Raw genomic sequence first — 115,343 nt, 5'->3', positions numbered from 1 at the left:
GGGGGCTGCCGATGAAGCCAGCAACGAACATGTTGCAAGGCATATCGTACAGGTTCTGCGGGGTATCGACCTGCTGGATGATGCCGTCCTTCATAACAACGATACGGTCGCCCATGGTCATAGCCTCGGTCTGGTCGTGGGTAACGTAGATGAAGGTGGTAGCCAGCTTCTTGTGCAGCTTGATGATCTCGGTACGCATGGAGGTACGCAGCTTAGCATCCAGGTTGGACAGAGGCTCGTCCAGCAGGAAGACTGCCGGGTTACGAACCATTGCACGGCCCAGAGCAACACGCTGACGCTGACCACCGGACAGAGCCTTGGGCTTGCGGTCCAGCAGGTGCTCGATCTCCAGGATCTTAGCAGCCTCGTGCACGCGCTTGTCGATCTCGTCCTTCGGGGTCTTGCGCAGTTCCAGACCGAAAGCGATGTTCTTGTAAACGGTCATGTGGGGGTACAGAGCGTAGCTCTGGAACACCATTGCGATATCACGATCCTTCGGGGGAACGTCGTTGATCAGACGGCCACCGATGTACATTTCGCCCTTGGAGATCTCCTCCAGACCGGCGATCATGCGCAGGGTGGTGGACTTGCCGCAGCCAGAGGGGCCGACGAAGATGATGAATTCCTTATCCTGGATCTCCAGGTTAAAGTCGGTAACAGCGGGAGCGGTAGCACCCGGATAGATCTTATAGATGTGCTGGCAGCTGATCGAAGCCATAGTCGTTTGCCTCCATAATTTTTAAGGTTCTCACGCTCTTGACGGCGTGTTCATTCGTTGGTACTATAATAACAGATAATTTTGTGATATAAAATAGCATTTTATTGATTAGAGGTGTCAGATATTGCTTTTTGACTGGAACACCATCGCTTTTCCCGCTTCAGTGCAGGATCTGCAGCTGTCTGCCCCCCTCACCCTCTCCGGCGAAGGACTGTGGGTGTGCCTTGTGTCCAGCGGCCAGTGCTCTGCATCCGTACCTGCTGCCGGGCCGCTGCCGCTGGGTGCAGCGCTCATTTTGCCGCCGCAGTCCGTGCCTGCCGGGCACCTGATCCTGAGCCGTGCCCCGCTGGCCCTTGTGCCGGAAAGCATCTGCCATCTGCTCTGCGTCCAGCTTACCGGGCAGGCGGCTTCCCAGTTTCTGGCCGGGCTGCACGAACTGCCCTTCCTTGCCAAGGGCGGTTCCTGCCCGGCCGCTGCCGAACTGATGGACCGCCTTGCTGAGGAAAAGGCCGCCCACAGCCGTGCCCGCAGCCAGTTGGCCTACGCACTGTTGTGTGAGCTGGCCGATGCCGACAGTGCCGCGTCCGCCCTGCCGCCGCTGGTGCAGGCCGCCATTGAGGACATCCGCGCAAACTACGCGGGCCTTTACGGCGTGGAGGAGCTGAGCGAGCGGCTGGGCGTGTCCAAGAGCCATCTGGTGCGCACCTTTACCGCAGCCATTGGCGTGCCGCCGGGCAAATACCTCACCACTGTGCGCGTTGAAGCAGCCCAGCGGCTGCTGCTCCACCGGGAGTACACACTGGACGTGGTAGCCAGCCTGTGCGGCTTTTCCGGTGCCAACTACCTGTGCCGGGTGTTCAAAAAAGAAACCGGCCAATCCCCCGCACAGTGGCGGGCAATGGCCGGTCACGCCGCGCAGAGTGGGCTTTCGCCCGAGGAATCTCTGCGCGAACAGGAGCTTTATATTTAAGGGCTATGCGGTCTGCTTTTTACCGCGCAGCAGCAAAAACAGGGTCAGCACTGCGGTGAGCAGTTCCGATGCCGGGAACGCCGCCCATACGCCGTTCATGCCAAATAGGCGGCTCAGCACCAGCGAGCAGGCCACGATGGCCACCATGCCGCGGCAGATGGAGGTTACGGAGGCTTCCACCGGGCGGTTGGTCGCACTCAGATAGCCCGCTGCCACGATGTTGAACCCGGCAAAGAAGTAGCCCACAAAGTACAGCCGCATGCCCATGTGGGCAAACTGCGCCATCTGGGCGGAGCTTTCGCTGTTGAATATGCCCACCAGTGCATCGGTAGCACCAAAGATGATGCCGTACAGCACCGCTGCCAGCACCAGTGCGGTGCAGCTGCCCAGGATGAGCAGCTTTCTGGCACCGGCCTTGTCGCTTTTGCCGTAGCACTCGCTCACCAGCGGCTGTGCGCCCTGTGCTACACCATTGAAGATGGCCGTTGCCACCAGCGCAAAGTTCGCCACCACGCCATAGGCCGCCACCGCCACATTGCCCGCCAGACCCAGCAGCAGGAAGTTGAATACGGTGGTGGTAACGCCGGAGGACATCTCACCCACAAAGCCGGAGATGCCAAGCTGGCAGCTCTGGCCCAGCAGCCTTGCCGAGGGGCGCTGGCGCACGAACTGCACGCTGTTCTCCTTTTTAAAGAAGTGGCGGCTGCAGATGGAAATGCTGATGATGGGAGACACGGCGGTGGCCAGCGCCGCACCGGCCAGCCCCAGACCCATGGGAAACATGAAAATATAGTCGAACACCACATTGAACAGGCTGCTGCTCAGGGTAGCCACCATGGCAAGGGAGGGGTCGCCGTCGTTGCGCACAAAGGCCGACACGATATAGTTGCACATGAAGAAGGGCGTGAACATAAGGAAGATACGGGCATACGGGATGCCCAGCGCCATGATCCCCGCGTCACCGCCCATCAGCCGCAGAAGGCCGCCGGGCGCAAAAATGCCCACCAGCAGGAACGGCACGCTGAGCACACAGGCGCAGAAGATGGCATTGGAAAAATAGCGCTGGCAGCGCTCGTCTCCCTGCGCCTTGAGGATGGCGTAGCGGGTGGCCGCGCCAAGGCCGACCATGGAGCCGACGGCAAAGATGAAGTTGTAGACCGGCAGGCAGAGGTTGAGCAGGGTCACGCCGTCGGTACCCGCCGCCTGCGAGATGAAATAGGTATCGGCCAGAATGTAGCACGAGGTGCCCAGCAGGCCGAAGATATTCTGTGATACATATTTAAAGAACTGTTTTGTCAGGTTCATCCAAGTTCCCTTTCATGGCATTTTTTACGCATACCGGCATATTTTAGCACACCCCAAAATGCAAGTCAACACAAAAACGCCCTGTACCGCGCAAAAAAGCATTGACAGCCCGGGCTCTGGCCCTTACACTGGGAGCGGTCACAAAATCATCCCCCTCGCCGGGGGAAGTCTTTTATTACCAGCATCTTAATTTGGGAGGTTCTCTATGTCCGGCAGCACACTGTTTTCCATTGGCGAAGCACTCATCGATATGATCCCGTCCAGGGTGGGCTGTTCTTTTGACGAGGTTTCCTCGTTCAGCCCGCGCACTGGCGGCGCACCGGCCAACGTGTGCGCCGCCTTTGCCCGGCTGGGCGGCAAAAGTGCTTTTCTGAGCCAGCTGGGCGACGACCCCTTCGGCCACAAGATCGCCCGGGAATTGGAAGCCTGCGGCATCGACCTTTCCCATCTGGCCTTTACCGATAAGGCCAACACGGCCCTTGCCTTCGTCAGTCTGGAAGAGGACGGCAGCCGCACCTTCAGCTTCTACCGCAAACCCTCGGCGGACCTGCTCTATTCTCCGGAGCAGATCGACCCTGCATGGTTCGCCGATGCCTTTGCCCTGCACTACTGCAGTGTCTCGCTGGTGGACAGCCCCATGCGCTACGCCCACCTTGCGGCCATTGCCGCCGCACGCGAAGCTGGTGCTATCGTCAGCTTTGACCCGAACCTGCGCTTCCCCCTCTGGCCGGACCGCGACATGCTGCGCGGGACCGTGCTGCAGTTCCTGCCGCTTTCCAACATCCTCAAAATTTCGGATGAAGAGCTGGAATTTCTCACCGGCACTACGGACATTGAATCCGCCCTGCCGCAGCTGCTTGTGGGCGATGTGCAGCTGGTGGTCTACACCTGCGGCAGCAGCGGTGCCCACGCCTACACCCGCACCGCCCATGGCTTTGCCCCCTGCCGGAAAGTCCGGGCTGTGGACACCACCGGCGCAGGCGACGGCTTCATCGGCTCGTTTTTGTGGCAGCTGGAACGTGACGGCGTGACACTGGAAAAACTGGCAAAGCTCAGCAAAACAAAGCTGAACGAATACCTTGCCTTTTCCAACCAGTTCTGCGGCATCAGCGTGCAGCAGCACGGTGCCATCGACAGCTACCCCACCCTTGACCAGATGCAGTAAAGCATACAATATGCCCTACGTCACAGAACCGCAGGGCTTCTTTTCTATTTACAATTTGTAGTATTGTGTCGCTATATTCCAATTTTGTCCTTTTTCCGGCATCTTTTCTGCCGGTTTAAGATTTGTTTATCCTTTGTACAAGCCTTGTTTTTATTCTCTGCCCGGTTCCATGATACCATAAGGGCAAGAACAACAAGCAGGGAGGCTTTATCCATGTCCTTTGAATTTACCCTTCTGGATGCCTTACAGGCTCTACGCTGTCCGGTGCTGGATGCACTGGCGGTGTTTTTCGATCAGGCCGGTGCCCACGGTGAGATCTGGATCGCCTTCACGGCGGTACTGCTGGCGTTCCGGCGCACCCGCCGGGCCGGGCTGGCCATGGCGCTGGCGCTGGGCCTTTATATGCTGGCGGGCCACTGCGCCTTAAAGCCGCTGTTCGCACGCCCGCGCCCCTGCGACCTCCGGCCGGAGATGCTCACGCTGGTGGCCCGGCCCCATGGCTGGTCCTTCCCTTCCGGACACACATCCTCCGCCTTTGCCGCTGCCTTTGCGCTCTGGCTGCAGAACCGCAGGCTCGGCGCCCCGGCTCTTGCGCTGGCCGGGTTCATCGGCTTCACGCGGATGTACCTGTATGTGCATTTCCCCACCGACATTCTGGGCGGCGTGGCACTGGGCCTTGCATTGGGGGCCTGCGGCTCCCTGCTGGCAGATAAGATCAGCAACAGATGGGCGAAACGCAGCGAAGTAAAACGAACTGTATAAACCAATTTCATCTCGCACTCGTTCTCGCTTTGCTTTTTACATTCAGATGAAGTATATCGCTTCGATTCTATTCGTGAAAAAGAGCCTCGGAAAAATCCGCAGATTTTTCCGAGGCTCAACGAATTATAATAGAATTTCCGCTAAAACAGCCAAAGCGCACGCGGCGGCTATTCCCAATCGTTCTCTTGCATTCAGGTAAAAACAAAAGCAGCCAGCACCGTGGAAAGGAGGATAAAGCGGTGCTGGCTGCGGTATGAGAACTCCCGAACTTTGCGGCGGATCAGGAGGGATTTGGTAGTCTGTCCGCCGTCGTTGGCGATTGCCTGGCATAGGCGGGGGACAGTGTTTTAATAAGTACCTGCTGGGCTGTGCTAGATGCACCAGCCCCCGCAGGTGAAAGCCCTTGTCGGCTTTGGGGAGGTGTCTTTGCATCTCCCTGACTGCACCCTTATACTACCAGACAATCGTGGCATTTCTTTGTGGAGTTTTTGAACAATTTGCAAATAGATTTTCAGGTGTTTTCAAAGGGACTCCAGCTTACCGGGGCGGCGGGCCGGAAGTTTCTCCGAAGACCGTCCGCTGGGGTGGGACCCTGTTGCCCGAAGGGCAATAGGGCGGGCGATGGAATGGCCCGATTCGTGTCTGAGGAGAAAGCTTCCGGCACACCGCTCCTTCGCTCTTTTACTGCGCCCCGAAAAATTCCTTGGCGATGTCGGCGCTGCGCTTGGCATCCTTGGCGTACCAGTCCGCGCCGATCTTCTCGGCATATTCCGGCGTGAGCACCGCACCGCCCACCATGATCTTGCAGTCCAAGCCCGCTTCGTGCAGGGCGGCAATGGTTTCCTCCATGCTCTTGAGGGTAGTGGTCATCAGGGCCGAAAGGCCCACCAGATGCACATTCTTTTCCCTCACAGTGTTCACCACCGTCTCCACCGGAACATCACGGCCCAGGTCGATCACCTCAAAGCCGTAGTTTTCCAGAATGACCTTGACGATGTTCTTGCCGATGTCGTGCACGTCGCCCTTGACGGTGGCCAGCACGATGCGGCCCTTGCTGGCGCTGCCCTCGCCCTTCTGGGCAATGACGTTCTTGATCTCCTCAAAAGCGCTCTGGGCAGCACTTGCGGCCTGCAGCAGCTGCGGCAGGAACAGCGTGCCCTTCTCGTACTTTGCGCCCACGATGTCCAGCGCCGGGATCAGTGCTTCGTCCACCACTTCCAGCGGCTGCTTTTCGGCCAGCAGTGCCTTGGTCTGGGCGGCGGCATCGCCCTTCAGGCCCTTTTCCACCGCCTTCATCAGCAGAGCATAAGGGCCGGTAAGCTCTGCGCTCTCACCGGATGCGGATGCCGAAGCCGCAGGCACCGTCTGCGCGGCCTGCTTGAGGGCCGCCGAGGCGGGCACGCGGTCAGCATAGCGCTCAATGTATTTGGTGCTCTGCGGGTCGCGGTTGGTCAGCACATTGTAAGCGTACACTGCCGCCATCATCTCCTCGCTGGAAGGGTTCATGATGGCAAGGTCCAGCCCGGCATACATCGCCATGGTGAGGAAGGTGGTGTTCAGGTACGGGCGGCAGGGCAGGCCAAAGCTGATGTTGGACACGCCCAGAATGGTGCGCACCCCCAGCTCTTTTTTGCAGGCTTCCAGCGCCTGCACGGTGGCCAGAACGTCCTTCTGCTGGGCGCTGGCGGTCAGGGTCAGGCAGTCGATGTAGATGTCCTCCCGCGGGATGCCGACGGCAAGGGCCGCTTCGGTGATGCGGCGGGCAATGGCTACGCGGTCCTCGGCGGCAGGCAGGATGCCCCGCTCATCGATGGCAAGGCCCACGATGGCCGCACCGTACTTTTTGCACAGGGGCAGGATCGCGTCCAGCTTTTCCTGCTCGCCGTTGGTGGAGTTGACGATGGGCTTGCCGTTGTACACGCGCAGACCGTTTTCCAGCGCCTCCACATTGGAGGAATCCAGCTGCAGCGGCAGGCTGGTGACGCTCTGCAGGGCCTTGACCACCTTGGGCATCAGGGCAGGCTCGTCCACGCCGGGTGCGCCCACGTTCACGTCCAGCACCTGAGCCCCGGCCTCCACCTGACTGACCGCCTGCTCCAGAACATAGTTCATATCCTCTTCCCGCAGTGCCTGCTGGAAGCGCTTTTTGCCCGTGGGGTTGATGCGCTCACCCACCACCGTGATGCCGTCCACGTTGACAAAGTTCACCGGTGTGCAGAGCACCGAGGGCATTTTGTGGGCCGAACGGCCGGGTACGCAGCCTGCAAAAACGCTGTTCAGCAGCTTGATGAACTCCGGCGTGGTGCCGCAGCAGCCGCCCGCCGCAAACAGGTGCAGGTCCCGGTAGGGCTTCATTTCCATGGCGAAGAGCTGCGGAGTGATATCGTAGCCGCTGCCGTCGGCCCGGGGCAGGCCCGCATTGGGCTTGACGAACACCGGAAAGTCGCCGGGCACAGCCTCTGCCAAACGCTTTGCCATGGGGAAGATCTCCTTGGGGCCCAGTGAGCAGTTGATGCCCACCGCGTTGGCACCCAGGCCACGGGCGGTCACGCCGAAGCTTTCCACCGTGCAGCCGGTAAAGGTGCGCCCGCCGGCTTCAAAGCTCATGCTGGCTAAGATAGGCAGGCCGCTGTTTTCCTTTGCTGCCAGCAGAGCGGCTTTCAGCTCGTACAGATCGGTAAAGGTCTCAAAGAAAATGAGGTCGGCCCCGGCGGCAGCGCCTGCCCGGACGATGCGCGCATACTCGCTCACCGCATCCTCAAAGGCCAGCGTTCCGCTGGGTTCCAGCAGTTCTCCCAGCGGGCCGACATCCAGCGCGGTCAGGGCACCGTAGGGCGCACAGGCGCGCTTGCAGTTGGCGATGCCCGCCGCAATGATCTCTTCCAGACTGTAGGCGCTGCCCGCCAGCTTGTGGGCCGATGCGCCAAAGGTGTTGGCGTTGACGATGCGGCTGCCCGCAGCGGCATACTTGGCATGGATGCTCTCGATCAGCTCCGGATTGGTGATGTTCAGCTCCTCCGGCTTTGCACCCAGCTTCAGGCCCGAAGCCTGCAGCATGGTGCCCATGCCGCCGTCCAGCAGGATGGTATTGCTCTGCTTGAAAAGTTCACTCGCTTGCACAGGTCTTTCCCCTCTTTCTATACTCACACCGGGTGCGCAGCACACAGTGGCCGCACCCGGCCAGTTTTCCCTTTACCGGGTGGCCGCTGACCCCCAGAATGGCCGTCACGCTCTTGCGCGGGGTCATCAGGTTGGTATCGGTCACACACAGGCCCGCCCGGCGCACCGTATCCAGCGCGTTTGCCACCAGCGGCTGTACTGCAATATCCCAGTCACCGTAGCCGGGCGAAAACCGCCCGGTCAAATACTTTCCCTCTTTTGCGGCCCACTGGCGCAGCTCTGCTTCGGCTGCGTCTGCGGCCTGCTCGGCCAGCGCACTGCCCAGTGCGTCGGACGCAACGCCCGCCGCGATATCTCCCACACCGGCACGGCGGATCTGTGCATCCACGCCGGGGCCAAGGGTCACAGCCAGCAGCACCGCCTGCGGGCAGTTTTCCAGATGCTTCATCACATCCTCACCCCGCAGGATGCCTGCTTCGGCAAGGGCAGCCGTGTCCGCTTCCAGCCAGACCGCCCGGGGCGTTGCCGCCGCCAGCAGCGGCATGGCGCATGTTTCCAACAGGGTCATGGTGCGGTCGTCCGGTTCCCCTCTGGCCCCGAAATACCGCGCTGCCTGTGCTGTATCGATCGCCGCCGGTTTTGCCAGCACCAGCGGCTGCGGTGCACCGATCATCCGCCGCACCTCCTTGCTTTTTTGAAATAAAGTGGTCTTAAGTATACCGCACCTGTGGGATTTTATCAATCCCGCAGAGCGGCGGATAAAAGAAAACTCCCTCAGTCACAGCTCACGCCGTGCCAGCTCCCTCAAGGAGGGAGCCTCTGTCGAAAAGGTAAGCTTTTCGGTTTTGCCAAAGGCCCCATCCCAGAGGGGGCTGTCTGTGAAGCAGACTGGGGGAGTTCGTTCTTTATTTGATGCAGCTGGAACAGGGCGTATAGCCTGCTTCCACGGCTTCCTGATAGCTGGAGAAGAGGATCTGGTTCTTCTCTGCCGGCAGGTTCGGGCAGGTAGGCAGATGGAACTTTTTGCTATTCACATTGCCGATGTACGCCTGCTGGGCCGTGCTGGATGCCGCCGGGTCGGTGGGGTTCAGCGCGGAATCTGCCGCAAAGTGCTCGGTGCCCACGGTGTAGTTCTGGCCGTCACTGCCAATGGTGATGGTGCCCTGTAGGTCAGTGCGGTACACATCCACCCCGGCATCCCGCAGGATGCTCAGCGTTTCCTCGTGCGGGTGGCCGTACTTGTTGTTCACGCCGCAGGAGATGATGCCCATTTCCGGCAGCACCGCGTTCAGGAAGAGGTAGCTGGTGGAGGTGCTGGAACCGTGGTGGCCCACCTGCAGCACATCGGCCCTGAGGTTCGCGCCGCTGTTCACAAGGTCGGTCTCCGCAGTCTTTTCCATGTCGCCGGTCAGCAGGAAGCTGGTGGAGCCGTAGTCGATGCGCAGCACAATGGAGGTATCGTTGGTGTCGCTGTACTGTGCCACCGGGCCAAGCATGGTCACGGTAGCGCCGCCCAGCGGCCACATCGTGCCCACGGCGGGCACCTCTACCTGCAGGCCCTGCTGTTGGGTGTACTTGACAAAATCCTGAAAGCACTTGGTGGAGGCATCGGTCACCGGGCTGTACACATGGTACGCCGGGAAGTAGGCCAGTGCGGCAGCCAAGCCGCCTACATGATCCTCGTGCGCGTGGGAGCAGAACACATATTCCAGCTGCTCCACCCCCTGACTCTGCAGGTAGGACACCACCAGACTGCCGTCGTCCACATTGCCGCCGTCGTAAAGCATGAACTGTCCGTCACATTCCACCAGCACGCTCAGCGCCTGACCCACATCGATGAAATGCACCTCCAAGGGTGCGTCCACCGTATCCACAGCCGCCGCAGCAGAAGCGGACGGGTTCGGCACTACATCGGCGCTTCCGCCCGGGACGGACGGCAGCCCGCTGCAGCCCGCAAGGCTCAGCACCAGTGCGGCGGCAGCGGCCAGCGCAGCAAGGCGCTGCCACAGGCCTTTCTTAGGCGCGTTTACTTTTTCTTCTTTCCAGTTTTCCACGTTGTGTTCTCTTTCTGTTGATCGTTTTTGGGCTTGCGCGCGGGTGCCGAATGGGGCGCAAAGCGTGCGCCGGGGCTGGGCGCACGGCCTGTCGGTGCAGCGGCACGGCTCTGGCCGTGGGCAGGCTTGCCGTTATGGCCCTTCTGGTTCGGGCGCACCGTATAGGTGCCGTCATTGTGGATCGTCACATCGGCGGCTTCGGCCCGGCGGGCAGAGCGCTGCACGGCGCGGCGGCCTGCGGCGGGCACCAGCAGGGGGATCAGGTCCTCCCGGTGGGTCATCTTCAGCGCCTTGACTACCTTCTCGGCGTTGCGAGGCTCGTAGTATTGCAGCAGCGCCCGCTGCAGCGCCTTGCCCTCGGGGGTCTTTTCCACAAACACCGGCTTCAGGGTGTAGGGGTCAAGGCCGGTGTAGAACATGCAGGTGCTCACAGTGCCGGGGGTGGGGTAAAAATCCTGCACCTGTTCCGGGCGCATGTGGTTTTTATAAAGATATTCTGCCAGATAGACCGCATCCTTGAGGGTGCTGCCCGGGTGACTGGACATCAGATAGGGCACCAGATACTGCTTTTTGCCGGCCTTTTTGCTCAGCTCATAGAATTTATCCTTGAACTTGTTGAAGGTCTCGATGGGCGGCTTGCCCATGTAGGCCAGCGTGTTGGGGGCACAGTGCTCCGGAGCCACCTTCAGCTGGCCGGACACATGGTACTCTACCAGCTCCTTGAAGAAGGTGTCGTCCGGGTCGGCCATCAGGTAGTCGAACCGGATACCGCTGCGGATGAACACCTTTTTCACGCCCGGCAGCTCCCGCACCCGGCGCAGGATCTTCAGGTAGTCGCTGTGGTCCACGATCATGTGGGAGCAGGTGGTGGGGGCAAGACAGTGCTTGCCGCCGGTGCACATGCCCCGCAGCATCTGCTCCCGGCAGGAGGGAAAGCGGAAGTTTGCGGTGGGGCCGCCCACATCGTGGATGTAGCCCTTGAAATCCGGCTCGTGGGTCATGCGCTCGGCTTCCGCCACGATGCTGTCCGCGCTGCGGCTGGTGACACGCCGCCCCTGATGCAGCTGGATGGCGCAGAAGTTGCAGCCGCCAAAGCAGCCGCGGTTCTGGATGATGGAGAACTGCACCTCCCGGATGGCGGGCACGCCGCCCATGCTCTCGTAGATGGGGTGGTAACGGCGGGTGTAGGGCAGAGCGTAGACCTTATCCAGCTCCCCGCGCACCAGCGGCTTTGCGGGGATGTTCTGCACCAGATACTTTTCGCTCTGCTTCTGCACGATAATCTGGCCGCTGACCACATCCTGATTGTCCATCTGGATGCGGCAGGCCTTGGCATACGCCGTCTTATCCGACGCCACCTTTTTAAAGCCTGCGCACTCCACGTAGCGCTCGGGCAGATGGTCGAAGTCGGTCATGTAACAGGTGCCGTCCACGTCCGTGATGCTCTCCACCGGTTCCCCGGCGGCAAGGCGGCGGGCGATCTCCACGGTCTGGTGCTCGCCCATGCCAAAGCTGATGATGTCCGCGCCGGAATCCTCGGCGATGCTGGGCAGCACGGTGTCCAGCCAGTAGTCATAGTGGGCAAAGCGGCGCAGAGAAGCTTCCAGACCACCTAAGATCACCGGCAGGTCGGGATAGGCCTGCTTGGCAAGGCGGGTGTACACGGTGGCGCTGCGGTCCGGGCGTGCGCCGCCCTTGCCACCGGGGGAATATTCGTCCTCGGCGCGGGGGATCTTTGCCACGGAATAATGGCTGACCATGCTGTCCACGTTGCCGCCGCCGATGAAGAAGCCGTACTTCGGCTTGCCGAACCGCTTGAAGTCCTCGCAGTCGGTGTAGCGTGGCTGGGCCAGCACGCCGATCTTATAGCCCTCGGCTTCCAGCAGACGGCTGATGATGGCAGTGCCAAAACTGGGGTGGTCCACATAGGCATCGCCGCCCACCACCACAAAGTCCAGCTGCTCCCACCCGCGGGCCTCCATATCGGCCCGGCTGATGGGAAGAAATTCGGTGTAGATCTTTGGGGAAGAGTTGTCCATAATGCTCCTTTTATTGTTAAACCCTCTCAGGCAACGCCTTGCGGCGCTGCCAGCTCCCCCATCGGGGGAGCTTTTTGCATCTTTTCATCCAGTTTTTCTTTGAAGGCAGACGATATCTTACCCACTCATAAAGCTCGCCCTTCGGGAGAGCTGGCGCGTCAGCGCCTGAGAGGGTCATTCATCCGGCTGGTTCATCTGCATTTCCAGCCACTGCTGGCGGCTGATAAGCACAGCGCGGGGCTTGGCACCCTCGTAGGGTCCGATGATGCCTTTTTGTTCCATCTCGTCCATGATACGGGCCGCGCGGGCGTAGCCCAGCTTACAGCGGCGCTGCAGCAGGCTGGTGGAGGCCTGACCGGCATCGATGACCACCTCCACGGCCTGCTTGAACATCGGGTCGGTATCGGGATCCTCGTCGGAGTCCGCGCCGCCGCTGCCTTTCTTGCCGTCCTGAATGGCGTGCTTTTCCATGGCTTCGATCATGGCTTCGTCATACTGCACGGTGCCGCTCTGCTTGATGAAGTCCAGCACACGGCTGATCTCCTCATCCCGCACGAAAGTGCCCTGAATACGGGTAGGCTTGGGCGCACCCACGGGCATGAACAGCATATCACCCATGCCCAGCAGCTTTTCGGCACCGGAGCCGTCCAGAATAGTGCGGCTGTCCACCTGACTGGACACTGCAAATGCGATGCGGCTGGGGATGTTGGCCTTGATCAGGCCGGTGATCACGTCCACGCTGGGGCGCTGGGTGGCTACGATCAGGTGCATACCGGCAGCGCGGGCCTTCTGGGCGATGCGGCAGATGGAGTCCTCCACATCCTTGCCCACCACCATCATCAGATCGGCCAGCTCGTCGATGATAATAGCGATGTAGGGCATCTTTTCCAGATCAGGCCGTTCTGCGGCCAGCTTGTTGAAAGACTTGATGTCGCGCACATTGTTCTCTGCAAACAGATGATAGCGGCGCTCCATCTCCTGCACCGCGCTGCCAAGGGCACCTGCGGCCTTTTTCGGCTCGGTGACCACCGGCATCAGCAGGTGGGGAATGCCGTTGTACTCGGCCAGCTCCACCACCTTGGGGTCGATCAGCAGCAGCTTCACGTCCTCCGGGCTGGAGCGGAACAGCAGGCTCATGATGATGCTGTTCACACACACGGATTTACCGCTGCCGGTGCTGCCTGCAATGAGCAGATGGGGCATCTTGCACAGGTCTGCCACCTGTGCCACACCGGCAATGTCCTTGCCAAGCGCAATGCCCAGAGGTGAGGTCATGCGCAAAAAGCTCTGACTCTCGAACACGCTGCGGATATACACCGGGGTCTTTTTGTGGTTGGGCACCTCAATGCCCACGGCAGGCTTGCCGGGGATGGGCGCTTCCATACGCACATCTGCCACCGCAAGGTTCAGGGCGATATCGTCTGCCAGCGAGGTGATTCGGCTGATCTTGACACCCGCCATGGGCTGCACCTCGTACCGGGTGACGGAGGGGCCCCGGGAGATATCCAGCACACGGGTGCGCACGCCAAAGCTTTCCAGCGTATCCACCAGCTTCTGGGCGTTGGCTTTCAGCTCTTCCTGCGCGCCGGGGTCGGTCTCGTCCTGCGATTTTTCAAACAGCTCAATGGGCGGATACTGGTACTGATAAGTATCCACCGGTTCGGTCTCGTCCACAGGGGCCGCTGCCGCGGCCTGCTCGGAAGCGGCAGGCTTTTCCATTGCCGCTGCCACCAGCGTGCTGATATCCTTTTCCTCCACCGGTTCGCTGGTAATGCTGATCCAGCCGTCCTCGTCGGGTGTGCCGCGCATGGCAACGGCGTTTTCGGCGCTCACCCGGGCGGGTGCCGCCGGGACTGCGGGCTGGATGGGCACGGCGGGCATCTCCGGCGTGACTGCCGCTGCCGGGCTTTCCGGCTGGGCCGTCGGCATTGCCGGGGTCATGACCGGAGTATCAAAGCTTTCCGCTGCCGCAGGCTGCACCGGCTGTGCAGCCTTTGCAAAGAAATCGGATGCATCGGTCTCCACTGCGTCCTGTACGATGGGCTGTGTGGCAGGTCTGGGGGCCGGGCGCAGCGGGTTCTGCCCAAAGGTGCCGCCCGGGCCCACGATGAGCGGCTCGATGGGTTCGCTGCCGCCCTCCTTCACCTCAGTGTGGTCGGGGCCAAGGTCTACGTCAAAGGAAGCCCGGGGCCGGGATACCCGTACCTGCACCGGCGTGATGGCCGGGGCGGCAGGCTCCGGCTGGGCAAGCGGCTGGCCGGAAGTATCTGCGGGCGGCTCCGGCTGCGGGGCGGCCTCCGGCTCCTCCGCCTCCATCTCTTCGGTCACCTTGTGGCCCCAGTGGCGGATGCCGTTCAGCCAGTCCGGCACACCGATGCGGAAAGCCGGAGTTTCCATCTCCTCTTCGGCATCTTCCTCATCCCGGTATTCATCTTCTGCTTCGTCGTAGTCTTCCTCAGCCTCGGCTTCTGCCGCGCGGGCAGCGGCACGTTCAGCGCGGCGGGCTGCGCTCTGCTGCGCCATGGCCGCACCCTTTGCGTGCACGCCGCCAAACGCAGCGCACAGCCATTGCCACACCTCTGCCGGGGTCAGATCAAAAATGTACAGGCTGACACACAGTGCCAGCACGATCATGATAAGGGTTGCCGCAGGCCGTCCGCACAGCAGCAGCAGGCTGCCGCCCAGCAGTGCGCCCAGCGCACCGCCGCCGATCCATGCATTCACGCCGTTTGCGTAGCAGGCAGCCGTCATCTGAAATGCCGACATGCCCTGCGGCTGGATATCGGAAAAAACGATCACCGTGCCGCAGGCAAACACCAGCCCCAGAACCAGCTTGAAGATCTTGGGCAGAAGGTCTTCGCCCCGGGTATACTGCACAGCAAGGCAGCACACTGCCGCGCCCAGCACAAAGCTGCCGCAGCCAAAAAGTCCGAACAGCACATCGTGCAGGGCCTTCCATGCCGAATCTCCCTCCACAAAGGCCAGCACCACCAGCAAAAGGCCTGCAAACAGGGTGCCAAGCCCCGCCGGAAGCCGCTGTTCTGCGCGTTTTTTGCGCGATGCTGCGCGCCGTGTTGTCGTTTTACGTTTTTTTGTTGCCATGTTTCTTTGTTCCCCGCGTTTGTAGTAGACACACTATTTGATTTTATTATTGTACCACGCAGGGAAGAAATTGGCAAACCTATTGTTGTACAAAATCGGCCTTCATTTGCGTTCAATCTCTTTATACAACCACGCCAGCGCATCCGAAAGCCCGCCCAGCTCGTCGATGAGCTTTTCCTTCACGGCCCGGCGTCCATCCAGCACGGTGCCCATGTCCATCACCAGCTCGCCGGTGTGGAGCATCAGGTCGGTGTAGCGTTTTTCAGTCATGCCGCTGTGGGCCGCTACGAAGCCGGTGATGCGCTGCTGCATCTGCTCAAAGCTGCGCATGGTCTGCGGCACCCCCAGAATGACGCCGGAATGCCGCACCGGGTGCACGGTCATGGTGGCTGTGGGCACGATGAAGCTGCGCCGGGCGCTGACGGCAAGCGGGATGCCGATGGAGTGCCCGCCGCCCAGCACCAGCGTTGCACTGGGTTTGGACACGCTGGCGATCAGCTCCGCCAGCGCAAGGCCCGCTTCCACATCACCACCTACCGTGTTCAGCAACACCAGCAGACCTTCGATGCGAGGATCCTCCTGCGCGGCCACCAGCTGCGGGATGACATGCTCGTACTTCGTGGTCTTCTGGCCCTGCGGCGCTTCCGAATGGCCTTCGATCTGGCCGATGACGGTCAGGCAGTGGATCACATGCTCCCCGCGGGCCAGCGTGACCGTGCCCAGATCTTCGATCTCTTCCTTTTCCAGCCGACGCGCGTCGGTCAGCTGCGTTTCATCATTCATATGCTTTCCTCCTGCGTTTTCTGTCAGCATTCCCCAGCCTGTGCCGGGCTATGCAGACCCACTGCAGCAAAAAAGCGGTAACATTTCATAAAAATTTTTTGAGAATGATTTGACATTCTCCATCGGTGCAGTATACTTTAAATAATTGACTGTAATATCTGCAATATGGACCCGTAAACGGATCGGGGTTTCTCTGCGCCGCATCTGTAAAGCAGGCAGCTGCGGCAAGTACTGCGATAGAGCGAAAGGAGAAAGTATTCTATGAACACTCCTGCAAGGGCTTCGCTTCCCGTTATCAAGCGTCTTCCCAAATATTACCGCTATCTGTGCTCTCTGCAGGCAGACGGCATCAACAGCATTTCCTCCCGCGAGCTGGCTGCTCAGATGGGCACCACCGCTTCGCAGGTACGGCAGGACTTCAACTGCATCGGCGATGTGAATGGCCGGCAGGGCATCGGCTACTCGGTGGAAAACCTGCTCTCCATTCTGGAAGGCCTGCTGTTCGGCAACGGTGACCGCCTGCCCACCATCCTGATCGGCTGCGGCCGTCTGGGCAAGGCAGTGAGCCGCTTTATCACCACCGATACCAACGGCTACCGCCTGATCGCCGCCTTTGATGTGGCACAGAGCGAGGTGGGCAAGGAGATCAGCGGCATCCAGATCCGCCATATCGACGAGCTGGAGTCTTTCTGTGCCGAGCATCACCCCAAGGTCGCAGTGCTCTGTGTGCCCCGCGACGGTGCGGAACAGGTCAGCGGCCGTCTGGTGGATCTGGGCATCGAGGGCTTCTGGAACTTCTCCCACTATGACCTCTCTGTGCCGTATCCCGATGTGGTGGTGGAGAACGTCCATCTGGGCGACAGCCTGATGAGCCTTGGCTACCGCCTGCGCAATCAGGACTGAACGTACCTATTATAAGTAATAAGAGAACCCTCTCAGTCAAAGCCTGAGATGCCGCTGAACCCTCTCAGTCTCGCATACGCTCAACAGCTCCCCCGAAAGGGGAGCTTTATGAGTGGGGACGGGAAAGTTTCTGCTTCTCCGGCGAAGGACAGCCTGCCCGGAAGATGCAGAAAAGCTCCCCCATCGGGGGAGCTGGCAAAGCCGTCAGGCTTTGGCTGAGAGGGTTCTTTCTGTAAGGAGAGTTTTTCAAATGGCAAAACTGTATTTCCGCTACGGCGCAATGAACAGCGGCAAAAGCACCGCCCTGATGCAGGTAGCCCACAACTACGAAGAACAGGGGATGCGGGTGCTGATCCTCAAGCCACAGGTGGACACCAAGGGCGGCGGTGAGCTGGTGAGCCGTCTGGGCGTGCGCCGCAAGGCTGATCTGCTGATCCCGCCGGAGACGGACGTGTTCGAGGCCGTGCGCACGGCCAACGCTGACGGTGCGCCGCTGGCCTGCGTGCTGTGCGACGAGAGCCAGTTTTTCACTGCGCAGCAGGCAGAACAGCTGTTCATGGTAACGGTGGACCTGAACATTCCAGTGATCTGCTACGGCCTGCGGGCAGATTTTTCGCTCAAGGGCTTTCCCGGCTCTACCCGCCTGCTGGAGCTGGCCCACACCATCGAGGAGATGAAAACCATCTGCACCTGCGGCCGCAAGGCCATCTGTAACTGCCGCAAGGTGAACGGCAGATTCGTCTTTGAGGGCGAGCAGGTGGCCATCGATTTGGAAAACGATGTGCAGTACGTGAGCATGTGCCCCCAGTGCTATTTCAAGGCAAAGCGTGCGTTCTACGCCGAAAAAGCTGCTTCGCGGGTCGAATAAACTTGTATACAAGGCTGCTGTGTTCAACGACACGGCAGCCTTTCTTTTTTATCCCCGGCCCACAGGCGCAGTCCACGCAGCAGCGCAAAATATGTCGCTGTCGGTGCTTTTTCACCCCCCAAAAGGGCGAAGAAGCACCGATTTCCATGTCTGCAGACCGGTGCCGGGGGACTGCCGCAAACAATTGATATATCAGAGTGAACATTTTTTGCACTATTGATATATCAGTTCAAAGGCTCCCGTCCGGGCTTTTTAAGCTGTTGTTCGTCCACAATGTATGCAACGCTTCCACGTTCTAAAACGGAATGTTTACAAAATTATTGCAAAATTCGACGTTCCTCCTATGATGCATCCCAGTTTTCTATGCAAAATAGCGAAGTATACATGTTGCACAGTTTTTCGAGCCAAGTTTATTCATTTCAGCGAAGGCGTCAATTCTTGCGCGGAAACAAGAGCAATATTTGTACGTTTTTTGTTTAGATATCTGCAATTTGCGTCTTTCTTTTTGGTTGTTGTTTTGTTATCATAATTGTATACAACGGGGTATGTGCAGACCCCCGTTCGAGATGATGTTTTCTGTATTTAGGAGGAGAACAAAAATGAGCAAGGCAATTTCTCGTCGTGATTTCATGAAGGTCACCGGCGCTGTGGGCGCTGCCGGCCTTCTGGCTGCCTGCGGCGGCAACTCTGCTGCATCCGGCTCTGCTGCTTCCACCGCTTCTTCCGCTCCCGCTGCTTCTGCAGACGAGAGCCTGGCACTGTCTGACGGCCCTGTTTCCATGACCATCAGCTGGTGGGGCGGCGACAGCCGTCACGAGGCTTACCAGAACGCCATCAAGGAGTTCCAGGCTGAGCACACCAACATCACCATCGAGCCCACCTTCGCCGCATGGTCCGGCTGGGAAGAGAAGATGGCAGCTGCCTTCATCGCTGGCAACGCACAGGATGTGTGCCAGGTGAACTGGAACTGGCTGTACAACTACTCTGCTGATGGCAGCAAGTTCGTGGACCTGAACACTGTTTCCAAGTTCCTGGATCTGACCCAGTGGGATGACGCTGCCATGGACGCCTGCTACGTTGCAAACAGCCAGCAGTGCGTGCCCGTTTCCATGACCGGCCGTATCTTCTTCTGGAACATGACCACCTTCAACAAGGCTGGCATCACCGAAGTTCCCAAGTCTCTGGATGATCTGATGGCTGCCGGCAAGGCATTCAAGGAGAAGCTGGGCGACGATTACTACCCCATGCATCTGGGCGCATACGACCGTATGATCCTGATGGTGTTCTACCTCGAGTCCAAGTACGGCAAGGACTGGGCTGACCCCGTCACCTCTACCCTGAACTACACCGAGGACGAGATCGCTGAGGGCATCGACTTCATCAAGAGCCTGGTGGATGGCCACGTCATGATGAACCTGAAGACCTACTACTCCGCAAACTCTGATACCGCTACCCACCAGTCCAACGAGTGGATCACCGGTAAGATCGCAGGCATCTTCGAGTGGGATTCCGCTGCTTCCAAGTACTCCTCCGCTCTGGATGATGCCAACAAGGACGGCTTCACCGTTGGCGAAGAGATCAAGTTCGGCGACAACAACGGCGGCTTCTCCAAGGTCTCCATGGGTCTGGCCATCACCAAGACCAGCAAGTGCGTTGCCGAGGCTGCTACCCTGATCAACTTCCTGCTGAACGAGGAGAAGGGCGCTTCCATCATGGGTTCCGAGTGCGGCATCCCCGCTTCCAAGGCTGGTCTGGCTGCTGCTCAGGCTGCCGGCGCTGTCAAGGATCTGGTTGCTGAGGCAAACGCCAAGGTCATGGCCTTCACCACCAACAAGCTGGATCCCCTGTTCGAGAACAACGACCTGAAAGCTTCCGGCACCGGCATCTATCAGGAAGTGTTCGACACCGTTGACTACGACGGCGTTTCCGGTGCAGACGTTGTTGACACCCTGCTGGACGGCATGGAGTCTGTTGGTTACACCATCGGCTAAGTTTTTCTTCAGAGTGCCGCTGTGTGCGGTAACGTACATATAAAGGGCACCCTTTGGCTAATACGGAGGGGCACCTGCCGCCCATACGGCAGATGCCCCTTTTTTGTCAGGGATATGTTACAAATTCTTGACAAAGCTGTATCCAGTCTGTTACCCCTTCGTCCGTCTCATGCTCCGAAATTCCTTAAAAAGGAGGATTTCCCAGATGAAAGAAAGCAATGCTCCCGCCGTCGGGCGCACCCCGTTCCAGAAATGGCTGGACAAATATCAGGGTCTGTTTTATCTGATCCCCTGGATCATCGGCTTCGTCGTCTTTAAGGCAGTTCCCTTCGGTCAGTCGCTGTACTACAGCTTCACCGATATGAACTTCTTCAAGAGCGGTACCCAGTTCGTTGGTCTGGCCAACTACATCACGGCCTTTACCACCACCAAGATCACCAAGGCGCTGATCATCACCTTCAAGTACGCTTTCATCACCGTGCCTCTGAAGCTGGTCTTTGCGCTGTTCATCGCATACATCCTGAACTTCAAGATCGCATGCGTCAACCTGTTCCGTACTGTGTACTACATTCCCTCCATTCTGGGCGGCTCTGTTGCGATCGCCGTTCTGTGGAAGGCTGTGTTCAGTGTGGACGGCCTGCTCAACACCGTGCTGCGCGCTGTCACCTTTGGTCTGGTGCAGGGCCCCGAGTGGCTGTCTGACCCCAGCTACGCGCTGTGGATCATCTGCTTTTTGCGCATCTGGCAGTTCGGTTCTGCCATGGTGCTGTTCCTGGCCGCTCTGAAGGGCGTGCCTGCCGACCTGTACGAGGCTGCTACCATTGATGGTGCCGGCAAGTGGCGTCAGTTCTTCTCCATCACCGTTCCGATGATCACTCCCATCATCTTCTACAACCTGGTCACTCAGATCTGCCAGGCTTTCCAGGAGTTCAATGGCCCCTACATCATCACCAACGGCGGCCCCCGTGGTTCCACCACGCTGATCTCTCTGCTGGTCTACAACTACGCATTCAAGTCTTATGACATGGGTATGGCATCCGCTCTGGCATGGATCATGTTCATCATCGTCTGCATCCTGACGATCATTGCATTCACCAGCCAGAAGAAGTGGGTCTACTACTCTGACGAAAGGTAAGGTGACCAGTATGGGAATGAAAGCATCGAATAAAATCGCGACCTTCTTCAAGTATTTCGTCCTGATCCTGGTCGGCGTCATCATGATCTATCCTCTGCTGTGGATGATCAGCGCTACCTTTAAGGACAACAGCGAGATCTTTGCAGGCATCAGCCTGTGGATCAAGCACCCCACTCTGGATGGCTACCGCGGCGCTCTGAACAACTTTGGCGGTTCCATCAACATCCTGCAGGCCATGCTGAACACCTACAGCTACGTCATCCCCAAGGTGATCTGCACGGTGGTCTCCGCCTGTGTGGCTGCCTACGGCTTTGGCCGCTTCGATTTCCCCGGCCGTAAGCTGATGTTCAACATCATGCTGGCCACCCTGTTCCTGCCGCAGGTCGTTCTGAATGTGCCGCAGTACCTGCTGTACAACAAGTTCGGCTGGCTGGACAGCCCCTTCTATCTGGCTATCTGGGTGCACTGCGCATTTGCGACCGAGACCTACTTCGTCTACCAGCTGGTGCAGTTCATGCGCAATGTCCCCCGTGATCTGGACGAAGCCGCTGCCATCGACGGCTGCTCCTCCTTCCAGACCCTGTACAAGGTCATCGTGCCCATGCTTGGCCCCGCTCTGGTGTCCTGCGCACTGTTCCAGTTTATGTGGAGCTGCAACGACTTCATGGGTCCGCTGCTTTACGTCAGCACTCCCGGTAAGTACCCGATGTCCCTGTTCGTCAAGCTGTCCATGGACGGTGATACCGGTTTCGCATGGAACAAGATCCTTGCTCTGTCCCTCATCTCCATCCTGCCGCAGCTGATCGTCTTCTTCTGTGCACAGGACCAGTTCGTTGAAGGTATCTCTGCCGGTGCCGTCAAGGGCTAAGCCCTTTCCCCGCACAGCATAAGATTATCTGATACAAACAAACACCCCCTGTGCCGTTCCCGTAGATGGCGCAGGGGGTGTTTCTTATTTCTTATGTCCTTTGCGGTACTGCAGTGGGCCAGTACCCATCACCTCGCGGAACACCCGGCGGAAATGGGCGGCGCTGGCAAAGCCGGTCTGCTCGGCCACCGCACTGATGGAAAGCTCGGTCGTTTCCAGCAGCTTCTGGGCCGCTTCGATGCGGCGGTTGTTGATGTAATCCACGATGGACTGGCCCGTTACCCGCCGGAACAAACGGCTCAGGTAGTAGGGCGAAAGATAAAACTGCGCCGCCACCTCGGTGAGGGAAAACTTCTGCCGGTAATTGGCCGCAAGGTAGGCGCAGATCTGCTCCACCGTTTCGTTGTGGGGACGCGCCACAGCGCTGCTCTCGGCAATGCACTCCTGCTCCACATAGTGCAGGATCAGCAGCAGGTACAGCGGGCCGGGGTAATCCTGCTCGGTGCTGGCGCTGGCCATCATTTCCAGCAGGGTACGGATGCGGCTCTGCCACTGCACCGGTGCATACAGCACTGTGCGCTCCCCGGGCGCAAACAGGCGGCCGAAATCCCGCCCGGCTGTGTTTTTCAAATCATGCAGCATCCCCAGCGGAAAGTGGCACCCCACGATCTGCGGCACGGCGCTGCCGGTCTGTGCAAAGCGGCAGCCGCCGGGGCCAAGCAGCACGGCGCTGCCGGGGTTTACCAGCACATTCCCGCCCTCGTATTCCAGCGTGACGCTGCCCTCCGACACCAGCAGCAGATAGCAGGTGTCCTCATCCGGCGGCAGCTCGTAGCGGTTCGCATTCAGCCGCAGGGTGGCAGCGGCCACCTTGCCGGTGATCTTTTCACGTTCTGATCTCATAATACACTTCTCATCATCTTCCGAGGGAAAACCCTCTCCGTCATCGCTGCGCGATGCCACCTCTCCCAAAGGGCGAGGTTTTATGCATTTGACCGTTCCGCTCCATAAAAGCTCCCCCCTTCGGGGGAGCTGGCAAACCCAAAGGGTTTGACTGAGAGGGTTCTTTTTCATCATACCATGCCCAAGGCATTTGGGCAAGACAAAACCATCAGGAGGTTCTCCCATGAATCTGTCGCTTATCCGTTCCATGACGCGCAGCGCTGTTTTCGAGCTGGAAAACGGCCTGTGCTATCGTCCGGCCCACCCGTTCACCGTTACCCTGAACGGAAAGACCGTCTACGAAGCCTGCAATACCAACGTGTTCTCCCTGTACTCCCTGCTGCCCGGCACGGAGTACACGGTGGGTGTGCAGGCCGAGGGCGAAAGCCTGACCTGCACCTTTACCACCGAGGCCGAGACCTTCTTTGTGGATGCTTCCCGCTACGGTCTGGTGGCCGACGGCACCACGGACAACACCCTCAAGCTGCAGGCGGCTCTTTCCACCTGCCCCAAGGGCGGCACAGTGTACGTGCCCGCAGGCCGCTACCGCACCTGCAGCCTGTTCCTGAAAAGCAACACCACCCTCTATCTTGAAAAGGGCGCTGTGCTGCTGGGCGACAACGACCGCACCCACTACCCCATCCTGCCCGGCGTGATCCCCAGCGAGAATGAGGTGGATGAATACTACCTGACCGGCTGGGAGGGCAATCCCCTGAGCAGCTTTGCGGGTCTGTTGAACATCACGCAGGTGCACGATGTCGTTGTGACCGGCGAGGGCACGCTGGACTGCGATGCCGAGAACGGCGACTGGTGGGTAACGCCCAAGATCAAGCGCATCGCATGGCGGCCCCGCGCTGTGGCCGCTGTGGACAGCGAGAACATCTGCCTGCACGGCATTACGGTGCAGAACAGCTATTCGTGGACGATCCACCCCATCTTTGTCAAGCACCTTGACCTGCTGAACTTCAACATCAACAATCCTTACAATGCCCCCAACACCGACGGCATCGACCCCGAAAGCTGCGAGTATATCCGCATCATCGGCGTGAACATCCATGTGGGCGACGACTGCATTGCCATGAAGGCCAGCAAGGTATTCCTTGGCATGAAGCTGAAAAAGAGCTGTGAGCACACCGTTATCCGCAACTGCCTGTTGGACAAAGGCCATGGCGGCATCGTCATTGGCAGCGAGATGAGCGGCGGCGTGAAGGATATGGTGGTCACCCAGTGCCTGATGGATCACACCGACCGCGGCCTGCGCGTCAAGACCCGCCGTGGCCGCGGCAACACCGCCGTCATCGACGGGCTGGTGTTCCGCAACGTGGAGATGCGCGGTGTCAAGGCACCCTTCGTCATCAACATGTTCTACTTCTGTGACCCGGACGGCCACGGCCCCTATGTGCAGTGCCGCGATGCCATGCCCGTGGACGAGTACACCCCGAAGCTGGGCAGCCTGACCATGGAGGACATCGTCGCCACCGACGCTCAGTTCGCGGGATGCTACTTCGACGGCCTGCCGGAGCAGCCCATTGAGCGCGTTTCCATGAAGAACGTCACGATCACCTTTGACCCCAATGCCGAGGCCGGTCAGGCCGCTATGGCGGATAACCGCCCTCTGGTGAAGAAGCTGGCCATCTACGCCGAGAATGTCAAGGAGATCGACCTGCACAACGTGAAGATCGAGGGCTACGAGGGCGAACGCCTGCACTTTGCAAATGTCGGCCATTTTGAGGAGGACTGATACCATGACCCATGAAGAAATTCTTGCCATGCTGGGCGATTACGTGGACTACCTGATCGCCAATTCCAGCGCCGAAGCACCCATGTGGAACATCGAGAAGGTGCGCAGCGGCAAGCCCAACAAGTGGAACTACATCGACGGCTGCATGATCACGGCCTGCCTGAGCCTGTACAAGACCACCGGCGACGAGAAGTATCTGCGCTTTTCCAAGAACTTCATCGACTGGTTCGTGCAGGAGGATGGCTCCATCAAGACCTACGACCCCAAGGAGTACAATCTGGATAACGTGAATCAAGGCAAAAACCTGTTCACCCTGTACGATATCTTTGGGGATGAAAAGTACCGCAAGGCCATCGAGACCATCCGCAGCCAGCTGGCCACCCAGCCCCGCACCAAAGAGGGGAATTTCTGGCACAAGGACATCTACCCGTGGCAGGTGTGGCTGGACGGCACCTACATGGCCCAGCCCTTCTACATGGAGTACGAGACCCGCTTTAACAAGATGCAGGGCTGCATCGACAGCTACAAACAGTTCATGAATATCAAAAAGCACATGCGGGACGAAAAGACCGGCCTGTACTACCACGGCTACGATGAGAGCCGCCAGATGTACTGGGCCGACCCCGTCACCGGCTGCAGCCCCAACTTCTGGCTGCGTGCCATGGGCTGGTTCATGGTAGCCATGGTGGACGTGCTGGAGCGGATGGACGAGCAGCTGTACAACGAGTACCGCGGCATCATGGCAATGCTCAAGCAGACCATTGAGGATGTGCACAAATTCCAGGACGAGGAGACCGGCATGTTCTGGCAGGTGATGGACCACCCCGGTGTGGAGGGCAACTACCTCGAGACCAGCGGCACCGCTCTGTTTGCCTACGCGGTGCTCAAAGGCGTTCGTCTGGGCTACCTGCCCAAACGCATGGCCGCATGGGCCGAAAAGGCCTTCTACGGCACCTGCGACAAGTACCTCTCCAAGAACCCGGATGGCAGTCTGCAGCTGGACGGCATCTGCCTGGTGGCGGGTCTTGGCGGCAAGGATCACCGCGACGGCTCTCTGGCCTACTACTTCAGCGAGCCGGTGGTCTGCAACGATGCCAAGGGTGTCGGCCCGCTGGTGCTGGCTTACACCGAAATGATCGCACGCAAGTAAACTGCATATCGTGGGCGGGCAGCTTTCTTGCCGGACACGAGTCGGGCCATTCCATCGCCCGCGGGGCTGTTGCAAAACAGCGTCTCTTTAAAATGTTGAAAACAGCCGCATTCACCGTACAAAACGGGCAGAATGCTGAAAACTCAAAGGCAGATCTCAAAAAAAAAAATGAGATAGGCAGCCCCTTTCGGGGAAGCCTATCTCATTTTTTTGTTGGGGCTGTTTTGCAACAGCCCCTTCTCTATGGAAAGAGGTTCAACATGAATTCTCGAAGATGTCTTATCAGAACTTGAACAGGTTCACGATGCGCTGCCACAGGCGGGTAAAGATATTGCCTTCCTTCACCGTCTCAGTCACGGCTGCAGTGGTGTCGGCGGCGGCCACGGTTTCAGCGGTCTTGTAGACGAACTTCACGCTGCTCTCGGCATCGTCCGGTGCACCGGCAAAGCTGGTGTAGTCGTTCAGGCGGTCGGTCATCTCGTCCAGCACGGTCTTCAGGCCATGGAGCTGATCCTGATCCAGCGCGCCGGTCAGCTTGGAGATGCCTTCCTCGTTGAACTGGTTCAGACCGTCGTTCAGCCGGCCTGCGCCGTCATTCAACTGACCTGCACCGGTGTTCAGGGTGTTCACGCCATCATACAGGGTCTTGGTGCCTGCAGCCAGCTGTGCGCTGCCATCCTTTGCGGAGTGGGCACCGTCCGCAGCGGTCTGCACGCCTGCGGTGTACTGGTTCACGCTGGAAACAAAGAACTGGATCTGAGAAAGGCTGGTCTTCAGGGCGCGGACATCGGCCATATCCTGGCTGTTCTCCACCTGATACTTCAGCTCGGCCTTGGCGGTGTTCTTTGCATCGGCATTGGTCACCATTTCCAGAGCGCCGGTCAGCATGGAAGCGTCAAAGTTCTGCATCAGCTTCAGGGCTGCTTCCAGATCGTGGTTCGTCTTGGTCGCGGACAGATACAGGGCCAGATCCAGCTGGCTGTCCTTGAAGCTGGGTTCCTGCTCCCACACGGTGCGCACGATCTTGCGGCGTCCGGCAGCAAGGGTCTTATCGTTCATGGTGAGGATGTTGTCGATCACAGCCTCGTAGTTCGACCATGTCATGTCCTCGTCGATCAGGCCGCCTTCCTTCAGGGTCTTGTTGGCAGAAGCCAGCACACCGTCCGCCACCTGCTGCGCACCGGCGTTCAGTGCTGCATTGTTGGCGCTCAGGGTGTCCAGACCGTTGGTCAGCTGGCCAAGGCCGTCGTCCAGAGCGGCAGCGCCGTTGTTCAGGGTGTTGGCACCGTCCAGCAGGGCCAGAACACCGCCTGCCAGCTGAGAGGTGCCGTCCACCAGCTGGGAAGCGCCGTCCATGAGCTGGCTCATGGCATCGTTCAGCTGGTTGATGCCATCGGTCAGGTCGTTGATGCTGCTCAGGTCGAACACGTTGCTCGTACCCAGAGCGGCCGTGCTGGTAGCGCAGGCCACCATGACCTGCGGGCAGGTAAAGCCTTCCACATCGGCTTCCACAGTCACGGTGTCCTGCAGATAGTCTTCGATGCTGTTCACCTCATCGGGCAGCAGGCCGGACAGGGAATCCTTCACGCCCGGCAGGGTAACAAAGGCGGCAACGCTGCTTTTGGCGGCGCTTTCGATCATACCGTGTTCTGCGGTCACGTTGGAAGCATCCCCGCCCAGAATGACGCCCACAGCGGTGATCAGCGGAGTGACGATGGTGCGGTCCTTGCCGTTCACGTTCACGGTGCCGGTCTCGTTGTTCTTCAGGTTGACGGTCACAGTCAGGTGGCCGCTCTTGCCAATGATGTCCTCAAGGGCGGCTTCCTGCCCGTCCAGAGCGTAGGTCACCTTCACATCGATGGGCAGGGCCTTGTCGGTATTGCCCTTGTAGTAAACATCGGTGTCGTTGGTGTTCCACACCAGCTCTTCCCCGTTCTGGGTGAACTCGGCATCGCTCTCAGTGTTCTGGATGTCGGTCAGGGTGGTCTTGTCGGTGACGTTTGCAAGGCCGGAGGCGCTGTACAGGTGCTCGCTGACGGTGGTGCTCTTGATGGAGCCGTCGCCGTTCATCACAGCATAGACGGTCTCGGATTTGGAAAAGCTGCTCTTACCAGCTGCAAATGCGGGCATTGCGCAGCCTGCGGCGAGGGTGAGAGCCAGCGCCGCACTGGCGAAACGAAGCGATTTTTTCATAACGTAATTACTCCTTTTCAGACTTCTTGGCGTTGGCGGATTCGGGTACCATCCACTTGAGGGTGGTGTGACGGATGATCCAGTCGCACAGCATCAGGGCTGCGGGCAGCATCACCAGAATGACCACCATGCTGATCAGTGCGCCGCGGGAGATCAGCAGGCAGATGCTCTTCAGCAGCTCCATCTTACTGATGGCAGCCACACCGACGGTGGCGGCAAAGAAGGTCAGGCCGCTGGTCAGGATGGACTGGCTGCAGTGCTCCAGCGACTGCTGGGCGGCTTCCTTCGGGGTGCGGCCAAAGGCGCGCTCCTCGTGGTAACGGGTGGTCATCAGGATGGAGTAGTCCACGGTAGCACCCAGCTGGATGGTGCCGATGACGATGCTTGCAATGAAGGGCAGCTGCGTACCGGTGAAGTACGGGATGCCCATGTTGATGGCGATGGCGGCTTCAATGCTGGCCACCAGCAGCGCCGGGATGGAAATGCTCTTGAAGGAAACGGCGATGATGACCAGAACGGCCATGATGGACCAGACGTTGACGTTCTTGAAGTCCACATCTGCCACTTCGATCAGGTCCTTGGTCATGGCACCCTCACCGGTGATGACGCCCTCGGGGTCAACGGTCTTGATGAGGGAAATCATCTCGTCCAGCTGGTTGTTGATGGCATCCGTGCCGGTCTTATAGGAGCTGTTGGCAAGGATCAGCTTGTAGCCGCCGGACTGCAGGATCTCCATGATGCTGTCGGGCAGCAGCTCGGTCTGGAAGCCCGGGCCGGTGATGGAATCCAGACTCACCACCTGCGTAATGCCGTCCACATCCTTGAGTTCATCACACAGGTCGCTCACCTCGGTGGCGGTCAGGTCGTCATGCACCAGAATAAAGTGGCTGGTGGTCATGCCGAAGTCCTCGCCCAGCTTGTTGGTGCCCACGATGCCGGTCAGGTCCTGCGGCAGGGAGTCGAACAGAGTGTAGTAGACCTCGGTCTTGTTCTGTGCGATGGCAAAGGGGATGAGGATGAGGATAAAGATAACCACGATGGGCACCGAGTGATTGGAAACAAAGTAGCTGAGCTTTTTCAGCTTGGGGATCACGGTGCGGTGCTTGTACTTTTCCACCCATTTATCAAAGGTAAGGATCAGGGAGGGCAGGATGACCACGGTGCAGATAACGCCGAGGGCAACGCCCTTTGCCATGACAAGGCCGATATCGCGGCCCAGCGTCAGACGCATGGCACACAGTGCCAGGAAGCCTGCAATGGTGGTCAGGCTGGAAGCGGAGATGGAGGTCATGGTCTTGCAGATGGCGCTGGTCATGGCCTCCTCGTTGGAAGAGCGCAGCTCCTTTTCTTCCTGATAGCGGTGCAGCAGGAAGATGGAGAAGTCCATCGTAACACCCAGCTGCAGCACGGTGGCCAGTGCTTCGGTGATGTAGCTGATCTGGCCCAGAAAGATGTTGGTGCCGAAGTTGTACGCAATGGGGAACAAAAGACCCAGCATGAACAGCAGCGGGGTGATGGTGCTTTCCAGCGAAAGGAACAGCACCAGAAGGCTGGCACCCACGGCGATCAGGATGTACATGGGCATTTCCTGATTGACCAGTGCCTTGGTGTCCTGCAGGATAACGCTCATACCGCCGAAGAAGCAGTCCTTGCGCAGCAGCTTTTCGATCTGAGCGACGGCTTCCATGGTCTCGTCGCTGGCGCTGGGGGCGTCAAAGCGGACGATCAGCATGGTGGAATCGTTTTTGCCGAACATGAACTGCTGTACATCGGCGGGCAGCATCTCGGTGGGGATGCTGGGGTCGATCACATCGCTGAGCCAGAAGGTCTGGGTCACGCCGGGAACAGCCTCGATGTCCTTCTTCATGGCGATCAGTTCGTTTGTGGGTAAGCCTTCTACCGTGATCATACCGGTGGAGGCCAGATGGAAATCGTCCTCAAGGGCTACCTCGCCGATCATGGAGTCCAGATCCTGCGGCAGGTAGGTGAGGATGTCATAGTTGATGCGGGTAGCAATTGCGCCGATTGCGGAAGGGATCAACAGCAGGAATGCTACTGTCAGGATCAGCTTGCGCAGCCGCACAATGCCCTGTGCGATCTTTTTCATGAGAACCCTCCATAGAAAATGGTTAAAAATCTTAGTAAAATGACCGGTGGTCATTTCCAAGCAAACACTATTATAACCATGACAAACCGGGTGTCAAGTACAAAAATGACCAGAAGTCAGTTTTCTTATCAACTGCCTGAAATTGTATAGCTTTTTTGACTTGCACTATCGGAAAAGGACTGCTAAAATGATTGAGACAACACAAATGAGCGAATGAAACCGAGCGGAAAAGAGGAATCGTCAGGGAATATGGGTACCGTGGAGGGCAAAAAGCAGGAGAAGCGCCGGGCACTGCTGGAGGCAGCCTATGATCTGTTTCTGGAGCGAGGTGCCGCAAAAACCAGCGTAGAGGACATCACCAGCCGGGCCAAGGTGGCCAAGGGCACCTTTTACCTGTATTTTCAGGATAAGGGTGCGGTGATGCAGGCGCTGCTGGGCCGGGTGAGCTACCAGCTGCTGAGCGACGCGTGCGAAGCGGTGGAAAAGCAGACAGAGCTCGAAAACTTCCCGGACAAGATGGTGGCGGTGATCGACCACATCATCGAAGCACTGCGGAAGGATACGCTGGTGCTCAAGTTTCTGGAGCACAACTTCATATGGCCGGGGCTGGATCAGATCGAGGCCAGCCGCGAAGCCGAGCCGCTGATGCGCAAGCTGCTGAATGTGGTGCTGACCAGCCCGGAAATGGCCGGCCGCACTGAGCGGGAGATCTACCAACGCATCACGGCACTGGGCAGCATGTGCATGTCAGTGTGCTATTCCAGCGTGCTGGAGGGCAAACCCGATGATATTGAAGCCATGAAGCCGGTGCTGTACGATATCGTCCGCAGGTCGCTGAAGGCGGAAAAATAAAAAATCACAGAAAAGTATTGCTTTTTTGCACAGGCTGTGGTAAACTATTCAAGTCGATATGACTTATGGACGGTTAGCTCAGCTGGTAGAGCATCTGCTTGACGTGCAGGAGGTCACAGGTTCGAGTCCTGTACCGTCCACCATACAGTTCGTACTCGAACCCGATTCTTTATGAAAAAGGGTTCGGGTACGTTTTTTGTTTACAGGAAGTTCTGCGGAGGGAGTACGTAGAACGGTAAGCAGGAGCAAGTAAAGGCAGGGTATCACCATGGCGGTGGTGCCCTGCCTTTTTGCTTTGTATTTCCCTATATTGCGCTTTTCGGACTAATCGCTGCGTACGTCCGTACATGGTCGGTACGCACGTACGCAGGAAAAAGGGCAGGGTCTGATATATAACAGTAGTCTTTTATTGTGTAATATGATATACTCAAGTCAACATAACAATTGTGAACGAGCGCAATTTCAAATGGACATCAATCGTATTTTAAGTGAACGAGCTATCTAAAAAAGGAGGTATTTGCTATGAAAAAAACGTCGAACATTTGGGTTCGCAGAGGTCTTTTGCTTCACCGTTTGCATGGACAGGAATTGGCATTAGCTCTCCTATTAAAGCAAAAACCGATGTCTGCTCCACAAATTTACTCGTCCCTTTTGGAAAAAGAAATACGCTTTGACCGCAAGAAGATTGGAAAACTTTTGGCAGACCTTGAATGGTGGGGAGTTGTCTCTAACGATAGTGGTGTATATAGCTGCCAATGTGCTGTGCTGGATAACTGTCAAGAGAGCTATAACGAGAGCCAGTTGATTGATTTGATTGGGTTGACTCAAAACACTGTGAATGGCCAATCTTTTTATAGTTCTATACCTCCGATGAGCGTCAGTTCTCGTGGACCCAGTGGTGCATAATTGTGTGATTTCCAAATAGTAAGAAGCAGGGTTTGGGGCAGGCACGCCCCAACAAGAAGCTGTCCCAAAGGGGCAAGAATTTTCAAGAATTGAAAATTTGTGGCCACGGGACGGTTCTTGCTCTCACCTTTTTCGCTGCGTTTCGCAATTTTCACATTTCAATCTGCTCGCAGATTGTTGACAAGCTGCGCTTGACCCGATACTATAAAGGCAACCCGAACACGCTGCCAAGGAGGTGCAACCATGACCGCCGTAATCTACGCCCGCTATTCATCCGACAGCCAGCGCGAAGCGTCCATTGAGGGACAGCTGCGCGACTGTAAGGACTACGCCGAGAAGAACGGCATCACCGTGGTCGGCACCTACATTGACCGTGCCTACTCTGCCAAAACGGATGATCGCCCAGACTTTCAGCGGATGATCAAGGATAGCGGAAAGAAAATCTTCGATGTGGTTCTGGTCTGGAAACTGGACCGCTTTGCCCGGAACCGCTACGATGCCGTGAACTACAAGTACCAGCTGGAAAAGAACGGTGTCCATCTGGTGTCTGCCATGGAACCCATCTCGCAGGGNAAGCTGCGCTTGACCCGATACTATAAAGGCAACCCGAACACGCTGCCAAGGAGGTGCAACCATGACCGCCGTGATCTACGCCCGCTATTCATCCGACAGCCAGCGAGAAGCGTCCATTGAAGGACAGCTGCGCGACTGCAAGGACTACGCCGAGAAGAACGGCATCACTGTGGTCGGCACCTACATTGACCGTGCCTACTCTGCCAAAACGGATGACCGCCCGGACTTCCAGCGGATGATAAAGGACAGCGCGAAGAAAATCTTCGATGTGGTTCTGGTCTGGAAGCTCGACCGCTTTGCACGGAATCGGTTCGATGCCGTGAACTACAAGTACCAGCTGGAAAAGAACGGTGTCCATCTGGTGTCTGTCATGGAACCCATCTCGCAGGGACCTGAAGGAATTATGGTGGAAAGTATGCTGATTGGCATGGCGGAATACTATTCCGCCGAGCTCGCCCTGAAAGTGGCGCGCGGTGAGCGCGAAAACGCCCTCCAGTGCAAGTACAACGGCGGTATGGTGCCGCTGGGCTTCACCATTGGCAAGGAGGACAGGCTGTACCATATCGACCCGGAGACGGCTCCCATCGTGCAGGAGATCTTCAGACGGTATGCCGACGGCGAACCGGCCGAGAAGATTGCAGCATCCCTGAACGAGCGCGGTCTGCGTACCCGCACCGGGAAGCCGTTCGTGAAGAACAGCTTCTTCCAGATCTTCCGCAACCGCCGCTACATCGGCGAATACCGATACAAGGACATTGTGACGCCGGGCGGCATCCCGGCTATTGTTGATCAGGACTTGTTCGACCGGGTGCAGCAGCGTTTCGAGCAAAACAGGATCGCCCACGGTCGGCCTGCAAAAGAGGATGTGAGCTATCTGCTGACCACCAAGCTGTTCTGTGGCAAGTGCGGCACCCTGATGGGCGGCGAAAGCGGCACCAGCCACATGGGGAACACCTACTATTATTACAAGTGCGGCAACGCCAAACGCCACGGCAAGGCGCATTGCGACCTGAAAGCCATCCGCAAGGAGCCGCTGGAACGGTTCGTGGTGGATACCGCCATTAAGGTGATTTTCAGCGATGAAATCATCGAACGGCTGATAGATTTGGTCATGGAAGCCCAGCAGAAGGAGAACACCCGGCTGCCTGTCCTGAAAGACCAGCTCAGGGACACAGAGAAGCGGCTGGCAAACCTTCTGGAAGCCATTGAACAGGGCATCCTGACCCCGACCACCAAGCAGCGTTTGGACGAGCTGGAAGCCAGGAAAGAAGCTCTGAACACCAGCATTCTGGAAGAAGAGCTGAAAAAGCCCGTCTTGACCCGTGAGTGGATTCGGTTCTGGCTTGAAAAATTCCGCAAGGGTGACGTGGGCAGCACGGAACACCAGCGGCAGATCATTGATACCTTTGTCAACTCGGTCTACGTCTTTGATGACCGGGTCGTACTCAACTTCAACTTCACGGACGATGCCAAGNCACCAGCCACATGGGAAACACCTACTATTACTACAAGTGCGGCAACGCCAAACGCCACGGCAAGGCGCACTGCGACCTGAAAGCCATCCGCAAGGAGCCGCTGGAACGGTTCGTGGTGGATACCGCCATTAAGGTGATTTTCAGCGATGAAATCATCGAACGGCTGATAGATTTGGTCATGGAAGCCCAGCAGAAGGAGAACACCCGGCTGCCTGTCCTGAAAGAGCAGCTCCGGGACACGGAGAAACGGCTGGCAAACCTTCTGGAAGCCATTGAACAGGGCATCCTGACCCCGACCACCAAGCAGCGGCTGGACGAACTGGAAGCCCGGAAAGAAGCCCTGAACACCAGCATTCTGGAGGAAGAGCTGAAAAAGCCCGTCCTGACCCGTGAGTGGATTCGGTTCTGGCTTGAAAAATTCCGCAAGGGTGACGTGGGCAGCACGGAACACCAGCGGCAGATCATTGATACCTTTGTCAACTCGGTCTACGTCTTTGATGACCGGGTCGTACTCAATTTCAACTTCACGGATGATGCCAAAACGGTCACCCGTGAGGAAGTGTTGGGTTCGAGTGCTGTGGACAATGCTCCACCAAAACAAGAGCCTCTGACTTTGGTCAGGGGCTTTTTTGTTGCGTCATCCACTAACCCACGTCGGAGCCGGACGGTACAGGACTCGAACAGGGCGGCCACGCCGCAGGCGGGGCAACAAACACCCCAGTGGGGCTTTGATTAGTGCGCGGTTCCCAACGCATAGGAATGTCTACCAAGAAAGATGCCGCCAGATCATTCGGTCTGAGGATTTTTTTCGTGGTGGCGGTACAGGACGAGAACCGGGACAAGCAAAGGCAGGGTATCACCATGAGGGCGATATCCTGCCTTTTGATATTCTTAACAAGGCGTGGTATACTCGGCTCAGTTCGACAACTCGGAATTTGAAGGAGTGTTAAATATGAAATTCCCATTTTATGACGCACCAAATACAGCTACAATAACCTGTTGCCACATATTAGAGAATGGAGAACCTATTTTATATGTATCACATGATGAAGATGATGGAATGTGGCAATTTCTATGTGGAAAAGCACATGAAACAGACGAAGCAAAGTTAGTATCCTTAAAATCAGTATTCGACTTAGATAATTCTGTTGGTATTCTAAAGGATATGCCTTGCGGTTACTATGCTGAAAGAAAAGCTCAAGATGATGAATGGAGTGTTAGAAAACGGTAACTATTAGCTCGGTCAATTCCAGTTTGCCGTACTCGTTCTTAGCAGGGTTTGGGGCTCCGCACGCCCTAACAAGAATCATCAGCCTTGCGTCCGTAGTCATTTTGTGATACAATATTCCTGACAGGAGGTGCCCCGTATGATGCAGACGTTCGTTCGCCCTTCCCGGGATCTGCGCAACCATTACGCCGAAATTTCGGAAATGCTCAAAGACCACGACCATGTGATTATCACGAATCATGGCCGTGGGGAATCAGTTCTCATCAACATTGAGGACTACGCCAAGTACGAGGAGTTCTTGCACCAGCGGTATGTTGCCGAGGCACTTGCCAAGGCAAAGCAGCAGGCGGCTGACCCCGACACGCAATGGGCAGACCACGAAAGCGTATGGGAGACGCTGGGCAAGCAGTATGACGTATAAAATCAAATATCTGCCCCTTGCTGTACAGGACCTGAACGATATCGCCCGATATCTGTCTGGCTTTTACCCTAAAACAGCTAGCCGCGTACTGAAAGAGCTGCGGGAGAAGATCACAAAATTGGGCGATACCCCGAAAATGTGCGAGATCTACCGCCTCGACCCTGCTTACCGTAGGATGGTCGTTGACCAGTATCTTGTATTTTACCGCGTCAACGATGAAATAAAGACTGTGGAGGTCCACCGTGTGCTGCGAGGTGCGTGGAATCTGCCGCAGTATCTAGAATAAATCCAGGTTTGCCTGCCCTTGGCAATGCTCTGTCACAAAAGTCCTCAGACGGTTGTCTGGGGCTTTTTTGTTGCGCCATCCACTAACCCACGTCAGAGCAGGACGAGAACCGCACCTGTTTTCCCCACAAGGTTTTCCATTGCATTTCATAGAAAAGTGTGTTTCAATAAAAAGAGCCATACGGCGATCAGACGCAGTGAGAAGGTGGGTGCAGGATGTTCAAAATTGCGATCGTAGAGGATCAGGAAGAAACACGGGAAAGCCTGAACCGGTTCGTCCGGCAATATGCGCAGGAGCAGGGCCTGCAGGTGGAGATCAGTCTCATCACAGACGGTGCCGAGATCGCAGAGCACTATACGCCGGGGTTCGACATTATTTTTATGGACGTGGAGATGCCACGGCTGGACGGTTTTGGAGCGGCCGAAGCCATCCGGGCCGTGGATGCGGATGTGGTGCTGGTCTTTGTGACCAACATGGCACAGTATGCCATCCGGGGCTACGAGGTGGATGCACTGGATTATGTGCTGAAGCCGGTGAACTATTATCAGTTCTGCACCAAGCTTTCCCGCGCCATCCAGCGGGTGCAGCGGCGCAGAGGCGGGCAGGTGGTGCTGCAGCTGGCGGGCGGCGGCATCCAGCTGCTGGACACCGCTGATATCTATTATCTGGAGACCCACAGCCGGATGCTGTACTACCACACCTCTAAAGGCGAGTTCGCGGCACGCGCCAGCCTGCAAAGTGCCGAAAAGCAGCTTGCCGAGTATCATTTTGTCCGCTGCAACCAATGCTATCTGGTCAATCTGGCCTACGTCAAGGGCATTGAAAACGACTTTGCCCTTGTGAAAAACGACCGGCTGGAGATCAGCCGACGGCAGCGCACGGCCTTTCTTACCGCAGTAGCGTCCTACATGGGAGGTGTGCTGTGACCACATCGCTGCTGAACAGCCTGCTCCGGGCGCTGCTGCGCTGGGGCGCGGCGCTGGTCTTTTGTCTGCCTTTGCGGCATCGCACCCATTTCTGGGCGCGCGCCTGCGGGATGCTGCTCCCGCTGCTTTTGCTGGCGCAGCTGCTGGACCCTCTGGCACAGTCCACAACACTGTGGCAGCAGCAGCTCCTGCTGCTGGTGCTTTACATCTCCTTTTTTGCGCTGCTGGGCGGGATGATCTATCTGTGTACGGATATCAATAAAAAAGGTGCCCTGTACTGCGCAGTATGGAGCCTGCTCATCGCGCAGTGCGCTTACGAGAGCTGGTGCTTTCTGGAGCTGCAGTTTACCCGGTATGGACACCCGCTGAATATGGCTTCCCCTTGGGCGGTTCTGGTACAGCTGCTGTCCGGGGCGGTATTCTTTGCGGCGGTGTACATCCTGCTGGCACGGCAGCTTCCTTATAAAGGAGAATACAACATCGGGCCTCGGCAGCTGTTCAGCGCGTTCTTCATTGGCATCCTGTTCATGGTGCAGGCCGCCGTGCTGGACAATGCCCGCGCCGAACAGACTCCGCTGAGTCTTACCGTTACCATTCTGATCGGGCAGTTCTATTTTATCACCCTGCTGTATTTTCAGAGTGAGCTGTTCAAGAAGTCTGCCATGGAAAAAGAGATGAGTGAACTGAATCTGCTGTACGAGCGTCAGCGTCAGCAGTATCAGGTGGCCCGGCAGAACGTGCAGATCATCAACAAGCGCTGCCATGAGCTGAAGGTGCAGATCGCCAATCTCCGCAAGCTGTCGCCCGAAGAGGTACCACAGGAGCGCATTGATGAGGCCGAGCGCGCAGCCCGCCTGTATGACGCGAACCGCAACACCGGCAACGAGGTGCTGGATGTGGTGCTGACCGAGAAGAGCCTGCTGTGCGAGTCCCGGGGCATCCAGCTGAATGCCGTGGCAAACGGCAGCTGTCTGGGCTTTTTTGAAGCGGGGGATCTGTACGCATTGTTTGCCAATGCGCTGGATCACGCCGTGGAAAGCGCCGTGCAGGTCTCCCGGCCGGAGTGCAGGGTCATCGATCTGCTGGTCTGTGTGCGGCAGGGTTTTGTGGTGGTGAACATCATCAGCCCGCTGCGCCCGCCGGAACAGCAGGCAAGCCGCTCTGCACAATACGAGCTGAAGGTGATCCGGCGCATCGTGCAGAAGTACAAAGGTACTTTGACCTTGGAAGAGCAGGGCGAGTTTTTTGCGGAAAAGATCATCTTTCCGCTGCAAAAATAAGTTAAGAAAACGGCAGCCGCCGCAGAAGTTCCGGAAACGGAAGGACTGCGGCGGTTTTCTTTTTGCGACTTGTTGGATACATCTGCTTGTGAAAAACTTACAAATATATCAGTTTACATTTGGCAGTCCAAAACCGAATGCGCACGCAAAACGACCGATTTTCGCACGCATCTTGCGAAATACGGCCACTCTGATAAAATAATGACAAAGAGCAAAAAAACGAAAAAAATCACTGTACCACAGCAAAAACAGGAGGAATCGGATGCGTAGTATTGCAAAGCTCATGAAGGACTGGCAGTTTACCGGCCCGAACGGCGTTACCACCGCCGTAGAGCTGCCCCATACATGGAACGCCAGGGACGGTCAGGACGGCGGCAACGATTACTGGCGGGGCTGCTGCACCTACTGCACCCGCTTTGCAGCACCGGTGTACGACCCGGCACAGCAGCAGGTATGGCTGCAATTTGAGGGCGTCAACGCCAGCGCCGCCGTGCTGCTGAACGGTCAGCAGCTCTGCACCCATGACGGCGGCTACTCCACCTTCCGGGCAGAGGTCACGGAGCTGCTGCAGGCAGAGAACCAGCTCACGGTGCGGGTGGACAACAGCGTCAACGACCGCGTTTACCCCCAGAAAGCAGACTTCACCTTCTACGGCGGCATCTACCGGGATGTGAGCCTGCTGGTGGTGAACAAAAACCACATTGCGCTGGGACATTTTGGCGATACCGGCGTGAAGATCACCCCGGCCCTGCAGGAGAACAGCGCCGACATCCGGGTGGAAACGCTGGTGGAAGGCAGCGGCACCGTGACGGTGGAGCTGCTGGATGCTGAGGGCCGCACCGCTGCAAAGGGCGAAGGCGAAAATACTTTCCTCCATCTGGATGCTCCCCACCTGTGGAACGGCGTGAAGGACCCCTACCTGTACACCTGTGTGGTTCGTTTGCTGCAGGACGGCAAGCCGGTGGATGAAGTGACCACCAAGGTGGGCCTGCGCAGCTTCTCTGTAGACCCAAAGAAGGGCTTTTTCCTCAACGGCAGGCCCTATCCCCTTCACGGTGTGTCCCGCCATCAGGACCGCAAGGGTCTGGGCAACGCCATCACCCGGGAGATGCATGATGAGGACATGGCGCTGATCCGGGAGCTGGGTGCAAACACCGTCCGGCTGGCGCACTACCAGCACGACCAGTATTTCTACGACCTGTGCGACCAGTACGGCATGGTGGTCTGGGCAGAGATTCCCTACATTTCCGAGCATCTGCCCAATGGCCGGGAAAATACCATCAGCCAGATGAAGGAGCTCATCCACCAGAACTACAACCACCCCTCCATCGTCTGCTGGGGTGTGTCCAACGAGATCACTATTTCCACCAAGGACAAGGCGGATATGCTGGACAACCATCGGGTGCTCAACGAACTGTGCCACAAGATGGATTCCACCCGCCTGACCACGCTGGCCTGCTACGCCATGTGCGGCCCCTTCAACCCGGTGGCACACATCACCGATCTGGTCAGCTGGAACCTGTATCTGGGCTGGTATGTGCCGGGGCTGTTCCTGAATGACCTGTGGATAGACTTTTTCCATCTGGTATACCCCAACCGTCCGCTGGGCTTTTCCGAGTACGGTGCCGAGGGCATGCCCAACCTCCACAGTGCCCACCCCCGCCGGGGCGACCACACCGAGGAATATCAGGCCAAGTACCACGAGTATATGCTGAAGTGCTTTGATCGCCACCCGTGGCTGTGGGCGACCCATGTGTGGAACATGTTCGATTTTGCAGCCGATGCCCGGGATCAGGGCGGCGAGCCGGGCATGAACCACAAGGGTCTTGTCACCTTTGACCGAAAGACCAAAAAGGACAGCTTCTACCTCTATAAAGCATGGTGGAGTGAGGAAAACTTCGTCCACATCTGCTCCAAGCGGTTCACCGACCGCACCGAGAAGGAGATCGAGGTCAAGGTCTACTCCAACCAGAACTCCGTCGCCCTGTATGCGGACGGCAAAAAGCTGGCAGAGCAGACCGGCGAGCACATCTTCAGGTTCCGCGTGCCGCTGCATGGCAAGGTGGAGCTGAAGGCGGTTGCAGGCGACTGCATCGACACCGCATCCTTCCGCAGTGTGGCAGAGCCGAACCCCAGCTACAAGCTGGTGAAAACCAAGTCCAAGAGTGCGAACTGGGTATAAACAAGGACATTCCGCTGTCTGGCGGTTGTTATACATGAAAAGGAGGAGAACCAATGAATACCAAGAAACCCAAAGTACGTTTGTGGTCGGTACTCACTGCACTGACGGCGATCCTGACCATCGCCGCCATCGTGGGCAACATGATCGCAAATCAGTACGCCACCACCCTGAACGTTGCTCTGAATGCATCGACCTATAAGATCATCAAGGGCGACACTACGGAAGATACCGAATACTTCAAAGCGGGCTTTACTTCCGACGAAGAGCGCGAGGCTTACGAAGCAGAGCTGTGCGCCACCGTTGAGGCCGAGGGCGCTGCCCTGCTGAAGAATGACAACGCTGCCCTGCCGCTGGCAGGCAGCGCCAAGGTCAGCCTGTTCGGCCATGGCTCTGTGGACCTGATGTACGGCGGCACCGGCTCCGGTTCCGTGGATACCAGCAAGGCCCCCAACCTGAAGGAAGCACTGGAAGCTCAGGGCATTCAGGTCAACCAGACGCTGTGGGATCTGTACAAGTCCGACAGCATGATGACGAATTACAGCCGCGTTACCCCGGCTTCCATCTCGGATACGCTGGAAGCAAACACCCAGTACGCTGTCAATGAAGCTCCGTGGAGCGCACTGTCCAGCGCCGAGAGCAGCTTTGCCGAGTACGGCGATGCTGCCATCGTGGTGTTCTCCCGCTCCGGCGGTGAGGGTGCAGACCTGCCCAGCGGCACCAACGGCACCAACGACAGCTGGATCTCCGGTTCCGAGGGCAGCGGCAACTATCTGGAGCTGTCTGCTGAAGAGATCGAGCTGCTGAAGAACCTGAAGGCACTGAAGGACAACGGCACCTTCAAGTCCATCGTCGTCCTGATCAACAGCTCCAACGCACTGGAAATGGACTTCCTCAACCCTGCCATCTGCGGCGAGGACTACGGCATTGATGCCGCCATGTGGATCGGTGATGTGGGCCAGACCGGCATCAACGGTGTGGGCCAGCTGCTCGCCGGCACTGTGACCCCCTCCGGCTCTCTGGTGGACACCTACCTGTACGACAATCTGGCAAACCCCGCCATGTACAACTTCTACACCCAGGCTTACCCCAACGCAGCAGAGTACAATCTGCTGACCGAGGGTGCGGATGTGCAGGGCATGTACAGCGTCTATCAGGAAGGCATCTATCTGGGCTACCGCTACTTCGAGACCCGTTACGAGGATGTGGTCATGGGCACTGCCAAGGCAGGTGACTATGACTGGGCCACCACCGTTGCCTATCCCTTCGGCTACGGCGACAGCTACACCACCTTCGCTTACAGCAACTTCAATGTGACCGAGTCTGACGACGCCTTCACCGTCACCCTGAAGGTCACCAACACCGGCAAGACCTATTCCGGCAAGGAGACCGTGCAGGTCTACTTCCAGTCTCCCTACACCGACTACGACAAGGCAAACGGCATCGAGAAGGCCGCTGCAGAGCTGTGCGGCTTTGCCAAGACCGATGTGCTGGCTCCCGGCGCTTCCGAGGATGTGACCATCACCGTGAAGAAGAGCGAGCTGCGCACCTACGACGCAAACAACGCCAAGACCTACATTCTGGATGCCGGTGACTACTACTTCACCGCTGCTACCGATTCTCACAACGCCGTCAATAACATCCTTGCTGCCAAGGGCTACACCGTGGCCGGCACCAATGGCCGCATGACCGAGGACGGCGATACTTCTCTGGTCTGGAAGTGGACCAACGAGGCACTGGATGCCACCACCTATGCAGCCAGCGCCAACGGCACTGCCATCACCAACCTGTTCGATGAGTCCGACCCCAACAAGAGCAGCGATGCTCCCGGCAGCGTGACCTGGATGAGCCGCTCCGACTGGACCGGCACGGTTCCCACCCAGCCTGCAGCCCTGACCGCCAACGAAACGCTGGCTGCAGATCTGGCCTTTACCCAGTACGACGGCACCGAGGCCGACAGCGTCGAGATGCCCACTCTGGGTGCCAAGAACGGCCTGACCCTCGCTTCCATGATCGGCAAGGACTTCGACGATCCCCAATGGGAGACCCTGCTGGATCAGCTGACCTTCGATGAGATGGTCAACACCATCACTCTGGGCTTCCACAACACTGCAGCGGCTGCCTCCATCGGCAAGACCGCTACCAAGGACGAGAACGGCCCGCAGGGCCTGACCGCTGCCCTGACCGGCGGTGCATCCGCCATGTGCTACACCTCCGAGGATGTCATGGCTGCCACCTTCAATGTGGACCTGATCAACGAAGTGGGCAAGTGCATCGGTGAGGACTGCCTTGCCATGGGTTACTCCGGTCTGTACGGCCCCGGCATCAACATGCACCGTACCGCCTACTCCGGCCGTAACTTCGAGTACTACGCCGAGGATCCCTTTGTGGCCGGCACCATCTGCGCTGCCGAGGTGCAGGGCATCCAGTCCAAGGGCGTGTATGTCTACCTGAAGCACGTTGCCCTGAACGACTCCGAGACCAGCCGCCGTGGTGTCAACACCTGGCTGAACGAGCAGACCGCCCGCGAGATCTATCTGGAAGTGGCCGATAAGGCCATCACGGATGGCGGCGCATGGTGCGTGATGACCGGCTTCAACCGCTGGGGCGCAACCTGGTGCGGTGCCAACTCCAACCTGCTGAACGGCTTCCTGCGTGAGGAGCTGGGCATGCGCGGCATGTGCATCACCGACTTCTCCGGCTCCAGCCAGTACATGGATCTGGTGGACGGCCTGATCGCCGGTTCCGACATCTGGGACAGCCCGATGCCCAAGATCCACACCACCAAGGCTGCTAACTACGAGAACGATGCCTACATCGTGACCCAGATGCGCAATGCAATGCATCACATCCTGTACACCGTGGTCAACTCCAACGCCATGAACGGCTGGTCTGCAAGCGATACGCTCAAGACCGTGCTGCCCTGGTGGCAGACTGCGATCTATGCACTGATCGCCGTGCTGGCTGTGCTGACCGTGCTGTGCGCATGGCAGCTGAGCAAGGCCCTCAAGCGCAAGAAGGAGCTGGCAGACACCGCTCCTGCTGTTGACCAGAAGTAATTCCGGTCTGCACGATCCCTGACCCAATGTTACGGCAGCCTGCCCCGAAGGCGGGGCGGGCTGCCGCTTTTTATCAAAGACAAAAGGAGAGACCGCAATGGGCGAACAAAAAACAACGGCGTCGAGTGTGAACCGCGCCAAAACCTACCAGCTGGTGCTGTTTCCGCTGAACAACGGCGCGACCAACGTGTACTATGTGCTGGTGCTTTCCTACATCGCGACCTTCGGCAGCAAGGTGCTGGCCCTGAGCATGCTGTTTGCTTCGGTGATGGTCACCGGCATGCGCCTGTTCGATGCCGTCACCGACCCCATCATTGGTGCCCTCATGGACCGCACCAACGGCAGGTTCGGCAAGTTCCGGCCCTTCATGGTCATCGGCAACCTCATCATGGCAGCAAGCATTCTGGTGCTGTACTGCCTCACCCCGCTCATCCCCGCCAGTGCCATGGGGCTGCGCTACGCTGCGTTCGTTGCCCTGTATGCCGTGTGGGTCATCGGCTACACCTTCCAGACCAGCTGCACCCGCTCCGGCCAGACCGTGCTGACCAATGACCCCAAGCAGCGCCCCCTGTTTACCATCTTCAACACGGTGGGCAGCCTGCTGGGCATGGGTGCCATGCAGTTCTTTGCCCCCATCCTTGCCAAGAACTATGAGGGCGGCTACGCTTCCGCCGGGTTCTTCCGCACGCTGGCTCCGGTGGGCATCGTCATCTCCATCCTGCTCACCCTGCTGGCTGTCATCGGCATCTGGGAGAAGGATCAGCCCAAGTACTTTGGCATCGGCGGCGAAAAGACCGAGAAGATCAAAGTGAGCGAGTACATCCAGATCATCAAGAACAACGATCCCATGCAGCGGCTGATGGTGGCCGGTGCGGGCTGCAAGCTGGCGCTTTCCATCGCCACCAACACCACCGTGCTGTGCATGCTGTACGGCTGCATGATGGGCAACTACGACGGCCTGTACCTGCCCATGATGGTGCTGGGCTATGTGTTCAGCGTGCCCTTCTTCCTGCTCACCGTCCGCACCAGCCAGAAGGAGGGCCAGAAGGCCAGCCTGATGAAGTACGTCAGCGTGGCGCTGGTGTGCTATGTGGGCGTGCTGGTGCTGCTGCTGCTCTGGGGCCGCGGCGATGCCTTCACACTGTCCATTCTGGGTGAGAACGGCCTTTCCATCAACCTGTACACCATCCTGTTCATCGCTTTCTTCGGCATCGGCTACGGTGCTTACTACGCCACCGCCGATATGCCCATCCCCATGGTGGCCGACTGCTCCGACTACGAGACCTACCGCAGCGGCAAGTATATCCCCGGCATCATGGGCACCCTGTTCAGTCTGGTGGACAAGCTGGTGTCCAGCCTGTCCGCTACCGTTGTGGGCATTGCGGTCAGCTTTGTGGGCCTGCAGAGCCTGCCCACCCAGTATGACCCCTACACCCCGGGCATGAACTGGGTGGTCATCGTGCTGTTCTGCATCATCCCCATGGTGGCATGGGCGGCTACCCTCATCGCCATGAAGGGCTACACCCTGACCGGTGCCAAGATGAAGGAGATCCAGGCTGTCAACGCCTGCCGCCGCGATGCAGTGGCTAAGGGCATGAAGCTGGAAGAAGCCATGGACAAGTGGCAGACCATGGATCAGCTGCCTGCGGAATACCGGAGCTGAGACGCTGTATGGAACTGAATACTGATCTCACCGGCGCAAGCGGCACGCTGCTGCCCACGCAGGGGGGCTGGCGTTCGAGTTCCTAATTCTCCACCACAAAAATCCTCAGACATTCGTCTGGGGATTTTTTGTTTTGTGGTGGTACAGGACTCGAACAATTTCTCCCCGGATACAGGCAGAAAACGAACAAAGGCAGGGTACCACCATGAGGGTGGCATCCTGCCTTTTGAATCTTTGTGTGGAAAACCTGCTTACAGCAGCGGGATGCCTGCCTTGGCGCAGGCTTCGCGGGTGGCTGCGTCCCAGACGCTGGCCTGCACTTCGCCAATGTGGGCGCTGCCCAGTAGCAGCATGCACAGGCGGCTCTGGCCGATGCCGCCGCCGATGGAGTAAGGCAGCTCACCGTTCAGTACGGCCTTGTGGAAGGGCAGGGCGCGGCGGTCGTCGCAGCCAGCCATGGTCAGCTGCTTGTCCATGCTTTCAGGGCTGACGCGGATGCCCATGCTGCTCAGCTCATAGCTGCACTGCAGCGGGTCGTTCCAGAACAGCAGATCGCCGTTCAGATCCCAGTCGTCATAGTCGGGGGCACGGCCGTCATGGGGCTTACCGCTCTTCAGCGGAGCGCCGATCTTCATCAGGAAGGTGGTGCCGTGCTCCTTCACAAAGGCGTTCTCACGCTCCTTTGGGGTCAGGTCCGGGTACTGGTCCTCCAGCTCCTGCGTGGTGATGAAGGTGACGTTGGGGCTGTGTAGCGGCAGCTCCTGCAGCTGGGGGAACATGGCGTGCAGGTTCATCTCGGTGGCGCAGACAGCGGACACGATGGAGCGCACCACGCTCTTGAGGTAAGCCTCGTTGCGGTCTTCCAGACGGATCACCTTTTCCCAGTCCCACTGGTCCACATAGATGGAGTGCAGGTTGTCCAGATCTTCGTCACGGCGGATAGCGTTCATATCGCAGTACAGGCCCTTGCCCACACGGAAATCGTAGTCCTTCAGGGCCTTGCGCTTCCACTTTGCCAGTGACTGCACCACCTGTGCCTCAATGCCGCTTTCCTTGATATCAAAGGTGACCTTGCGCTCGACACCGTTCAGGTCGTCGTTCAGACCGGTGGATGCTTCCAGAAACAGCGGAGCAGACACGCGGTACAGGTTCAGTGTGGCGCACAGGGTGTCGGCAAACAGACGCTTGACCGTACCAATGGCGCGCTGCGTGTCGTACAGGTTCAGCGCGGGCGTATAGTTTGCCGGGATGATGGTTTTGCTCATAACAAAAAACCCCTCTTCTGTTGGATTCTGGCCCTGATTTCCCAGTACAGGGCACGGCTTTTAAACCGAAAAATACTGGTTTCATTATGGCATATTTTTTTAAGAAAGTAAAGTGAGAAGGCAAAAAAAGAGACCGCCGGTAAGGCAGTCCCGTTTCCGCAGTGAGAAGGGCGGCTTTGCATCAGCCGAAAAGCCCCTTCAGCAGGATCAGCAGCACTTTTACAAACTCGCCGGTGCCCAGCAGCTTGTACAGAGAGATCAGAGTAGATAACATGAATGTTTTGCTCCTTTTTTTGCAATTTCGGGCCAAAATGCCCGGCATGCACTGAATACGGCTGGGCAGAGCAGCGGATTGCAGGAAAAAATTGGGAGAAAACAAAACGGCACCCGTGCCGCTGCAAAAGCAGTACGGGTGCCGGAAGATCAATTGGTTTTCAACAGCTTCAGCGCTTTACGTTGAAAGCTGCCATGCCGGGGTAAACGGCGCTGCCGCCCAGCTGCTCCTCAATGCGCAGCAGCTGGTTGTACTTTGCAACACGCTCGGTACGGCCGGGAGCACCGGTCTTGATCTGGCAGGTGTTCAGAGCCACGGCCAGATCGGCAATGGTGGTGTCCTCGGTCTCGCCGGAGCGGTGAGAGCTGATGGCGGTGTAACCGGCCTTGTGGGCCATCTTGATGGCCTCCAGCGTCTCGGAAACAGAGCCGATCTGGTTCAGCTTGATCAGGATCGCGTTGCCTGCACCCAGCCCGATGCCCTTGGCCAGACGCTCGGTGTTGGTCACAAAGAGGTCGTCGCCCACCAGCTGGACCTTGCCGCCCAACTCACGGGTCATCTCCTGCCAGCCTTCCCAGTCCTCTTCATCCAGGCCGTCCTCGATGGAGATGATGGGGTACTTTTCCACCAGACTCTTCCAGTGTGCGATCAGCTCGCTGGAGGTGAACTCGGTGCCGGCCTTGGGCAGCTTGTAGAAGCCCTTGCCCTTGGGGCTCTTCCACTCGGAGGACGCGGCATCCATAGCCAGCATGAAGTCCTTGCCGGGCACGTAACCGGCCTTTTCGATAGCGGCCAGAATGGTCTCAATGGTCTCCTCGTCGCTGGACAGGTTGGGGGCAAAGCCGCCCTCATCGCCCACGGAGGTAGCCAGCCCCTTGGCCTTCAGGATGGAAGCCAGCGCATGGAACACCTCAGCGCACCAGCGCAGCGCCTCTTTGAAGGAAGGTGCGCCGACCGGCATGATCATGAACTCCTGCGTATCCACGGTGTTGGTGGCGTGTGCGCCGCCGTTCAGAATGTTCATCATGGGCACGGGCAGGCGGTTGCCGTTCACACCGCCCAGAAAGCGGTACAGCGGCATATCCAGAGAAGCAGCGGCTGCACGGCAGGCAGCAATGGACACGGCCAGAATGGCGTTTGCGCCCAGATTGGATTTATCTTTGGTGCCGTCGGCCTTGATCATGGCAGCGTCGATGGCGTAGATGTCGGAGGCATCCATGCCCACAACAGCATCAGCAATGACGGTGTTGATGTTCTCAACAGCCTTGGTCACGCCCTTGCCCAGATAGCGGCCCTTGTCGCCGTCCCGCAGCTCCAGAGCTTCAAACTCACCAGTGGATGCGCCGGAAGGTGCGCAGCCGCGTGCCACAGTGCCGTCGGCCAGAGTGATCTCCGCTTCCACGGTGGGGTTGCCGCGGGAGTCCAGGATTTCGCGGCCAACAACAGATTCAATTTTCAGATCGTTCATCTTGAAAACCTCCTGAATATCATTTCCATCCCTGTGCTGCCCGGGGCGGGCAGACGGGTGACGGCCAATTATGATAGTTATGTCTAACTAACCAATAGTATCCTACCACGCTTTCCGGCCTGGTGCAAGAGCCGATGCGCATGTTTGTGGATGTAAACTTTTTAAGGGGCAAAAAACGGCAGCTGATGGGGCAGAACATTCCGGCAAAGCAGGAAACAGCTGGTCTTTACAGTCTGCCCACTGGCAGCAGCGGGGATGCATCATGCCTATCATGTTAATTTCATATGGCAGATATGCTAAAATTTTTCTTTACTTTTTGTCAGGGCGACTCTATACTGTTTTTGGTTCTAATATGTTTTTTATGGTAGATAGAGGAGGATTTTCTATATGAATAAGGATCTGACGGTCGGCAAGCCGTCACAGGTTTTATGGCAGTTCTGCCTGCCCATGTTCGGCAGCATCATCTTCCAGCAGCTGTACAACATTGCCGACAGCCTTGTTGCAGGCAAGTTCATCGGCGAGAATGCACTGGCTGCTGTGGGCAACAGCTACGAGATCACCCTGATCTTCATTGCATTTGCCTTTGGCTGCAACATTGGCTGCTCGGTCATCGTGTCCCGCTACTTTGGCGCAAGGGACTACGATGAGATGAAGACTTCGGTCTACACTTCCCTGATCGGCTCTGCCGTGCTGTGCGCCGTGCTGATGCTGATCGGCCTTGTGGGCTGCCACAGCCTGCTGGAGCTCATCAACACCCCGGAGGAGATTCTTGCGGATTCTTCGCTGTATCTGGATATCTACGTGCTGGGCCTGCCCTTCATGTTCTTCTACAACATCGCCACCGGCATCTTCTCCGCTCTGGGCGACAGCAAAACGCCCTTCTATTTTCTGGCAGTCTCGTCCCTATCCAACATCGGCGTGGACATCCTGTTCGTGGCCGGTCTCAAGATGGGCGTAGCCGGTGTGGCATGGGCCACCTTCCTGTGTCAGGGTGTGAGCTGCGTGCTGGCCATGGTGGTGGTGTTCCGCCGCATCGGTGCCTTCAAGTCCACTCACAAGGTGGTGCTGTTCTCCTGGAACATGCTGGGCAAGGTGGCCGTGGTGGCCATTCCCAGCATCCTGCAGCAGAGCTTCGTCTCTGTGGGCAACATCATCCTGCAGAGCGTCATCAACACCTTTGGTGCCAGCGTCATTGCAGGCTACTCTGCAGCCGTCAAGCTGAACAACATGGTCATCACTTCCTTCACCACGCTGGGCAACGGCATCTCCAACTACACCTCCCAGAACATGGGCGCGGGCAAGATGGACCGTGTGCACAAGGGCTTTGGCGCAGGCCGCAATCTGGTGTGGATCATCTGCGTGCCCATCGTGCTCCTGTACTTCTTCTTCGGCCGCTTCCTGCTGCTGCTGTTCATGAATGACCCGCAGGGTCCGGCCATCGACACCGGTATGCTGTTCCTGCGTATCCTGTCTCCCTTCTATTTTGTGGTGTCGCTCAAGCTGGTCACTGACGGCATCCTGCGCGGCTGCGGCATGATGGTGCGCTTTATGATCGCCACCTTCTCCGACCTGATCCTGCGCGTGGGCATCGCCATTGTGCTGAGCAGCACTGCTCTGGGCAGCACGGGCATCTGGATGGCATGGCCCGTGGGCTGGTGCATCGGCACCGGCCTGTCGCTGGTGTTCTACTTCACCGCCATCCGCAAGGTCCTTGCAGAGTCTCCGGCCGAAGCGGAAGCAGAGGGCAAAGCTGCCGAGGCACGTGCAGAGGCCGAGTTCGCCGCAGATGCCGAAATGGAGACCCTGTAACCCTTTTGCAACTTGTGAATTGTGTTCACCTGACACACAAACAAAATGAAGCAATTGAAATAGTGCACAAAACAGACCCATTGCTTTTGGCTATTTTGGCAACAAAGTCCACAAAATGCCCATGAAAGTATGGACGGTTTGTGAATTGCGGATTTTGGCTCACAGGTCTATAATATTGATAACGAAGCAAGGTCGCTTTGAGGGAAAGAGGGCCTTGCTTCCGTTTTTATACTGAAACACGAATGCTCCTAAGGAGGATATTCACTATGAAAAAGATGATTTCTCGTCGTAATTTCCTGGCCGCTGCAGGTGTTGTTGCTGCAGCCGGCGTTCTGACTGCATGCGGCGGTTCTTCCAACAGCACTGCTGCTTCCGCCTCTACCGCAGCTTCTGGTGCCGCTGCTTCCGGCGACACCATCAAGGTGGGCGTTCTTGGACCTCTGACCGGTGATGTTTCCGTTTACGGTCAGGCCGTTGTCAACGGCGCTACCCTGTACCTGAAGCAGGTCAACGAAAAGGGCGGCATCAACGGCAAGCAGCTGGAGATCATCGCCATGGATGAGCAGGGCGATGCAACTCAGGCTGTTACCTGCTTCACCAAGATGTGCGATCAGGGCATCACCGCTCTGGTGGGCGACGTTACCACCACCCCGACTCTGGCAGTTGCTGCCGAGAGCGCAGACTACAACATGCCCATGGTCACCGCTTCCGCTACCGCTGAGGCTGTCACCTACGATGCCGAGACCGACACCGTGAACGAGAATGTGTTCCGCGCAACCTTCACCGACCCGTTCCAGGGCATCAAGATGGCTGACTACGCTTACCAGCGGTTGGGCTACACCAAGGCAGCCGTCATCTTCCAGAAGGGCGCTGACTACAACGAGGGTCTGGCAGAGAACTTCGTCAACGAGTTCGAGAGCCTGGGCGGCACCATCGTCGATCAGGAGACCTACTCTGAGGGCGATGTGGACTACAAGACCCAGCTGACCACCATTCTGGGCAAGGCTCCCGAAGTGGTGTTCTGCCCCAACTACTATCAGGAAGTCGGTCAGATCCTGGCTCAGGCTGAGAGCATCGGTCTGGCAGTTCCCTTCCTGGGCGGCGACGGCTGGGATGGTCTGGAAGGCTACGCAACGGACGCCCAGCTGAAGGACGCCTACTTCTGCGCAAACTACGCAAAGGGCTCCAACCCCGACTTTGAGAACGCATACAAGGCTGAGTACGGCGAGGAGTACCCCAACGGCTTCGCTCCTCTGGGCTACGATGCTGCCATGACCGTTGTCTACGGCATTCAGGCTGCTGAGGATGCCGGTCTGGCTGCTGGCGATGACGACTACAAGCAGGCCGTCATCGATGCCATCGCAGGCGGCACCATCAATGGCATCACCGGCACCTTCACCTTCGATGAGCACCACAACCCCGTCAAGCAGACCGCTATCCTGTGCTTCGACGGTGCAACCCCCGTTCTGAAGGAAATGTTCTGATCTGCTTTGATCCTGCGCACCGGTGTGCGGCATGAAGGCAGTACTCAGAAATAAATGACCCATTGCGGAGACCGCCGGAACAGGTTTTGCTCGGCTGTCTCCGCTTTTTTGGTAAAAAAGTGTATCCCAAAAGGCGGGTCCTCCGCCGCAAAGAAAGGAAGTATCAGTCCATGACAGTGTTTTTTAGCCAGCTGATCAACGGCTTGTCCCTTGGCAGCATCTATGCACTGATCGCACTGGGTTACAGCATGGTGTACGGCATCATCCTGCTGCTGAACTTTGCCCATGGCGATGTCATTATGGTTGGTGCGTACATGTCCTGGTTCGTGATGAATCAGCTGGGCCTTGGCCCGGTCACTGCTGTGTGCGCCACCATCATCACCTGCACGCTGCTGGGCGTTGTGATCGAGAAGATCGCCTACACCCCGCTGCGCAACGCACCCCGTATCTCCCTGCTGATTACGGCAATCGGCGTGTCCTTCTTCCTGGAGTACACTGCAGAGCTGATCCTTGGTTCCGGTGCAAAGGTCATTCCGGCCTACTACACCAACCAGACCTTCCACATCGGCTCTGTGCCGCTGGGCCTCACCTCTGTCATCACCCTGCTGGTCACGGTGCTGTCCATGCTGGTGCTCACCTTCCTTGTGCAGAAGACTAAGCTCGGCAAGGCCATGCGTGCCGTGTCTGAGGATATGGACGCTGCCCGTCTGATGGGCATTAACGTCAACAGCACCATTTCCTTTACCTTTGCGGTGGGTTCCGCTCTGGCCGGTATCGGCTCGGTGCTGTACTGCTGCAGCTACCCGCAGGCGACCCCCACCATGGGCTCCATGCTGGGCCTGAAGGCCTTCGTTGCAGCCGTTCTGGGCGGCATCGGCTCCATTCCCGGTGCCATGATCGGCGGCATCGCCATCGGCCTGTGCGAGTGCTTTGTTTCCGCCATCGGCCTTTCCGCATGGAAGGATGCCGTCACGTTTGCGATCCTGATCATCGTGCTGCTGGTCAAGCCCACCGGCTTCCTTGGCCGCAAAGTTCAGGAAAAGGTGTAAGGAGGGCATGAAGATGAATACCAAACGCAAAACGCTCAAAATGCCCGTGCGCTACCTGATGAACGCCGTGCTGGTGGCTCTGCTGTTCGTGGGCCTGTCCTTCCTCACCCAGAACGTGCTGTCCACCTACCAGAACAAGGTGCTTCTCACCGTGGGCATCAACATCATTCTGGCTGTCTCGCTGAACGTTGCCACCGGTTATCTGGGCCAGCTGCCGCTGGGCCACGCCGGTTTCATGGCTGTGGGTGCTTACACCTGCGCCCTGTTCACGAAATACAGCAATCTGCCCTCCGGTGTCGCTTTTGTCGTGGGTCTGGTGCTGGCCTGCATCGTGGCGGGCCTGTTCGGCGTGCTGATCGGCATTCCTGCTCTGCGCCTGACCGGTGATTATCTGGCCATCCTGACGCTGGGCTTTGGCGAGATCATCCGCATCACCCTGAACAACATCGATGATGTGCTGGGCTTCAAGCTGTTCTACGGTGCCAAGGGCCTGAAGAACATCCCCAAGTATTCCAACTTCGCCAATGTGTTCATCTGCGTGGTCATTACCTGCTTTGCCATCCACGCCATGATGAAGAGCCGCCACGGCCGTGCCGTGCTGGCCATCCGCGATAACGAGATTGCTGCCGAAAGCTGCGGCATCCAGACTACTTATTATAAGGTCATGGCCTTTGCATTCTCTGCCGCCTTTGCCGGTCTGGCCGGCGGCCTGTACGCCTGCTATCTGGGCGTTCTGGACCCTTCCACCTTCGGCTTCATGAAGTCCATCGAAATTCTGGTCATGGTGGTTCTGGGCGGCATGGGTTCCATGCTGGGCTCCATCCTGTCCGCGACCGTGCTTACCATCCTGCCCGAGGCGACCCGCAGCTTTGACAGCTACCGCATGGTAGTCTACTCGCTGGTGCTGGTCCTCATGATGATCTTCCGTCCGGGCGGCCTGCTTGGCAGCTACGACTTCTCCATGAGCCGCATTGTGGAAAAGATCATGAACGGCGAACTGTTCCAGAAGAAAGCAAAGGAGGGCAAGGACCATGAGTGAATACCAGACTAAGCTGCACAGTGTGCCCTCCGGCGGCTTTTTGACCGACCGCGACAAGGACAAAAAGCCCATTCTGGACGTGCGTGAGCTGGGCATCGACTTCGGCGGTCTGACTGCCGTGGATGGCTTCAACCTGATGATCGGCCGCAACGAGATCACCGGTCTGATCGGCCCCAACGGTGCCGGTAAGACCACCGTGTTCAACCTGCTGACCAACGTCTACCAGCCCACCCGCGGCTCCATCCTGATCGATGGTATGCCCACCGCCGGCAAAAAGACCTATCAGGTCAACCGCATGGGCGTGGCCCGTACCTTCCAGAACATCCGCCTGTTCAAGGAACTGAGCGTCATCGATAACATCAAGGTGGGCCTGCACGAGTCCATGAAGTACAATCTGGCATCTTCGCTGATCCGCCTGCCCAACTACTGGAAGGAAGAGAAGAAGTGCACCGAGCGTGCTCTGGAGCTGCTGGATATCTTCCACATGGCAGACCTCGCCAATGTGCAGGCAGGCAGCCTGCCCTACGGCGCACAGCGCCGTCTGGAGATCATGCGTGCACTGGCCACCAGCCCGAAGCTGCTGCTGCTGGACGAGCCTGCTGCCGGTATGAATCCCTCCGAGACTGCAGAGCTGACCGAGACCATCCGCCGCATCCGCGACGAGTTCAACATCGCCGTGCTGCTGATCGAGCATGATATGAGCCTGGTCATGGGCATCTGCGAGGGCATTGCCGTGCTGAACTTCGGCCGCATCATCGCCAAGGGCACGCCGGATGAGATCCGCAACAACCCGCAGGTCATCGAAGCCTATCTGGGCAAGAAGGAGGGCTAAGCCATGGCTGATACGTTACTGAAAGTTGATAACATCAACGTCTATTACGGCAACATCCACGCCGTCAAGGACATCTCCTTCGAGGTGGATCAGGGCGAGATCGTCACCCTGATCGGTGCCAACGGTGCTGGCAAATCCACCACCCTGAAGACCATTTCCGGCCTGCTGAAGCCCAAGACCGGCGACATCCTGTACAAGGGCAGCAGCATCAAGGGCATGCGCGCCCACAAGATCGTGGAAGCAGGCCTTGCCCATGTGCCGGAAGGCCGTCATGTGTTCCTGCACATGACCGTGGAAGAAAATCTGGACATGGGTGCATACACCCAGCCTGCTTCCACCATTGCACCCAACAAGGAAAAGGTGTTTGAGCTGTTCCCCCGCCTGAAGGAGCGCCGCAAGCAGCTGGCCGGTACCATGTCCGGCGGCGAGCAGCAGATGCTGGCTATGGGCCGTGCACTGATGAGCAACGCTTCCATGCTGATGCTGGACGAGCCTTCCATGGGCCTTTCGCCGCTGCTGGTGCAGGAGATCTTCGACATCATCCAGAACGTGCACAAGGAAGGCATGACCATCCTGCTGGTGGAGCAGAACGCACAGATGGCTCTTTCCGTGGCAGACCGTGCCTACGTCCTTGAGACGGGCCGTGTGGTCATGGAGGGCACTGGTGCCGAACTGCTGACCAACGAGCGCGTGCGCAGCGCATATCTGGGCGGCTAAGCAAAAAATCGTATAAGAAAAGGGGCTGTTGCACATGCAACAGCCCCTTTTTTGCAGTATTTGTTATGCCAGCAGAGACATGATATTTGCGGTGATCAAGCCGCCTGCCGTGCCAATGACGTAGCCCATCAGAGCCATCAAAACGCCAACAGGCACCAGAGCGCCGCTGTAGGCACCAGCCAGAATGGGAGCGGATGCGGAACCGCCGATGTTTGCCAGAGATGCAACACCGCAGGTGAACATATCCAGATGGAAGATCTTTGCCAGCAGCACCAGAATGATGCCGTGGATGGCCAGGATCATAAAGCCTGCCAGGATCCATGCGGGTGCATCGGTCAGCTCCAGGAAGCTTGCGCGGGAGGCAAGCAATGCCACCACGGAGTACAGCAGCAGGTTGGACAGCTCGGTGCTGCCTGCCATGCGGCCCACGGGGGTGACAGCGCCGATCAGGCCGGACAACGTGATGAGCAGGACGGTCCAGGTGGCCTTGTCCAGGAAGGGCATTGCGCCGTTCAGGGCTGCGCCGATATCCTGACCGAAGGCGGAGATCACCAGAGCCAGACCCAGCAGGAAGATCAGGTTGACAAAGCTGGCCTTATCCTCGTTGCCCTTTGCGTCCTCTTCCAGACGGCGGGACACTTCATCCAGCGTGGTGGTGTCGGCCTTGACCCACTTGTTGAACTTGGGAGCAAGGTTGATGGCCCACAGCAGGAACATGACCCAGATGGAGTAGTCAATGGAGTCCACCACCAGTGCGTAGGCCATGTCAGCTTCGCCGATGTCCAGCGCAGCCTGCACGGCGATCATGTTGCCGGAGCCGCCCATCCAGCTGCCGCACAGAGCGCCCAGTGCCTTCCATGCTTCGGAGCCAAGGGGCCCCTTCATGATGGCGAAGGTGGCAATGAAGGCCAACGAGATGGAGACGGAAGCGGCAAAGAAGCCGCCCAGCATCTTGGGACCCAGCTTGATGATCTTGCGGATGTCGCAGCGCAGCAGCATCAGGAAGATCATTGCATACAGCAGGTTGTTTTTCAGCACGGAGTAGGCAGGCTTGGTGGCCTCCATGTCCCATGCACCCAGCGTGCAGAGAATCATGGTAATGAGGTACAGCAGAACGATAGGTGGTGCATAGTCGAAGAATTTCGACTTCGTGTAGCGTTGCAGCCACACCAGCAGTGCGGCAATGAACACCAGCACGGCGATGTAGGTGAAACCGTTTGTGATCATGAACCCAATCCCCTTTCTTTTTGTGCAATTTTTTGCGGACAATTGTCTTTACAATATCGACAATTTCGTATACAATACTACCATAGATTTCATAATCTGGCAATATTTTTTTATCGAAAGGGGTAGGTTTTTGCATGAAAATCACGGAAGTACGTCTCGGTCTGATCTCCGTGCCGCTGCGCGTGCCTTTTAAGACGGCTCTGCGCTCGGTCAGCAGCGTGGAGGATGTGATCGTAGAGATCCACACCGACACCGGCGCTGTGGGTTATGGTGAGGCACCTCCCACCGGTGTGATCACCGGCGACACCACCGGTGCCATCATCGGTGCCATCCGCGACCATATCGCAAAGACCATCATCGGCCGCGATGTGGACGACTTTGAAGACCTGATGATCGCACTGAATGCCTGCATCCAGAAGAACACCAGCGCCAAGGCTGCTGTGGATATGGCCCTGTGGGATCTGTACGGCCAGCTGTACAAAATCCCTGTGTACAAGCTGATGGGCGGCGCAAAGAAGTCCATCGTCACCGACATCACCATCAGCGTCAACGACCCCGAAGAGATGGTGCGCGATGCCCTGAACGCCATCGACCGCGGCTACGACTGCCTGAAGGTCAAGGTGGGCAAGGAGCCGGAAAAGGATATTGCACGCCTGAGCGCCATCCGCGGTGCTGTGCCCAAGGAGACCTGCATCCGCATCGACGCAAATCAGGGCTGGACCCCCAAGGAAGCCGTGCGCATCCTGAACGGAATGCAGGAGAAGGGCCTTGATCTCGAATTCGTGGAGCAGCCGGTCAAGGCCCACGATTTTGAAGGCCTGAAGTATGTTACCGAGCGCTCCTATGTGCCGGTGCTGGCCGACGAGAGCGTGTTCTCCCCGCAGGACGCACTGACCATTATGCAGATGGGAGCCGCAGACCTCGTGAACATCAAGCTGATGAAGTGCGGCGGCCTGTACAACGCCCTCAAGATCGCATCCGCTGCCGAGGTGTACGGCGTGGAGTGCATGATCGGCTGTATGCTGGAAGCCAAGATCAGCGTGAATGCCGCCGTGCATCTGGCCTGCGCAAAGCAGATCATCACCCGCGTGGATCTGGACGGCCCCGTGCTGTGCAGTGAGGACCCCATCCTCGGCGGTGCAGTGTTCAACGAAAAAGACATCACGGTTTCCAACGAGCCGGGCCTTGGCATCAAGGGCATTGAGCCGGGCAAGATCAAGTATTTGGATTGACCCTCTCAGCTTCACTTCGTTCAGCAGCTCCCCCGAAAGGGGGAGCTTTTTGAATCTTTACAGTCAGCACAAAGAAAGCTCCCCCTTTCGGGGGAGCTGGCACAGCGCAAGCTGTGACTGAGAGGGTTTTACTCTTTATAAGCCAGAATAGCCTTCAGGTATTCCCACACACGGGCCACCGATGCAATGTCGGCGCGCTCGTTGGGGGTGTGGACATGCAGCAGGTTCGGGCCGAAGGAGATGCAGTCCAGCCCTTCGATTTTGCCGGAGAGGATGCCGCATTCCAGGCCCGCATGAATGGCAACGATCTGGGGCTTTGCACCGTACTGTGCCTCGTACACAGCTACGCAGCGGTCGCGCAGGGCGCTTTCGCGGGCGTAGGTCCAAGCGGGATAGTCGCCGTGGAACCGCACGCTGCCGCCCAGCAGCTCGGTCAGGGTCTGCAGTTTGCAGCTCAGCAGCTCCTTGGCCGAAGGCACCGAGCTGCGGATGGAAAAGCGCAGAATGGCTTCGCTGTCGTCCAGCTCGGCAACGCCGAGGTTCAGCGAGGTCTCCACAAGGCCGGGCACATCCATGCTCATGCTCTGCACACCCCAGGGCATCAGCAGCAGGGCTTTGCGCAGACGCTCGGCGGAGTTCGCATCCAGTGCATCGTATTCGCCGCAGCCCTCCTCGGTGAGCTGCAGGCGGATGCCCGGGTCAGCAGTGCCGAATTCTGCTTTCATCTGCGCGGTAAAGTCTGCCCCGGCAGCGCGCACGGCTTCGGTGATACCGGCGGGCAGCACCAGCGTAACGCTGCTTTCTTTCGGGATGACGTTTTCCTTTGCACCGCCGGAGAGGGTGAGCACAGCGTACTCTGCACCGTGGTCAGACAGCAGGGTCAGGTAGCGTCCCAGCAGAGCGATGGCGTTGGCGCGGCCTTTGTGAATCTCGGTGCCGGAGTGCCCTCCCGCAAGCCCCGCGATGTCCGCCTTCACGGCGGTGCCGGTCACAGCCGCACGGGTGATGGGCAGATGGCATTCAACGCGGCGTCCGCCTGCACAGCCTGCGGTCAGCACCCCTTCTTCCTCGGAGTCGATGTTCACCAGAATCCGGCCCTCAAGGTCGGAAAAATCCATGGCAGATGCACCCAGCAGGCCCACCTCCTCGCAGACGGTCAGCACGACCTCCAGCGCAGGGTGGGGAATGTCCTTTGCGTCCAGAACAGCCAGCGCATAGGCCACGGCAATGCCGTCGTCGCCGCCAAGGGTCGTGCCCTCGGCGCACACATAGCCGCCGTCTACGACCGGGTGAATGGCATCCTTCTCAAGATCCAGCGGGCAGTCGGCGGTCTTGTCGCCCACCATGTCCAGATGGCCCTGCAGGATCAGGCCCGGCTCCTTCTCGTATCCGGGTGTGGCCGGTGCCTTGATGAGCACATTGCCCATCTCGTCCTGACGGCAGGAAAGGCCGTGGGCCTTGGCGAACTGCACGCAGTAGTCGCTCAGTGCCTTTTCGTGGTGGGAGGTGTGCGGAATGCCGCAGATCTCCTCAAAGTAATAAAAAACCGAAGCTGGTTCCAGATTGGATAATACGCCCATAATGTTCCCTCTCCTTGTGCTGTATTTTAAGAAAGAAAACCGGCAGAGCTGTGAGCCATGCCGGTCTTTCGGGTCTTTACTCTGCCTGACTCAGGCAGTCGTCCATGGCGGTGAACACAGCGTCGCTGGTCATGGTAGCACCGGCAACAGCGTCCACACCGCTGGTGGAACCGGCCTTGGTCAGCTGGTCTGCCAGAGTTTCAGCAGCGGTGCCGCCCAGTTCGGGAGTCTCGCCGGAAGCATCGATCTCCACACCGGTCACCCGGCCGCCGGTGACGGTGACGGTGACGGTCACATCACTCAGGCAGCCCTGAGCGCTGGACGTATAGATGCCATCCGTCAGGCTGGCGGCGTTGTCGGCAGCGGGCACAGTGCCGGTGTACTTGATGTACAGGCCGAGCACAACTGCCATAATGACAGTGACAACAGCCATGATGATAACATTCCGGGTGAGTTTCTTCATAAAAGATCAAATGCTCCCTTTTGACGTGATATATTTTTTACTTTGCGGGTTTGAAACTGTCGCGCAGGGTGACGACGCGGTTGTAAACGCCGGGGTTCTTGGAGTCCGGCGTAAAGAAGCCGGTGCGCACGAACTGGAACTTCTCACCGGGCTTTGCGTCCTTCAGGCTTTCTTCCAGCTTGCAGCCCTTGCACACAACAACGCTTTCCGGGTTCAGGTAGTCCTTGTAATCGCTGCCCTCGGGGATGGCGTTCATGTTGGCCTCGGTGAACAGCTTGTCGTACAGGCGCACCTCGGCATCCACGGCATGGGCGGCACTCACCCAATGGATGGTGCCCTTGACCTTGCGGCCGTCGGCGGGATTGCCGTTGCCCGTCTCAAGGTCGGCGGTGCAGTGGATGGCGGCAATGCTGCCGTCGGCATTCTTCTCCACGCCGGTGCACTTGACGATGTAAGCGCCCATCAGACGCACCTCACCGCCAATGGTCAGGCGCTTGAACTTGGGAGGCGGCACCTCGGCAAAGTCCTCATTCTCGATCCACAGCTCTTTGGTAAAGGCCACCTTGCGGGTGGTGGTATCGTTGGCTTCGCGGTTGGGGTTGTTGGCTACATCAAAGTACTCGGTCTTGTCCTCCGGGTAGTTGTCTACGATCAGCTTTACGGGGTCCAGCACGGCAATGCGGCGCTGAGCGGTCAGGTCCAGCTCGCTGCGGATGCAGGCTTCCAGCTGGCGCATGTCGATCAGGTTGTCGGATTTAGAAATGCCGGCCTCCCGCACAAAGGTGAAGATGGAGGTGGGGGTGTAGCCGCGGCGGCGCAGGCCGCACAGGGTGGGCATACGGGGGTCGTCCCAGCCATCCACAATGCCCATTTCCACCAGCTCACGCAGGTAGCGCTTGCTCATGACGGTGTTGGTCATGTTCAGGCGTGCAAACTCACGCTGCTTGGGGAAGGCAGTGCCGAAGATGTTCTCGATGACCCAGTTGTACAGCGGACGGTGGTTCTCGAACTCCAGACTGCACATGCTGTGGGTGATGCCCTCAATGGCATCCTGAATGGGGTGTGCGAAGTCGTACATCGGGTAGATGCACCACTTGCTGCCCTGACGGTGATGCTCGGCGTACTTGATGCGGTAGATAGCCGGGTCACGCATGTTCATGTTGGGGCTGGCCAGATCGATCTTGGCACGCAGGGTCTTTTCGCCCTCCTGGAACTCACCGGCACGCATCCGGCGGAACAGGTCAAGATTCTCTTCCGGGGTGCGGTCGCGCCACGGAGAGGGACGGGAAGGCTTGCCGGCATCGGCACCGCGGTACTCGCGCATTTCGTCGCGGGTCAGGTCGTCCACGTAGGCCTTGCCCTCCATGATGAGCTTTTCGGCATACTCGTAGCACTTGTCAAAGTAGTCGCTGCCGTAGAAGATGCCGCCGTTGGGGTCGGCACCCAGCCAGTGCAGATCCTCGATGATGCTGTTCACGTACTCCTCACCCTCGCGGGCAGGGTTGGTGTCGTCCAGACGCAGGTTGAACTTACCGCCGTACTGGTTTGCAATGGACCAGTTGATGTAGATGGCCTTGGCACTGCCGATGTGCAGGTAGCCGTTGGGCTCGGGCGGGAAGCGGGTATGGATCTCGCTGATCTTGCCCTCGGCCAGATCAGCGTCGATGATGTCGGTCAGAAAGTTTTTATCTGCCATGTGTTTTCCCCCTGTCAAAGGCACAAAGTGCCTATATATTCCATAATACTATATAATACACTATTCTGCCGATTTCTTCAAGAGAAAACCCTCTCAGTCTCGCATACGCTCGCCAGCTCCCCCGAGAGGGGGAGCTTAACTCCTCCAGTCACCTTCGGTGACAGCCCCCTCAGAGATGGGGCCCTTGGCAGTACGGTAAAGCTTTTCCTCTTTGCCAAAGGCTCCCTCCCCGAGGGAGCTGGCAAAGCCGTCAGGCTTTGACTGAAGGAGTTCTCCCATCCGAAAAATCCCCAATTCATGTTGTTTTCCACAACTTTTTCCCTATCCCTTGACACCGCCGTGCAAGGAGAGTATATTTTTGCATGGCATACAGCGCATTTTGCCGTGTTTAAAATAGGAGGAACCCCATGAACAGTTTAAAAGAAGCGTTCAGCAGGAAAAATATGCTGAAGAATTTAAATTTCTTCGGTGAGCTGAATCTCGGCCTGATCCTGACGGCGGTCGGCATCGTTTACTTTAAAAATCCCAATCATTTTGCATTTGGCGGCACCTCGGGCCTGTCCATTCTGCTGGCAGACCTGTTCCCTAAGATCAACGTGGGCGGCTTTATGTGGATCATCAACCTGATTCTGGTGGTGCTGGGCTTCGTCTTTCTGGGCATCAAGACCATGGGCTGGACGATCTATTCTTCCTTTGCGCTGTCCTTTTTTGTGTCGGTGTGCGAGTGGCTCTATCCCGTCAACGTTTCCATGAGCGGCGATGCCATGCTGGATCTGGTGTTCGCCGTGTTCCTGCCGGCTCTGGGTGCGGCGATCGTGTTCGACATCGGTGCATCCACCGGCGGTACGGATATTGTGGCCCTGATTCTGGCAAAATATACCTCTATGGAGATCGGCAAAGCCCTGATGGCCAGCGATATCCTCATCGTGCTGGCGGCGGCATGGCGGTTCGGCATGGGCACCGGCCTTTACTGCATCCTTGGCCTGATCGGCAAGAGCTTTGTGGTGGACGGTGCCATCGAGAACATCCGCCTGCGCAAGGTGTGCACCATCGTGACGTCCAACCCGCAGCCCATTCTGGACTTCATCATCAAGGAAATGAACCGTTCCGCTACCGTGGAAAAGGCTTACGGCGCTTACACCCACCACGAGTTGAGCGTGCTGGTGACGGTGCTGACCCGCCGTCAGGCCCTGCAGCTGCGCAACTTCCTGCGGGAGAACGACCCCCGGAGCTTTATCACCATCGTCAATTCCAGCGAGATCATCGGCAAGGGCTTCCGCTCCTTTAATTAAAGGCACGGCAGGGCCACGCCGCTATTGACGAACCGCTCCAAAAACGATATACTATATTCCGGCGGTGCAGCAGTGCCGCCGGATGCCGGGGTGTTGCGCAGTTGGTAGCGCGCCTGCTTTGGGAGCAGGAGGCCGCGAGTTCGAGTCTCGCCACTCCGACCAGACAAAAATAATCCGAACTTGTTTCCGATAGGAGATGGGGTCGGATTTTTTGTTTTCTTCGGAAAGTTCAATAGAGGTTTCCGACAGAAGCTGAAATCCGAAATCATAGATTGACCGAAACAAATCAAACACTGATTTCAGGAGGACACGATTATGAAGTACGATGCAAGAGCCTGTTCGTTCAACATGGATACTGGCTGTGTGAAGCTGCTGCTCCGGGATGGCAGAAAAATTTCCATCGACTGCACCGGGGTCGAAGATGCGCTGGATGTTACCATTGCGCAGCGGTCTGAACTGGACTACCTCATCTATAATGACCCGCTGGCGTATGCTGAGCTGATTCTGAACGGCGAACCGGGGGAATATTTGAAGAACGTGGCGGGAAGCCACGGATTAGAGGACTAAACACAAAAACAGGGCGCGTCCACCCGGACGCACCCTGAAAAATCCACACACGATAAGTAAGGCAGGGAGTTCCCCGACGGGAACTTCCTGTTTTTCTTTGGTTGCAATATGAGCCTGTTCCGCCTGCCATGCAGCAAACTCCCGTTGACCTTCCTCGCTGTTCCAGCAGGCAAGGATTGCCGGGTAGAATGCCCGTGCCAGACGTTCGATGGCTTCATCGGGATACGGGGAAAGATTTGTGGATTTTTTCTTCTTGTTCAAACGCACACTCCTCTGATCGTCCCACTGCGGCGAAGTCGGGCGGGAAAATCAGGATTACATGTTATATCAGGCGCAAGGGGCGGAAGTTTTCTACCCTGCACTTGCTTTTGGTGGATTTGTTGGTGACGTATAAGTGCCTTCCGTTATGCGGTCTTTTCTTCTTCAAGGGCTTCTGCAAGAGCCTTTTCCAGATAGGTTTCGATTTCAGTCAGATAGTTAGCAGGCCTCTGCATTGCGAAGCGGAGAACCTTCTGCTTTTCCGGGTCAGTGAAATAACTGGGATTGTTTTTGAGCGTTTTCTTCCATGAGTTTTTCATCATTTCGGTCGCGCGGCTCAAGGACTTGTAAACCTTCATAAACTCGTCCGGTACATGATAGCACCGGAATTCTTCTGTTTGTGGTGTGGGCATGGAAACAGGTTCCGCTTTTTCAGGTTCAAACTCTGCGCTGGCAGATTCCAGTACTTCCAATGCCTCTGGATGCAGGATTTGAGCAAGAACATCTAAACGATGCTCGGCACTTGCCTGCACGAGCTTGGACATTTCTTCGTTCGTGAACTTTACTTCGCCGGAAAAGACTTTCTGCTTGATGCCGGGAGAAAGCGTATCTGCGATGTCGATGCCCCGTGTATAGTGGCTGGCACGGAGAACAGAGGCACGGCTGACACCGTTTTCCTCTGCGATCCGGTCGCAGGTTTTCTTCCCGGAGTGGTGGTTATCATCGTGAGCACCACCACTTTTCTTTGCTAAAGTGTACTGGTTGCCCCGAAAGATTTTTGCAGCTTTCTTCTCGGCTTCGTACTGTTTGCCAATCAGATAACGCTTCTGTTCGGGACTCAAGTTGCGCCGCCCCAACTGATTTTTGCAGATCCATGCGAGGACTTCTTCTCTGCTTTCAAATCGGAGCGGCATGGTGGAGAAGTAAATCTCCGGGTGCTTCTGGAGGATGGCATAACGGTTGTGGCCGTCAACGAGGGTGTTTCCCCAGACGATCAAAGGAGAAAGCAGCTTGCCTTCCTTGAGGATGTTTTCTTCAAGCTGCTTGTACTCATCGTCCGTCAGCGGCGGAATCTGATTCTGGAACTCCGGGTCGATTTTCAGATTGATCATACGCACACTCCTTATCTCTCGTGATGCTGCGTCTGTTTTTCCTCCCGGAAGAACAGGGCAACATTCTGTTTTGCGTCTTTCAGTTTGAGCAGCTCGGACTTGGCTTCCTTGTACTGCTCATAAAACTGGGCCTTTTCGGAGGCAAGCGCGCAGTATTCCGCTTCCAACTTGTTCGGGCTGGGCAGGCAGGTGATGTTGTTTGCCTTGAGATAGGCTGCTGCCGCCCGGTATGCTGTCAGTTCTGCACGGTACTGATCTTCAAAGGCTGCGGGGGATTTGACAGCGTTCCGTTTCTGCGTAAGCGGTCGATACTGCTTGTAGGCAGCAGCGTAGCTGCGCAGCTTCTGATTGTCTGCCATGCGGGTTTCGAGGTCGAGCACGACTTCCTTTGCACTGTCGTACTGCGTTTGCAGTTCATCAATGCGCTGGTCAAGTGCGCCCTCGTTGAGCAGACCTTTCTCCTGCAAGAGAATCAAGGTCTGGGCCATGGCTTTGAGGTTATGCTTCTTCGCCCAACGCTCGTAGCCAATGCTCTTGCCCTGCTTCAGCTTCGCCTGAATGTCCACCAGTTTCTGAATCCTGTCGGGCTTGTCTGTTGCGATAGGCTGGATGGTCGGGGCAAGCCGGATGTTCTGAGCGAGTGCGGCGAGCACCTGCTTTTTCTCAAACTTCTTGCTCAGCTTCCGGGCGGTGATGAACTTTACCCGATTGGGCGGGCAGTAGCTCAATCGCCCTCGGCTCTCTTTCACGGCAACGCCGTGTTCCTGCATGAGCAATGCAGAAAATTCCTCGAAGGTGGTAGCCTTCTTCAGAACAGAGTCGATTTGCTTTCGCAGCGTTTCCAGTTCCGTCTGGTAGACAGTCTGTTTAGGCTTCTGCCCCGCTACGATCAGTCGTGCGTTGGCTTGGTCAAGCCGTTTCTGTCCACGCCGCCGCGCCCAGTATTCCCGTTCAGAAACACGGTTGCCTTGTGCTTCCAGTAGGTTGATCTGGTGCAGGTCAGCGCATTCGCACATTTCCGTGACTGCGACACGCAGGTGCCGCATGGTCTGGGCTGTGCTGGAGTGCTTCATGCCCTCACGCCAGTCACGAGGCTTCTGCATATAGGGCTTGCGTTCCACTTCTCGTGTGCGGATGCTGCCGATCACGATGTGGACATGGATATTTCCCGAATGGTTATGCCCATCCGGGTGGGTGCAGACGATGGCAGGATGACCGGGAAAGTTTGCTTTACAGAAGTTCAGGCCGAGAGCCTGTGCTTTTTCCATGGTCAAGCCGTTGTCGGCTGCATCTCTGGGGTCAAAGCTGATGATATACTGGTGGCTCTTAATATCATCGGGGTGGTTGTTCTTGTTGTACTTTCGGTTTGCCAGCAGGCAGGCCGTTGCAAACGAGAAATCGCCGCATTCAAGCGTATCCAGAATGTACGAATCCCGCAGCATGGGCCTGCCTTGTTGATCAAGAAGCTGCTTCCCGGTGAACTCATCGTGCTGGTAAATCAGGTACGCTTCGATGGCGGAGTAGTCCGAATTCTTAGAGGCGATATGCTTGAGCGTTGCCATACAGTTCACCAAGAATTTTCTCGGCGTTGAGCCGGAAGGCAGTCAGGTCTGCAAGTTCGTCCAGAAGTTTCGCCCGGAGCTGTTCGGTGTCTGCTCCGCCGGAGTTGAAGTGTCGTGCGAGTTGGTTCAGGTTGCCGCCCACCCTGCTGCACTGGGCAAGCAGAGTGGAAACGGCAGTCAGGGTTTCTTCTCCGCCGCCGGCAACGACAACGGTGCGCTCGATCTTCGCATTGTGCAGCGCACGGCGGATGAGGGTGGACAGGGAGAGATGAAGGAGTTTTGCTGTGCATTGGAGTTCCATCTTTTCAGTTTCCGTCACACGGAACTTGATGATGTGCGTTTTGTTGTTCGGCGTGTCGTGGCGGTGGGTCGTGCTGGGTTTCGTTTTGACATTCGTTTTGTTCATTGAACCTCCTGTCGTTTCGCTAGCTCCTCGGTGGAGCTATGTAAGCACGACACGCCGTTCTTTCGCACCGCAAGGTGCGAATATGAGCAGGGTTTGGGGCAGGCACGCCCCAACAAGATCACTTCGGAAATGCAGGTGCATTGAAGAAGTGAAGTCCCGATGGAGCACAACATTTTCAAGAATTGAAAATTTGTGGCCACGGGACGGTTCTTGCCCTCCACTGCTGCGCTCAAAACGTATTTCCGAAAGTTGTTTCCGAATTGTTAAGACGCAAAAATAAGTAGAGAGTTCCACTGCTCATATATGTGAATCGCCGTTTGCCCCGAACGAAGTTCCTGCCCCTGTTTTGCAGCGGCGTTGACTAGAGAGCCGGTATCACGTTCGGTCGGCTCATGAAATTTTCAAGGTGCAATCTTCCCCGGAAAAGAAAAATACCGCCCACGCAGTACAGGCGAAGGATTTTGTCGGGTGAAACGGCGGCAAAACGATCGGGTGTGTTGTGGGGCGGTACGTTCTTTTGGGGGCAATCACTCACTGAAAGTGGTGGTTATCACGGTGAGAACCACCACTTTTCATAGCAAGCCAACTTTTCAATGCATCGGCAACATCGTTGGCTTGCATATCGCAAATATGAAGTTTCGGTTGAGCCAATTTCTTATCTTGCGATAATGTGATTTGTGACAAAGGGTATCATGGTTTGCAAGGTGCGTCAAGATGGTTTTGAGTATTTTATTGTGGTAAAGCAATAATAGTAGGACTTATAGAAAAAATTGGAAGCTTTCAGCATAGCGGACACTTCCATAAGTTTTTACCCATTCATACTGAAATTTCAAGTCTATGTTTCGGATAAAAAACTGTTCTGCTTTTCAACGTATATCTTCTGCCAGGGCACCGCCAGTGGCACGATATACAGCTGGCGTACAGCCGTAGCGCACCTGAAACTTTTTATAAAAGAAGTTCTGGTTGGAATAGCCACACTGGTTGGCGATCTGACTAATAGGTGCTTCGGTGGTCAACAGCAGGAAGGCGGCGCGGGACAGCCGCCCATCCGATACCAGATCCTTGAAGGCACTGCCGGTGCCCTCCTTGACCATGCGAGAAAGGTAATTGGGGTGGAAGCCAAAATGCGCTGCGGTGCTTTCCAGTGTGCAGTCGATGCAGTGGTCATCCATGTATTGCAGCACTTCGGTGAGGTAGTTCTTGTTGGATTTGTGGTATTCGTGTTCCTGATTGCCCTGATAGCAGCGTGCCAGCTCGATGAAGATCAGGCTCATATAATTCTCCACCGCACCCGCCGTGCAGGTGGTAGGGTCCAGATATTCGCAGAACACACACTCAAACAGATCCCGGAAAATATACGACCGCTCCGTATGAAACAGCAGATAATGGTCGTGATCGTTGCGCTCGTTCAGCGCATTGGAAAGAAACCGCGGCACCGCTCCACTGGCGGCAAGCCGCTCGATGAAGCTTGCCTTGAAATAATTCTGCCCCATCAGGCAGTTGAGCAGGATGTCGTTTTCGCCGGTGGGCAACACCCGGTGCACCACATCCCGGTCCAGAATGGTCACATCGCCGGTGTGCATCTCAACCGTCTGGCCGTTGATCTCTTGCACGCAGGTGCCGGAGTACACATAGTTCATTTCAATGTAGTTGTGGCGGTGCAGCGGCACCATGCCAAAACGGGTCTGCTTGTTAAAGGCCAGATTGCCTCCCTCCAGCACGCGGGGCGCAATTTTTGGGGAGATCACACCATGCAGATTGGAGGCCGCCTGTTTTTTAGGGGACGGAAAAAACAGGATCTCATCGCTGTTGTCCGCACCCGTCACAACAGTCGCTTCGCCCTCATACCGGAAATTTTTGAAATAGATCAGAGAATCCTCCGGGTGCTCCCGGTAGTGCAGTTCTTTTTCACTGAGGGGAAAGAGCATTTCCCGGAATGCCTCACGCGCCAGCATGGCAGATACCTCCCAAAAGGTTTGATTTTGTCAGTGAGTGTCTTAAACTTTGCCAGTATCGTTCGACGAAAAGTTTGATTTTGTCAGCACCGGAGTTTGCTTTTGAGATTGTGACACCGTGCCGGATACGGTACAATACAGGTACGATTTGGACACAAGCATACAATGAAATGCCAGTTGTGTCAAGTTTTTGTGCGTATTTTGGAAGATGTCAAAGAGAAGGAGAACAAGATCATGGCAAGAAAAGACTACGATCAATTTGCCGATGAGCTGATCGCGGCAGTCGGCGGCAAAGAGAACATTGTCAGTGTGACGAACTGCATGACCCGTCTGCGCTTTGTGCTGGCAGACGAGAGCATCGTCAAGGATGACGAGGTCAAAAAGATCAAAGGCGTGATGAGCGTTGTGCACGGTGCAGGACAGTACCAGATTCCCATCGGTACTTATGTCTCTGACCTGTGCCCCGTCGTCAAGGCAAAGCTGGGCCTGACGGAGGATGCCATGGCTGCCGGCAAGGCCAAGGCCGAAAGCATGCGTGTGGTCAAGAAGGACAGCTTCTTCAACAAGTTCTTCAAGGCCATTTCCGGCTGCATCCTGCCCATGATCGCACCCATGGCCGCCGGTGGTATCATCAAGGGCGTTCTGACCATCCTGACCACCTTCGGTGTGCTCACCAGTGACAACGGCATTTACCTGATCCTGTATGCAGCGGCCGATGCGTTGATGTACTTTATGCCCATCATCGTCGGTTTCTCGGCCGGCAAGGTCTTTGGCATGAATCCTTATACCGCTGCTGTCATCGGCGCAGCGATGCTGTACCCGAAGCTGGCTGCTTTCGTGGGCGCGGAGGAAACGCTTACCTTCTTCGGCCTCAAGGTCACGATGCTGGATTACTCCCAGACCCTGCTGCCCATCCTGCTGGCCGTCTTTGTGGCAAGCTGGATCGAAAAGGCTGCGAAAAAGATCATCCCGCAGATGCTGCAATTGATGTTCGTGCCGACTGTGGTGCTGGTCATCACGCTGCCGCTCACCCTGCTGGTGGTCGGCCCGGTCATGACAGGCGTTTCCAATGCTCTGGCTACCGGTGTCAACGCGCTGTACCATGCGGTGCCTGTGGTCTGCGGCGGTGTTCTGGGCGCGTTCTGGCAGCTGTTCGTCATGATGGGTGTCCATGCAGCCATGATCCCCATCATCCTCAACAACCTTACCACCCTGGGTTACTGCCCGGTCAACGCCATCTTGGGCCTGACCGTCTGGGCACTGGCTGGTGTGGCTCTGGGCTACGCACTCAAGGTGAAGGATGGTGAGACCCGCGCAACGGCATTCGGCACCATGGCTTCTGCTCTGTGCGGCATCACCGAGCCGGTCATCTATACCGTGGCCCTGACCAACTTCAAGCGGTTTATCTGCGCCTTCGTGGGTGGCGGCGTTGCCGGTGTCATCGGTGGTATCCTGGGCATCAAGTTCTACACCTGGGGCGGTGACGGCATCTTCCGTATCCCGTCCATGATCAACCCCGCAGGTCTGGATATCAGCTTCTGGGGCTTCCTGATCTGCGCAGCCATTGCCTTTGTGGTTTCTGCAATCGGCAGTTATGCTGTGACCAGCGCGGACGAAAAAGCGTAATATTTCCCGCATGGCACCTGCCTCTTGCAAAAGGGACGGGTGCTGTGCTATGTTCAGAGTGAGTGAAACGGAAGGAAAGGACCCGAGCATGAAAAGCGTTTGTGATGTCCTGCATGGACAGACCCCCAATGCCCTGTATCCCTTTTTGTGGGTGCATGGCGTAGAGAGTGAAGAAGAACTGCGCCGCGAGGTGCAGAAGATCCGCGAAAGCGGCATCGGCGGCTTCTGTGTGGAAGCCCGTCCGCACAAGGATTTCAACGGTCCGGGCTGGTTCCGGGATCTGGCCCTGCTGCTGGACGAAGCAAAGCGCACGGGTATGGAGATGTGGATCCTGGATGACAGCCACTTTCCCACCGGTTTTGCGGATGGTGCGGTCAAGCGGGAGCACCCGGAGCTGTGCAAAAAGTTTCTCTGCTGCAAAACGCTGGATTATGCCGGCCCGATGGAGAACATGACCGCTGTTCTCAAGTATGCCCTCCGCGACCCGCGTGACAAAATCCTGGCTGTGACCCTGAGCCGCAAAACCGCGTTTGAAACCATTGACCCGACCACAACCATCGACTTGACGGACAAAGTTTATACTTTTGAAGATGCCCGTACGGGGGAGATCATGCTTTCCTCCATAGGCCAGCCGCTGCCCGGCAACCCCAAGGAAGGTCCCTGCGTGGCCGTGGATTTTGACCTGCCGGATGGACAGTGGACTCTGAACGTCATCACTGTCAGCTACAAGGGCGGCGAGAAACAGACGGAAGGCTATCTGAACCCGCTGGATTCGGCGGCGACCAAGGTACTGCTGGATACCGTCTATGAGCCGATCTATGCCCACTTCGGGGAGGAGTTTGGCAAAACGCTGTGCGGGTTCTTCTCGGATGAGCCGCGGCTTGGCAACATCCACGGGGCGGAGGATGCCGCCATCGGCCACAACAGCGCCATGAACCTGCCCTGGCGGGATGGCATGGAGAACCTGCTGGCCGGAAAGCTGGCCGGAACGGCTCTGACAGACCGTGCTGCCGGGAACATCCGTGCGTTGCTGCCGCTGTTGTTCCTGCACAGCAGCGATGAGAGCGCTCATGTGGCACAGTATACCTATATGGATCTGGTCAGCCAGCTGTACAGCGACAACTTTGATGGTGTTCTGGCGGCCTGGTGCCATGCCCACCACTGCGAGCACATCGGCCATACCATCGAGGACAACAATGCCACGGCTCGTCTGGGCTATGGTGCAGGGCACTTCTACCGCGCCATGGCGCATCAGGATATGTCCGGTATCGATGTGGTCATCCAGCAACTGCTGCCCGGTATGGATGAGGGAATGTTCAAGGGCATGCACAGCCCCGGCTGGGACGGCGAGTTTTTTACCTATATGTTGGGCAAGCTGGGGGCAAGTCTGGCCCACTTGGACCCTGCCAAGAAAGGCCGTGCCATGTGTGAGCTGTTCGGTGCCTATGGCTGGGGCGAAGGCAACCGCCTGTGCAAGTGGCTGTCGGACTATATGCTGGTGCGCGGCATCAATCAGTTTGTGCCGCACGCCTTCAACGCGGCACCCTTCCCGGACCCGGACTGCCCGCCGCATTTCTATGCCCACGGCCATAATCCGCAATATCCGGAATTCCGGCAGGTAGCCAACTACCTCAACCGGATGTCCGCAGTGCTGTCTGGCACCCATGTGGCTCCGGTGGCGCTGCTGTATCAGGCCGAAGCCGAATGGAGCGGCGAGTTTATGCTCACCCAGAAACCAGCGGCCCGGCTGGCCCGCAATGGTATCGACTATGAGCTGGTGCCCTGTGAGGTGTTGAAAGCGGACACCGCGAAGGATGGTGCGCTGCACCTGAACGGCATGCAGTTCCGCGCGCTGGTCATCCCGTACGCCGAGGCGCTGCCTGTTGCACTGCTGGAGAATGTACAGCGCTATCTGGATGCTGGGGTCAAAGTTTATTTTGTGGGCGGTCTGCCCATTCGCTGCTGTGAAGGCGGTCCGGCACCGGTACTGGAACATGCGGTCGTCACCACGCTGGATGCGCTGGTGGAGACCCTTACGGCAGACAGTATCCCTGCGCTGCATCTGAGCGCAGCGGCACCATATCTGCGATACTACCACGCTCGGCAGGCAGACGGTGATGTCTACTTCTTCACGAATGAGGGCACGCAGCCGCTTTGCACCACTGTGACCGGTGCAAAGCCCGGTGCAGCCTTTGTATACGATGCCTTTGCCAACGTTGTGACGGCAGCACCGGATGCCTTTGCTCTGACACTGGCTCCTTATGAATCCCGCTGCATTCTGGTGCCGGATGACCCGACTGCATTGCAGGTGCAGGCGGTGGCGGCTCTGCCTGCCGGTGTTCCGGCGGACTGCATTCATTTGACAGCATGCACTGTTTCGCTGGCCGATGCCGACACTGGCTGCGCCGAATATGGTGCCCCGCTCCCGCTGGAAAAACTGGTCTCTCTGCACCGTCTGCCGGGCTGCATCGCGTTTGCAGGCCGGGCACGGTATGCATTCCGCTTTACGCTGAACGAAGCACAGGCCGCACGGCCCGCCGTGCTGGCCCTGACGGCACAGGAAGGTGCCATTGTCCGGGTCAACGGTTCCGACTGCGGTGTGCGGATCTGCCCGCCTTACCGCTATGCAATCTCCGGTTCCCTGCACACCGGGGAGAATTTGTTGGAAATCGAGGTGAACACCACCCTTGGCCGCCGGATGAATGATTTTCTGGGGCAGTATATGCCCACCGAGCCACAAGGCTTGAAGAGTGAAGTAACCATACAGCTGTTCTAAAAAACTATAATCAACGATGCCCTTTGTTACTGACAAGGGGCATCGCTTTGTTTTGTGCGCGTTGAAAAGCAACCTTAAAATGTCAAATTCTTCCCACAGATTTTTCAACAGGATATTGCGGAGCAACTAAGGTTTGACGCATACGATCGTTCTGATTTTTTTCGTAGAAAAGGATGCGTTTTCAGTTTGTCTCGTTATAATTTGGAAAAGGACTTCTTCGGGTCAGAAGCCAGACAGAAAAGGTGGAATTTGATGCTGTTCTTGTCGTTTCTGTTTCATAACACTTTCAGAATGCGACTAAAAAATGAGACAGGCCAGCCTCTTTTCGGGCCGTCTATCTCATTTTTTTGGAAAAACTGTTTTACAACAATCGCGCGATATCAGAGATGATCCAGAAAATCAGGAGAGATCCTCGCCATTGGAGGCGATGACTTTCTTATACCAGTAGAAGCTGTCCTTCTTCTCCCGGCTCAGGTCGCCGGTGCCGTCATCAAATTTGTTGACGTAGATAAAGCCATAGCGCTTTGCCATCTCACCTGTGGACGCAGACACCAGGTCGATGCAGCCCCAGGGGGTGTAACCCATCAGATCCACGCCGTCCTTCACGGCCTCGGCCATCTGCTCGATGTGCTGGCGCAGGTAGTCGATGCGGTAGCTGTCGTGGATCTTGCCGTCCTCGCTCTTCACATCGTAAGCGCCCAGGCCGTTTTCCACTACCATCATGGGCAGATGATAGCGATCGTAGATCTCGTTCAGGGTGTAGCGCAGGCCAATGGGGTCGATCTGCCAGCCCCAGTCGCTGGCTTTCAGGTAGGGGTTCTTCTTGCCGGTGGCGATATTACCGCCCACGTCCTCGGCGTCCTTGTGGGTGGTGACGCAGTTGGACATGTAGTAGCTGAAGGTGTAGAAGTCCACGGTGCCGGCCTTCAGGATGGCGGCATCCTCCGGCTCCTGATGGATGGTGATGTTGTGCTCGGCGAAGAAACGCTTCATATAATAGGGATACTCACCGCGCACATGCATATCGGAACAGAACCAGTTCATGATCTGCATCTGCTTCTGGTTGGCCACCACGTCGGCGGGGTCACAGGTCATGGGATAGCTGGTGATGAAGCAGATCATGCAGCCCATCTTGAACTGGGGGTAGTTGTCGTGGGCATACTTGACAGCCCTGGCGCTGGCCACGAACATGTTGTGCAGGGCCTGGAAGCGTGCCTGCTCGTCGTTTGGCACATCGGCGGTGGAACCCTCGTATCCCTGGATGGTGCCGGTGTTCAGGATGCCGCCCATGGGCATGGTGCCGGTGTTGATCTCGTTGAAGGTGAGCCAGTACTTGACTTTGTCCTTGTAGCGCTCGAAGATGGTTTTGCAGTAGTTCATGTAGAAGTCGATTAGCTCGCGGCTGGCCCAGCCGTTGTACCTTTCCACCAGAGCGTAGGGCAGCTCGTAGTGGCTGATGGTGACCAGCGGCTCGATGCCGTGCTTCTTGCAGCAGTCAAAAACGCGGTCGTAAAATTCCAGGCCCTTCTCGTTGGGCTCGCTCTCCATGCCAGTGGGGAAGATGCGGGTCCAGTTGATGGAGGTGCGGAAGGTCTTGAAGCCCATCTCCGCAAACAGAGCAATGTCCTCTTCGTAGTGGTGGTAGAAGTCGATGGCTTCATGACTGGGGTACAGGCGGTCCGGGTGGATGTGGGTGGTCACCCACTTCGGGCTGGTGTGGGAGCCGTTGGTACACATATCCGGTACGCTGGGGCCTTTGCCGTCCACGTCCCAGGCACCCTCGAACTGGTTGGCTGCACATGCACCGCCCCACAGGAAATCATCGCGGAAAACACTCATAATCTCTTATTCTCCTTCTTATCGATCAATCGTTTCTTGCTCTTGAAAGGCTCATCACTGTAATTAAGAAAATCAGTCGAGGAACTCCTCGTTCAGGGTCACGCCAAAGTCGCGGGCGATGGCGCGCAGGTCATCATCGGTGATGGTCTGACGGATGAGGCCGCCGCTCATGCTCAGCACCTTGACATAGATCTCGGCACTCTTCTCGATGGTGTGAGCCAGACCAAAGGCGATGTCAAAATCCGGGCCGGAAACGAACAGGCCGTGCTGTGCCCAAATGGCTGCCTGATATTTCTTCATCAGTTCGCTGGTGGCCATGGCGATGTCTGCACCGCCGGGCACCATCCAGGGGCAGACGCCCACACCTTCCGGGAAGACCACCGGGCACTCGGTGGCGCTCTGCCACAAAGTACGGGAGAAGTCGCGGTCGGTCAGGGGCAGAATGTAGGTCAGAGCGATGACATTGGTGGCATGGCAATGGTAGATGACGCGGTTTGCGCCGTTCGTGGCCGCCTTGCGGACGCTGTGGTTCATGAAGTGGCTGGGGAACTCGGAAGTGGGCTTTGCGCCGCCTTCCAGGCCCCAGACGATGCGCCAGCTGTCGCCCTTGTCGTTGATCTCCACGATGCCGATGCTGTGGATGGGGTCCGGCTCCACATTGCGGAAGAACTTGCCGGAACCGGTGGTGATGAAATACTCCCCGGCCAGGTTGTCGGCCTGCACGCCCATGTTGACCCATTCACCGGGCTGTGCATTGAAGAAGGGACGGCACTCGGCCACTTCCTCTTCCTTCATACGGTAGGTCAGGTTGCCGCCGTTGCGCTCGTGCCAGCCCTGCAGCCAGCCGTCGTTGCACATGCGGATGTAGCCCTTGACGATTGCAATATCCAGAATGCCCATGATAAAATACCTCTCTTTTCTCGCAGCTTATCGGGTGATGACGTCCACCGGAATATTGAAGATCTTTGCCACCTTCAGGATGGTATCGATGTGGCGGCCGGTGGCAGCAGCCATGTGATGGGTGGGGCCTGCCTCGCTCCAGCGGTTGCAGAACTCCCGTGCCCCGCAGGTAAAGCGGGTGCGCATGTTGGTGTCACCAAAGGTGAAGATGGGGCCAGGCTCGTTGACGCCCTCGGCCACCACGAACTTGAAGTGACCGTCCTTGTCCTGCGTGATGCCCAGATAGGTCACGGGGCCAAGGTGCGGATAGAACTGGGTCAGATAGCCGCCGCCGGTCTTGCCGTGGAACACCGGCACGATCTTCATGGTGGGCTTCTTCTCGGAAATGTCGGCATCGCCGGAACCGGAATGGCCGATGATGCAGATATCCTCGTCAAAGTCGATGGAGTACATCTCACTCAGCTGGCCGCAGCCTGCAATGGTCTTGAGGATGGACATGGCCATAGCCACCTTGATGTCACCCTCCACGGCACAGGCAACGCCCTGCTTGATAAGCATGGAGAAGGCCGGGATCAGCATGCTGTCCAGCACACCGGCCTTGCCCTTGGCAAAACCATCGTAATGCGACGCGATGAAGGCGATCTTCTCGTCCTTGACCCACTGCTCAAAGGCGACGACATACTTTGCCATCTCCCAGACCTTTTCCACCGTGCCGCCGCCTTCGATATCGAAGGTATTCAGGATATCCTCTGCCTTGGCACGGATGGCAGCTTCGTCGGTGATGTTGTCGGCGATGGCCCACATCTTTTCCCAGTCGAACTGCTTGGTATACAGCCACATCCGGTTGTAGAGATTCGTTTCGTCGATGTACAGGTCCATCATACCGGGATACGGGCGGCCGATCTGGGCCAGATTGGTGTCGCGGAAACGGCGGCGCACCTGAGCCGCACGGCACCAGTCCTCGATCTCGGCCTGCACCTGCGGGTCGCCGCCTTCTACCACACCGGTGATGACGGCGTGACGCTTGCCGGCACGCTCCAGATCGGCCACCATCTCGCCCACGGCACCGCAGGCGTACAATTCACCCAGCCAGGTGGGCGTATCGGTATTGGCGTAGTCCGGGGCTTTCTTCTTCTGGACGTTCACCAGCACGACCGGGACATCCAGATCCCGCACAGCAGGCAGCATGTTGTAGGAAGTGGCGTAGGTCAGCAGCTGCAGGATCACCAGGTCCACATCTGTAGCGCGGAACTTATCACCCGCCGCCATGGACAGCTCTTTGGTGGTGACGATGCCGCCGTCGATGACCTCCACGGTGTCCGGGATGGTCTTTTTGAAGGCAGCGTACTGCTGCTCAAATTCGGGCACGAGGGTCGGGAACTGGGGCAGGTAGGCACCCAGCGCAATGGCGAACACGCCAACGCGGGCTTTGGTTTCAACCAGCATAATTTGTCCTCCTTAGTGGATGTTCATCTGTATTTTCAGGTTGCCGATGGCGGTCGCCTCAATGGGCAGGGCCACGACCTGTTTTCCGGTATAATGGGCGGTCAGCTCGTTCAGGGTGGCATTCTTGGCGCCGCCGCCTGCAATGTAGAGCTTGTCCCAGTGCTGCCCGGTGACGGCTTCCATCTCACGGTAGGCTTCGCCGTAGCAGTACGCCAGCGAATGATAGATGCAGTTGATGAGGTCAGCGTCCGTGGCAGGCGGTGCACCGGTCTCAGCAAGGGCAGCTCTGATTTCCGCGCTCATATCCTGCGGAGCCGAGAAACGCGCATCGTTCACATCAAAAATGCGGGTGTAGGTGCTGGCCTTTGCCAGCTCCACCATCTCCGCAAAGGAGATGCCCAGCTGCTTCTGCACGCACTGGATGATCCACAAGCCCATGATGTTTTTCAGATAGCGGATGTAGCCCACGCCGCCTTCATTTGTGAAATTTGCTTTGCAGCTTTCTGGAGTGGTGACCGGCTGTGCCAGTTTGACACCCAACAGGCTCCAGGTGCCGGAAGAAAGGAACGGTGCCTCCCCCTGCTCCATCGGGATGCCCTCCACCGCGCTGGCAGTGTCGTGGGTGGCACACAGCACCACGTTGGTCTGCCCGCCCACCTCGGAGGCGATCTCCGGCTTCAGCGGACCCAGCACCGTGCCGGGTGCGGTCAGCGGCGGGAACATGGTTTCCGGCAAGCCCAGCGCAGAGAGGATCTCCGGGTCGTATTCTCTGATCTGGGCGTTGACAAGGCCGGTGGAGGTGGCGTTGGTGTACTCACGGGCCTTGACGCCGCAGAGTTTCCAGAGTAGATATTCCGGAATCATCAGGAAATCGTCTGCCTGCGCCAGCCGCCCGGCTTTTTTGTCCGCATACAGCTGATACACCGTGTTGAATGGCTGAAACTGGATGCCGGTGCGCTCGTAGAGCTTCTCAAACGGGAGGATGCCGTGCACCTCATCCAGAACGGCCTGTGTCCGGCCGTCGCGGTAAGCATAGACCGGATAAAGGGGCTGTTCCTTTTTCAAAAGTACGTAGTCCACCGCCCAGGTGTCGATGGACAGGCTTTTGATGGCGGGGTACTTTGCAAAAGCCGCTTTGATGCCCTGTTTCACGTTGGCAAACAGGCTGTCGATGTCCCATTCCAGGTGGCCGTCCACCCGCCGGACACTGTTCGGGAAGCGGTAGACTTCCTCGGTCTGCAAGGTCCCGTCCTCCATCCAGCCGATGATATGCCGCCCGGACGATGCGCCGATGTCGATGGCGAGAAATTTTTCGTGCATAGTGCGCCTCCTTCTGTCTCTTTCCGGTACCAGTATAGCGGCCCGGAAAGGCGGATTCCATCCGCAAAGGTGACGCATTCTTTGTGAAAAGTCCACTCTTGCATCACAGGGTAAAAGCCGCTATACTGGAAGCAGAAAGGCGGGAGAAAAATGCTGACTTACAACATGGATGTGACCCCGGAAAGCATCTGGAAGCGCACGACGCTCAGCGAAGCGGAGCGTGCACAGCCCTATTCCTGCACCGAGGCGGGGCTATTCTATGCACAACAGCGGTTCTCCACCGCCCGCACCGATAAAGAAAGCTATATCCTGTTCTACACCCTCCGGGGTGCCGGTCTCATCGAGCAGGATGGGAACCATGTCGTGCTGGAGACCGGGCAGGCACTGCTGCTCAACTGCCGCACGGCACAGAGCTACTGCACCGCACCGGGGCAGAGCTGCTGGCACCACTACTGGGTGCATCTGGACGGTGCCGGTGTTGCGGCCATGGAGCCGCTGCTTCTGCCGGACAAAAAACTGCCCCCGGTCCAATTGACCGGGGGCAGGATGCAGGAATTGTTTGAACTTGTTCTGGAGCAGATGGAGCTTGGCACGGTGGACAGCATGGTGCAGACAGGTCTTGCCCTGCACGAGATGCTTGCCCTCTGTGCACAGAGCCTGTTTGCGCAGGCGGAGATGACCACCAACCGCCAGCTGATCCTGCAGGCGGCAGAGACCCTGCGCAAGAACTACCGGCAGGAACTTTCCCTTGCCGATCTGCTGTCAAGTGCGCACATGAGCAAGAGTTATTTTCTGCGCCTGTTCCGGCGGTACATGGGCACAACGCCGTACAATTATCTGGTCAACTTCCGCATCACACAGGCAAAAGAGCTGCTGGTGCTCACCGACCACAGCATCAGTGAGATCGCACAGGAAGCAGGCTTCGGGGATGCCAGTAACTTCTCCACCCGCTTTGCCAAGGCCACCGGCCAGAGCCCGATGCAGTATCGGAAGAGCACATTAAAGAGCAAAGAATCCAAGTAAAAACACAGCTTGCATTCCCTTGCAAAATATGGTATATACATTATACGAAGAACAGCCTTGAATAAACGTACATTCGTTCAATGATGTGTAAAAGTGAGGTGCTTTCCATGAATGCTGTGATCTACGCTCGCTATTCCAGTGACAACCAGCGTGAAGAATCCATTGAGGGCCAGATTCGGGAATGCACAGCATATGCTGAAAGAAACGGCATTACAGTGGTCAGGCACTATATCGACCGTGCACTTTCTGCCAAAACAGACAATCGACCGGATTTTCAACAGATGATTCGGGACAGCAATAAAAAGTTGTTTGAAATCGTTTTGGTTTGGAAATTTGACCGTTTCGCTCGGAATCGCTTTGACAGTGCAAACTACAAGATGATTCTGAAAAAGAACAATGTCCATCTGATATCGGTCATGGAGCCGATTGCAGAAGGCTCGCAGGGCATTCTGGTGGAGACGCTGCTGGAGGGTATGGCAGAATACTATTCGGCGGAACTTTCCGAAAAAGTCATTCGTGGCCAGACCGAAAATGCGCTGAAAGGCAAATGCACAGGCGGCACAGGAACGATTGGCTATAAAATCGACGCAGATAAGTTCTATCGCATCGACCCGCTGATTTCACCGCTTGTATTGGAGGCTTTTCAGCGGTACGACAACGGTGAAAAAATCGTTGAGATCATGAACTACCTCAACGAAAAAGGGGTTCGTAATATGCTGGGTGGAAAGCTGACGTGCAGCAGCATGAACACCATGTTAAAGAACCGCCGCTATATTGGAGAACTTTCTTTCCGGGATACCGTTGTCCCGGATGCAATTCCAGCCATCGTTCCCAAGGATTTGTTTGACCGTGTGCAAAAACGTATGGAGAAAAACAAACGTGCTCCGGCTCGCGGAAAGGCAGATGAGGAATATTTGTTGACCACAAAGCTGTTCTGCGGTAAGTGCGGGGCATTGATGTTCGGCGAGAGCGGAACAAGTGCTACCGGGCGAACCTACTATTATTATAAATGTGCCACTGCCAAAAAGAAGAAAGGCTGTAACAAGAAAACCGTACAGAAGGAGTGGTTGGAAAATCTGGTCGTTCAGGAGACGATGAAGCTGATTCAGGATGATGCAGTGATTGAACGAATCGTTCAGCTGGTCATGGATTTCCAAAATCAGGAGAATACCGCGATCCCTCTGCTGGAAAAACAGCTCCGGGAAGCGGACCGAAAACTGGACAACCTGATGAAAGCAATCGAGGAAGGCTTGTTCACACGGACGACCAAAGAGCGTTTGGATGCGCTGGAAGCGCAAAAGGATGAACTGACCGCCAAAATTGCTGACGAAAAGCTAAGAAAGCCTTCCTTTAATGCTGACTTCATCCGATTCTGGTTGATGAAATTCAGAAAGTTCGATGTATCGCAGCAAAAGCAGCGCAAGGCACTGATTGAGATCTTTGTGAACGCCATTTTCCTCTACGATGACAGAATGCTGATCACGTTCAATTATAAAGACGGCTCTCAAACCGTCCGCTTCGAGGATACTTTGGCTGCCGATGAATTGGCAGGAAATAGTTCGGATTTGTCCAGCTCTGCTCGATATGACAAAAAGCCACGATGAACCGTTTACAAATGCGGTTTCGTCGTGGCTTTATTTGTTGCCAGTCCCCTGAGATCCGGCTGGAAGATGCCTTATTTGTGCGTTACCGTCTCAAAAACTGTCCCTGCGCTAAAGGGCAAATGCGCACCCGGCAGCTTTCCGATTTTGTTCTTTTTTTATTTACAAACAGTACCTTGACACCGAAATATCCTTTTTGTAATCTTAAAGAGTATTCTGAATGTAAGTGAATGCCGTCCCGAATCAATACGGTTTTTTCGGGCAGGACGGCAGGAAGTTTCTCCAGCGAATGTCCTGGGGTGGTACCCTGCTGCCACAGGCAGTAGGGCGGGACCGAAGTTCCGGGCTGTTCGCAGAGAAAGCTTCCTGATGGCCTGCCAAGTGAACACAAGCTGACGGCAATGGGAAAGGAGCAACTACCAATGGATCATCTGCAGAACGTAATGGGATACTTCGACCAGCAGCAGCCGCTGTGCGCCGAACATGACCGCATCAGCAAGGACCTGTACAAGGAGTTTGGCGTTAAAGCGGGCCTGCGCGACGAAAACGGCAAGGGCGTGCTGGCGGGCCTGACCAATATCTCCGATATCCGCGCCTTCCAGTATGTGGACGGGGTGAAAAAGCCTGCCGACGGTCAGCTGCTCTACCGCGGCTACGACGTGAAAGACCTGATCCGCGGGTCGTCCGGCAGCCGCTTTGCCTTTGAGGAAGCGGGCTATCTGCTACTGTTCGGTGAGCTGCCCACGCAGGAAAAGCTGGAAGAGTTCTGCCGCGTGCTGGGCGAGTGCCGCACCATGCCCACCAACTTTACCCGTGATGTGATCATGAAGGCCCCCAGCCACGATATCATGAACTCCATGGCCCGCAGCGTGCTCACACTGGCATCCTACGACCCCAAGGCCGGTGATCTGGAAATTTCCAATGTGCTGCGCCAGAGCATCCAGCTGGCCGGCATCTTCCCCATGCTGGCCGTGTACAGCTACCATGCCTATAACCACTACGAAAAAGACGGCAGCATGTACATCCACCGGCCGGACCCGGAGCTTTCCACCGCAGAGAACTTTTTGCGGATGCTGCGCCCGGATATGAAGTACACCGAGCTGGAAGCCCGCGTTCTGGATGTGGCATTGCTGCTGCACGCCGAGCACGGCGGCGGCAACAACTCCACCTTTACCACCCGCGTGGTCACTTCGTCTGGCACCGATACCTACTCGGCCATGGCGGCTGCCCTGTGCTCCCTCAAAGGCCCGCGCCACGGCGGTGCCAACCTGATGGTGATGCAGATGATGCAGAACATCCGCGAAAACCTGCACGACACCGAGGACGATGAAGAGCTGGAAGCCTACCTGAAAAAGCTGCTGCACGGCGAAGCATTTGACCGCAAAGGCCTGATCTACGGCATGGGCCACGCGGTGTACTCCCTCAGTGACCCCCGTGAGGTGGTATTCAAGGGCTATGTGGAACAGCTGGCCCACGAGAAGGGCCGCGACAAGGACCTCGCCCTTTACAACAAGATCGAGCACATGGCCCCGCAGCTGATCGCGGAGGAGCGCAAAATTTTTAAGGGTGTCAGCCCCAATGTGGACTTCTACAGCGGCTTTGTGTACGATATGCTGGGCATCCCCATGGAGCTGTACACGCCGCTGTTCGCCGTGGCCCGCGTGATGGGCTGGAGCGCCCACCGCATTGAAGAGCTGCTCAGCGCAAACAAGATCATCCGCCCGGCCTACAAGAGCCTTGGCGGCACCCACGAATATATCCGCCGCAATGAGCGGGAATAACAGGGAGGATGCATGATGAGCGTGGAACTGAAACATCACCCGGAAGAATGGTTCTTCCTGCACAATTTTGATATCGACAAGGTGTTCAGCACCATCCAACGGGCGGATTACCTGATCTTATATTACATTAAGATGCAGGCCGAACAGCACCCGGACAGTAAGGTTTATCTGGCTGACCTTGCTGCCGTGATGGGCCTGAAGGTGACAGAGCTTTCCAAGGCCGTTGAAAAGCTGCAGGACAAGGGTTTTGTGGCATGGAAGACCGACCGTGAAGCGGGCCGCACCTATGTGGAGCTTTCCAGCAAGGCTGTGGAGCTGATGGCGGAGGAGCGCGCGTTCATGCAGCGCTGTTACGCCCGCCTGCGTGCAGAGCTTGGCGACGAAGAACTGCATCGTGCAGTAAGCACCATGCAGAGCGTGACGGCCATCCTGAAGGATGAACGGGAACACAGCGGCGTATAAAAACAGCCTCAACAAAAAAATGAGATAGACTTCCCCGAAAGGGGTTGCCTATCTCATTTTTGTTGTAAACTGAGGTTCCCGGATCAATAAATAAATTCTACTGAAAAAAGCCAGAGCGGCTATTTTAAATCCTTTACCGGATCAGGTTCACAAACACCGGGCAGAGCACTGCGGTCAGCACACCGGCCACCGCAATGGAAAGGCCGCTCATGGCACCTTCCACCTCGCCCATCTGCAGGGCTTTGCTGGTGCCCACGGCATGGGCCGAAGTTCCGATACCCACGCCCTTGGCGATGGGGTCGGTGATGTGGAACATCTTGCACACCGTCTCAGCCAGCAGCGCTCCCACGATGCCGGTAACAATGACGATCGCACCGGTCAGGGCAGCAATGCCGCCCAGCTCAGCGGCCACATCCATGCTGATGGCGGTGGTCACGGATTTGGGCAGCAGGGTGGCATACTGCTCACGGGTCAGGTCCAGCGCCAGTGCAAGCGCCAGTGCGCTGCCAAGGCTCACCAGCGTGCCCACCGAGATACCCGCAATGATGGCGGCGGCGTTCTCTTTCAGCAGGTCGATCTTTTCATACAGCGGAATGGCCAGTGCCACGGTGGCGGGCAGCAGCAGATAGTTCACCGGTGCCGCGCTGGCCTTGTAGTCTGCATACGGGATGCTGCACACCGACAGAAAAATGATCACAAAGATACTGCCCAGCAGCAGCGGGTTAAAAATGGCTTTGCCTGTCACCTTATTGATAAGGGTGCCCAGTGCAAACGCGGCCAGCGTAAGCAGAACGCCCCATGCTGCGGAGCCGGACAAAAAATCATTCAGCAGCTGCGTCATTGTCAGCCTCCTTTTTCTTGCGGCCGGTCAGGGCCTGCGTGGTCTTGCCTGCACTCACCATCACCAGCACAGTGACCGGGATAATGGCAACGAGGATGGGCAGCAGCATCTCGCCCATCTCTGCCCACAGTTCCATCACACCAGCGGCAGCGGGCACGAACAGCAGCGGAAAGATGCCTGTGAGATAGGTTCCAACCTCTTTCACATCGTCCAGCTTTACCAGCTTGAAGTTCAGCGCTGCCAGCAGCAGCACCAGACCGTAGACGCTGGCCGGGACCGGCAGCAGCAGCACTACATGAAGGATCTCGCCCAAAAAACAAAACGCAAGAATGCGCGCAAACTGAAAAATATATTTCGTAGTAAAGTTCCCCTTTCCTCGATCAAAAGCGTAAATGGACACATCAAGGGTAAAGTATACCGCAGGAGCCCCAATCCATCAACCGTGATTCTGGATAAGAAAAATTGCACATTTCGCCGAGAACTGTGCAAAAAAAGGCGCACCGGTCAAGCCGGTGCGCCTTTTTGCATGTTATCAGAAATACCGTCAGATCACATAATCATTCCCAGCCTGATCAGGCCGGGCGAGATCGGCCAGTGTGATATTGCCGAAATAATTGGAGATCAGATCGTCCAGCCCCTTCCACATCTCGTAGGTGCGGCAGTTTGCCATGCGGGAGCAGGGGGTCGCATTGGGGGTCAGGCAGCTCACCGGCGCAAGGCTGCCCTCGGTCAGCATCAGGATCTCGCCCACGGTGTACTGATCCGGGCTGCGGGTGAGCCGGTAGCCGCCGCCCTTGCCGCGCAAGCCCTCCAGAAAGCCGTTCTGCACCAGCACCTTAAGGATGTTTTCCAGATATTTTTCCGAGATCTCCTGCCGGGCAGCGATCTCCTTGAGAGGGACATATTTTTCAGACTGATGCTCGGAAAGGTCGATCATCACGCGCAGTGCATAGCGCCCTTTGGTGGACACGATCATAATAGTGTACTTCCTTTGTTGGTTATAGATTGAGTTTTTAACCTATTATACAACAGGGTAAATAATATTTCAATCCCACTTTTTTCAAAAAATCCATTGACAACCGCACAGAACGGGTCTATAATACCATCAAACCCACAAACAATGTTGGTATAAAGGTTTTGGAACCAGGTCGTCCGGCAGGGCACATGTGCCCATAACTGTATCAGGGAGGAAACTACAATGAGCAAGATTTATACTGCCGCAGATCAGCTGATCGGTCATACTCCGTTGCTGGAGCTGACCCACATTGAAAAGGAGCAGGAGCTGCCTGCCCACATCATTGCCAAGCTGGAATACTTCAATCCGGCCGGTTCTGTCAAGGATCGCATCGCCAAAAAGATGATCGATGATGCCGAGGAAAAGGGCCTGCTGAAGGAAGGTTCCGTGATCATTGAGCCTACCTCCGGCAATACTGGCATCGGTCTGGCCGCTGTGGCAGCCGCCAAGGGTTACCGCATCATCATCGTGATGCCCGAGACCATGAGCGTGGAGCGCCGCCAGCTGATGAAGGCTTACGGTGCAGAGCTGGTGCTGAGCGAGGGTGCCAAGGGCATGAAGGGTGCCATTGCCAAGGCCGATGAGCTGGCAAAGGAGATCCCGAATTCCTTCATCCCCGGCCAGTTCGTGAACCCGGCCAACCCTCAGGCCCACATCGAGACCACCGGCCCCGAGATCTGGGAGGACACCGACGGCAAGGTGGATATCTTTGTGGCAGGCGTGGGCACCGGCGGCACCGTGACCGGCGTTGGCCAGTACCTGAAGAGTAAGAACCCGAACGTCAAGGTGGTGGCTGTAGAGCCTGCTTCCTCTCCTGTGCTGAGCAAGGGCACCGCAGGCGCACACAAGATCCAGGGCATCGGCGCGGGCTTTGTGCCGGACGTACTGGACACCAAGGTGTATGACGAAATCATCGCCGTGGAGAACGACGATGCCTTTGCCACCGGCCGTCTGATCGGCCACAAGGAAGGCGTGCTGGTGGGTATCTCCTCCGGTGCTGCTGTTTATGCTGCCCTGCAGCTGGCAAAGCGCCCGGAGAATGCCGGTAAGAACATCGTGGTCCTGCTGCCCGATACCGGCGACCGCTACCTGTCCACCCCGCTGTTTGCAGACTGATCTTTCAAAAAGCTCGCTTCTCCCGTTCTGTGACTTCACAGGGCGGGAGTTTTTTGTTACAATATCCCTATCAAACACTTTGGAGATTTGCCCATGAATTACTATGCTGCCCCCATGGAGGGCCTGACCGACCGGGTGTGGCGGCAGGCACACCAGAAATGGTTCGGCCCTGCTGGCAATGCCGACCGCTACTATGCCCCTTTCATCTCCCCGCCGGAGAACCGGGTGCTCATTAAAAAGGAGATGGCCGAGCTTGCCCCTGCGGCAAACCCCGGCGCACCGGTGATCCCGCAGCTGCTGGCAAAGGACGGCGAACTTGCCGCATGGATGATCGGCGAGCTGCGCGGCCTTGGCTACACCGAGGTGAACCTGAGCCTCGGCTGTCCTTCCGGCACCGTCACCGCCAAAGGCAAGGGTTCCGGGATGTTGCGCGACCCCGTCAAGCTGGACGCTTTTCTTGCCGCCGTATTTGCCAATGCGGAAAGGCCTATCTCGGTCAAGACCCGGCTGGGCGTGGAAAGGCCGGAAGAATTTGCTGCCATTCTGGACATCTATAACCGGTATCCCATCTGTGAGCTGACCATCCACCCGCGTGTGATGCGCCAGCTCTACCGCGGGCAGGCCGACCGTGCCGCTTTTGCTGCCTCCCTGCCCGGGTGTCGGATGCCCGTGTGCTACAACGGCGATGTGACCACCGCTGCGGACCTGCACACGTTGGAAGCGCAGTATCCGCAGCTGTCCGGCATCATGGTGGGACGCGGCATCATTGCAGACCCGGCGCTCTTCCGTGAAGCACGCGGCGGCGCACCGGCCGCACGGGAAGAGCTGCGCGGATACCTTGACGACCTCTACCACGGATACTCCGAACTGTTCGGCAGCGCCGGGTGCGCGGTGAGCCGCATGAAGGGACACTGGTTCTACCTCATTCACAAGTTTGAGGGAGCCGAAAAGCTGGAAAAGCAGCTGCGCAAGGCGCGGGAACCGTGGGAATATGAGGTCGTCGTAAACCAGATCTTTACGCTGCCGTTCCGGCCGTAACGGTTGGAATGGCCTCCGTTTCGCTCTGGCCATCTTCAGCGAAAATTTTATTTTATATAGTTGCAATTCAGAAAGATCTGCGGATTTTTCTGAATTGCGTTTTCACCGGAGAGGCTGTAACGGTAAACGGCATCTGCATTCTATTATGAAAAAGCCCCGCCATCATAGCGACGGCGGGGCATGAGCAGACAAGCGATATCAGACGTTCAGATAACTGCGCAGCATGGCCTGCAGCAGATCGTCACGATCCACCTTGCGGATCATGGAACGGGCATTCTTATAGGTCGTGATGTAGGTGGGGTCTTCGGACAGGATATAGCCCACCAGCTGATTGACCGGATTATAGCCTTTTTCCTTTAAAGCATCGTACACCTGCTGTACGATCTCATGGATCTCATAGTCCTTTTTGTCGTGGATCGAAAAAATAGCGGTCTCGCCACTCACGGAATACACCCCCTTAGGAAGAACTACATTCATTGTACACGAATTGCGAGGAAACTTCAAGCTAAACAGACCGGATTTGCACAGTTTGCATAAAATTTCCGGTCCTGATTTTGCAGGCTGACGGCCTGCACCGCCGCAAATGCGGCAGAAGGAGGGCCTTTATGCTGTATGGCATCGGCTGCGACCTGTGCGAGATCGCGCATCTGGAAAAAAGCCTTACCGGCGCACACGCTGCAGCCTTTATCCGCCGGGTGTACGGCGAGGCCGAACGCGCTGCGCTGAGCCTTGACGAACCGCTGCCCGCCGGGCGCAGCGCCGCCCACCGGCTTGCCAGCGCCGCAGCCAACTTTGCCGCCAAGGAAGCCTTTTTAAAGGCGGCAGGCACCGGCCTGCGGGAGCCGTTCTCCCTGTGTGAGATCGAGGCTGTCCGGCTGGAAAGCGGTGCACCTGCCTATCATTTTTCCGGCCAGACGGCGGAATGGATGCAGGCCCATGGCCTTGCCGCCCGGCTCTCTCTGAGCCACGAGGGCGGCATGGCGCTGGCCTTCTGCACACTGGAAACTCTGTAAGCCTTTGTGCATACAATGGAATATCCCCTGCGCTGCATAACCGGCGCGCAGCCGGCTCATACTGAGATCAGACGAAGATGCGCCGGACGCATCACATAAGCGGGGCGCATCCTCCAAATGCAGGGAGGGAGATTCCATGGAGGTACACAGAGGAGAAGTTTTTTACGCAGATCTTTCGCCGGTGGTGGGGTCGGAGCAGGGCGGCGTGCGCCCGGTACTGATCGTGCAGAACGAGATCGGCAACCGGCACAGCCCTACCGTGATCGCTGCGGCCATTACATCCCGGCTGGACAAAGCCCGCCTGCCCACCCACATCAATATCCGAGCAGCGGATACCGGCCTTGCCAAGGACAGCGTGGTGCTGCTGGAGCAGATCCGCACGCTGGATAAGCACCGCCTGCGGGAGCGGGCCGGGCAGATCACGCCGGAAGATCAGAAACGTGTGGATCAGGCTTTGGATGTAAGCCTAGGGCTTACTTCATATTAAGGGGCTGTTGCAAAACAGCTCTCTGAAAAGATCATGCACAAAACCCGGAACCTTTTTTCGGCCAAAACGGCTCAAAAAGGTTCTGGGTTTCTGATTTTACGCTGTTTCTTTGTGCAAGCTGCGATCGTTTTTTCATTTTCCAGCTTAATTTTTTTGAAAAGGCGCGCGAAGGCTGGTTATTCCCGCCAGAAAATGCTATACTTTTCTGCAGAATGGTTGTGCTGTCGTGTGCAGCATATACAGGTTTTATGATGATATCGGAGGGCTGATTATATGATCATCCAGAGCAAAAAAGTATGGATCGCCGACCAGTTCATTTCTGCCGCAGTCGAGCTGGAGCAGGGCAAGATCACCGGCATCTTCCCCTATGGTGAAAAGCAGGCCGATGTGGACTATGGCTCCAAGCGCATCGTGCCCGGTTTTATGGATATCCACTGCCATGGTGCCTACGAGTTCGACACCAACGACGCAAAGCCGGAGGGCCTGCGCTACTGGGCAAAGCATATCGTCTCTGAGGGTGTGACCAGCTTTCTGGCCACAACCGTCACCCAGAGCGTGGAGGTGCTGACCAACGCCGTGGCCAATGTGGCCGACGTGATGGAGGGAAGCTACGAAGGTGCCGAGATCCTTGGCATCCACTTTGAAGGCCCCTACCTCGATATGAAGTACAAGGGCGCACAGCCTCCGGAGTACATCGCAAAGCCCAGCGTGGAGCAGTTCAAGCACTACCAGCAGGCAGCACGCGGCCACATCCGCTATGTGACCCTTGCACCGGAACACGACGAAGGGTTTGCACTGACCCATTACCTGACCGGGCACGGCGTGGTGGTCAGCATCGGCCATAGTGCCGCCACCTATGAGCAGGCCGTGATGGCCTATGCCAACGGTGCCCGCTCCATGACCCACGTGTACAACGGCATGTCCCCCTTCGCCCACCGCGCCAACGGTCTGGTGGGCGCAGCCTACCGCATCCGCACCATGTACGGCGAGATCATCTGCGACGGCTGCCACTCCACCCCTGCTGCCCTGAACAACTACTTCATGAGCAAAGGCCCGGATTACGCCATCATGATCTCGGATGCACTGATGGCCAAGGGCACCCCCATTGGCAGCGAGTACATCTTTGGCGGCAACCATATCACCATCTACCCGGACGGCAGTGCCCATCTGGACAACGGCACGCTGGCCGGTTCCACTTTGAACATCAACAAGGGCCTGCGCATTCTGGTGGAGGAGGCCATGGTGCCCTTCAACTATGCACTGAACGCCTGCACCATCAACCCGGCGCGCTGCCTGCATCTGGATGACCGCAAGGGTTCCATCCAGATCGGCAAGGATGCCGACCTTGTGGTGCTGGACGACAACTACGATGTGCTGCAGACCTACTGCATGGGCAAGGCCCAGCTGTAATTTCTGGCTGACGCGAACAAAGGATGTGTTAAACCCGTTATGATCCAGATCGCCTTCTGCGACGATGACCAAACAGTTCTGGACCAGCTCTCTGCCCTGCTGGAAAAATATCGCGCCCAGCGCTGTGTCCAGATCCAGTGCACAGCCTTTCACAGCCCGCTGGATCTGCTGGCCGAGATCGAAAAGGGCACCCGGTACGATATCCTGTTTCTGGATGTCATCATGCCGGCCGAAAACGGCATTACCGCCGCCAAGGAGATCCGGCAGTACGATAACGTCGTCAAGATCATCTTTCTCACTTCTTCCGCCGAGTTTGCAGTGGAATCCTATGTGGTGGGTGCCTACTTCTACCAGCTCAAGCCCATCTGGGAGGACAGCTTTTTCCGTCTGACGGATTCGATGATCGCCGAGTGCCGCCGCGCCGACCAGCGCAGCCTGATCCTGCGCTGCAAGACCGGCATCTCCCGCATCGATCTGGACCAGCTGCTCTACTGTGAAGTGCTGGGCCGCACTGCAGGATGCCACTGAGCTGGTCGTCACCCTGCCGCTGCTGCTGGCACTGGTGCACTGGATTGCGCCTTCGGTGCGCGCGCTGTCGCACTCTTCGCTCAAGCTGCAGCTGCAGTTCGGCGTGGACGGCAGCGCAGGTTTTTACCGCATTGAAAAGTCCGGCACTTTGCTCCGCCTGAAGGCCGAATAAAATCACAGTGCGCATTCGTTCCACCCTTAATACGCAAAACACCCCTCGGCTTCCGCAGCAGGAAACCGAGGGGTGTTTGTTATGCTTTATTTGTGTCGGGTCAAGCCCTTACGCCATTACTTGCGGGGATTCTTGATCGCAGCCTGGGCGGGCGATAAAATTGCAGAGTTCTCCTTTCCAGAAATATCATTTCATTTTTCGTTGCGCCCGTGGTTCTTTTTTGTAAGCCCCGCGTATGCGGGGAAAAGTATGATGTCGCTTGTGTTTCCGCTCCATCCTCGGGGATCACCCCCGCGTATGCGGGGAAAAGCTAAATACTCTAAACTCATGCTAATACCTCACAGGATCACCCCCGCGTATGCGGGGAAAAGTAACCAGTTCGCCGTGAATGGGGCCGATATCAAGGATCACCCCCGCGTATGCGGGGAAAAGAAAAAGGAAGTCCGGACTATGCTTTTGCAAAAAGGATCACCCCCGCGTATGCGGGGAAAAGTGTTCAGCTTTCAGGGCATCAATGTCAGTCTTGGGATCACCCCCGCGTATGCGGGGAAAAGTTTTATCGGTTTCTTGTATGCCTTTCTGAGACGGGATCACCCCCGCGTATGCGGGGAAAAGGCGAGGATTTTCAGAAAAATTTTCATGCTTTCAGGATCACCCCCGCGTATGCGGGGAAAAGTTTATCATGCTCAACTATGCCAACGATGGAGAAGGATCACCCCCGCGTATGCGGGGAAAAGACTAAAAAGATCCCGTAGCACCGTGTCTCCTGTTGCTATTGTACCGCTGTTTCCTTCAGTTTGCAATAAACCTGTTGTATCAGACGGCAGTCCGGCAGGGCGCGATGCTCCACTTTTTCTGCCAGCTGAAAATGCTGTGCCAGCGTCACCAGCTTATAATTTGCGATCCTTGTAAGGTTTCGGCGGGCAAGTTGTGCAAGGTCGATCTGGCGGTTGGTCGGTGCCGGAAAGCCATATCGTTTGCAGGTCATGCGCAGAAACTCCAGATCAAAGGCAATATTATGTCCCACCAGTGGGTCTTTGCCAATAAACAACAAAAAGCTATTCAGCGCTTCCCGTGGTTCTGTTCCCTGCTGCAATTCCGCAGCGCTGAGTCCTGTCAGGGCTGTGATCTCTGCCGGAACGTTTTCTTCCACGCAGACCAGCATGGTCAGCTCCTCCACCGGTACACCGTCCCGGACCCGCAGCGCTCCATATTCGATGATGGAATCGGACGCGGCTTTCAGGCCGGTGGTTTCCAGATCGATCACGGTGTAATTGCCTGTGCTCGGCTTTGTTCTGCCCGCTTTCCGCGCCATTTGCTGCTGTGCCGCTTTGCTGAACCCGGGTTTCAGGTCGATTTGGTTTTGTTCGGCCTGCGGCAGCGGTCGTCGCATCAGTTTGATCCCGTCAAAGTCCACGGTCTCCCATGCGGTATTGTGGGTGCGAAAATCCATCCGCTGCTCTCCCACCGTGGTGAACACCAGTGTTGCCTGTCCGTTTTTCAGGTTCTGACACACCCGCTCCCACAAGGCATCCCGCACGCGGCTGCTCACATTGCCCACATAAACGCCCGTGTTGATCTCGCACAACCATTTGGACAGATCCCCGCGCAGTTTTGGCGGGCAGTTCGTCATGGTGAGAACTACGATGTTTCATCACCCTCTTCTTCAAAATAATTGATGCCGTTGGCCACAGTGCCCACTTTGTTGTCCCACAGATAAACAGCTTCCGGCTCCTGTTCCCGCTCATCCGCATTCAGGAGCAGATACCGGATATCGTGCACCATGCGCTCCAGAATATGATGCTCTACCATGGCATCCCGCACCCGGCGGCGCACTACGGCCGGCAGGTCGTCCGGAGCCTGTGCCGCCACTTCAAAGGCGATGGGAATGGTCACCTCGGCCTTGTACAGGTCGGCAATATCGTACACAAAGGAGCACTCGTGCCCCACATGAACAAAGCCAAGACCCGGGGCGCAGCCCAATGCCACGATCACCGCGTGCGCCAGACCGTACAAACAGGCGTGCCCGGCAGAAAGCGCCTGATTGACGGCATCTCCCGATGCAAAATCCTCCGGGCGGTACAGTCGGCCGCTCCACGGAACACCGGTATCCTTGGAAGCTTTGCGGTATACCTGCCGCACACGGCTGCCCTCGCGTCCCCGCAGCTGCTGCATCGTCAGCCGGGAGATATCTTCGTCCGGGAAACGGAGCTGATACATCTTGCGTACCACATCCATGTGCTTGCGGGTGTTGCTGACAAGCTCTGCCTGCCGCAGCAACAGTTGCGAGTGGGTGGTCAGGGGACGGCCATGGGCGTAATACCGCACACCGTGCTCACCTACCCAGACAGCACCCACGCCCGTGTCACCCATAAGTTCCATGGCACGGTGGGTCACCCGTGTACCCGGCCCCAGCAGCAGCACCGAGATGCCCGCCGCCGGGATCTGAACGATCCCTTTTTCGTCTGTAACGGTGATTGCGCCGTCCTGTCGGCCAAGGGTGCAGTGTTCCAGATACAGAAAGGTCATCCGGTCTTTCACCTGCGGCAGCGCCTGCAGGTCCGGCCGGATCATGCCCGGCATCTCGTCCATCTCAGTTTCCTCCGCGCATAACGGTCATCAGTCCAAGGCCATAGGCCTTGCCGCGCCCCATGCCCTGACACAGCAGTGCCCGGAACTGCTCTGCATCGGTCACCTGCAAAATGCCCTCATAGGTCACTGCCAACAGGGTCACCGGCCGGGTGCCGTGCTTGGCAAAGTGCTGCCACTGCACCCGGGTCACGGTAAATTCCTCCTCCCGCAGGGCAAAGCCGTGCTTTGCGGCGCGCTCCAACAGCCACTGCTTCTGGTACTGTGTCGTGCAATGTGCGGCTACAGTTCCCCGCGCTGCGGGGTTTTGGGGGTCTTTGCAGCTTTTGGTGGGGTTTGCGGTCAGCCGAAACTGCCAGCAGCTGCCCGGCTCCACCCGCTGTAAAAGCGGGTCGTAGCTGCGGGTCTCCGCAGCCGCTCCAGTGCCAAACTGCTCCACCACGCCGGACAGCTCTGGCGCATCTTCGCTGAGCAGCAGCAGATACAACCGCTCTCCCAGACGATCCAACCGCCACAGTCTGCGGCGGCGCTCCCCTGCAAAAGCGCTTTCCACTGCGCCATGCAGTTTTTGCGGTGCCGACAGCGCAGCCATGGTGCTGCGGCGGGTGGGATCTAGTTCTACCCGTGATAAATACATTCTCTCGCCCCCTTTTTACAATTCCCGGAACGGATCGTGCTCCGTAGTCTCCGGGCTGTCCGGCACTTTCTGCCAAAGCTCCCGTACCGAGCGGTAACCGTACTGCCGATGATGCGGGTCAAAGCTCACCGGCACATCCCGCTGCGGAGCCGTGCCCGGCTCCAGCGGGTCGGCGTCCAATAAGATCCGGCTCTGCCGTCCCGGACACAGGGGCGGTTCCGCTTGCAGCACCTCCTGCAAGCTGCCCGGGCGTACTCCCAGACAGAGCGGCAGGGTAGGCGGGCAGCAGCGGCGGCCGAGATACAGCGGAAACACCGGGTGTAGCAGCGCCTGCTGCAGCTGCTGCAAAAGGGCGGCATCCTCGCTTTCAATACCGGCCAGAAACACGGCGTCCTGCAAATAATGGCGGTAGGTCACATAAGAGGTCTTTTGGTCCTGCGTCTTTGCCGTGTGGTAGTCCACCAGCAGCTGCCCTTCCCGCTCCACGCGGACGCCGAACCGCAGCCCAGTCAATCGGAGCAGTGCTTCGCGCTCGTCCCGCCGCAGCCCAAGAGCTGCCGCCAAAAGGCCGATCACGCCGCTCTTGGTGGGTTCACGGCCCGTCTTGCGGGTCTCAAATTTGGAGTCTGCGCCCCACGCCTGCAAAGGCGCTGCCAGCCGAAGCAACAGCGTTGCCATTACCCCACCTCATTTCCGGCAAGTGCATCCCGGACAGCCTTTTCCAGTGCGTCCAGCATCGCCTTTGCCGTCTGCGCCGGAGCCAGTTCCTCCAGCCCGCTGCCCACGGTAAAGCTTTGCGCCGGGGCCTCGGCAAAGCTGCTGTACATCTGCTGCGCATACCGTGCCAGTGCCGCCTTGGAAGGCGCGGCATACCCCCGCGCACTGCGGGGCACGGCACGCTCGAATGCGCCGCACAGGTTCACCGGCTGATCCTCCCGCAGGGTCACATATACCGCATCCGGCAGAGTGCGGTTTGCAAAGGTGTTCTGCTTGCCGGTGGGCATGGAGAAGAGGAACGCCTCACCAAAAGCCCGCACCGTTTCCGCGGCCTGCGCTGCACCCAGCTGCCCGGCCAGCTCCATCACGTTCACTGTGGCATAGCGGTACAGGGTGGAGGAGTTGTACTCCACCGTGCCCAGATGGCCTGCACCGGCGTTGTCCTCTGCTTGACAGTCATCCACGGCGGTAAAGTAATCGTACTCGTTCTGCACAGCATGAGTGGAGATACTGTGTGCCACCTGCGCAGCGGCGTCATAGTTCAGAGAAGGGTCATCTGCCACCATACGGCCAAACAGCGCCATGTCCATCGAGGGCGCCGCTTTCAGGGCATCCCGATACTGCTTTTTATCCGCAGAGCCCTCCACAGCCAGCTCTGCCAATGCCTTTGCCTGCGCAGTGCTCATGAAGAACAGTGCCTTGGTGCCCTTATCGTCGCTCTTGATGCCCGCATTCTCCAGCGCTTTTTTTGCCAGCTTGTCCGTATCCAGTTCCGGGGCCAGTGCAAGGATCTGCGCCTTCACCAGTTCTGCGGCCTTTTTAGTGCGCTTGCCCACGTCCAGCTGAGCATTCTCCGCAAAGGCTGCGCGCATGGCATGCTTCCATGCCTGCGAGGATACCCGGGCGCGGAGCACACCGCCGTACACTGCCGTTTTTGGGCTGCCGGTATCATCCCGGTTGATGCAGCTGGGCGGGACGGTCTGCAAAATGTGGAAATCAACATACAGGCGCTTATTCATGATCAATTCTCCTTTTCTTTCTCATCCGGTGCAGGCTTCGGGTCGCGGTACAGGTCCTGTCCCCACCGTAGACGAACATTGGCGGGGGTCTGCGCATATCGCGGGTCGGTGCATTGCAATTCATACAAGTCTGCCGCAAGCTGCGGATAGTCCAGCGGGATGCCGCCATCCTTTGCCGCGCTCAACAGCTGGATCATGCCCCGCAGATGGTGGCTGATCTCGGTGATTTCTTCTGCGGTGGCCAGCGCGTTGAACCGCCGGAGCACGCTAGCCTCGGTCCAGTCCTGTCCGGCACTGTTCCGCTCTGCCAGCTGCCGCACCGCACGCCCCAGCGTGTTGCCGGGGCAGTTCATAAGGCGGTCGTTCCCCTGCTGATGCATAGCATACAGGGTCAGGGCGAGGTAGACCGCCCACTCTGCCGCCGAGGGAGCACTGCGGCCCTGAAAGCTTTCCGGCATTTCCAGCAAAAAGCTTCCCCACAGTTCCGGCAGATCGCCGGGTGCGTGGCCGATGCCCCGACGCAGCTTTGCCAGTTCTGCCCGCCGCTGGTTGTCCGGCAGAGCCTGAAGCCTGTGCAGCTGCTGCGCCGCATATAGTTTGACGTCCTGTGTTTTCATACAATTCCCCCTTTATGGTTCTGTTTTGGGATAGATCTCCCAAAGCCTTGTGCGGAAACGATTATAGGCCTTTGGCGAGGTATACAGGATGGTGCGCTCGGTCTTTTTATCCTTATCCACCACAATGCGGTGTCCCTTCAGGGCGGCATTTCCGGCCTCCATCACCATCTGTTTTCCCAGCTTTTCCGCGATGTTTCGCGCCTGCGCCTGCCAGCGCAGCGCTGCCTCATCCGGGTCGTCCTGCTCCGGGTCGATCGCCTGCAGCCACTGCCGAAAAGGCTGATCCACTGCAAAGTAGAATTGTGCACGAACCGCGCCGCCTGCATTTTCATTCCGGTCACCGGCGGCAATTGCCAGTTCCTGCGCAAAATGTCCGACCAGCGCCGCCGTCTGTTCACAGCGCTCGATTTCTCTGACGATCCGACTCTGCCATGGACGCCCTATCTCATCCAGAATCCCTGCCTGAAAGGTCAGGCTGTCGCTGAAAGAATCATTTACAAAGAAGTCCTTATCGCCATATTGGACACCGGAGATGCGGAAATGTACCTTTCTGCGGGGATCCAGAAGTTTCAATCTCTTTTCCTGTAACTTTTCGATCCAGCATACAACGCCCGGGCGATGCCCGCTGCCCTGACAAAAGACCGCCGGGAACTCCCGCCAGAATTGTTTAGCCGGGTCATGACGACAGGGCACAAACACCACCGGTTCATTTTTCTTGATTGGCATCGTGCGCCAGATGGTCATCTGTTCGGCAAAGACGTTTTCTCTGGGGAAGAAATCTCCTCCCAGCAGACAGAACCCATCCACATTCTCCCCTGTCCTGTGCAGCAACAGCCTTCTGGATTGCAGGGTGAGCAGCTGTGCCGGGTTGTCCGGGCAGCAAATTTCTGTCCGTTCCGCGCTCTTTGGTGCTTCCAATTCCCAACAGGGCTTGCTTTCGCCCCAGCATTCCCGGCTGTCGCGCAGCAGCGTCAGGTTCAGCATCAGGGTCTCGTACAGATTATCGCCCTGTGCCTGAATAAAACCGATTTTGCCCAGCCACCCGGCTCCTACTGACGGAAGTCCCTTTCCTTTTGGCTTCGCGGAGGTGTCATCATAGCCGTTCACGCACAGCAGCCACCGCGCCGCCTGCGGATAGCTCAGCTGCTCCTTGCTCTGCCCCGCATACAGTGGAAAGAGCCGGAGTTTATTGCTGCTTTCCGACATTTCACCGTTGAGTTTGGCCGCGCCGTATTCCGTGCCGATCTTTGCCTGCGGCACCTGCCAGAAGGGGTGTGTCGGGTGGAACAGCCAGAAGCGGTCCTTCCACTGCTCCAGGTAGTCCCGGACAGGCTCTGCCGGGAAATGCCCAAGCTGCCACAGCTCGCTCCAGCGCTCCAGTGCATCATCGCTCTGTGCCAGCGGTTGGGGTTTTCCCTTTGTATCCACCCGGGAGAACACGGTGAACAGCACCGCCAGCAACAGCCGCAGCACGGCGGCGTTCTGGGTGGGCATCTCGCCCGCAAGGTCCACATAATCCTGCGCCGACACCAGCGCCTCGGTCAGGGACACCTCCCGCACCGTGTTGTCCCGCAGCCGCACCCGTATCCACGGTTCGGTCAGCAGGTTGAATTCAATTTCCTTCATCCGTCTCCTCCTTTTGGTAATATAAGCCGTTTTCACGGTCATAACAAAGTTCCATGCCCGCAAGCCGGGCAGTCAGGTTTTCATCCAGTAGCAACACCAGCTCTCCGTGCAGCAGCGGAGACAGCTGCCACGCCGCAAGTCCGCTGCGGTTGTCCGCTTCCAACTCCCGGATGACCCTATCCACCTTCCACGCTTTGCCGAACACCGCCGGGAGCCGCAGCTTCTGCCGGGCAATCTTCAGTGCCGTTTCCGGCGGGGGCGGGCTGTCAGCAGCTACGGCGCTGCCACCCTCCTGCCACGGCAGAAAGTGGATGCTGCCGTCTGCCCGACACTGCATTACAAGCACCTCTACCGAGGGGTCGCCGTCCCGCACTGCTGCCCGCGCCGCCGGGTCGGAGCGGGCACCCTCGTTCTGCATCCAGTCGTCCAGCGTATTCAACTGCGCCAGCCGGTGCGTTTCCGGCTGCGGCACAAGGTACACCTCGGCGCGCGCTTTCTTTTTCTCCTGCGTCTGCTCATATACGCAGCGCATTTCCTCCCCCTGCGCTCCACCGGGAGTTTCCCGCTCCCAGCCGTAGACCTGCTGCACCAGCGGAGAGATCTCCTCCGGCAGCCGGATGCTCCGGGGCAGAAACTTCCGGGTGCGCCAGAGCAACCACTGTCCATATACCGCCTCGCTGCCCGCATCAAAGGCATTTTCCCCGGTGTCCAGCACCGCGCAGCAGGCCTGCTGCAATGGGGCGGGGCGGCTGCGGCGGTGACGGTGCAACCGTCCGATGCGCTGCAACAGCAGATCCATGGGGCAAAGCTCTGTAACAAGAACATCCAGATCAATGTCCAGCGACTGCTCCATCACCTGCGTGCCCACCACGATCAGGTCGTTCCGGCGCTCCGGTTCAGAGCCCTTGCCAATGCGTGCCATCAGCTGGTTTTCCCGCGCTGCGCGGTCCGGCATCAGGAACTGCGCATGGAACAGCTGCACCTCTTTGTCCGGCAGGCTTTCCCGCAGCAGCTGCGCGATCTTCTGCGCTTTTTTGACCGTGTTGACGATCACTCCCGCGCAGCCGCCCTCTGCCAGCTTCCGGCGCAGCAGCGCGGGCAGCTCCGGCTCTATGAGCGTGGTCAGCTGCACCGTTTTACCGGGTGCGTCTGGTGGGATGGCCGTCTGCTTTACCTCTGCGCCGTCCGTCCATGTCAGCAGCGGATAGCCGCAGCTGGTTTTCCATGGGGCGTCCGGGACAGCCTTTTTCTGCTGGTAAGCCTCGACCAGTTCCGCGCGCCGCCGGGCAGGCAGGGTGGCTGACAGCAGGATGACCGGCACCTTGTACCAGCCCAGCCATTCCAGTGCCCGGTCCAGGTAGCAGTTCATGTAGGTATCGTAGGCGTGGCACTCGTCAATAATGACCACCTTGCCTGCAAGCCCCAGATGCCGCAGCATAACGTGCTTCTGGGCAAGTGCCGCCAGCAGCAACTGATCCACTGTGCCAATCACAAAGTTTGCCAGCAGTGCCTGCTTGTTTCCCCGAAACCACTGGTGTACCTGCACCTGATGCGCTTCCTGCGCGTCCTCCTCCAACTGCACCCCGCGCCCCTGCAGCCGCAGATAGCACTCGTTCAGTTCTGCCATGCCGTGTGCCAGCTTTATAGCCTGCGGCAGCGTCTCCTCAGACTGTGTGTCTGCCCAGCCAAGCAGCCGGGGAAAGATGCCGTTTGCCGTGGCCTGTGTGGGCAGCCCGAAAAAGACACCACCCAGCCCGAACCGGCTGGCCATGACCTCCGCAGCGGCCAGCGCTGCCTCGGTTTTACCCACGCCCATCTGTGCTTCCAAAATCAGGATGCCCGGTTCCGCTGCGGTATCCACAGCCTCCAGAACAGCCCTCTGCACCGCATTGGGCGCAAAGCCGAACCGCACCGCAAACTCCTGCGGGTCTGCGATGCCCGGCTGTGCCTCCCACGGGAAGGGCAGCGCCAGTTTTTCCCAAGCCCTGTCCACCCGCGCCGGGTAATCCTCCATGCTGCCCAACTTCTCTACCGGGATCAGGGGAAAGTATTCCGTATTGCTGGCGATCCAGTCTGCCATGATCAGAAGCCCGGTCAGAAGCACTTCCTCCTGCGGATTCAGATCATCCAACTCCGCTGTGTCGTCAAAGCCACAGTCCTGCAAAACAGTCATGAGCAGTTCTGTCCAGAAGTCCTCCCAGACCTTTTTCTGTCCCTTGGGGTAGTAGTTGCTCTCCCAACCCTCTAACTGATCATCGACCGCCGCGCAGCTCTGTGGCTTGCCGTGGTGCGCCCCCACAATGGAGGCGATCCCGCCGGGGCAGTCATCCCACAGCAGGACTGCCTCGCCCGCCCGGGCATGCGGCGACTCCCGGCGGTTCTGTTCAGGACAGTCCAGCGGCGTCAACGTTTCCAGCCGCTGCCGCGCCTCCGGCAGGGTGCGCAGGATATTTGCCTGAAAGGCTACCGTAGCCTTGCCTATATCATGGATTCCACCCAAAAACCGGGCATGCGCGAGCAACGCTTCCTCGCACTCAAAGCCCATGGCCCGTTTTACGCTTTCGGGGAGCCACTGCCGGACTAGCCGCTCCATGATGCCCGCCGTATCCCACAGATGCATCCAGAGCGGCAGCCACAGGCTGGTATTTTCTGGGTCCGTTTTACCGGCCAAAAACCTTGTTTTATTCAACGTCCTTCGCATTTTTGCTCCTTTTCCGGTGTGTGCCTTCCATGTACCGAGCATAACAGATAATGTGTACTATAATCCGTACTTTTTGTATTTTATCTCCGCAAATGAAAAAAGCGGCACACCGGGTCGTGCCTCATCAAAACGAAAGTGTCCTCGCAAGGTAAAGAAACATGCTATTTATAGCCCGGTTCCGTTTTCTGTTTCAAAGATACGCTTCTGCCCTTCTGCTGTCAATGACTCTGCGCCAATTCATCAAAGCTACAAAAAAACGATTTCTTTTTTGTATAAAAAACCGCCCCGGCTTCCATTGCGGAAACCGGGGCGGTTCGTTTGTTTTATTGGTGCTTTTTCAAGCGCTCACGCAATCACTTGCGGGGATTCTTGATAGCAGCCTGGGCGGGTGCCAAAATTACAGAGCGTTGGGAAGAATGATAGTACGTTTTTATAGGTCAACAAGCGTTTTTATCTTCGTACAGATCCTACTCCAGAAATATTTCCTGTTCGATTGTGACCCCGTATTGCAAAATCTTATCGATTGCATCGGCAAACAGCGGATGTCTTCCCGCATTCCGCTCTTCCTGCAACTTTTGCAAATACTGCTCCGGCCGATTCAGTCCGTTTTTGTGGTACTGTTCCACAAAGAGTCCTTCCATACGCATGGGCTCAAGTTGTGGGAACACCATTTGCAGGTTTTCGAACATACAAAAACCGCCCAGATCAATATCTGCCCAGAATCGTATTTGCATGGTTTTTCCTGCCACAGCGGCCAGTTTTTCAAAAAGTTTTTTCTTCTGCGGACTCAGAAAGCCACCGTGATAAACAACAAGTTCTTCCGGCTGTTTTTCCACCAGCAAATATTCATCATAGTTTGTTTTATTTTCGATAAAGGTAATGCAGCAGTTGTTTTTCAGGTCAATATCCACAATCTCTGACATAAGCGTACTGGGCAAAGCTACGCCATAAGGTTCTGCTGCGCTGAGTCGAAGTTCACCCTTTTGCAGCAAAATCGTGCAATCGCCCGAAAGCTCGTAGAGTTCTGGACGGGCATAGATTCCCAGAAATGAAAGCTGATCCCGTTCGCCAAGTTCCGCTTCCGTACAGGCCGCCGCCAGTTGGATATTATACTTACGTGCAATGCCGAGAAACAGTTCACGCACATTTCGCTCAAAATATTTGGTGTCGTGGAAGCACTGGCTGCTGAATGCACGCATCGTCACACTGCCGGACAGCTCTGCGTACCGCTGGAATGTAAGCAGCAGGTCCTGCAACAAATGGTCGTTCTCTCTACAAAAAGTCGGCACTCTCATGCTGTTCCGTGCCTGAGTGCATACAGCATCCCGCCATGCTGCGATCCATGAAACAGGATTGCCCTCCAACTTTTGCGTAATAAGACGTTCGACCTCTTCCGCCCTTTTTTGCGGATGCACTCTGTCGGCGCATTCATAGCACTGTGCGACCCGTTCCAGATCCAGCACGATGCAGGAGAGAACGCTCTGCTTTCTCGCCCATTCCAGACGCACCAAAGCCTGCTGCTCCAGCTCCCGTGCCGCAGCATTGTATGCATCCCGAACCACCGCATCTTCGTATTGATACTCCGGCAATTCCCTTTTATCAATGCGCAGCATTACCCGGCGTCTGGAAACATTAGGTTCGGAAAGATGCTTGCTGTTTTCAAACTTATCCAGCAGCCGGTTCAGGATCACTTGCGCTTCCTTCATTCTGCATCTCCTTTCCAAAGGGAATGATGTGCATCCGATACCCAGTCTTGTCCACCAGAAGCGTCCGGTCAGCAATGGGCATAATGTCCGAAACCTTATCCGGCGGCGTGCAAATGATCGCCTGTAGCCCCATCTTTCGGAGCAGGCGTACGCTCTCGGTGATCCGGTCACTGTCCATTTTATTAAAGGCCTCATCAAATACCACAAGACGCACCGTGTTGCCAAAGCGGGTGGCATCGTTCACACGGTACAGCTGAGCAAATGATGCCAGCACTGCAATATAGAACGGTGTCTGTGTTTCACCGCCGGACTTCATATTCAGTGTTTGAGAAAGCAGCTGCTTGGAACCGTTCTGGTCGGTCGTTTCCAAATCAAACTTCAGATACGTCCGGAAGTCTGTATAGCGGACGATATTCTCCTGTAGTTCGCTCTGTTTTCGGGTATTGAGCTGCGTATCGTCTGCCATTGTGATCTGACTGAACAGTTTTTCGATCAGTGGGCCGTATTTTTGCTGAAAGGGCAGTGCGAATAGACCGGATTCGCCTTCCATCAGTTCATCTGACGTGATCATGTTATAGTAATCCAGATAATCCGGGTTTGGCCCTACGCGAAATTGGTACTTGTCTGTGCCAAATTGTGCCTGGCGCAGGGCCTTGTTCAGGTTGTGCACCTGTTCTTGCACCTGATCGATGCTGGATTTCAGTTTGGCAAGGAAATCGTTCTGGAATTGCTCCATTGCACTTTCCCGTGCCGCCCGGATCTTTTCTTTGTATCGGGGCAGCTCGCTTTCCTGCAGAGTACGCCGTTCTTCCTCGTATTCGGTGTTATCCATCACCTCGATCTGGAATGCACAGGGTTTGAACCGTTCTGCATATTCTCTGCGTGCTGCAAACAGTTTCTTCTGAGCCCCGTCCATTGCCTTTGTGCTCTGCGCCAAACTGTCGCCGAAGTTCTTGCGGATGACATCTGCCTTTTTCAAGCGGACAAGCTCCTGCCGATAGCGGGGAACACCGATGGTTTCTCGGTATTCCTCCGTGAATCCTTCTTTCAAACCATCTTCGATGGCCTCATACCGCTGATATTTTTCCGGCAAGATCTCATATTCCAGCTGGTGGATGCGGCTTTCCAGATTGCCCCTTTGCACATTTTTCGCATCTTTTTCCTTGTTAAGTGCAAGGATCTCTTCTTTCAGATGCTCAATGATCTGCCGCTGCTCATCCAACCAGAACAGATTCAGCTGGGAAAGCTGATTTTTGACTTCTGCGATTTCCTTGGTGATCGTCTGGACGCGCTGGTAGTCCTCCTGCTTTTGCGCCACATCGATTCGGACAAATCTTTGAGTAAAAAGCGGGTCCTGCAGGCAGGCTAGCTGTTTTTGGAGCGGCTGCCAATGCCGCTGCTCCTCCTGCAGACAGGCCAATTCCTTTTCCAGATGGTCGATGCGGAGCTGTACCGCACGCCGCCCGATGAAAGCATCTTCCATCCGGTCCTTCCGAAGTGCGCGGGCCACATAACCCTGATACAGCATTCCTTCCGCCGTGATTGCCGTCCTATAACAGCGCAACTGTTCTGCCGTGTCGCAGCATATCACCCGACCCAGAAGATAGTCCACATAGCTGCGTGCCAGCTTGTTTTCTGTCTCCACCTTTTCTGCCAGACTGCCGGGCAGCGGCCGAAGCGTCTCTTTTTCCCGCAGTTTTCCGATATCTACCAGACCAAACGCACGGTACTCTGCTTCCTTCTTCAGCCGGTCGTAAATATTAAGTGCTTCCTGATAGTGTCCCGGCTCCACCAGCAGATAATATTTCTGGTTATTTAGGTAGCCTTCTACCGCTCCACGCCAGCGCTCATCCGCCATTTCCAGCACATCTGCCAGAATATAAACGGGAACCGCATGCCCTGTTTTGCCCGCCAGATCCTTTTCCAGCCGGTCTTTGAACAGCAGAAGCCCATGGGGATAATCTTTGATGTTCCTGCGCAGATTTGCAAGCACCGCACTTTTCTGGTCGGCTTGTTTCTTCAGCTCTGCAATGCGGTCCTCTGTTTTATGAGCCGCACTGCGGACAGCATCCGACAATTCGGCCGCTGCCTGCTGCCCCGTTTCAAACAACTCCGCAGGCCAGGCAAACAATTCCTTCTCGTCACCAGTAAATACAGCATATGCTTTCTGCGCAGTGTTCGCCGCTTCCTGCACCGGTATGAGAAGTTCTTCCGGTTCCAGTTCTTGTATCTCCCCACAGAATCTCTGCAAATGCCGTGCTTCCCGCTTAATCTCCACTTCAAGATTTTGCAGACCCTGTTCCAGCTTTTTCTGCTCATCTCTCAGAGCCTTTTCCGTGTTGAGCAGACGCTCTTCCTCCTGGAAAACGTTGCTCTGCCTGCAGGCCAGCTCCAGCTCACTGCGGCGCGTTTCTTTCTGTTCGATCTGCCGCTCAAGCTCCTCCCGTTGCTCATTCACATTTGCAAGGTTCTCCTTGCATTCAGTTCGTTCCAATTCCCTCTGGTCGATCTCTGTCTGCGCAGCTTCTTTTTCGGCCCACCGTACCAGAAACTTCTGGATCTGGCAGCGGTCTATGGCTTGGTTCATCTCCTGATACAGCCTGCTGATTTGCTGCAGCGCATCCAGCTTTTCCTGCTGACGCTGCGCCAGCAATTCGTGCCGTTTATAATCCCGGATGTTTTGCTGCATCAGCTCAATATTGGGTTTATCCGGAATATCGCAGATGTTCTCCGTAATAAATTTTTGGATATCCACAATTGGCCGGAACGAAACAGCCTTCTTCATCATCCGTAAGACCTGCTCGTTGTGGACGTTCCACTTTGCAAGCATGTTGTGGCGATACTCTTTTTGAGTATCGTAAAATTCTGCCCGTGCATAGTTCTGCTTCAAAAAACGGCGAAGTGCAGAAGTCTCCATTGCCTCGCCCTGCTCAATAAAGCAATTTTTCGGCAGTGTCCCCGTGTAAATAAAGAATGTATCACGGTAACTTCCATCGCTGCGGCAGTCAAAGGTAACGCCCGTCACAAAGCTGCTGCCCTCCATCTCATCCTGAAATTCGCAGACAATATAGGTGGAAAAGTCCTTACCACGACGGGAATACGGGCTGTTATCATCCATGTCGGCGCGCAGGTAGCCTTCCAATGTGCGCTGCGATTTTTCGTTGGCCGCCTGATTAAAGTTGCGGGCGTTGGTCTCGCCCAGCAGTACGATCTGCAGTGCATCGATGACCGTTGACTTTCCGGCGCCGTTCTTGCCTGTCAGAAAATTGATGTCGCCCACTTCAATCAGTTCCTTACTGAAATAGAGCCAGTTGATCAGCAGGATCTTCTTCAGCTTCTTCATCTGTTTCCTCCTTTTTCAAAACAGACACCACCAAGTTCAGCTTTTCGCTGGAGACCGCAGAGAGAATGGTGGGCAATATTGCGATCCTGCAGCTGCCCTGGTTGAATTTTCCTTCCAGTCTTTGAATCACAGAATGGTTTTCCAGTACCGTAAACGCGCGTTTGACCTCTTCCATATTCGGCTTAGCCGGAAAAACGGGATAGTCGGTCACCACTTTTTCCAGAACATCCCGCACAGTACACACGGCATCCTGCTCCAAACCCAAACGCTCCATATTTTCTTCGTAGATCAGCCGTAATGCCAGCAAAATCGCCGTTTCTTTTTTATTGAGGTTGCAACGGTTAGCCTCGTCTGTGTTCAACACATAAAAGTATCCGTTCAGTTCATCCCTGCGCAAATCCCAGTCCAGCAGGCTCAGGTACTCCTGTACAGCCTCATAGTGCCGTGATAGAAAAAGATAATCTGGGTTATCCACCCTGCCTTTTCCCGGCTGGTAGATGGTTCGCACAATGTATGTGCGGCTGAGCAGCTGATTGCAGACAGATTTGAATTGTTCCAGTTCTTTTGCCGTTGCATTGGTAACAAAATCAAAATTCACGGCTTCTTCTCCTTCCTCCGGATCTGCATTTGCGGGATCGAATAGCCATTTTTGCAAAAAATGCCATCGAGTTCCTGGACCACATAACCGGCAGATGCATCTTTGCTTCCAAGGATTGCCAGCAAACTCATGATATAATCCTTGTCCTCTTCAAGCGAGAGCTCCTCCGAGCAACGAATGTCAGCGTCTCCCAGCCATCCCTGCACGTAAGCATTTACTGCTGCCCGGCCATATTTCGATTGCAGTAACTGTGCCGCTCTGACCTGTTCTTCTGTATTCGGTGCCTGATCATCTTGTATCAGCACCGACGCGGTTTTTGTCCGTTTTTCGGGGCGCTTACGGTACCACAGACTTTTTTCTGACAAAAAAGACTGCTCATACAATTGAAATACCGGTTGTATCTGGTCCACCAGCTCAGACGCCCTGCGGTTTCTGGACAGTGCCGTCAGCAAAACATTCAAATTACCGCGCACGCTTTGATCTCGGTTCGTCAGGTTCTCTATTTTCTGTGTTGCTGCCCTGGTATAGCGCCGGACCTGCGTATCAATTTCTTCAAGATAGTCCTTCTCTAAATTGTCATAGCGTTCTTCGATCCAGAAAATTTTCCTCAGCAGATCGGCACGGCAGTCTTCCAATGTCTTGCCCCGCTTATCACGCAATGCTTCATTTGCCATCGCCATCAGCAAGGTATCATCCTCTTCCCAGCGCCTAAGCACAGACTGAATGGGCACACGATACTTCGGCACTGAATCTTTGATTTTCAGCGGACGGATATATGCCTCCACAACCTTTTGTCCGAAGTCGTTAAAGTGTGCAGCCAGCACCTGGTTGACATCCTGCATATCGATCTGCGTCTGAAAATAATGCTTCACATTATGATAGACCATTTGCAACAAGCTAATCAGCGCCGTTGTGTTATCGTAGGCACTATAGAGAGCCGTCATTTTATCGTAAGCATTGTTGCTGTCGTCGGCGGTCCTTAAGACTGAGAAAGTTCCGAACACATAGGAATACCCACGAGCCGGGCTATCATCGCAGAGTTGGTGGAATAATTCCAGCAAACGGCTGCTGTAATTAGGAATCGTGATATACTCTTCAAAGTCGTCCCCGCGTTCTTTCTCAAACCACCCCTTACTACACAGCTTGCGGATCAAAAAACGAGCGCGGCCAGAGATATCCCTCAGTTCCTCTTCGTCAATGTCTTCATCTTCAAACGTAGCATCCGCCAGTTCCTGTTCCAGCCTGCCGCGTAGCATGGAATACAAGACATCTTCCCGTATTTTCAGGTTTTCTTGGTATGCTGCGTACAGTACGTCCAGTGCATCCGCATATAAAATACGGTTGGGTGAAGCCAGCGGCGAGAAAAGTTCGCTTGGAACCGCTTCAAAAAACTTCATAGGCCTACCACCTTATTCGACTGATATACGCTTTCTTTTCTATTATTGTACCTTCTTTCCGCTTACAAAACAAGACGCAAAAAAGGGGCTGTTGCAAAATAGCAAAAGCGAAAGACGTTGAAAACTTCAGCAAAGAGTGCCTGAAACAGCCCAAAAGTTGAAAACTTTGTCATAAATTCAGAGAAAAAGGTATAGCAAAGCTGAGCCTCTGTGAAAAAGCAGGTGCTCAGCTTTTTACATTTTCAGTTCCAAAAAATTCTACTCTTTTTTGAGGGGAAAAAGATGAGATTTTCTCTTTCCGCGTTGCAATTTGGAAAAGAACTTCTGGAGGTCAAAAGCAATGCAGAGGAGAAACAATTCGGTAGAGATATTGGTTCTCCCTCGCATCAAGAAGCGCCGGAAGTTCCTCAAGCTGGGCGTTGGCTACATACACCGGTTCATGTTCATCTATTAAAATATTTTCGCTTATTGGCAGGGTCAGCTGTTGATATATGCCGCCCTTTCCTGTATACTGTTCATGTTGTATCTGGTTCATTGCAGTTTCAGTTTACAACAAAAAATGAGATAGGCAACCCCTTTTGGGGAAGTCTATCTCATTTTTTCGTTGGGGCTATTTTGCAACAGCCCCTTGTCGCTCGCTCAAGCTACCCAACGCAAAAACTGCCCCGGCTTCCTGTTACGGAAACCGGGGCGGTTTGTTATACTTTATTTGTGCTCTTTATTCACGTTTTTTCAAGCTCTCGCGCAATTATTTGCGGGGATTTTTGATTGCAGGCTGGGCGGGTGCCAAAATTATAGAGTATTCAGAGACATCCATGGATGTTTATGGACTCAGCGGCTCACAAATGCCATGTCCTTTTCCAGCAGGTAGGGCCGCAGATAAGCCACTGTGCCGCACATGGGCAGTACATCTTCCGAAAGCTGAATGCCAAGCTGCTGGATGATATACTGCCGACGCACCTGCATCCGCTGCCACATCTCCGGGTACTGCTGGCAGATCTGCTCCTTCAGAGTCTCATCGGCCAGCACCACGGTGCTCTCGGCACAGCTGCCGCCGTAGCCCGGCACCGATGGAATGATATCGATCTGCAGCATCATGCCGCTGCGCAGAACCTCTGCGGAGTGCTCATAGATCGGAGAGCAGAGCCATTCTTCCTCGGCCACCAGATGGCCAGGGCAGAGCGACCAGCCGTAGGTTGCACGGGGCAGAATTTCTTCCACCTTGTCGAACATCTCACCGCCGGTCATGCCCACATGGATCTCCTCCAGCCAGCGGGTATAGGCAGCAAAGTAGGGAGCCGCTACCTTTTCCACATAATCCTGAGCGCCCTGCGGCAGCTCCGAAGCGTCGTGCACTGCATAGGCTGCGCGGCTGGAGGAGCCGCCCGAATAGCCGACGGTCAGCGAAATGGTATCGCCCACCTTGACCGTGTTCTGGGTGGGGAACATATTGCCCTTGATGAAGCGCGGGCCGCTGGCGGCAATGGTCACGATGCTGTTGTGCTGGCCCTGCCGGTTGAGCTGAGCGCCCAGTGCGGTCTCCGGCACACCGGGAGCCAGAAGATCCATAGCATCCAGCACACCGTCTGAAGCCAGTGCAGCGCCATATTCGTAATGGGCGATCTCGTTAGCGTTGTTAGTGGTACGGGCACCGCCATCGCCAAGGAACAGATCTCCGGCATTGAACAGGTTCTCGTCGCCGCCGGTAATGGCACGGATGGCATCCAGAATAAAGGCCGGGATGTCAAACAGTTTTTCGTTTTTCTCCACCGGGCTGGTAAAATGCTTCCATCCTGCAATGCCGATGCGGCGGCCCGGCGCAATGCCTGCCTCCTCCAACAGAGTGCGCAGGGGCTTGTCAGCACGGTTGGGCTGGTTGGGCAGTGAGAACAGTGAAACATGCACGGCCTGCCCCGGGATACGGGCTTTGGACGCCTTGTTCAGATTCTCATTGCCCAGCACAAAGTGAGCCGTGCCGTCGGCGTCCAGAACCAGCAGAGACTCTTCAAAGCGGGTAAAATATCCCATCAGGTACTGGAAATTACCGCAGTGTTCGGCGTCACCGTACACCACCAGTTGCTCAAAACCGCGGGACTTCATGCCCCGCAGAACCTTGTCCAGACGTTCCTGGATAGTGGCATCCGTCAGCATGACCGGCTCTCCAGTACAGTCCTTGGGCGGCTGCGGCACCTTGGCCAAGCGGATATCGTACTGTTTCATTTTCTTACACCTCTCGTTATTGATTTCTTGTATTTGGCCTGCGGCCGGTTTCAGATTTTGTCAATGGGGTACATGGGGCGCATGATCTGCTTGAAGGGAATGATCCGGGTATCCTGCGGGGTAGCTCCCTGCGTCAGGGACATGACCGAGAACGCAGCCTTTTCCTTCAGCTCCGGAAAGATATAGCCCTGCTTGACCACAATCACATCGTATGCGTCCCAGTCCAGTCCAGCCCCCACGAACTGGTGCTCTTCGCACATGGTCTGGCGGGTACTTGCCACATTGATATCCAGTGGCAGGCCGTCCACCGACACCGCCACCGAATAGCCATACACGGCATCGTGGGGATGGTGCAGGTAGCCGCGCAGAGTGCCCTTTGCCTTCACCGTCACATCCAGCTCCACCGAGTGGGACATCTCATCGTGATTCACACCCAGATGCAGGCAGGCCTTTGCGCCGATCTCCAGCTGCGCCAGCTTCTGGTAGGCAACGGGGTCGCAGATGTTGGCAAACAGGATCTTCTTTTTCAGTTCCTTCTCCACCAACACCTGCCGCAGGATGTAGGTATTCCAGCCGGTGGCACCGCTGGTTACATTGTCGCCAGAGTCAGTGATGAAAGCAGGCTTGCCCTCAAACTCCAGTGCCATCCGCAAAGCCTTGTCTGGAGCAGCTGTCAGGCCGGTGTAGTGGAACTCACGGCGTTTGTTCCAGACGTAGACAGCCAGCCAGTCGGCGGCTTCCTCTGCATAGGGCAGGTCGGCTTCGGTCTGGGGCACCACAACGATGCCGCAGCCAGCCACCGGCGTGTCATGGCGGATGTAACCCACATGCCAGCTCACACTGCGGATATGGGGATCCTGTTCCAGCTTGTCCATATACTCGTTGATGGATCGCACTGGCTCGTCACCGGAAACGCTCTGCTCGCCGCCCAGGATCAGGGGCAGCTTGCGGTATACCGAGTGGATGTTCTGGCGGTCTTTCATAAAGTCGCACAGCATGGCGGCTACCTTGCGCATGGTGGCAATGCTGTCGGTGTGGGGTGATTCGCGGTAGCTGCGGATCAGAGTGGTGGCCTCGGCATATTCCTTGCACAGATTGCCGTGGGGGTCACACACCACAAAGATGGGCAGGTACGGCCCTACCACCTTGCGGATCTCAGCCAGAATGTGGTGGTCGCCGGAACCAATGCCCTCCACCTCGCTGGCACCGTGCAGCATCAGGAACATACCATCGATCTCGTGGATGTGCTCTTTGACCGTCCGCACGAAGCAAGATTCGATGTAATCAAAGGTATCTTTTTTGATCACGCCCGCAGCACCGGCATCCGCCACCACCGAGGGGATCAGTTCAAAACCGGCCTGCTCAAACACATCGGCCACATGCAGTGCCTGAATGCAGTCATCACCAAAAAGCATCTTGTAATTGCTGATCTCGCATTTCTGCGGGATGTTCGCATTGGACTCCGTGATAAATTCGCCGACCAAGATTTTCATTGTTGTTTCTCCTTTTATTGTACCGTTTCCACCATCAATCCGCAACCGGACAGGCCGCTTTTTTCATGCGCTGGTGCGGCGAAAGCCGCATGGTTACTGGCAAAAACCAGCCCATGCAGTGCCCCAGCAGAAGCATACTAACCCAAGTATCTTCCCGCAGGGTAGTAAAGTCCAGATGGAATATCAGCACCAGTTCCGGACTCAGTGTCAGCAACAAATTGGTCAGGCTGCCATCCGGGTCGATATACCCTAGCAAGGCACACAGTCCCGGGGTAATAATGGCGTACAGGCCTACGGCCCATGTACCAAAGGTGTCGCTCGCCCATATCATGCCGCCAGTGAACCAGTAGCACCGGGATCACCGGCGAGACGCAGCCGGCAATGAAGTCCAGCACCACATCCACGCCATGGCGGATACGTCACGGCTTTTTGGGGGAGCCGTCTCCTGTGGCTCTCATATTACTCTCCCGCTTCTTCGGTTTTCTGGTATTCCTCGATCAAATTCTTGAACCAGTAATAGCTCTTTTTGGGGGTACGCTTGTTGTCATGGTCAAAGTCCACACGCACAAAGCCGTAGCGCTTTTCGTAGCCATTGACCCAGCTGTACAAATCCATGGTAGACCATGCATAGTAGCCCAGCACATTGCAGCCCTCTTTTTTGGCCTTAAGCATATAGTCGATGTAGCCCTGCATCATTTCGATGCGGTCATCGTCCTGCACATAGCCGTTCTCGTCCGGGGTCTCGTAGCAGCCATGGCCGTTCTCGGTGATGTACACCGGGATGTCACCGTAGCGCTCCCGGATCTCCATCAGGGTGTTGTACATGCACTTGGGGTAGATCTCGCGGCCCCAGAGGTTGCGCTTGGTGTCGGGGGCAATGGCGGTCTCGTACCAGCCCTTGATGCGCATACCCTCCTTGGCCTTGGAGCCTGCGCCGCGGTTGTTGTGGAACACCTCGGTCTCGCCCTCCGACCAGTCGGTCAGGTACATGCGGTTGTAAACGTTCATGCCGATGTAATCCACCTTGCCCTTGGCAAAGATCAGGGCATCGTCCAGCTTGATATAGTCGTTCTCAATGCCGTTCTCCCGCAGCAGAGGGATCAGCTCGCCGGGCAGCTCGCCCTTGATGGAGGTGTCCAGGATCAGGCGGTTATAGAACAGGTCGCCCAGCAGGCGGACCTTTCCCGGTTCTTTGGTGCCCGGCGCGATCTCCACGTTGCTGCTGTCGTGCACGATGCCGATCTGACCCTTCAGACCCATGGAGTGGTACAGGGCCACCGTCTTGGCACTGGCCAGCACTTCGTAGTACATCTGCTTAAAGTAGCGGTCAAAGTCCAGCTTGTGGTTCGGGGGATAGTTGCCCACCATATTGGTGCAGTAGGCGTAGTACTTGGGCTCGTTGATGGTGCTCCACAGCTTGACCCGGTCGCCAAAGGCCTCAAAGCAGACCTTGGCATAGGCTTCAAAGTCGTCCACGATGGAGCGGTTCTCCCAGCCGCCTTCTTCCGCAAGGACATTGGGCAGATCGTAGTGGAACAGGGTGACATTTGGCTCGATGCCCTTTTCCAGGCAGTAGTCGATCACATTGTTGTAGAACTCAATGCCCTTGGGGTTCACCTCACCCCGGCCGTTGGGCAGGATACGGTCCCATGCAATGGAGAAGCGGTAGGTGTTCTGCTTGCCGGCAGCCATCATGTCGATGTCCTCTTTGTAGTGGTGATAGAAGTCACAGGAGACATCGCCGGTGGCACCGTTCAGGTTCAGCGGGTTGCCGTGGGAGAATACATCCCACTCGCCCAGACCTTTGCCGTCCTCATCCCAAGCGCCTTCACACTGATATGCGGCAGTTGCACTGCCCCAGAGAAATTTCTGCTTTTCCATACTGTACAAGTCCTTTCTTTGATAAGCTCTCGTTTTGTTTTTTAAATATCGTCCACCGGGAACATGGGGCGCATGATGCGCTTGAAGGGCAGGCGGCGGGTATCCTGCAGGGTAGCGCCATCGGTCAGGGACATCACGCACAGCGCGCCAAGCTCCTTCAGCTCCGGGAAGATGTAGCCCTGTTTTACGATCACCACGCCGTAGTCCGCGCAGTGGGCACCGGCTGCTTCGAACTGATGCAGCTCCACCACAGCATGGCTCGCCTCGGCTACGATGATATCAATGGGGTAGCCCTCTACCGACACCAGCACGCAGGCACCGTAATCTCCCTCATAGCCCATAAAGCCTTCCAGACGACCATTGTGCTTCACGGTCACGTCCAGCTCTACCGGGCGGGACAGCTCGTCCAGATCCATGCCCAGACGGATATGCGTCTTTGTGCCCTCCGGAACATCGGCCAGCTGTGCCACTACAGCCGGGTCGGTGATGCAGCCGAACAAGAAGTTCTTGCCCTTGGTATCCGGCAACGCCATGACCTGCCGCAGCACCCATGTATTGGCACCCACAGAGCCGCTGGTGGTGTTGTCACCGGAGTCGGTGAGGAACACCGGCTTGCCCGGGCAGTTCAGCGCGGACTGAATGGCCTCTTCCGGTTCCTGCGTCAGGCCGGTGTAGTGGAACTCATGGCGGCGCTCCCACACATAAGCGGCCAGTTCGTCAACCTTCTGCTCGGCGTAGTCCTGATCAGCCTCGGAGTTTGGCACCACCACGACGCCGCAGCCTGCTACGTCCGTGTCGTGACGGATGTAGCCCACATGCCAGCTGGCACTGAGAATGCGGGGATCTTTCTCCATCTCGTCCATGTACTGGTTGATGGAGCGCACCGGCTCATCGGCGGAGACGCTCTGCTCGCCGCCCAGGATCAGCGGCAGCTTGCGGTATGCGGGGCGGATGTTGCGGCGGTGCTCCAACAGATCTACCAGATACCGGCAGCAGGTCTTGACCGTGTCGGCAAGGTCGGTGTGGGGCGACTCGCGGTAGCTGCGGATCACGGTGGTGCCGTCCACATACTCCTTGCACAGATTGCCGTGGGGGTCGCAGGCCACTACAATGGGCATATACGGACCCACCAGCTTGCGTACTTCCTTCAAAATGTGATGGTCGCCGGAGCCGATGTCCTCCACCTCGCTGGCACCGTGCAGATGCAGGAACATGCCGTCCAGCGTGCCGAGGTTTGCGCGGATATCGTTCAGCAGGCGGTTCTCGATGTAATCAAAGGCGTTGCGGGTGACCACACCGCCCGAAAAGCCATTGGCATAGACCGAGGGTACCACTTCGATGCCGGCATCCGCGAACACGGTGCCCATGTTCATCTGAGAAATGGCGTCCTCGCCAAACCGCAGGTCATAATTTTCCAGATCAGTTTTGTAGGGGATGTTGGCGTTGGACTCGGTCACAAACTGCGCCACCAGAACTTTTCTGCCCATAGCAGATCCTCCCTCTCAAAAGAAGCCTGAGCACACATTGATGCCCGCCGCCGTAGCGGCGACAGGCATCAATGTGCTTGGCTTTTTGTGCTTTGCTTTATGATGAAATTATGGCTGTGAATGTCAAAAGTCTAAACAGGGATCAGACGTCCTCTTTGTATGCCTTTTTGAGGATGACGGTGCAGGCGATGAACGCCACGACCACGGCCACGATGCCGGAGGCCAGCGCCACGATCATGTTGCCCATGGAACCGTCAGGAGGCAGGAAGAACAGCAGGGCCAGGAAGCCCGGGCAGCCGCCCACAACGTAGTTCTTCAGCTGGAAGATGCCTGCGATCAGGCCGCCGGCCGCTGCGCCGATGGCAGTGCCCACCAGCACACGGGGACGCATGATCAGGGAGCCGTAGAAAGCAGGCTCGGTAACGCCGCACAGTGCGGTAACACCGAAGGAAGCGATCATGCCCTTGCGGCCCTTATCCTTGAGGTGCATGGCAACAGCCAGTGCGCTGCCGCCGACTGCCAGGTTGGAGATAAAGCCCATCGGCGTAACAACCAGGTCGTAACCGATGCTGGAGATGCCTTCCACCATGATGGGGGTGATGGCCTTATCCAGGCCCAGCATGACCAGATAGGGATAGATAGCAGAGCAAACAGGAGTTGCAATAATACTTGCTGCGCTAAAGAATGCCTGAAGAGCATTGCCGACCACACCACTGAGCTCGGTGCCAATGGGTCCGAGGACGATCAGCGTAATGGGAACGACGATCAACATGGTAAGCAGCGGCTTTAAGAGACTAACTATTAAAAGTCAAGCCCCAAAATGAAAAAATCCGTCTGCCGACCGCTGCCCCTGACAAACAGCATTCA

General features: G+C 56.9%; 93 protein-coding genes, 2 tRNA genes, 1 pseudogene and 1 CRISPR repeat array (1 of these 97 running past the window's edge). Of the genes and pseudogenes, 48 read left to right on the top strand and 48 right to left on the bottom strand.

Translation table 11 applies throughout. The features are described from left to right. A protein-coding gene (gene ugpC / locus GKG34_RS11525) for a sn-glycerol-3-phosphate ABC transporter ATP-binding protein UgpC (RefSeq protein ID WP_005942864.1) crosses the window boundary here: on the bottom strand, positions 1–718 show its 5' portion. The gene continues 398 nt to the left of window position 1, outside the view; the window shows 718 of its 1,116 coding nt (coding positions 1–718); its start codon is at positions 716–718; its stop codon lies off the left edge, out of view. Between the two features lie 124 nt (positions 719–842). On the opposite strand from ugpC, the gene GKG34_RS11520 reads away from it, so the two are divergent. Further along, positions 843–1,688, top strand: coding sequence for an AraC family transcriptional regulator (locus GKG34_RS11520; protein ID WP_005942868.1), 846 nt, complete (start codon positions 843–845; stop codon positions 1,686–1,688). Positions 1,689–1,691: 3 nt separating this feature from the next. On the opposite strand, the gene GKG34_RS11515 is transcribed toward GKG34_RS11520, so the two are convergent. Beyond that, on the bottom strand, positions 1,692–2,993 hold the full coding sequence (locus GKG34_RS11515; RefSeq protein WP_005942872.1) for an MATE family efflux transporter: 1,302 nt from the start codon (positions 2,991–2,993) through the stop codon (positions 1,692–1,694). Between the two features lie 205 nt (positions 2,994–3,198). On the opposite strand from GKG34_RS11515, the gene GKG34_RS11510 reads away from it, so the two are divergent. Both GKG34_RS11510 and GKG34_RS11505 read left to right on the top strand, forming a co-directional pair. After that, on the top strand, positions 3,199–4,158 hold the full coding sequence (locus tag GKG34_RS11510) for a carbohydrate kinase (protein WP_005942875.1): 960 nt from the start codon (positions 3,199–3,201) through the stop codon (positions 4,156–4,158). A gap of 213 nt (positions 4,159–4,371) precedes the next feature. Next, positions 4,372–4,920 carry a phosphatase PAP2 family protein gene (locus GKG34_RS11505; protein ID WP_005942881.1) on the top strand — a complete coding sequence of 183 codons (549 nt, stop codon included), beginning with the start codon at positions 4,372–4,374 and terminating at the stop codon, positions 4,918–4,920. 681 nt (positions 4,921–5,601) lie between these two features. Here the strand turns inward: GKG34_RS11505 and GKG34_RS11500 are convergent. The 6 genes from GKG34_RS11500 to GKG34_RS11475 all read right to left on the bottom strand — a co-directional run bounded on the left by GKG34_RS11500 (position 5,602) and on the right by GKG34_RS11475 (position 16,018). Beyond that, entirely contained in the window at positions 5,602–8,040 is a 2,439-nt protein-coding gene (locus tag GKG34_RS11500) for a homocysteine S-methyltransferase family protein (protein WP_005942888.1), read from the bottom strand. After that, positions 8,027–8,713: a hypothetical protein gene (locus GKG34_RS11495; RefSeq protein ID WP_005942893.1), complete on the bottom strand. Its 687-nt coding sequence runs from the start codon at positions 8,711–8,713 to the stop codon at positions 8,027–8,029. Before GKG34_RS11495 ends, GKG34_RS11500 begins: the two co-directional genes overlap by 14 nt. 232 nt (positions 8,714–8,945) lie before the next feature. Next, positions 8,946–10,094, bottom strand: a complete 1,149-nt coding sequence (locus tag GKG34_RS11490; protein WP_347563458.1) for an MBL fold metallo-hydrolase — start codon at positions 10,092–10,094, stop codon at positions 8,946–8,948. Next, positions 10,067–12,133 (bottom strand): YgiQ family radical SAM protein, encoded by a 2,067-nt coding sequence (locus GKG34_RS11485; RefSeq protein ID WP_097777240.1) that lies wholly within the window; start codon positions 12,131–12,133, stop codon positions 10,067–10,069. Before GKG34_RS11485 ends, GKG34_RS11490 begins: the two co-directional genes overlap by 28 nt. Positions 12,134–12,307: 174 nt before the next feature. Beyond that, on the bottom strand, positions 12,308–15,235 hold the full coding sequence (locus GKG34_RS11480; protein ID WP_154256277.1) for a DNA translocase FtsK: 2,928 nt from the start codon (positions 15,233–15,235) through the stop codon (positions 12,308–12,310). A 102-nt stretch (positions 15,236–15,337) separates the two neighbouring features. Next, positions 15,338–16,018, bottom strand: coding sequence for an ATP-dependent Clp protease proteolytic subunit (locus GKG34_RS11475; protein WP_097780808.1), 681 nt, complete (start codon positions 16,016–16,018; stop codon positions 15,338–15,340). A 261-nt stretch (positions 16,019–16,279) separates the two neighbouring features. On the opposite strand from GKG34_RS11475, the gene GKG34_RS11470 reads away from it, so the two are divergent. The 5 genes from GKG34_RS11470 (at position 16,280) to GKG34_RS11450 (ending at position 21,783) form a co-directional block, all read left to right on the top strand. Further along, positions 16,280–16,921, top strand: coding sequence for a redox-sensing transcriptional repressor Rex (locus GKG34_RS11470; protein ID WP_005942917.1), 642 nt, complete (start codon positions 16,280–16,282; stop codon positions 16,919–16,921). A gap of 250 nt (positions 16,922–17,171) precedes the next feature. Then, complete coding sequence (locus tag GKG34_RS11465; RefSeq protein WP_097773806.1) at positions 17,172–17,789, top strand: thymidine kinase; 618 nt, start codon at positions 17,172–17,174, stop codon at positions 17,787–17,789. A gap of 599 nt (positions 17,790–18,388) precedes the next feature. Further along, positions 18,389–19,780 (top strand): ABC transporter substrate-binding protein, encoded by a 1,392-nt coding sequence (locus GKG34_RS11460; RefSeq protein ID WP_154256276.1) that lies wholly within the window; start codon positions 18,389–18,391, stop codon positions 19,778–19,780. Positions 19,781–19,985: 205 nt separating this feature from the next. After that, on the top strand, positions 19,986–20,915 hold the full coding sequence (locus GKG34_RS11455; protein WP_097773808.1) for a sugar ABC transporter permease: 930 nt from the start codon (positions 19,986–19,988) through the stop codon (positions 20,913–20,915). A gap of 10 nt (positions 20,916–20,925) precedes the next feature. Further along, positions 20,926–21,783, top strand: coding sequence for a carbohydrate ABC transporter permease (locus tag GKG34_RS11450; protein WP_005942942.1), 858 nt, complete (start codon positions 20,926–20,928; stop codon positions 21,781–21,783). 84 nt (positions 21,784–21,867) lie between these two features. On the opposite strand, the gene GKG34_RS11445 is transcribed toward GKG34_RS11450, so the two are convergent. Continuing rightward, complete coding sequence (locus GKG34_RS11445; RefSeq protein WP_154256274.1) at positions 21,868–22,686, bottom strand: AraC family transcriptional regulator; 819 nt, start codon at positions 22,684–22,686, stop codon at positions 21,868–21,870. Between the two features lie 223 nt (positions 22,687–22,909). On the opposite strand from GKG34_RS11445, the gene GKG34_RS11440 reads away from it, so the two are divergent. Beyond that, entirely contained in the window at positions 22,910–24,466 is a 1,557-nt protein-coding gene (locus GKG34_RS11440; RefSeq protein ID WP_154256272.1) for a glycoside hydrolase family 28 protein, read from the top strand. Positions 24,467–24,470: 4 nt separating this feature from the next. Further along, a complete protein-coding gene (locus tag GKG34_RS11435; protein WP_154256270.1) occupies positions 24,471–25,616 on the top strand; it encodes a glycoside hydrolase family 88 protein in 1,146 nt (381 codons plus the stop codon). A gap of 282 nt (positions 25,617–25,898) precedes the next feature. On the opposite strand, the gene GKG34_RS11430 is transcribed toward GKG34_RS11435, so the two are convergent. Then, complete coding sequence (locus tag GKG34_RS11430; protein ID WP_154256268.1) at positions 25,899–27,809, bottom strand: hypothetical protein; 1,911 nt, start codon at positions 27,807–27,809, stop codon at positions 25,899–25,901. Between the two features lie 7 nt (positions 27,810–27,816). Next, entirely contained in the window at positions 27,817–29,916 is a 2,100-nt protein-coding gene (locus tag GKG34_RS11425; RefSeq protein ID WP_044953801.1) for an MMPL family transporter, read from the bottom strand. 249 nt (positions 29,917–30,165) lie between these two features. Here GKG34_RS11425 and GKG34_RS11420 point away from each other — a divergent pair, with 249 nt between their 5' ends. The 14 genes and pseudogenes from GKG34_RS11420 (at position 30,166) to GKG34_RS11355 (ending at position 44,764) form a co-directional block, all read left to right on the top strand. Beyond that, positions 30,166–30,768 carry a TetR/AcrR family transcriptional regulator gene (locus GKG34_RS11420; protein ID WP_005942961.1) on the top strand — a complete coding sequence of 201 codons (603 nt, stop codon included), beginning with the start codon at positions 30,166–30,168 and terminating at the stop codon, positions 30,766–30,768. A 67-nt stretch (positions 30,769–30,835) separates the two neighbouring features. Continuing rightward, a tRNA-Val gene (locus GKG34_RS11415) sits at positions 30,836–30,911 on the top strand. A 379-nt stretch (positions 30,912–31,290) separates the two neighbouring features. After that, on the top strand, positions 31,291–31,674 hold the full coding sequence (locus GKG34_RS11410) for a hypothetical protein (protein ID WP_154256266.1): 384 nt from the start codon (positions 31,291–31,293) through the stop codon (positions 31,672–31,674). 243 nt (positions 31,675–31,917) lie between these two features. After that, positions 31,918–32,246 (top strand): annotated as a pseudogene (locus tag GKG34_RS11405) (recombinase family protein); the annotation flags it as partial. Between the two features lie 62 nt (positions 32,247–32,308). Further along, positions 32,309–33,802, top strand: a complete 1,494-nt coding sequence (locus GKG34_RS11400) for a recombinase family protein (protein WP_243139255.1) — start codon at positions 32,309–32,311, stop codon at positions 33,800–33,802. Further along, positions 33,733–34,458, top strand: coding sequence for a zinc ribbon domain-containing protein (locus tag GKG34_RS11395; protein WP_243139254.1), 726 nt, complete (start codon positions 33,733–33,735; stop codon positions 34,456–34,458). The genes GKG34_RS11400 and GKG34_RS11395 overlap by 70 nt, the downstream gene beginning before the upstream one ends. 216 nt (positions 34,459–34,674) lie before the next feature. After that, positions 34,675–34,953: a hypothetical protein gene (locus tag GKG34_RS11390; RefSeq protein ID WP_005342358.1), complete on the top strand. Its 279-nt coding sequence runs from the start codon at positions 34,675–34,677 to the stop codon at positions 34,951–34,953. Between the two features lie 136 nt (positions 34,954–35,089). Then, the gene (locus GKG34_RS11385) at positions 35,090–35,371 is read left to right on the top strand and encodes a type II toxin-antitoxin system prevent-host-death family antitoxin (RefSeq protein WP_005935267.1); all 282 of its coding nucleotides are present in this window, start codon (positions 35,090–35,092) and stop codon (positions 35,369–35,371) included. Further along, entirely contained in the window at positions 35,361–35,657 is a 297-nt protein-coding gene (locus tag GKG34_RS11380) for a type II toxin-antitoxin system RelE/ParE family toxin (RefSeq protein ID WP_005942795.1), read from the top strand. The genes GKG34_RS11385 and GKG34_RS11380 overlap by 11 nt, the downstream gene beginning before the upstream one ends. Before the next feature lie 215 nt (positions 35,658–35,872). Next, entirely contained in the window at positions 35,873–36,583 is a 711-nt protein-coding gene (locus GKG34_RS11375) for a LytTR family DNA-binding domain-containing protein (protein WP_005942793.1), read from the top strand. After that, positions 36,580–37,863, top strand: coding sequence for a GHKL domain-containing protein (locus GKG34_RS16145; protein WP_005942791.1), 1,284 nt, complete (start codon positions 36,580–36,582; stop codon positions 37,861–37,863). Before GKG34_RS11375 ends, GKG34_RS16145 begins: the two co-directional genes overlap by 4 nt. A gap of 262 nt (positions 37,864–38,125) precedes the next feature. Then, positions 38,126–40,045: a glycoside hydrolase family 2 TIM barrel-domain containing protein gene (locus tag GKG34_RS11365; protein ID WP_005942787.1), complete on the top strand. Its 1,920-nt coding sequence runs from the start codon at positions 38,126–38,128 to the stop codon at positions 40,043–40,045. A 53-nt stretch (positions 40,046–40,098) separates the two neighbouring features. Next, positions 40,099–43,101 (top strand): glycoside hydrolase family 3 protein, encoded by a 3,003-nt coding sequence (locus GKG34_RS11360; protein ID WP_005942785.1) that lies wholly within the window; start codon positions 40,099–40,101, stop codon positions 43,099–43,101. A 97-nt stretch (positions 43,102–43,198) separates the two neighbouring features. Then, positions 43,199–44,764, top strand: coding sequence for an MFS transporter (locus GKG34_RS11355; protein ID WP_044953778.1), 1,566 nt, complete (start codon positions 43,199–43,201; stop codon positions 44,762–44,764). Positions 44,765–45,015: 251 nt separating this feature from the next. Here the strand turns inward: GKG34_RS11355 and asnA are convergent, their stop codons facing one another. Together asnA and eno are read right to left on the bottom strand one after the other, a co-directional pair. Then, positions 45,016–46,029: an aspartate--ammonia ligase gene (gene asnA, locus GKG34_RS11350; protein WP_005942692.1), complete on the bottom strand. Its 1,014-nt coding sequence runs from the start codon at positions 46,027–46,029 to the stop codon at positions 45,016–45,018. Between the two features lie 443 nt (positions 46,030–46,472). Then, positions 46,473–47,771 carry a phosphopyruvate hydratase gene (eno, locus tag GKG34_RS11345; RefSeq protein WP_154256264.1) on the bottom strand — a complete coding sequence of 433 codons (1,299 nt, stop codon included), beginning with the start codon at positions 47,769–47,771 and terminating at the stop codon, positions 46,473–46,475. 387 nt (positions 47,772–48,158) lie between these two features. On the opposite strand from eno, the gene GKG34_RS11340 reads away from it, so the two are divergent. The 6 genes from GKG34_RS11340 (at position 48,159) to GKG34_RS11315 (ending at position 54,701) form a co-directional block, all read left to right on the top strand. After that, the gene (locus GKG34_RS11340) at positions 48,159–49,580 is read left to right on the top strand and encodes an MATE family efflux transporter (RefSeq protein ID WP_154256262.1); all 1,422 of its coding nucleotides are present in this window, start codon (positions 48,159–48,161) and stop codon (positions 49,578–49,580) included. 266 nt (positions 49,581–49,846) lie between these two features. Further along, complete coding sequence (locus GKG34_RS11335; protein WP_154256260.1) at positions 49,847–51,064, top strand: ABC transporter substrate-binding protein; 1,218 nt, start codon at positions 49,847–49,849, stop codon at positions 51,062–51,064. A 170-nt stretch (positions 51,065–51,234) separates the two neighbouring features. Continuing rightward, positions 51,235–52,113, top strand: a complete 879-nt coding sequence (locus GKG34_RS11330) for a branched-chain amino acid ABC transporter permease (RefSeq protein ID WP_120079884.1) — start codon at positions 51,235–51,237, stop codon at positions 52,111–52,113. A gap of 13 nt (positions 52,114–52,126) precedes the next feature. Continuing rightward, complete coding sequence (locus GKG34_RS11325; RefSeq protein ID WP_097774467.1) at positions 52,127–53,152, top strand: branched-chain amino acid ABC transporter permease; 1,026 nt, start codon at positions 52,127–52,129, stop codon at positions 53,150–53,152. After that, positions 53,145–53,984 carry an ABC transporter ATP-binding protein gene (locus GKG34_RS11320; protein WP_005942660.1) on the top strand — a complete coding sequence of 280 codons (840 nt, stop codon included), beginning with the start codon at positions 53,145–53,147 and terminating at the stop codon, positions 53,982–53,984. The genes GKG34_RS11325 and GKG34_RS11320 overlap by 8 nt, the downstream gene beginning before the upstream one ends. A gap of 3 nt (positions 53,985–53,987) precedes the next feature. After that, positions 53,988–54,701 carry an ABC transporter ATP-binding protein gene (locus tag GKG34_RS11315; protein WP_005942657.1) on the top strand — a complete coding sequence of 238 codons (714 nt, stop codon included), beginning with the start codon at positions 53,988–53,990 and terminating at the stop codon, positions 54,699–54,701. Positions 54,702–54,764: 63 nt separating this feature from the next. Here GKG34_RS11315 and GKG34_RS11310 read toward each other — a convergent pair whose 3' ends face one another. Next, on the bottom strand, positions 54,765–55,928 hold the full coding sequence (locus GKG34_RS11310) for a DUF819 family protein (RefSeq protein ID WP_005942653.1): 1,164 nt from the start codon (positions 55,926–55,928) through the stop codon (positions 54,765–54,767). A 134-nt stretch (positions 55,929–56,062) separates the two neighbouring features. Between GKG34_RS11310 and GKG34_RS11305 the strand changes: the two genes are divergently transcribed. Next, positions 56,063–57,160 carry a dipeptide epimerase gene (locus GKG34_RS11305; protein WP_097774465.1) on the top strand — a complete coding sequence of 366 codons (1,098 nt, stop codon included), beginning with the start codon at positions 56,063–56,065 and terminating at the stop codon, positions 57,158–57,160. A gap of 128 nt (positions 57,161–57,288) precedes the next feature. On the opposite strand, the gene GKG34_RS11300 is transcribed toward GKG34_RS11305, so the two are convergent. From GKG34_RS11300 to GKG34_RS11290, 3 genes are all read right to left on the bottom strand, one after another. Next, a complete protein-coding gene (locus GKG34_RS11300) occupies positions 57,289–58,740 on the bottom strand; it encodes an aminoacyl-histidine dipeptidase (RefSeq protein ID WP_154256258.1) in 1,452 nt (483 codons plus the stop codon). A 76-nt stretch (positions 58,741–58,816) separates the two neighbouring features. After that, entirely contained in the window at positions 58,817–59,203 is a 387-nt protein-coding gene (locus tag GKG34_RS11295) for an FMN-binding protein (RefSeq protein ID WP_097774463.1), read from the bottom strand. Positions 59,204–59,240: 37 nt separating this feature from the next. Next, a complete protein-coding gene (locus GKG34_RS11290) occupies positions 59,241–60,899 on the bottom strand; it encodes a glutamine--tRNA ligase/YqeY domain fusion protein (protein WP_005942643.1) in 1,659 nt (552 codons plus the stop codon). Between the two features lie 407 nt (positions 60,900–61,306). Here GKG34_RS11290 and GKG34_RS11285 point away from each other — a divergent pair, with 407 nt between their 5' ends. The 3 genes from GKG34_RS11285 (at position 61,307) to GKG34_RS11275 (ending at position 62,758) form a co-directional block, all read left to right on the top strand. Then, positions 61,307–62,191, top strand: coding sequence for a YitT family protein (locus GKG34_RS11285; protein WP_097781295.1), 885 nt, complete (start codon positions 61,307–61,309; stop codon positions 62,189–62,191). A gap of 86 nt (positions 62,192–62,277) precedes the next feature. After that, a tRNA-Pro gene (locus tag GKG34_RS11280) sits at positions 62,278–62,353 on the top strand. A 153-nt stretch (positions 62,354–62,506) separates the two neighbouring features. After that, positions 62,507–62,758 (top strand): DUF6061 family protein, encoded by a 252-nt coding sequence (locus GKG34_RS11275; protein ID WP_154256256.1) that lies wholly within the window; start codon positions 62,507–62,509, stop codon positions 62,756–62,758. On the opposite strand, the gene GKG34_RS15910 is transcribed toward GKG34_RS11275, so the two are convergent. The 5 genes from GKG34_RS15910 to GKG34_RS11250 all read right to left on the bottom strand — a co-directional run bounded on the left by GKG34_RS15910 (position 62,747) and on the right by GKG34_RS11250 (position 68,051). Next, on the bottom strand, positions 62,747–63,025 hold the full coding sequence (locus GKG34_RS15910) for a transposase (protein WP_274235691.1): 279 nt from the start codon (positions 63,023–63,025) through the stop codon (positions 62,747–62,749). The genes GKG34_RS11275 and GKG34_RS15910 overlap by 12 nt on opposite strands. A 137-nt stretch (positions 63,026–63,162) precedes the next feature. Next, positions 63,163–64,128 (bottom strand): hypothetical protein, encoded by a 966-nt coding sequence (locus tag GKG34_RS11265; protein ID WP_154256254.1) that lies wholly within the window; start codon positions 64,126–64,128, stop codon positions 63,163–63,165. An 11-nt stretch (positions 64,129–64,139) separates the two neighbouring features. Then, positions 64,140–65,690: a relaxase/mobilization nuclease domain-containing protein gene (locus GKG34_RS11260; protein ID WP_154256252.1), complete on the bottom strand. Its 1,551-nt coding sequence runs from the start codon at positions 65,688–65,690 to the stop codon at positions 64,140–64,142. Then, positions 65,662–66,096, bottom strand: a complete 435-nt coding sequence (locus tag GKG34_RS11255) for a plasmid mobilization relaxosome protein MobC (RefSeq protein ID WP_154256250.1) — start codon at positions 66,094–66,096, stop codon at positions 65,662–65,664. The genes GKG34_RS11260 and GKG34_RS11255 overlap by 29 nt, the downstream gene beginning before the upstream one ends. 866 nt (positions 66,097–66,962) lie before the next feature. Then, positions 66,963–68,051 (bottom strand): AraC family transcriptional regulator, encoded by a 1,089-nt coding sequence (locus GKG34_RS11250; RefSeq protein ID WP_154256248.1) that lies wholly within the window; start codon positions 68,049–68,051, stop codon positions 66,963–66,965. Between the two features lie 234 nt (positions 68,052–68,285). Here GKG34_RS11250 and GKG34_RS11245 point away from each other — a divergent pair, with 234 nt between their 5' ends. Both GKG34_RS11245 and GKG34_RS11240 read left to right on the top strand, forming a co-directional pair. Then, positions 68,286–69,677, top strand: coding sequence for a PTS transporter subunit EIIC (locus GKG34_RS11245; RefSeq protein ID WP_154256246.1), 1,392 nt, complete (start codon positions 68,286–68,288; stop codon positions 69,675–69,677). 88 nt (positions 69,678–69,765) lie between these two features. Further along, the gene (locus GKG34_RS11240; protein ID WP_173015254.1) at positions 69,766–72,453 is read left to right on the top strand and encodes a glycosyl hydrolase; all 2,688 of its coding nucleotides are present in this window, start codon (positions 69,766–69,768) and stop codon (positions 72,451–72,453) included. Positions 72,454–72,852: 399 nt separating this feature from the next. Here the strand turns inward: GKG34_RS11240 and GKG34_RS11235 are convergent, their stop codons facing one another. The 4 genes from GKG34_RS11235 to GKG34_RS11220 form a co-directional block, all read right to left on the bottom strand. Continuing rightward, positions 72,853–74,292, bottom strand: coding sequence for a 6-phospho-beta-glucosidase (locus GKG34_RS11235; RefSeq protein WP_154256242.1), 1,440 nt, complete (start codon positions 74,290–74,292; stop codon positions 72,853–72,855). 72 nt (positions 74,293–74,364) lie between these two features. Next, positions 74,365–75,192, bottom strand: coding sequence for a rhamnulose-1-phosphate aldolase (rhaD, locus tag GKG34_RS11230; protein WP_154256240.1), 828 nt, complete (start codon positions 75,190–75,192; stop codon positions 74,365–74,367). A 27-nt stretch (positions 75,193–75,219) separates the two neighbouring features. After that, entirely contained in the window at positions 75,220–76,638 is a 1,419-nt protein-coding gene (locus tag GKG34_RS11225) for an arabinose isomerase (protein ID WP_154256238.1), read from the bottom strand. Between the two features lie 12 nt (positions 76,639–76,650). Next, positions 76,651–77,958: a rhamnulokinase family protein gene (locus GKG34_RS11220; RefSeq protein ID WP_154256237.1), complete on the bottom strand. Its 1,308-nt coding sequence runs from the start codon at positions 77,956–77,958 to the stop codon at positions 76,651–76,653. Between the two features lie 150 nt (positions 77,959–78,108). On the opposite strand from GKG34_RS11220, the gene GKG34_RS11215 reads away from it, so the two are divergent. The 4 genes from GKG34_RS11215 to GKG34_RS11200 all read left to right on the top strand — a co-directional run bounded on the left by GKG34_RS11215 (position 78,109) and on the right by GKG34_RS11200 (position 82,825). Then, complete coding sequence (locus GKG34_RS11215; RefSeq protein ID WP_154256236.1) at positions 78,109–78,981, top strand: AraC family transcriptional regulator; 873 nt, start codon at positions 78,109–78,111, stop codon at positions 78,979–78,981. A 107-nt stretch (positions 78,982–79,088) separates the two neighbouring features. After that, the gene (locus GKG34_RS11210; protein WP_154256235.1) at positions 79,089–80,585 is read left to right on the top strand and encodes a recombinase family protein; all 1,497 of its coding nucleotides are present in this window, start codon (positions 79,089–79,091) and stop codon (positions 80,583–80,585) included. A 419-nt stretch (positions 80,586–81,004) separates the two neighbouring features. Next, a complete protein-coding gene (locus GKG34_RS11205) occupies positions 81,005–82,363 on the top strand; it encodes a citrate/2-methylcitrate synthase (RefSeq protein WP_082210853.1) in 1,359 nt (452 codons plus the stop codon). A gap of 12 nt (positions 82,364–82,375) precedes the next feature. Then, positions 82,376–82,825, top strand: a complete 450-nt coding sequence (locus GKG34_RS11200) for a winged helix DNA-binding protein (RefSeq protein ID WP_097774461.1) — start codon at positions 82,376–82,378, stop codon at positions 82,823–82,825. 133 nt (positions 82,826–82,958) lie between these two features. On the opposite strand, the gene GKG34_RS11195 is transcribed toward GKG34_RS11200, so the two are convergent. The 3 genes from GKG34_RS11195 to GKG34_RS11185 form a co-directional block, all read right to left on the bottom strand. Further along, entirely contained in the window at positions 82,959–83,666 is a 708-nt protein-coding gene (locus GKG34_RS11195; RefSeq protein ID WP_097774460.1) for an LrgB family protein, read from the bottom strand. Continuing rightward, complete coding sequence (locus GKG34_RS11190; protein WP_243139252.1) at positions 83,647–83,979, bottom strand: CidA/LrgA family protein; 333 nt, start codon at positions 83,977–83,979, stop codon at positions 83,647–83,649. The genes GKG34_RS11195 and GKG34_RS11190 overlap by 20 nt, the downstream gene beginning before the upstream one ends. A gap of 231 nt (positions 83,980–84,210) precedes the next feature. Next, a complete protein-coding gene (locus tag GKG34_RS11185) occupies positions 84,211–84,642 on the bottom strand; it encodes an RrF2 family transcriptional regulator (protein WP_005942625.1) in 432 nt (143 codons plus the stop codon). 222 nt (positions 84,643–84,864) lie between these two features. On the opposite strand from GKG34_RS11185, the gene cysK reads away from it, so the two are divergent. Together cysK and GKG34_RS11175 are read left to right on the top strand one after the other, a co-directional pair. After that, positions 84,865–85,797: a cysteine synthase A gene (cysK, locus tag GKG34_RS11180; protein WP_005942619.1), complete on the top strand. Its 933-nt coding sequence runs from the start codon at positions 84,865–84,867 to the stop codon at positions 85,795–85,797. Between the two features lie 93 nt (positions 85,798–85,890). Next, the gene (locus tag GKG34_RS11175; RefSeq protein ID WP_154256234.1) at positions 85,891–86,835 is read left to right on the top strand and encodes a tRNA-dihydrouridine synthase family protein; all 945 of its coding nucleotides are present in this window, start codon (positions 85,891–85,893) and stop codon (positions 86,833–86,835) included. Positions 86,836–87,033: 198 nt separating this feature from the next. Here the strand turns inward: GKG34_RS11175 and GKG34_RS11170 are convergent, their stop codons facing one another. Further along, on the bottom strand, positions 87,034–87,279 hold the full coding sequence (locus tag GKG34_RS11170) for an IreB family regulatory phosphoprotein (protein WP_097774456.1): 246 nt from the start codon (positions 87,277–87,279) through the stop codon (positions 87,034–87,036). 161 nt (positions 87,280–87,440) lie between these two features. Between GKG34_RS11170 and GKG34_RS11165 the strand changes: the two genes are divergently transcribed. From GKG34_RS11165 to GKG34_RS11145, 5 genes are all read left to right on the top strand, one after another. Beyond that, positions 87,441–87,848: a 4'-phosphopantetheinyl transferase superfamily protein gene (locus tag GKG34_RS11165; RefSeq protein WP_005942611.1), complete on the top strand. Its 408-nt coding sequence runs from the start codon at positions 87,441–87,443 to the stop codon at positions 87,846–87,848. Positions 87,849–87,984: 136 nt separating this feature from the next. Then, positions 87,985–88,335, top strand: coding sequence for a type II toxin-antitoxin system PemK/MazF family toxin (locus tag GKG34_RS11160; RefSeq protein WP_005942608.1), 351 nt, complete (start codon positions 87,985–87,987; stop codon positions 88,333–88,335). A gap of 273 nt (positions 88,336–88,608) precedes the next feature. After that, positions 88,609–89,745, top strand: a complete 1,137-nt coding sequence (nagA, locus tag GKG34_RS11155) for an N-acetylglucosamine-6-phosphate deacetylase (protein ID WP_005942601.1) — start codon at positions 88,609–88,611, stop codon at positions 89,743–89,745. 39 nt (positions 89,746–89,784) lie between these two features. Next, positions 89,785–90,273, top strand: coding sequence for a response regulator (locus GKG34_RS11150; protein WP_154256233.1), 489 nt, complete (start codon positions 89,785–89,787; stop codon positions 90,271–90,273). Then, positions 90,239–90,445 carry a hypothetical protein gene (locus tag GKG34_RS11145; protein ID WP_154256232.1) on the top strand — a complete coding sequence of 69 codons (207 nt, stop codon included), beginning with the start codon at positions 90,239–90,241 and terminating at the stop codon, positions 90,443–90,445. Before GKG34_RS11150 ends, GKG34_RS11145 begins: the two co-directional genes overlap by 35 nt. A 220-nt stretch (positions 90,446–90,665) precedes the next feature. Next, positions 90,666–91,182: a CRISPR direct-repeat array (repeat unit 28 nt; unit sequence GGATCACCCCCGCGTATGCGGGGAAAAG). 35 nt (positions 91,183–91,217) lie between these two features. Here the strand turns inward: GKG34_RS11145 and cas2e are convergent. The 12 genes from cas2e to GKG34_RS11085 all read right to left on the bottom strand — a co-directional run bounded on the left by cas2e (position 91,218) and on the right by GKG34_RS11085 (position 107,395). Then, on the bottom strand, positions 91,218–92,078 hold the full coding sequence (gene cas2e, locus GKG34_RS11140) for a type I-E CRISPR-associated endoribonuclease Cas2e (protein WP_154256231.1): 861 nt from the start codon (positions 92,076–92,078) through the stop codon (positions 91,218–91,220). Between the two features lie 8 nt (positions 92,079–92,086). Next, positions 92,087–93,037 carry a type I-E CRISPR-associated endonuclease Cas1e gene (gene cas1e / locus GKG34_RS11135; RefSeq protein WP_154256230.1) on the bottom strand — a complete coding sequence of 317 codons (951 nt, stop codon included), beginning with the start codon at positions 93,035–93,037 and terminating at the stop codon, positions 92,087–92,089. Position 93,038: 1 nt separating this feature from the next. Next, entirely contained in the window at positions 93,039–93,671 is a 633-nt protein-coding gene (gene cas6e / locus GKG34_RS11130) for a type I-E CRISPR-associated protein Cas6/Cse3/CasE (protein ID WP_097774452.1), read from the bottom strand. Positions 93,672–93,686: 15 nt separating this feature from the next. After that, complete coding sequence (cas5e, locus tag GKG34_RS11125; RefSeq protein WP_154256229.1) at positions 93,687–94,349, bottom strand: type I-E CRISPR-associated protein Cas5/CasD; 663 nt, start codon at positions 94,347–94,349, stop codon at positions 93,687–93,689. Continuing rightward, entirely contained in the window at positions 94,349–95,407 is a 1,059-nt protein-coding gene (gene cas7e / locus GKG34_RS11120) for a type I-E CRISPR-associated protein Cas7/Cse4/CasC (protein ID WP_154256228.1), read from the bottom strand. The genes cas5e and cas7e overlap by 1 nt, the downstream gene beginning before the upstream one ends. Before the next feature lie 2 nt (positions 95,408–95,409). Continuing rightward, a complete protein-coding gene (gene casB / locus GKG34_RS11115; RefSeq protein WP_005942572.1) occupies positions 95,410–96,024 on the bottom strand; it encodes a type I-E CRISPR-associated protein Cse2/CasB in 615 nt (204 codons plus the stop codon). Between the two features lie 12 nt (positions 96,025–96,036). Further along, complete coding sequence (gene casA / locus GKG34_RS11110) at positions 96,037–97,650, bottom strand: type I-E CRISPR-associated protein Cse1/CasA (RefSeq protein ID WP_154256227.1); 1,614 nt, start codon at positions 97,648–97,650, stop codon at positions 96,037–96,039. Then, positions 97,637–100,351 carry a CRISPR-associated helicase Cas3' gene (gene cas3, locus GKG34_RS11105; RefSeq protein ID WP_243139251.1) on the bottom strand — a complete coding sequence of 905 codons (2,715 nt, stop codon included), beginning with the start codon at positions 100,349–100,351 and terminating at the stop codon, positions 97,637–97,639. Before cas3 ends, casA begins: the two co-directional genes overlap by 14 nt. A 467-nt stretch (positions 100,352–100,818) precedes the next feature. Next, complete coding sequence (locus GKG34_RS11100) at positions 100,819–102,057, bottom strand: Wadjet anti-phage system protein JetD domain-containing protein (RefSeq protein WP_005942563.1); 1,239 nt, start codon at positions 102,055–102,057, stop codon at positions 100,819–100,821. Continuing rightward, the gene (locus GKG34_RS11095) at positions 102,017–105,400 is read right to left on the bottom strand and encodes an SbcC/MukB-like Walker B domain-containing protein (protein ID WP_005942560.1); all 3,384 of its coding nucleotides are present in this window, start codon (positions 105,398–105,400) and stop codon (positions 102,017–102,019) included. The genes GKG34_RS11100 and GKG34_RS11095 overlap by 41 nt, the downstream gene beginning before the upstream one ends. Next, the gene (locus tag GKG34_RS11090) at positions 105,351–105,998 is read right to left on the bottom strand and encodes a DUF4194 domain-containing protein (protein WP_005920847.1); all 648 of its coding nucleotides are present in this window, start codon (positions 105,996–105,998) and stop codon (positions 105,351–105,353) included. Before GKG34_RS11090 ends, GKG34_RS11095 begins: the two co-directional genes overlap by 50 nt. Continuing rightward, positions 105,995–107,395, bottom strand: a complete 1,401-nt coding sequence (locus tag GKG34_RS11085) for a Wadjet anti-phage system protein JetA family protein (RefSeq protein WP_005942556.1) — start codon at positions 107,393–107,395, stop codon at positions 105,995–105,997. Before GKG34_RS11085 ends, GKG34_RS11090 begins: the two co-directional genes overlap by 4 nt. A 210-nt stretch (positions 107,396–107,605) precedes the next feature. On the opposite strand from GKG34_RS11085, the gene GKG34_RS11080 reads away from it, so the two are divergent. After that, positions 107,606–108,163, top strand: a complete 558-nt coding sequence (locus GKG34_RS11080) for a hypothetical protein (protein WP_154256224.1) — start codon at positions 107,606–107,608, stop codon at positions 108,161–108,163. A 63-nt stretch (positions 108,164–108,226) separates the two neighbouring features. Here GKG34_RS11080 and GKG34_RS11075 read toward each other — a convergent pair whose 3' ends face one another. The 6 genes from GKG34_RS11075 to GKG34_RS11050 all read right to left on the bottom strand — a co-directional run bounded on the left by GKG34_RS11075 (position 108,227) and on the right by GKG34_RS11050 (position 115,257). After that, positions 108,227–109,615: a M24 family metallopeptidase gene (locus GKG34_RS11075; RefSeq protein ID WP_005942549.1), complete on the bottom strand. Its 1,389-nt coding sequence runs from the start codon at positions 109,613–109,615 to the stop codon at positions 108,227–108,229. 50 nt (positions 109,616–109,665) lie between these two features. Beyond that, positions 109,666–111,108 carry a M81 family metallopeptidase gene (locus tag GKG34_RS11070; RefSeq protein WP_005942544.1) on the bottom strand — a complete coding sequence of 481 codons (1,443 nt, stop codon included), beginning with the start codon at positions 111,106–111,108 and terminating at the stop codon, positions 109,666–109,668. A gap of 34 nt (positions 111,109–111,142) precedes the next feature. Beyond that, positions 111,143–111,439, bottom strand: coding sequence for a hypothetical protein (locus tag GKG34_RS11065; RefSeq protein ID WP_005942541.1), 297 nt, complete (start codon positions 111,437–111,439; stop codon positions 111,143–111,145). A 128-nt stretch (positions 111,440–111,567) separates the two neighbouring features. Continuing rightward, positions 111,568–112,989 (bottom strand): glycoside hydrolase family 1 protein, encoded by a 1,422-nt coding sequence (locus GKG34_RS11060; protein WP_005942538.1) that lies wholly within the window; start codon positions 112,987–112,989, stop codon positions 111,568–111,570. 41 nt (positions 112,990–113,030) lie between these two features. Continuing rightward, positions 113,031–114,476, bottom strand: a complete 1,446-nt coding sequence (locus GKG34_RS11055) for a M81 family metallopeptidase (protein WP_154256223.1) — start codon at positions 114,474–114,476, stop codon at positions 113,031–113,033. 142 nt (positions 114,477–114,618) lie between these two features. Then, on the bottom strand, positions 114,619–115,257 hold the full coding sequence (locus GKG34_RS11050) for a PTS transporter subunit EIIC (protein WP_279235890.1): 639 nt from the start codon (positions 115,255–115,257) through the stop codon (positions 114,619–114,621). Between the last annotated feature and the right edge of the window lie 86 nt (positions 115,258–115,343).

The organism is Faecalibacterium sp. BIOML-A4, from assembly GCF_009679665.1.
Taxonomy (GTDB): Bacteria; Bacillota; Clostridia; order Oscillospirales; family Ruminococcaceae; genus Faecalibacterium; species Faecalibacterium taiwanense.
This window is presented reverse-complemented; position numbering and strand designations above follow the sequence as displayed.

Excerpts from the sequence above, each read along its gene's own strand:
- GKG34_RS11375 (WP_005942793.1), top strand. The coding sequence starts at position 35,873 with ATGTTCAAAATTGCGATCGTAGAGGATCAGGAAGAAACACGGGAAAGC.
- GKG34_RS11210 (WP_154256235.1), top strand. The coding sequence starts at position 79,089 with ATGAATGCTGTGATCTACGCTCGCTATTCCAGTGACAACCAGCGTGAA.
- GKG34_RS11435 (WP_154256270.1), top strand. The coding sequence starts at position 24,471 with ATGACCCATGAAGAAATTCTTGCCATGCTGGGCGATTACGTGGACTAC.
- GKG34_RS11065 (WP_005942541.1), bottom strand. The coding sequence starts at position 111,439 with ATGATATGGGCGAGCGACACCTTTGGTACATGGGCCGTAGGCCTGTAC.
- GKG34_RS11440 (WP_154256272.1), top strand. The coding sequence starts at position 22,910 with ATGAATCTGTCGCTTATCCGTTCCATGACGCGCAGCGCTGTTTTCGAG.
- casB (WP_005942572.1), bottom strand. The coding sequence starts at position 96,024 with ATGAAAACACAGGACGTCAAACTATATGCGGCGCAGCAGCTGCACAGG.
- GKG34_RS11355 (WP_044953778.1), top strand. The coding sequence starts at position 43,199 with ATGGGCGAACAAAAAACAACGGCGTCGAGTGTGAACCGCGCCAAAACC.
- GKG34_RS11285 (WP_097781295.1), top strand. The coding sequence starts at position 61,307 with ATGAACAGTTTAAAAGAAGCGTTCAGCAGGAAAAATATGCTGAAGAAT.
- rhaD (WP_154256240.1), bottom strand. The coding sequence starts at position 75,192 with ATGGGCATTCTGGATATTGCAATCGTCAAGGGCTACATCCGCATGTGC.
- GKG34_RS11260 (WP_154256252.1), bottom strand. The coding sequence starts at position 65,690 with ATGGCAACGCTCAAGCATATCGCCTCTAAGAATTCGGACTACTCCGCC.
- GKG34_RS11085 (WP_005942556.1), bottom strand. The coding sequence starts at position 107,395 with ATGAAGTTTTTTGAAGCGGTTCCAAGCGAACTTTTCTCGCCGCTGGCT.
- cas5e (WP_154256229.1), bottom strand. The coding sequence starts at position 94,349 with ATGGCAACGCTGTTGCTTCGGCTGGCAGCGCCTTTGCAGGCGTGGGGC.
- GKG34_RS11095 (WP_005942560.1), bottom strand. The coding sequence starts at position 105,400 with ATGAAGAAGCTGAAGAAGATCCTGCTGATCAACTGGCTCTATTTCAGT.
- GKG34_RS11225 (WP_154256238.1), bottom strand. The coding sequence starts at position 76,638 with ATGCTGGTTGAAACCAAAGCCCGCGTTGGCGTGTTCGCCATTGCGCTG.
- cas6e (WP_097774452.1), bottom strand. The coding sequence starts at position 93,671 with ATGTATTTATCACGGGTAGAACTAGATCCCACCCGCCGCAGCACCATG.
- GKG34_RS11515 (WP_005942872.1), bottom strand. The coding sequence starts at position 2,993 with ATGAACCTGACAAAACAGTTCTTTAAATATGTATCACAGAATATCTTC.
- GKG34_RS11100 (WP_005942563.1), bottom strand. The coding sequence starts at position 102,057 with ATGAAGGAAGCGCAAGTGATCCTGAACCGGCTGCTGGATAAGTTTGAA.
- GKG34_RS11430 (WP_154256268.1), bottom strand. The coding sequence starts at position 27,809 with ATGAAAAAATCGCTTCGTTTCGCCAGTGCGGCGCTGGCTCTCACCCTC.
- GKG34_RS11395 (WP_243139254.1), top strand. The coding sequence starts at position 33,733 with ATGGGAAACACCTACTATTACTACAAGTGCGGCAACGCCAAACGCCAC.
- GKG34_RS11455 (WP_097773808.1), top strand. The coding sequence starts at position 19,986 with ATGAAAGAAAGCAATGCTCCCGCCGTCGGGCGCACCCCGTTCCAGAAA.
- GKG34_RS11450 (WP_005942942.1), top strand. The coding sequence starts at position 20,926 with ATGGGAATGAAAGCATCGAATAAAATCGCGACCTTCTTCAAGTATTTC.
- GKG34_RS11250 (WP_154256248.1), bottom strand. The coding sequence starts at position 68,051 with ATGCTGGCGCGTGAGGCATTCCGGGAAATGCTCTTTCCCCTCAGTGAA.
- cas2e (WP_154256231.1), bottom strand. The coding sequence starts at position 92,078 with ATGACGAACTGCCCGCCAAAACTGCGCGGGGATCTGTCCAAATGGTTG.
- GKG34_RS11070 (WP_005942544.1), bottom strand. The coding sequence starts at position 111,108 with ATGAAAATCTTGGTCGGCGAATTTATCACGGAGTCCAATGCGAACATC.
- GKG34_RS11245 (WP_154256246.1), top strand. The coding sequence starts at position 68,286 with ATGGCAAGAAAAGACTACGATCAATTTGCCGATGAGCTGATCGCGGCA.
- GKG34_RS11255 (WP_154256250.1), bottom strand. The coding sequence starts at position 66,096 with ATGAACAAAACGAATGTCAAAACGAAACCCAGCACGACCCACCGCCAC.
- GKG34_RS11220 (WP_154256237.1), bottom strand. The coding sequence starts at position 77,958 with ATGCACGAAAAATTTCTCGCCATCGACATCGGCGCATCGTCCGGGCGG.
- GKG34_RS11445 (WP_154256274.1), bottom strand. The coding sequence starts at position 22,686 with ATGAGATCAGAACGTGAAAAGATCACCGGCAAGGTGGCCGCTGCCACC.
- GKG34_RS11330 (WP_120079884.1), top strand. The coding sequence starts at position 51,235 with ATGACAGTGTTTTTTAGCCAGCTGATCAACGGCTTGTCCCTTGGCAGC.
- GKG34_RS11265 (WP_154256254.1), bottom strand. The coding sequence starts at position 64,128 with ATGATCAATCTGAAAATCGACCCGGAGTTCCAGAATCAGATTCCGCCG.
- cas1e (WP_154256230.1), bottom strand. The coding sequence starts at position 93,037 with ATGGACGAGATGCCGGGCATGATCCGGCCGGACCTGCAGGCGCTGCCG.
- GKG34_RS11510 (WP_005942875.1), top strand. The coding sequence starts at position 3,199 with ATGTCCGGCAGCACACTGTTTTCCATTGGCGAAGCACTCATCGATATG.
- GKG34_RS11215 (WP_154256236.1), top strand. The coding sequence starts at position 78,109 with ATGCTGACTTACAACATGGATGTGACCCCGGAAAGCATCTGGAAGCGC.
- GKG34_RS11175 (WP_154256234.1), top strand. The coding sequence starts at position 85,891 with ATGAATTACTATGCTGCCCCCATGGAGGGCCTGACCGACCGGGTGTGG.
- GKG34_RS11150 (WP_154256233.1), top strand. The coding sequence starts at position 89,785 with ATGATCCAGATCGCCTTCTGCGACGATGACCAAACAGTTCTGGACCAG.
- casA (WP_154256227.1), bottom strand. The coding sequence starts at position 97,650 with ATGAAGGAAATTGAATTCAACCTGCTGACCGAACCGTGGATACGGGTG.
- GKG34_RS11195 (WP_097774460.1), bottom strand. The coding sequence starts at position 83,666 with ATGACGCAGCTGCTGAATGATTTTTTGTCCGGCTCCGCAGCATGGGGC.
- cas3 (WP_243139251.1), bottom strand. The coding sequence starts at position 100,351 with ATGCGAAGGACGTTGAATAAAACAAGGTTTTTGGCCGGTAAAACGGAC.
- asnA (WP_005942692.1), bottom strand. The coding sequence starts at position 46,029 with ATGAGCAAAACCATCATCCCGGCAAACTATACGCCCGCGCTGAACCTG.
- GKG34_RS11505 (WP_005942881.1), top strand. The coding sequence starts at position 4,372 with ATGTCCTTTGAATTTACCCTTCTGGATGCCTTACAGGCTCTACGCTGT.
- GKG34_RS11160 (WP_005942608.1), top strand. The coding sequence starts at position 87,985 with ATGGAGGTACACAGAGGAGAAGTTTTTTACGCAGATCTTTCGCCGGTG.
- GKG34_RS11410 (WP_154256266.1), top strand. The coding sequence starts at position 31,291 with ATGAAAAAAACGTCGAACATTTGGGTTCGCAGAGGTCTTTTGCTTCAC.
- GKG34_RS11295 (WP_097774463.1), bottom strand. The coding sequence starts at position 59,203 with ATGAAGAAACTCACCCGGAATGTTATCATCATGGCTGTTGTCACTGTC.
- GKG34_RS11205 (WP_082210853.1), top strand. The coding sequence starts at position 81,005 with ATGGATCATCTGCAGAACGTAATGGGATACTTCGACCAGCAGCAGCCG.
- GKG34_RS11360 (WP_005942785.1), top strand. The coding sequence starts at position 40,099 with ATGAATACCAAGAAACCCAAAGTACGTTTGTGGTCGGTACTCACTGCA.
- GKG34_RS11200 (WP_097774461.1), top strand. The coding sequence starts at position 82,376 with ATGATGAGCGTGGAACTGAAACATCACCCGGAAGAATGGTTCTTCCTG.
- GKG34_RS11470 (WP_005942917.1), top strand. The coding sequence starts at position 16,280 with ATGAACACTCCTGCAAGGGCTTCGCTTCCCGTTATCAAGCGTCTTCCC.
- GKG34_RS11235 (WP_154256242.1), bottom strand. The coding sequence starts at position 74,292 with ATGAGTGTTTTCCGCGATGATTTCCTGTGGGGCGGTGCATGTGCAGCC.
- GKG34_RS11485 (WP_097777240.1), bottom strand. The coding sequence starts at position 12,133 with ATGGACAACTCTTCCCCAAAGATCTACACCGAATTTCTTCCCATCAGC.
- GKG34_RS11475 (WP_097780808.1), bottom strand. The coding sequence starts at position 16,018 with ATGAATGATGAAACGCAGCTGACCGACGCGCGTCGGCTGGAAAAGGAA.
- GKG34_RS11275 (WP_154256256.1), top strand. The coding sequence starts at position 62,507 with ATGAAGTACGATGCAAGAGCCTGTTCGTTCAACATGGATACTGGCTGT.
- GKG34_RS11075 (WP_005942549.1), bottom strand. The coding sequence starts at position 109,615 with ATGAAACAGTACGATATCCGCTTGGCCAAGGTGCCGCAGCCGCCCAAG.
- GKG34_RS11310 (WP_005942653.1), bottom strand. The coding sequence starts at position 55,928 with ATGATCACAAACGGTTTCACCTACATCGCCGTGCTGGTGTTCATTGCC.
- GKG34_RS11425 (WP_044953801.1), bottom strand. The coding sequence starts at position 29,916 with ATGAAAAAGATCGCACAGGGCATTGTGCGGCTGCGCAAGCTGATCCTG.
- GKG34_RS11305 (WP_097774465.1), top strand. The coding sequence starts at position 56,063 with ATGAAAATCACGGAAGTACGTCTCGGTCTGATCTCCGTGCCGCTGCGC.
- GKG34_RS11365 (WP_005942787.1), top strand. The coding sequence starts at position 38,126 with ATGCGTAGTATTGCAAAGCTCATGAAGGACTGGCAGTTTACCGGCCCG.
- GKG34_RS11495 (WP_005942893.1), bottom strand. The coding sequence starts at position 8,713 with ATGATCGGTGCACCGCAGCCGCTGGTGCTGGCAAAACCGGCGGCGATC.
- cas7e (WP_154256228.1), bottom strand. The coding sequence starts at position 95,407 with ATGAATAAGCGCCTGTATGTTGATTTCCACATTTTGCAGACCGTCCCG.
- GKG34_RS11465 (WP_097773806.1), top strand. The coding sequence starts at position 17,172 with ATGGCAAAACTGTATTTCCGCTACGGCGCAATGAACAGCGGCAAAAGC.
- GKG34_RS11315 (WP_005942657.1), top strand. The coding sequence starts at position 53,988 with ATGGCTGATACGTTACTGAAAGTTGATAACATCAACGTCTATTACGGC.
- GKG34_RS11060 (WP_005942538.1), bottom strand. The coding sequence starts at position 112,989 with ATGGAAAAGCAGAAATTTCTCTGGGGCAGTGCAACTGCCGCATATCAG.
- GKG34_RS11290 (WP_005942643.1), bottom strand. The coding sequence starts at position 60,899 with ATGGCAGATAAAAACTTTCTGACCGACATCATCGACGCTGATCTGGCC.
- GKG34_RS11335 (WP_154256260.1), top strand. The coding sequence starts at position 49,847 with ATGAAAAAGATGATTTCTCGTCGTAATTTCCTGGCCGCTGCAGGTGTT.
- GKG34_RS11300 (WP_154256258.1), bottom strand. The coding sequence starts at position 58,740 with ATGGGCGTATTATCCAATCTGGAACCAGCTTCGGTTTTTTATTACTTT.
- GKG34_RS11390 (WP_005342358.1), top strand. The coding sequence starts at position 34,675 with ATGAAATTCCCATTTTATGACGCACCAAATACAGCTACAATAACCTGT.
- GKG34_RS11340 (WP_154256262.1), top strand. The coding sequence starts at position 48,159 with ATGAATAAGGATCTGACGGTCGGCAAGCCGTCACAGGTTTTATGGCAG.
- GKG34_RS11480 (WP_154256277.1), bottom strand. The coding sequence starts at position 15,235 with ATGGCAACAAAAAAACGTAAAACGACAACACGGCGCGCAGCATCGCGC.
- GKG34_RS11380 (WP_005942795.1), top strand. The coding sequence starts at position 35,361 with ATGACGTATAAAATCAAATATCTGCCCCTTGCTGTACAGGACCTGAAC.
- GKG34_RS11460 (WP_154256276.1), top strand. The coding sequence starts at position 18,389 with ATGAGCAAGGCAATTTCTCGTCGTGATTTCATGAAGGTCACCGGCGCT.
- GKG34_RS11165 (WP_005942611.1), top strand. The coding sequence starts at position 87,441 with ATGCTGTATGGCATCGGCTGCGACCTGTGCGAGATCGCGCATCTGGAA.
- GKG34_RS11055 (WP_154256223.1), bottom strand. The coding sequence starts at position 114,476 with ATGGGCAGAAAAGTTCTGGTGGCGCAGTTTGTGACCGAGTCCAACGCC.
- GKG34_RS11185 (WP_005942625.1), bottom strand. The coding sequence starts at position 84,642 with ATGATCGTGTCCACCAAAGGGCGCTATGCACTGCGCGTGATGATCGAC.
- cysK (WP_005942619.1), top strand. The coding sequence starts at position 84,865 with ATGAGCAAGATTTATACTGCCGCAGATCAGCTGATCGGTCATACTCCG.
- eno (WP_154256264.1), bottom strand. The coding sequence starts at position 47,771 with ATGAACGATCTGAAAATTGAATCTGTTGTTGGCCGCGAAATCCTGGAC.
- GKG34_RS11385 (WP_005935267.1), top strand. The coding sequence starts at position 35,090 with ATGATGCAGACGTTCGTTCGCCCTTCCCGGGATCTGCGCAACCATTAC.
- GKG34_RS11320 (WP_005942660.1), top strand. The coding sequence starts at position 53,145 with ATGAGTGAATACCAGACTAAGCTGCACAGTGTGCCCTCCGGCGGCTTT.
- GKG34_RS11420 (WP_005942961.1), top strand. The coding sequence starts at position 30,166 with ATGGGTACCGTGGAGGGCAAAAAGCAGGAGAAGCGCCGGGCACTGCTG.
- GKG34_RS11325 (WP_097774467.1), top strand. The coding sequence starts at position 52,127 with ATGAATACCAAACGCAAAACGCTCAAAATGCCCGTGCGCTACCTGATG.
- nagA (WP_005942601.1), top strand. The coding sequence starts at position 88,609 with ATGATCATCCAGAGCAAAAAAGTATGGATCGCCGACCAGTTCATTTCT.
- GKG34_RS11240 (WP_173015254.1), top strand. The coding sequence starts at position 69,766 with ATGAAAAGCGTTTGTGATGTCCTGCATGGACAGACCCCCAATGCCCTG.